The sequence below is a fragment of the Pseudooceanicola sp. genome, assembly GCF_029213205.1.
Taxonomy (GTDB): domain Bacteria; phylum Pseudomonadota; class Alphaproteobacteria; order Rhodobacterales; family Rhodobacteraceae; genus Pseudooceanicola.
The window spans coordinates 1-110,916 of the sequence record NZ_JARGNH010000005.1; the positions used below are offsets into that span (position 1 = coordinate 1).

114 protein-coding genes and 2 tRNA genes (1 of these 116 only partly in view) are annotated in these 110,916 nt (G+C 62.7%); 69 read left to right on the forward strand and 47 right to left on the reverse strand.

Translation table 11 applies throughout. The features are described 5' to 3' along the window. The coding region (locus tag P1U48_RS05635) for an IS5 family transposase (protein ID WP_301067911.1) at nt 1-622 on the forward strand (622 nt) is incomplete at its 5' end. Here the strand turns inward: P1U48_RS05635 and P1U48_RS18165 are convergent. From P1U48_RS18165 to ahcY, 3 genes are all read right to left on the reverse strand, one after another. Next, nucleotides 614-766, reverse strand: a complete 153-nt coding sequence (locus P1U48_RS18165) for a transposase (RefSeq protein WP_366142867.1) — start codon at nt 764-766, stop codon at nt 614-616. The two genes, P1U48_RS05635 and P1U48_RS18165, sit on opposite strands and share 9 nt — an antisense overlap. A gap of 188 nt (nt 767-954) precedes the next feature. Then, nucleotides 955-1,296 (reverse strand): DUF2853 family protein, encoded by a 342-nt coding sequence (locus P1U48_RS05640; protein WP_301067912.1) that lies wholly within the window; start codon nt 1,294-1,296, stop codon nt 955-957. A 154-nt stretch (nt 1,297-1,450) separates the two neighbouring features. Beyond that, nucleotides 1,451-2,842, reverse strand: a complete 1,392-nt coding sequence (ahcY, locus tag P1U48_RS05645) for an adenosylhomocysteinase (RefSeq protein ID WP_301067913.1) — start codon at nt 2,840-2,842, stop codon at nt 1,451-1,453. 93 nt (nt 2,843-2,935) lie between these two features. Between ahcY and P1U48_RS05650 the strand changes: the two genes are divergently transcribed. The 5 genes from P1U48_RS05650 to P1U48_RS05670 all read left to right on the forward strand — a co-directional run bounded on the left by P1U48_RS05650 (nt 2,936) and on the right by P1U48_RS05670 (nt 6,297). Beyond that, nucleotides 2,936-3,772 (forward strand): FkbM family methyltransferase, encoded by an 837-nt coding sequence (locus P1U48_RS05650; RefSeq protein WP_301067915.1) that lies wholly within the window; start codon nt 2,936-2,938, stop codon nt 3,770-3,772. Between the two features lie 410 nt (nt 3,773-4,182). Next, nucleotides 4,183-4,839 (forward strand): hypothetical protein, encoded by a 657-nt coding sequence (locus P1U48_RS05655; protein WP_301067916.1) that lies wholly within the window; start codon nt 4,183-4,185, stop codon nt 4,837-4,839. A 48-nt stretch (nt 4,840-4,887) separates the two neighbouring features. Beyond that, nucleotides 4,888-5,484 carry an HD family hydrolase gene (locus P1U48_RS05660; protein WP_301067917.1) on the forward strand — a complete coding sequence of 199 codons (597 nt, stop codon included), beginning with the start codon at nt 4,888-4,890 and terminating at the stop codon, nt 5,482-5,484. Continuing rightward, a complete protein-coding gene (locus tag P1U48_RS05665; protein ID WP_301067919.1) occupies nt 5,481-5,963 on the forward strand; it encodes a GNAT family N-acetyltransferase in 483 nt (160 codons plus the stop codon). The genes P1U48_RS05660 and P1U48_RS05665 overlap by 4 nt, the downstream gene beginning before the upstream one ends. 202 nt (nt 5,964-6,165) lie before the next feature. After that, the gene (locus P1U48_RS05670; RefSeq protein WP_301067920.1) at nt 6,166-6,297 is read left to right on the forward strand and encodes a hypothetical protein; all 132 of its coding nucleotides are present in this window, start codon (nt 6,166-6,168) and stop codon (nt 6,295-6,297) included. Nucleotides 6,298-6,349: 52 nt separating this feature from the next. Here the strand turns inward: P1U48_RS05670 and P1U48_RS05675 are convergent, their stop codons facing one another. Further along, nucleotides 6,350-6,901, reverse strand: a complete 552-nt coding sequence (locus P1U48_RS05675) for an ActR/PrrA/RegA family redox response regulator transcription factor (RefSeq protein WP_301067921.1) — start codon at nt 6,899-6,901, stop codon at nt 6,350-6,352. Between the two features lie 98 nt (nt 6,902-6,999). Then, the gene (locus P1U48_RS05680) at nt 7,000-7,626 is read right to left on the reverse strand and encodes an SCO family protein (protein ID WP_301067922.1); all 627 of its coding nucleotides are present in this window, start codon (nt 7,624-7,626) and stop codon (nt 7,000-7,002) included. 103 nt (nt 7,627-7,729) lie between these two features. Here P1U48_RS05680 and regB point away from each other — a divergent pair, with 103 nt between their 5' ends. The 8 genes from regB to trxA all read left to right on the forward strand — a co-directional run bounded on the left by regB (nt 7,730) and on the right by trxA (nt 19,642). After that, nucleotides 7,730-9,127: a sensor histidine kinase RegB gene (gene regB, locus P1U48_RS05685; RefSeq protein WP_301067924.1), complete on the forward strand. Its 1,398-nt coding sequence runs from the start codon at nt 7,730-7,732 to the stop codon at nt 9,125-9,127. 141 nt (nt 9,128-9,268) lie between these two features. Next, a complete protein-coding gene (locus P1U48_RS05690; RefSeq protein WP_301067926.1) occupies nt 9,269-10,768 on the forward strand; it encodes a PAS-domain containing protein in 1,500 nt (499 codons plus the stop codon). Nucleotides 10,769-10,809: 41 nt separating this feature from the next. Further along, nucleotides 10,810-11,280 carry a tRNA (adenosine(37)-N6)-threonylcarbamoyltransferase complex ATPase subunit type 1 TsaE gene (gene tsaE, locus P1U48_RS05695; protein WP_301067927.1) on the forward strand — a complete coding sequence of 157 codons (471 nt, stop codon included), beginning with the start codon at nt 10,810-10,812 and terminating at the stop codon, nt 11,278-11,280. Further along, nucleotides 11,280-12,299 (forward strand): phosphotransferase, encoded by a 1,020-nt coding sequence (locus P1U48_RS05700; protein WP_301067928.1) that lies wholly within the window; start codon nt 11,280-11,282, stop codon nt 12,297-12,299. The genes tsaE and P1U48_RS05700 overlap by 1 nt, the downstream gene beginning before the upstream one ends. After that, nucleotides 12,275-12,967, forward strand: coding sequence for a nucleotidyltransferase family protein (locus tag P1U48_RS05705; protein ID WP_301067929.1), 693 nt, complete (start codon nt 12,275-12,277; stop codon nt 12,965-12,967). Before P1U48_RS05700 ends, P1U48_RS05705 begins: the two co-directional genes overlap by 25 nt. Then, nucleotides 12,960-15,893, forward strand: a complete 2,934-nt coding sequence (gene addB / locus P1U48_RS05710) for a double-strand break repair protein AddB (protein WP_301067931.1) — start codon at nt 12,960-12,962, stop codon at nt 15,891-15,893. The genes P1U48_RS05705 and addB overlap by 8 nt, the downstream gene beginning before the upstream one ends. After that, nucleotides 15,890-19,264: a double-strand break repair helicase AddA gene (addA, locus tag P1U48_RS05715; RefSeq protein WP_301067932.1), complete on the forward strand. Its 3,375-nt coding sequence runs from the start codon at nt 15,890-15,892 to the stop codon at nt 19,262-19,264. Before addB ends, addA begins: the two co-directional genes overlap by 4 nt. 57 nt (nt 19,265-19,321) lie before the next feature. Then, nucleotides 19,322-19,642: a thioredoxin gene (gene trxA, locus P1U48_RS05720; protein ID WP_301067934.1), complete on the forward strand. Its 321-nt coding sequence runs from the start codon at nt 19,322-19,324 to the stop codon at nt 19,640-19,642. Nucleotides 19,643-19,699: 57 nt separating this feature from the next. Here the strand turns inward: trxA and P1U48_RS05725 are convergent, their stop codons facing one another. Further along, nucleotides 19,700-20,605: a hypothetical protein gene (locus P1U48_RS05725; protein ID WP_301067935.1), complete on the reverse strand. Its 906-nt coding sequence runs from the start codon at nt 20,603-20,605 to the stop codon at nt 19,700-19,702. A gap of 100 nt (nt 20,606-20,705) precedes the next feature. On the opposite strand from P1U48_RS05725, the gene hslV reads away from it, so the two are divergent. Genes hslV through P1U48_RS05740 form a run of 3 tightly spaced genes read left to right on the forward strand, consistent with a single transcriptional unit; the run spans nt 20,706 to nt 23,266 of the window. Then, on the forward strand, nt 20,706-21,263 hold the full coding sequence (hslV, locus tag P1U48_RS05730; protein WP_301067937.1) for an ATP-dependent protease subunit HslV: 558 nt from the start codon (nt 20,706-20,708) through the stop codon (nt 21,261-21,263). 54 nt (nt 21,264-21,317) lie between these two features. Next, complete coding sequence (gene hslU / locus P1U48_RS05735; RefSeq protein ID WP_301067938.1) at nt 21,318-22,628, forward strand: ATP-dependent protease ATPase subunit HslU; 1,311 nt, start codon at nt 21,318-21,320, stop codon at nt 22,626-22,628. Then, the gene (locus P1U48_RS05740) at nt 22,625-23,266 is read left to right on the forward strand and encodes a glutathione S-transferase family protein (RefSeq protein ID WP_301067940.1); all 642 of its coding nucleotides are present in this window, start codon (nt 22,625-22,627) and stop codon (nt 23,264-23,266) included. The genes hslU and P1U48_RS05740 overlap by 4 nt, the downstream gene beginning before the upstream one ends. Before the next feature lie 10 nt (nt 23,267-23,276). On the opposite strand, the gene P1U48_RS05745 is transcribed toward P1U48_RS05740, so the two are convergent. The 3 genes from P1U48_RS05745 to P1U48_RS05755 are packed head-to-tail and all read right to left on the reverse strand — an operon-like array spanning nt 23,277 to nt 25,560. Further along, nucleotides 23,277-23,861 carry a Smr/MutS family protein gene (locus tag P1U48_RS05745; RefSeq protein WP_301067941.1) on the reverse strand — a complete coding sequence of 195 codons (585 nt, stop codon included), beginning with the start codon at nt 23,859-23,861 and terminating at the stop codon, nt 23,277-23,279. Beyond that, on the reverse strand, nt 23,858-24,862 hold the full coding sequence (locus P1U48_RS05750; protein WP_301067942.1) for a murein transglycosylase A: 1,005 nt from the start codon (nt 24,860-24,862) through the stop codon (nt 23,858-23,860). The genes P1U48_RS05745 and P1U48_RS05750 overlap by 4 nt, the downstream gene beginning before the upstream one ends. Before the next feature lie 38 nt (nt 24,863-24,900). Then, complete coding sequence (locus tag P1U48_RS05755) at nt 24,901-25,560, reverse strand: Tim44/TimA family putative adaptor protein (RefSeq protein ID WP_301067943.1); 660 nt, start codon at nt 25,558-25,560, stop codon at nt 24,901-24,903. 101 nt (nt 25,561-25,661) lie between these two features. On the opposite strand from P1U48_RS05755, the gene P1U48_RS05760 reads away from it, so the two are divergent. Both P1U48_RS05760 and secB read left to right on the forward strand, forming a co-directional pair. Then, the gene (locus P1U48_RS05760; RefSeq protein WP_301067944.1) at nt 25,662-26,150 is read left to right on the forward strand and encodes an FxsA family protein; all 489 of its coding nucleotides are present in this window, start codon (nt 25,662-25,664) and stop codon (nt 26,148-26,150) included. Between the two features lie 59 nt (nt 26,151-26,209). Then, entirely contained in the window at nt 26,210-26,692 is a 483-nt protein-coding gene (secB, locus tag P1U48_RS05765; protein WP_301067945.1) for a protein-export chaperone SecB, read from the forward strand. A 7-nt stretch (nt 26,693-26,699) separates the two neighbouring features. Here the strand turns inward: secB and dnaQ are convergent, their stop codons facing one another. From dnaQ to P1U48_RS05785, 4 genes are read right to left on the reverse strand one after another with little or no spacing between them, the layout of a single operon-like run. Continuing rightward, nucleotides 26,700-27,392 (reverse strand): DNA polymerase III subunit epsilon, encoded by a 693-nt coding sequence (dnaQ, locus tag P1U48_RS05770; RefSeq protein ID WP_301067947.1) that lies wholly within the window; start codon nt 27,390-27,392, stop codon nt 26,700-26,702. After that, the gene (coaE, locus tag P1U48_RS05775) at nt 27,385-27,978 is read right to left on the reverse strand and encodes a dephospho-CoA kinase (protein WP_301067949.1); all 594 of its coding nucleotides are present in this window, start codon (nt 27,976-27,978) and stop codon (nt 27,385-27,387) included. Before coaE ends, dnaQ begins: the two co-directional genes overlap by 8 nt. Then, a complete protein-coding gene (locus tag P1U48_RS05780) occupies nt 27,975-28,808 on the reverse strand; it encodes a shikimate dehydrogenase (RefSeq protein ID WP_301067950.1) in 834 nt (277 codons plus the stop codon). The genes coaE and P1U48_RS05780 overlap by 4 nt, the downstream gene beginning before the upstream one ends. Continuing rightward, nucleotides 28,805-29,404: a Maf family protein gene (locus P1U48_RS05785; protein WP_301067952.1), complete on the reverse strand. Its 600-nt coding sequence runs from the start codon at nt 29,402-29,404 to the stop codon at nt 28,805-28,807. The genes P1U48_RS05780 and P1U48_RS05785 overlap by 4 nt, the downstream gene beginning before the upstream one ends. A gap of 417 nt (nt 29,405-29,821) precedes the next feature. Between P1U48_RS05785 and hemJ the strand changes: the two genes are divergently transcribed. The 7 genes from hemJ (at nt 29,822) to P1U48_RS05820 (ending at nt 37,163) form a co-directional block, all read left to right on the forward strand. Further along, nucleotides 29,822-30,271, forward strand: a complete 450-nt coding sequence (gene hemJ, locus P1U48_RS05790) for a protoporphyrinogen oxidase HemJ (protein WP_301067954.1) — start codon at nt 29,822-29,824, stop codon at nt 30,269-30,271. Nucleotides 30,272-30,391: 120 nt separating this feature from the next. Beyond that, the gene (rho, locus tag P1U48_RS05795; RefSeq protein ID WP_301067955.1) at nt 30,392-31,663 is read left to right on the forward strand and encodes a transcription termination factor Rho; all 1,272 of its coding nucleotides are present in this window, start codon (nt 30,392-30,394) and stop codon (nt 31,661-31,663) included. A 36-nt stretch (nt 31,664-31,699) separates the two neighbouring features. Continuing rightward, nucleotides 31,700-32,974: a tRNA uridine-5-carboxymethylaminomethyl(34) synthesis GTPase MnmE gene (mnmE, locus tag P1U48_RS05800; protein ID WP_301067957.1), complete on the forward strand. Its 1,275-nt coding sequence runs from the start codon at nt 31,700-31,702 to the stop codon at nt 32,972-32,974. 12 nt (nt 32,975-32,986) lie between these two features. Beyond that, entirely contained in the window at nt 32,987-34,849 is a 1,863-nt protein-coding gene (gene mnmG, locus P1U48_RS05805; protein ID WP_301067959.1) for a tRNA uridine-5-carboxymethylaminomethyl(34) synthesis enzyme MnmG, read from the forward strand. Continuing rightward, nucleotides 34,849-35,457, forward strand: a complete 609-nt coding sequence (rsmG, locus tag P1U48_RS05810) for a 16S rRNA (guanine(527)-N(7))-methyltransferase RsmG (RefSeq protein ID WP_301067961.1) — start codon at nt 34,849-34,851, stop codon at nt 35,455-35,457. The genes mnmG and rsmG overlap by 1 nt, the downstream gene beginning before the upstream one ends. Next, nucleotides 35,441-36,259, forward strand: coding sequence for an AAA family ATPase (locus P1U48_RS05815; RefSeq protein WP_301067962.1), 819 nt, complete (start codon nt 35,441-35,443; stop codon nt 36,257-36,259). The genes rsmG and P1U48_RS05815 overlap by 17 nt, the downstream gene beginning before the upstream one ends. 13 nt (nt 36,260-36,272) lie before the next feature. Then, a complete protein-coding gene (locus P1U48_RS05820; protein ID WP_301067964.1) occupies nt 36,273-37,163 on the forward strand; it encodes a ParB/RepB/Spo0J family partition protein in 891 nt (296 codons plus the stop codon). Here P1U48_RS05820 and P1U48_RS05825 read toward each other — a convergent pair. Genes P1U48_RS05825 through rph form a run of 4 tightly spaced genes read right to left on the reverse strand, consistent with a single transcriptional unit; the run spans nt 37,147 to nt 39,988 of the window. Beyond that, nucleotides 37,147-37,506, reverse strand: coding sequence for a YbaN family protein (locus P1U48_RS05825; protein ID WP_301067966.1), 360 nt, complete (start codon nt 37,504-37,506; stop codon nt 37,147-37,149). The genes P1U48_RS05820 and P1U48_RS05825 overlap by 17 nt on opposite strands. Continuing rightward, nucleotides 37,503-38,666 carry a radical SAM family heme chaperone HemW gene (gene hemW, locus P1U48_RS05830; RefSeq protein ID WP_301068133.1) on the reverse strand — a complete coding sequence of 388 codons (1,164 nt, stop codon included), beginning with the start codon at nt 38,664-38,666 and terminating at the stop codon, nt 37,503-37,505. The genes P1U48_RS05825 and hemW overlap by 4 nt, the downstream gene beginning before the upstream one ends. A 4-nt stretch (nt 38,667-38,670) precedes the next feature. After that, nucleotides 38,671-39,279, reverse strand: a complete 609-nt coding sequence (rdgB, locus tag P1U48_RS05835; protein ID WP_301067967.1) for an RdgB/HAM1 family non-canonical purine NTP pyrophosphatase — start codon at nt 39,277-39,279, stop codon at nt 38,671-38,673. Further along, nucleotides 39,272-39,988 (reverse strand): ribonuclease PH, encoded by a 717-nt coding sequence (gene rph / locus P1U48_RS05840; protein WP_301067969.1) that lies wholly within the window; start codon nt 39,986-39,988, stop codon nt 39,272-39,274. Before rph ends, rdgB begins: the two co-directional genes overlap by 8 nt. A gap of 124 nt (nt 39,989-40,112) precedes the next feature. Between rph and hrcA the strand changes: the two genes are divergently transcribed. Both hrcA and P1U48_RS05850 read left to right on the forward strand, forming a co-directional pair. Beyond that, nucleotides 40,113-41,174, forward strand: a complete 1,062-nt coding sequence (gene hrcA, locus P1U48_RS05845) for a heat-inducible transcriptional repressor HrcA (RefSeq protein WP_301067970.1) — start codon at nt 40,113-40,115, stop codon at nt 41,172-41,174. A gap of 9 nt (nt 41,175-41,183) precedes the next feature. Continuing rightward, a complete protein-coding gene (locus P1U48_RS05850; RefSeq protein ID WP_301067972.1) occupies nt 41,184-41,741 on the forward strand; it encodes a nucleotide exchange factor GrpE in 558 nt (185 codons plus the stop codon). A gap of 87 nt (nt 41,742-41,828) precedes the next feature. Here P1U48_RS05850 and mutS read toward each other — a convergent pair whose 3' ends face one another. Continuing rightward, nucleotides 41,829-44,444 carry a DNA mismatch repair protein MutS gene (gene mutS, locus P1U48_RS05855; protein ID WP_301068134.1) on the reverse strand — a complete coding sequence of 872 codons (2,616 nt, stop codon included), beginning with the start codon at nt 44,442-44,444 and terminating at the stop codon, nt 41,829-41,831. A 159-nt stretch (nt 44,445-44,603) separates the two neighbouring features. Here mutS and P1U48_RS05860 point away from each other — a divergent pair, with 159 nt between their 5' ends. Beyond that, nucleotides 44,604-46,865: an NADP-dependent malic enzyme gene (locus P1U48_RS05860; RefSeq protein ID WP_301067973.1), complete on the forward strand. Its 2,262-nt coding sequence runs from the start codon at nt 44,604-44,606 to the stop codon at nt 46,863-46,865. A 1-nt stretch (nt 46,866) separates the two neighbouring features. Continuing rightward, nucleotides 46,867-47,739 carry a ribokinase gene (locus P1U48_RS05865; RefSeq protein WP_301067975.1) on the forward strand — a complete coding sequence of 291 codons (873 nt, stop codon included), beginning with the start codon at nt 46,867-46,869 and terminating at the stop codon, nt 47,737-47,739. Nucleotides 47,740-47,748: 9 nt separating this feature from the next. Here the strand turns inward: P1U48_RS05865 and msrA are convergent, their stop codons facing one another. Further along, entirely contained in the window at nt 47,749-48,393 is a 645-nt protein-coding gene (gene msrA / locus P1U48_RS05870) for a peptide-methionine (S)-S-oxide reductase MsrA (protein WP_301067976.1), read from the reverse strand. Nucleotides 48,394-48,514: 121 nt separating this feature from the next. Here msrA and P1U48_RS05875 point away from each other — a divergent pair, with 121 nt between their 5' ends. Beyond that, nucleotides 48,515-49,372, forward strand: coding sequence for a glucokinase (locus P1U48_RS05875; RefSeq protein WP_301067978.1), 858 nt, complete (start codon nt 48,515-48,517; stop codon nt 49,370-49,372). Nucleotides 49,373-49,376: 4 nt separating this feature from the next. Here P1U48_RS05875 and P1U48_RS05880 read toward each other — a convergent pair whose 3' ends face one another. Together P1U48_RS05880 and P1U48_RS05885 are read right to left on the reverse strand one after the other, a co-directional pair. Then, on the reverse strand, nt 49,377-50,594 hold the full coding sequence (locus P1U48_RS05880; protein ID WP_301068135.1) for an argininosuccinate synthase: 1,218 nt from the start codon (nt 50,592-50,594) through the stop codon (nt 49,377-49,379). A gap of 41 nt (nt 50,595-50,635) precedes the next feature. Beyond that, entirely contained in the window at nt 50,636-51,043 is a 408-nt protein-coding gene (locus P1U48_RS05885) for an Hpt domain-containing protein (RefSeq protein WP_301067979.1), read from the reverse strand. Between the two features lie 170 nt (nt 51,044-51,213). On the opposite strand from P1U48_RS05885, the gene P1U48_RS05890 reads away from it, so the two are divergent. Continuing rightward, nucleotides 51,214-52,476 carry a SpoIIE family protein phosphatase gene (locus P1U48_RS05890; protein WP_301067981.1) on the forward strand — a complete coding sequence of 421 codons (1,263 nt, stop codon included), beginning with the start codon at nt 51,214-51,216 and terminating at the stop codon, nt 52,474-52,476. Here P1U48_RS05890 and P1U48_RS05895 read toward each other — a convergent pair. Beyond that, nucleotides 52,473-52,910, reverse strand: a complete 438-nt coding sequence (locus P1U48_RS05895; protein WP_301067983.1) for an NUDIX hydrolase — start codon at nt 52,908-52,910, stop codon at nt 52,473-52,475. The two genes, P1U48_RS05890 and P1U48_RS05895, sit on opposite strands and share 4 nt — an antisense overlap. An 82-nt stretch (nt 52,911-52,992) precedes the next feature. On the opposite strand from P1U48_RS05895, the gene P1U48_RS05900 reads away from it, so the two are divergent. From P1U48_RS05900 to P1U48_RS05925, 6 genes are all read left to right on the forward strand, one after another. Beyond that, entirely contained in the window at nt 52,993-53,973 is a 981-nt protein-coding gene (locus P1U48_RS05900) for an Hsp33 family molecular chaperone HslO (protein ID WP_301067985.1), read from the forward strand. Continuing rightward, entirely contained in the window at nt 53,966-54,568 is a 603-nt protein-coding gene (locus tag P1U48_RS05905) for a CoA pyrophosphatase (protein WP_301067987.1), read from the forward strand. Before P1U48_RS05900 ends, P1U48_RS05905 begins: the two co-directional genes overlap by 8 nt. Continuing rightward, on the forward strand, nt 54,565-55,725 hold the full coding sequence (locus P1U48_RS05910) for a CCA tRNA nucleotidyltransferase (protein WP_301067989.1): 1,161 nt from the start codon (nt 54,565-54,567) through the stop codon (nt 55,723-55,725). Before P1U48_RS05905 ends, P1U48_RS05910 begins: the two co-directional genes overlap by 4 nt. Nucleotides 55,726-55,779: 54 nt before the next feature. Further along, a complete protein-coding gene (locus P1U48_RS05915; RefSeq protein ID WP_301067990.1) occupies nt 55,780-57,591 on the forward strand; it encodes an ABC transporter ATP-binding protein in 1,812 nt (603 codons plus the stop codon). 6 nt (nt 57,592-57,597) lie between these two features. After that, nucleotides 57,598-58,821: a class I SAM-dependent RNA methyltransferase gene (locus P1U48_RS05920; protein WP_301067992.1), complete on the forward strand. Its 1,224-nt coding sequence runs from the start codon at nt 57,598-57,600 to the stop codon at nt 58,819-58,821. 84 nt (nt 58,822-58,905) lie between these two features. After that, entirely contained in the window at nt 58,906-59,397 is a 492-nt protein-coding gene (locus tag P1U48_RS05925; RefSeq protein ID WP_301067994.1) for a L,D-transpeptidase family protein, read from the forward strand. 8 nt (nt 59,398-59,405) lie between these two features. Here P1U48_RS05925 and P1U48_RS05930 read toward each other — a convergent pair whose 3' ends face one another. Then, complete coding sequence (locus P1U48_RS05930; protein WP_301067995.1) at nt 59,406-59,945, reverse strand: CAP domain-containing protein; 540 nt, start codon at nt 59,943-59,945, stop codon at nt 59,406-59,408. A gap of 164 nt (nt 59,946-60,109) precedes the next feature. On the opposite strand from P1U48_RS05930, the gene P1U48_RS05935 reads away from it, so the two are divergent. Beyond that, complete coding sequence (locus tag P1U48_RS05935) at nt 60,110-60,724, forward strand: L,D-transpeptidase (RefSeq protein WP_301067997.1); 615 nt, start codon at nt 60,110-60,112, stop codon at nt 60,722-60,724. 148 nt (nt 60,725-60,872) lie between these two features. Further along, nucleotides 60,873-61,055, forward strand: a complete 183-nt coding sequence (locus P1U48_RS05940) for a hypothetical protein (RefSeq protein WP_301067998.1) — start codon at nt 60,873-60,875, stop codon at nt 61,053-61,055. Between the two features lie 92 nt (nt 61,056-61,147). On the opposite strand, the gene hemH is transcribed toward P1U48_RS05940, so the two are convergent. Next, nucleotides 61,148-62,200, reverse strand: a complete 1,053-nt coding sequence (hemH, locus tag P1U48_RS05945; protein WP_301067999.1) for a ferrochelatase — start codon at nt 62,198-62,200, stop codon at nt 61,148-61,150. A 50-nt stretch (nt 62,201-62,250) separates the two neighbouring features. After that, a complete protein-coding gene (locus P1U48_RS05950) occupies nt 62,251-63,072 on the reverse strand; it encodes an SAM-dependent methyltransferase (RefSeq protein ID WP_301068001.1) in 822 nt (273 codons plus the stop codon). A 24-nt stretch (nt 63,073-63,096) separates the two neighbouring features. Between P1U48_RS05950 and P1U48_RS05955 the strand changes: the two genes are divergently transcribed. From P1U48_RS05955 to P1U48_RS05970, 4 genes are read left to right on the forward strand one after another with little or no spacing between them, the layout of a single operon-like run. Further along, a complete protein-coding gene (locus P1U48_RS05955) occupies nt 63,097-63,819 on the forward strand; it encodes a double zinc ribbon domain-containing protein (protein ID WP_301068003.1) in 723 nt (240 codons plus the stop codon). Between the two features lie 32 nt (nt 63,820-63,851). Continuing rightward, on the forward strand, nt 63,852-64,112 hold the full coding sequence (gene grxC, locus P1U48_RS05960) for a glutaredoxin 3 (RefSeq protein ID WP_301068005.1): 261 nt from the start codon (nt 63,852-63,854) through the stop codon (nt 64,110-64,112). Further along, nucleotides 64,109-64,942, forward strand: a complete 834-nt coding sequence (locus P1U48_RS05965; protein WP_301068007.1) for a carbon-nitrogen hydrolase family protein — start codon at nt 64,109-64,111, stop codon at nt 64,940-64,942. Before grxC ends, P1U48_RS05965 begins: the two co-directional genes overlap by 4 nt. Then, nucleotides 64,939-65,379: a MarR family transcriptional regulator gene (locus tag P1U48_RS05970; protein ID WP_301068008.1), complete on the forward strand. Its 441-nt coding sequence runs from the start codon at nt 64,939-64,941 to the stop codon at nt 65,377-65,379. The genes P1U48_RS05965 and P1U48_RS05970 overlap by 4 nt, the downstream gene beginning before the upstream one ends. 12 nt (nt 65,380-65,391) lie before the next feature. Here P1U48_RS05970 and ubiG read toward each other — a convergent pair whose 3' ends face one another. Then, nucleotides 65,392-66,138 (reverse strand): bifunctional 2-polyprenyl-6-hydroxyphenol methylase/3-demethylubiquinol 3-O-methyltransferase UbiG, encoded by a 747-nt coding sequence (ubiG, locus tag P1U48_RS05975; RefSeq protein ID WP_301068010.1) that lies wholly within the window; start codon nt 66,136-66,138, stop codon nt 65,392-65,394. Between the two features lie 50 nt (nt 66,139-66,188). Here ubiG and pip point away from each other — a divergent pair, with 50 nt between their 5' ends. Next, the gene (gene pip / locus P1U48_RS05980; RefSeq protein WP_301068012.1) at nt 66,189-67,160 is read left to right on the forward strand and encodes a prolyl aminopeptidase; all 972 of its coding nucleotides are present in this window, start codon (nt 66,189-66,191) and stop codon (nt 67,158-67,160) included. A 4-nt stretch (nt 67,161-67,164) separates the two neighbouring features. Here the strand turns inward: pip and P1U48_RS05985 are convergent, their stop codons facing one another. Beyond that, nucleotides 67,165-67,608: a PaaI family thioesterase gene (locus P1U48_RS05985; protein WP_301068014.1), complete on the reverse strand. Its 444-nt coding sequence runs from the start codon at nt 67,606-67,608 to the stop codon at nt 67,165-67,167. A 266-nt stretch (nt 67,609-67,874) separates the two neighbouring features. Between P1U48_RS05985 and rimP the strand changes: the two genes are divergently transcribed. From rimP to infB, 4 genes are read left to right on the forward strand one after another with little or no spacing between them, the layout of a single operon-like run. Then, entirely contained in the window at nt 67,875-68,453 is a 579-nt protein-coding gene (gene rimP, locus P1U48_RS05990; protein WP_301068015.1) for a ribosome maturation factor RimP, read from the forward strand. 5 nt (nt 68,454-68,458) lie between these two features. After that, the gene (nusA, locus tag P1U48_RS05995; protein WP_301068016.1) at nt 68,459-70,084 is read left to right on the forward strand and encodes a transcription termination factor NusA; all 1,626 of its coding nucleotides are present in this window, start codon (nt 68,459-68,461) and stop codon (nt 70,082-70,084) included. A gap of 25 nt (nt 70,085-70,109) precedes the next feature. Next, nucleotides 70,110-70,733, forward strand: coding sequence for an RNA-binding protein (locus P1U48_RS06000; protein WP_301068017.1), 624 nt, complete (start codon nt 70,110-70,112; stop codon nt 70,731-70,733). Between the two features lie 7 nt (nt 70,734-70,740). After that, nucleotides 70,741-73,245 carry a translation initiation factor IF-2 gene (gene infB / locus P1U48_RS06005; RefSeq protein WP_301068018.1) on the forward strand — a complete coding sequence of 835 codons (2,505 nt, stop codon included), beginning with the start codon at nt 70,741-70,743 and terminating at the stop codon, nt 73,243-73,245. A gap of 23 nt (nt 73,246-73,268) precedes the next feature. Here infB and P1U48_RS06010 read toward each other — a convergent pair whose 3' ends face one another. The 5 genes from P1U48_RS06010 to P1U48_RS06030 all read right to left on the reverse strand — a co-directional run bounded on the left by P1U48_RS06010 (nt 73,269) and on the right by P1U48_RS06030 (nt 77,024). After that, on the reverse strand, nt 73,269-74,129 hold the full coding sequence (locus tag P1U48_RS06010) for a DMT family transporter (protein WP_301068019.1): 861 nt from the start codon (nt 74,127-74,129) through the stop codon (nt 73,269-73,271). A 143-nt stretch (nt 74,130-74,272) separates the two neighbouring features. Beyond that, nucleotides 74,273-74,416, reverse strand: coding sequence for a hypothetical protein (locus P1U48_RS06015; protein ID WP_301068021.1), 144 nt, complete (start codon nt 74,414-74,416; stop codon nt 74,273-74,275). 78 nt (nt 74,417-74,494) lie between these two features. After that, entirely contained in the window at nt 74,495-74,893 is a 399-nt protein-coding gene (gene mutT / locus P1U48_RS06020; RefSeq protein WP_301068023.1) for an 8-oxo-dGTP diphosphatase MutT, read from the reverse strand. Next, nucleotides 74,890-76,116 (reverse strand): bifunctional glutamate N-acetyltransferase/amino-acid acetyltransferase ArgJ, encoded by a 1,227-nt coding sequence (gene argJ, locus P1U48_RS06025; RefSeq protein WP_301068024.1) that lies wholly within the window; start codon nt 76,114-76,116, stop codon nt 74,890-74,892. Before argJ ends, mutT begins: the two co-directional genes overlap by 4 nt. A gap of 5 nt (nt 76,117-76,121) precedes the next feature. After that, nucleotides 76,122-77,024 carry a peptidylprolyl isomerase gene (locus P1U48_RS06030; protein WP_301068025.1) on the reverse strand — a complete coding sequence of 301 codons (903 nt, stop codon included), beginning with the start codon at nt 77,022-77,024 and terminating at the stop codon, nt 76,122-76,124. 186 nt (nt 77,025-77,210) lie between these two features. On the opposite strand from P1U48_RS06030, the gene secA reads away from it, so the two are divergent. The 3 genes from secA (at nt 77,211) to P1U48_RS06045 (ending at nt 82,630) form a co-directional block, all read left to right on the forward strand. Next, complete coding sequence (gene secA, locus P1U48_RS06035) at nt 77,211-79,919, forward strand: preprotein translocase subunit SecA (protein WP_301068026.1); 2,709 nt, start codon at nt 77,211-77,213, stop codon at nt 79,917-79,919. A 175-nt stretch (nt 79,920-80,094) separates the two neighbouring features. Then, nucleotides 80,095-81,033: a translocase gene (locus P1U48_RS06040; RefSeq protein WP_301068027.1), complete on the forward strand. Its 939-nt coding sequence runs from the start codon at nt 80,095-80,097 to the stop codon at nt 81,031-81,033. Between the two features lie 22 nt (nt 81,034-81,055). Next, on the forward strand, nt 81,056-82,630 hold the full coding sequence (locus P1U48_RS06045) for a phosphate ABC transporter substrate-binding/OmpA family protein (protein WP_301068029.1): 1,575 nt from the start codon (nt 81,056-81,058) through the stop codon (nt 82,628-82,630). Here the strand turns inward: P1U48_RS06045 and polA are convergent. Next, a complete protein-coding gene (gene polA, locus P1U48_RS06050) occupies nt 82,627-85,425 on the reverse strand; it encodes a DNA polymerase I (protein WP_301068030.1) in 2,799 nt (932 codons plus the stop codon). The genes P1U48_RS06045 and polA overlap by 4 nt on opposite strands. A gap of 108 nt (nt 85,426-85,533) precedes the next feature. Continuing rightward, a complete protein-coding gene (locus P1U48_RS06055) occupies nt 85,534-85,725 on the reverse strand; it encodes a zinc-finger domain-containing protein (RefSeq protein WP_301068031.1) in 192 nt (63 codons plus the stop codon). 109 nt (nt 85,726-85,834) lie between these two features. Here P1U48_RS06055 and P1U48_RS06060 point away from each other — a divergent pair, with 109 nt between their 5' ends. Continuing rightward, the gene (locus tag P1U48_RS06060; RefSeq protein WP_301068033.1) at nt 85,835-86,242 is read left to right on the forward strand and encodes a GFA family protein; all 408 of its coding nucleotides are present in this window, start codon (nt 85,835-85,837) and stop codon (nt 86,240-86,242) included. On the opposite strand, the gene P1U48_RS06065 is transcribed toward P1U48_RS06060, so the two are convergent. From P1U48_RS06065 to P1U48_RS06075, 3 genes are read right to left on the reverse strand one after another with little or no spacing between them, the layout of a single operon-like run. After that, nucleotides 86,239-86,559: a DUF1294 domain-containing protein gene (locus P1U48_RS06065; protein WP_301068034.1), complete on the reverse strand. Its 321-nt coding sequence runs from the start codon at nt 86,557-86,559 to the stop codon at nt 86,239-86,241. The genes P1U48_RS06060 and P1U48_RS06065 overlap by 4 nt on opposite strands. Next, nucleotides 86,556-86,945: an HIT domain-containing protein gene (locus tag P1U48_RS06070; protein WP_301068036.1), complete on the reverse strand. Its 390-nt coding sequence runs from the start codon at nt 86,943-86,945 to the stop codon at nt 86,556-86,558. Before P1U48_RS06070 ends, P1U48_RS06065 begins: the two co-directional genes overlap by 4 nt. An 8-nt stretch (nt 86,946-86,953) precedes the next feature. Next, nucleotides 86,954-88,531 (reverse strand): DUF5928 domain-containing protein, encoded by a 1,578-nt coding sequence (locus P1U48_RS06075; protein ID WP_301068037.1) that lies wholly within the window; start codon nt 88,529-88,531, stop codon nt 86,954-86,956. 151 nt (nt 88,532-88,682) lie between these two features. Here P1U48_RS06075 and P1U48_RS06080 point away from each other — a divergent pair, with 151 nt between their 5' ends. Both P1U48_RS06080 and P1U48_RS06085 read left to right on the forward strand, forming a co-directional pair. Next, a complete protein-coding gene (locus tag P1U48_RS06080) occupies nt 88,683-89,501 on the forward strand; it encodes a sulfotransferase family protein (protein ID WP_301068039.1) in 819 nt (272 codons plus the stop codon). Between the two features lie 58 nt (nt 89,502-89,559). After that, on the forward strand, nt 89,560-89,733 hold the full coding sequence (locus P1U48_RS06085; protein ID WP_301068040.1) for a hypothetical protein: 174 nt from the start codon (nt 89,560-89,562) through the stop codon (nt 89,731-89,733). Here P1U48_RS06085 and P1U48_RS06090 read toward each other — a convergent pair. From P1U48_RS06090 to P1U48_RS06100, 3 genes are read right to left on the reverse strand one after another with little or no spacing between them, the layout of a single operon-like run. Then, complete coding sequence (locus P1U48_RS06090; protein ID WP_301068041.1) at nt 89,704-90,819, reverse strand: CaiB/BaiF CoA-transferase family protein; 1,116 nt, start codon at nt 90,817-90,819, stop codon at nt 89,704-89,706. The two genes, P1U48_RS06085 and P1U48_RS06090, sit on opposite strands and share 30 nt — an antisense overlap. Then, nucleotides 90,819-91,487 (reverse strand): DsbA family protein, encoded by a 669-nt coding sequence (locus tag P1U48_RS06095; RefSeq protein WP_301068043.1) that lies wholly within the window; start codon nt 91,485-91,487, stop codon nt 90,819-90,821. Before P1U48_RS06095 ends, P1U48_RS06090 begins: the two co-directional genes overlap by 1 nt. Nucleotides 91,488-91,501: 14 nt before the next feature. Beyond that, a complete protein-coding gene (locus P1U48_RS06100; protein ID WP_301068136.1) occupies nt 91,502-92,008 on the reverse strand; it encodes a DciA family protein in 507 nt (168 codons plus the stop codon). Between the two features lie 82 nt (nt 92,009-92,090). Between P1U48_RS06100 and P1U48_RS06105 the strand changes: the two genes are divergently transcribed. The 4 genes from P1U48_RS06105 to P1U48_RS06120 all read left to right on the forward strand — a co-directional run bounded on the left by P1U48_RS06105 (nt 92,091) and on the right by P1U48_RS06120 (nt 95,301). Next, entirely contained in the window at nt 92,091-93,206 is a 1,116-nt protein-coding gene (locus P1U48_RS06105; RefSeq protein WP_301068044.1) for an A/G-specific adenine glycosylase, read from the forward strand. A 36-nt stretch (nt 93,207-93,242) separates the two neighbouring features. Further along, the gene (locus P1U48_RS06110) at nt 93,243-94,370 is read left to right on the forward strand and encodes an alkane 1-monooxygenase (protein ID WP_301068046.1); all 1,128 of its coding nucleotides are present in this window, start codon (nt 93,243-93,245) and stop codon (nt 94,368-94,370) included. A gap of 274 nt (nt 94,371-94,644) precedes the next feature. Then, nucleotides 94,645-95,145, forward strand: a complete 501-nt coding sequence (locus tag P1U48_RS06115; protein ID WP_301068047.1) for a hypothetical protein — start codon at nt 94,645-94,647, stop codon at nt 95,143-95,145. Nucleotides 95,146-95,200: 55 nt separating this feature from the next. Beyond that, nucleotides 95,201-95,301, forward strand: a tRNA-Pro gene (locus P1U48_RS06120). Nucleotides 95,302-95,523: 222 nt separating this feature from the next. Here the strand turns inward: P1U48_RS06120 and P1U48_RS06125 are convergent. The 3 genes from P1U48_RS06125 to P1U48_RS06135 all read right to left on the reverse strand — a co-directional run bounded on the left by P1U48_RS06125 (nt 95,524) and on the right by P1U48_RS06135 (nt 97,981). Beyond that, nucleotides 95,524-96,624, reverse strand: a complete 1,101-nt coding sequence (locus P1U48_RS06125; RefSeq protein ID WP_301068049.1) for a site-specific DNA-methyltransferase — start codon at nt 96,622-96,624, stop codon at nt 95,524-95,526. Between the two features lie 102 nt (nt 96,625-96,726). After that, nucleotides 96,727-97,347: a ribonuclease HII gene (locus tag P1U48_RS06130; RefSeq protein ID WP_301068050.1), complete on the reverse strand. Its 621-nt coding sequence runs from the start codon at nt 97,345-97,347 to the stop codon at nt 96,727-96,729. 148 nt (nt 97,348-97,495) lie between these two features. Further along, nucleotides 97,496-97,981 (reverse strand): hypothetical protein, encoded by a 486-nt coding sequence (locus tag P1U48_RS06135; protein ID WP_301068051.1) that lies wholly within the window; start codon nt 97,979-97,981, stop codon nt 97,496-97,498. A gap of 192 nt (nt 97,982-98,173) precedes the next feature. On the opposite strand from P1U48_RS06135, the gene P1U48_RS06140 reads away from it, so the two are divergent. Beyond that, nucleotides 98,174-98,461 (forward strand): hypothetical protein, encoded by a 288-nt coding sequence (locus P1U48_RS06140; RefSeq protein ID WP_301068052.1) that lies wholly within the window; start codon nt 98,174-98,176, stop codon nt 98,459-98,461. Beyond that, a complete protein-coding gene (locus P1U48_RS06145) occupies nt 98,433-99,137 on the forward strand; it encodes a hypothetical protein (RefSeq protein WP_301068054.1) in 705 nt (234 codons plus the stop codon). Before P1U48_RS06140 ends, P1U48_RS06145 begins: the two co-directional genes overlap by 29 nt. 19 nt (nt 99,138-99,156) lie before the next feature. Here P1U48_RS06145 and P1U48_RS06150 read toward each other — a convergent pair. After that, nucleotides 99,157-99,233, reverse strand: a tRNA-Arg gene (locus P1U48_RS06150). A 139-nt stretch (nt 99,234-99,372) separates the two neighbouring features. On the opposite strand from P1U48_RS06150, the gene P1U48_RS06155 reads away from it, so the two are divergent. Further along, nucleotides 99,373-100,392, forward strand: coding sequence for a LacI family DNA-binding transcriptional regulator (locus P1U48_RS06155; RefSeq protein ID WP_366142865.1), 1,020 nt, complete (start codon nt 99,373-99,375; stop codon nt 100,390-100,392). Nucleotides 100,393-100,395: 3 nt separating this feature from the next. Beyond that, the gene (locus P1U48_RS06160; RefSeq protein WP_301068056.1) at nt 100,396-101,592 is read left to right on the forward strand and encodes a crosslink repair DNA glycosylase YcaQ family protein; all 1,197 of its coding nucleotides are present in this window, start codon (nt 100,396-100,398) and stop codon (nt 101,590-101,592) included. Nucleotides 101,593-101,606: 14 nt separating this feature from the next. Here P1U48_RS06160 and P1U48_RS06165 read toward each other — a convergent pair whose 3' ends face one another. Beyond that, the gene (locus tag P1U48_RS06165) at nt 101,607-102,395 is read right to left on the reverse strand and encodes a xanthine dehydrogenase family protein subunit M (RefSeq protein WP_301068057.1); all 789 of its coding nucleotides are present in this window, start codon (nt 102,393-102,395) and stop codon (nt 101,607-101,609) included. 189 nt (nt 102,396-102,584) lie between these two features. Here P1U48_RS06165 and P1U48_RS06170 point away from each other — a divergent pair, with 189 nt between their 5' ends. Together P1U48_RS06170 and P1U48_RS06175 are read left to right on the forward strand one after the other, a co-directional pair. Continuing rightward, nucleotides 102,585-103,502 carry an NADP-dependent oxidoreductase gene (locus P1U48_RS06170; RefSeq protein WP_301068058.1) on the forward strand — a complete coding sequence of 306 codons (918 nt, stop codon included), beginning with the start codon at nt 102,585-102,587 and terminating at the stop codon, nt 103,500-103,502. A gap of 53 nt (nt 103,503-103,555) precedes the next feature. Beyond that, on the forward strand, nt 103,556-104,260 hold the full coding sequence (locus P1U48_RS06175; RefSeq protein WP_301068060.1) for a TetR/AcrR family transcriptional regulator: 705 nt from the start codon (nt 103,556-103,558) through the stop codon (nt 104,258-104,260). Between the two features lie 13 nt (nt 104,261-104,273). On the opposite strand, the gene P1U48_RS06180 is transcribed toward P1U48_RS06175, so the two are convergent. Together P1U48_RS06180 and P1U48_RS06185 are read right to left on the reverse strand one after the other, a co-directional pair. After that, the gene (locus P1U48_RS06180) at nt 104,274-105,449 is read right to left on the reverse strand and encodes an acetate/propionate family kinase (RefSeq protein ID WP_301068061.1); all 1,176 of its coding nucleotides are present in this window, start codon (nt 105,447-105,449) and stop codon (nt 104,274-104,276) included. After that, the gene (locus P1U48_RS06185) at nt 105,449-106,834 is read right to left on the reverse strand and encodes a bifunctional enoyl-CoA hydratase/phosphate acetyltransferase (protein WP_301068063.1); all 1,386 of its coding nucleotides are present in this window, start codon (nt 106,832-106,834) and stop codon (nt 105,449-105,451) included. The genes P1U48_RS06180 and P1U48_RS06185 overlap by 1 nt, the downstream gene beginning before the upstream one ends. A gap of 471 nt (nt 106,835-107,305) precedes the next feature. On the opposite strand from P1U48_RS06185, the gene P1U48_RS06190 reads away from it, so the two are divergent. From P1U48_RS06190 to P1U48_RS06205, 4 genes are all read left to right on the forward strand, one after another. Next, nucleotides 107,306-108,157, forward strand: coding sequence for an aspartate/glutamate racemase family protein (locus tag P1U48_RS06190; RefSeq protein ID WP_301068064.1), 852 nt, complete (start codon nt 107,306-107,308; stop codon nt 108,155-108,157). Nucleotides 108,158-108,184: 27 nt separating this feature from the next. Then, on the forward strand, nt 108,185-108,958 hold the full coding sequence (locus P1U48_RS06195; protein ID WP_301068065.1) for an SDR family oxidoreductase: 774 nt from the start codon (nt 108,185-108,187) through the stop codon (nt 108,956-108,958). 16 nt (nt 108,959-108,974) lie between these two features. Further along, nucleotides 108,975-110,111, forward strand: a complete 1,137-nt coding sequence (locus P1U48_RS06200) for a zinc-binding dehydrogenase (RefSeq protein WP_301068066.1) — start codon at nt 108,975-108,977, stop codon at nt 110,109-110,111. A gap of 86 nt (nt 110,112-110,197) precedes the next feature. Next, nucleotides 110,198-110,916, forward strand: partial view of an NADH:flavin oxidoreductase/NADH oxidase gene (locus tag P1U48_RS06205; protein ID WP_301068067.1) — the 5' portion only. 442 nt of this gene lie beyond the right edge of the window; the window shows 719 of its 1,161 coding nt (coding positions 1-719); the start codon lies at nt 110,198-110,200; its stop codon lies beyond the right edge, outside the window.

Sequence of the window (110,916 nt, forward strand, 5' to 3'; positions counted from 1 at the left end):
TGTTGCCAAATGGGATTCGCATCGCCGCGCAGGCATGATTCAAGCTGGTATCTGCGATGGAGACCAACCTGGCACGAGACCTTGTGCCGGACGAGGCATGGACGCCCTGAACCAGAGTGGGGCGGTGCCGGATGCCCTTCAAATGAGCTCCGTTATACGCGCGCACCATCAGGCAGGGGGGCCGCCGCGACAGGGTTTTGGCCGCTCAAGAGGTGGCTTCTCGACCAAGAGCCATCTCCGCGGCAACGCAGCAGCCCTGGCCATGAGGACCGAGATCACACCGGGCCGGACATCCGATGACCTGGGCTTCGATCTGGTCATGGCCGACAGCCTGCCCGCGCCAAGCGCCCTGTTGGCAGACAGAGGCTATGATGCTGACAGCATTCGCAAAAAGATGGAGGCGGGAAACCTGCTCACCCAAATACCAATGCGCAAGTCACGCAAGATGCGCGTCGGTGTCGGTCATTCGCCGTATTCCTTGCGCAACTTGGTCGAGCGGTGCTTCAACACGCTCAAGAACGCACGCCGCGTCGCAACCCGCTACGACAAAACTGTCGAAAGTTTCCTGGGCTTCATAGGCAGCACCTCAATCCGCCTCTGGCTGCGCCTTTTGTCAACATGATCTAACATTCTGAAAAGAACTCTCGCAAACGCCTGACAGCGTCCAGCGCCGGACTCGGCAATGCACCGTTCGCCAGTTGCCCGGCTCGGGCGGTAAATCTCGCCACGGCGACGCCGTTCGCGCCAGCCACAGGATTGCATCCAGGAAAGCCGGTTGTCCGTCGCCGTGCCTCCACGGTCGCCCTTTTTGCCAGGAACGAGCGGTTCAATCCGTGCCCATTGCACATCCGTCTGCTCAGGATCGCCTTCGTTTTCAATCTTGAATCAGAACTCAGGCCGATTGGGAATCCCCCAAATGAAGACGCCGCCTAGACGGCGTCATCCGAAAAGGAATCAGCCGTAGATGGCTTCTTTCTTGAAGTGTTTGGTCAGCATGTAATAGACCACAGCGCGGTATTTGTTGCGCTCGGACTTGCCATAAACTTCGATCACCGAATGGATCGCTTCCATAAGCTCGGGCCCGTCTTTCAGGCCGAGTTTCTTAATCAGAAAGTTGTTCTTGACCGTTTCCAGCTCGGACGGTTGCGAACCGGCAACCGTGCTGGCATCCGCGTCATAGATCGACGGACCGCAGCCGATGGTCACTTTGGTCAGCAGCGCCATATCCGGCGTCATGCCGCATTTGCTCTTCAGATCACTCGCATATGTCGCGATCAGGTCGTCGCGTTTTCCCATTGGTTTTCTCCACTTAATGGGCCGCATTGCGGTCCATGTCCCCAGTTCCAGTATCCGGCAGGTTAGCCCCGCTACAGGCGCAGACAAAGGAAAAAAATGGCCAAACCGCCGCTCGGCCAAATCGCCGTTCCGTCACCCGGCCTGCGACAGGCGATCAATACCGATAATGTTCCGGCTTGAATGGACCTTCGGGAGGAACACCAATGTAATCCGCCTGCTCTTTCGCCAGTTTGGTCAGCTTGACGCCGATCCGGTCCAGATGCAGCCGCGCGACCTTTTCATCCAGATGCTTGGGCAGGATATAGACGCCGGGCTGATACTCCTCACCCTTGGTCCAGAGCTCGATCTGCGCCAGCACCTGATTGGTGAAGCTCGCCGACATCACGAATGATGGATGGCCGGTGGCATTGCCGAGGTTCAACAAGCGCCCCTGGGACAGCAGGATGATCCGACTGCCGCTGGGCATCTCGATCATATCCACCTGGTCCTTGATATTGGTCCATTTATGGTTCTTCAGGCTGGCCACCTGAATTTCATTATCAAAATGGCCAATGTTGCCGACGATCGCCATATCCTTCATCGCCCGCAGATGTTCGATGCGGATCACGTCCTTGTTGCCGGTGGTGGTGACAAAGATATCGGCGCTGTCGACCGCATCCTCGAGCGTCACCACCTCATAGCCATCCATCGCCGCCTGCAGGGCGCAGATCGGATCGACCTCGGTCACCTTGACCCGTGCACCGGCGCCGGACAGCGACGCGGCACAGCCCTTGCCGACATCGCCATAGCCGCAGACGACCGCGACCTTGCCAGCCATCATCGTGTCGGTGGCGCGGCGGATGCCGTCGACCAGCGATTCCTTGCAACCGTATTTGTTGTCGAACTTCGACTTGGTGACAGAGTCGTTCACGTTGATTGCCGGGAACGGCAGCTGCCCCTTCTTGTGCAGATCATAGAGACGGTGCACGCCGGTGGTGGTTTCCTCGGACACGCCCTTGATCGCCTCGCGGGTCCTGGTGAACCAGCCGGGGGTTTCGGCCATGCGTTTCTTGATCTGGGCAAAAATCGCCTCTTCCTCTTCCGAGGTCGGCACCTCGATCAGCCCGGTCTCGCCCGCCTCGACCCGTGCGCCCAGCAACACATAAAGTGTCGCGTCGCCGCCATCGTCGAGGATCATGTTCGCACCTTCGGGGAACATGAACGACCGGTCGAGGTAATCCCAATGTTCGACCAGGGACTGACCCTTGATCGCGAACACCGGGGTGCCGCCTGCGGCAATCGCCGCCGCGGCGTGGTCCTGGGTCGAAAAGATGTTGCACGAGGCCCAGCGCACGTCGGCGCCCAGCGCCACCAGGGTTTCGATAAGCACCGCGGTCTGGATCGTCATGTGCAATGATCCGACGATCCGCGCGCCTTTCAGCGGCTGACTGTCGCCATATTCGGCGCGGCAAGCCATCAGTCCGGGCATCTCGGTTTCCGCGATATCCAGCTCCTTGCGGCCAAAGGCTGCGAGCGAGATATCTTTGACGATATAGTCTGTGGCCATTTGGCTATCCATCCCGATTAGGTTTGCTCGGCGGCGTAACAGGTCTTGATTAACGCTTCAACTGTCAGGACAATTCGGACTACCAAGCAGAAAATGACCTGGAAAACCGGGCAGACCGAGGCAGAGCACACCATGACTCCGCAATCCGCCCTACAATCGGACGATGCCGAAGATGGCATTGGTGGCGTCCGGTTGTTGCAGCCTAACGTCACCGCTGCGCCGCGCGGTGTGCCGTCGTTCGATCACATGATCGCGTCCAATCAATATGGCTTTTATTGCATTCCGCAAGCCTATGCCAAACGCAAGGTGCCGACGGTCCTGCGTCAGGGACAGGTCTATGAACCCGACACGCTGGCGCTGATGCGGCGCAAGTCCGGGCTGGGCGACGTGATCGCGGGTGGCGGCTTCATCGGCGACTTTTTTCCTGCACTCAGCGAAGCGCTGGCTGCCACCGCCGTCCTGCACAGCTTTGAACCCAACCCGCTGAGCCATGAGGCCGCCTGCCACACCATTGGGTTGAACCGGCTGGAAAACGTCTGCCTGCACCCCGTTGCGGTGGGTGAGTCGCCGGGGACATTGCCGCTGTTGGTGTCACGCGGTGCAAATAACGCGATGGCCGCAAGGGCCAAGATCGTCGCCGACCGTATCGAAGGCGAGACCATCGACGTGCCCGTCACGACCCTGGACAACCTGATCGGCAAGGACCGTGCGGTTTCGATCCTGCAGCTGGATATCGAAGGCCACGAACTTCCTGCCGTATTGGGAGCGAAGCGGATCATCAGCCGCAACCGGCCGATGATCATACTCGAGGCCGCAAGACGGCATCGTCAGAAGTTTTACGAGCGCGCCCTGAATCAGCACTTTCCCGACATCGGATACAGGATGGCCGGGGTGATTGAACGCAACTGCATTTTCCTGCCGCAAGGCTAGGGCGAGCACGGATTACGCATTCCGATGGCGCGATTGGGTCTGGCTGCCACGGGTCTCGCAATCCGAGGGGTCTACATGGCACAATCGCACGCTTGGCCAGGCATGCTGTCTGGGCGACGGCTTGATCTGATCAACCCGACGATCCGCGCAGCTTTCAGTGGCCGGCTTCGGCCATATTCCTTGCGCAAACCTTCAACCCCGGCATTTCGGTTTCGACGATATCCGGTTCCTTGCGGCCCTATCCGGCAAGATTGAAGTCTTTGACGGTATAATCTGTGACCATTTGGCTATCCTGGGCTCGCTACATTTCGGTGCGGCGTAACATTCCTTGTGTGACGCGGCCAGTTGGTGCCTATTTCCGTAACGTGAGGGTATAAACCCTGGCCGCAACAGACGGCAGGAGGTCAAGAATGGCCGGTGAGGCAGAAAAATCCCAAGAATTCGCGCTTGATGCCGATGCGCCGGTTGTTACCGGGCCAGAGGCTGAGGCCGAGGCGGGCGATCCGCGGGTCATCGCCTTTTTGATGCGCCACGCCGGGCGCGGTGACATCATTCATTCAGGGATCTTCCCCGGCGGCGCGCTGGTGCCGCTGTCTGCGGGCCTGGCGGAAACCGCTACACTCTGGGTGTTTCAGCCGGATCCCGACACCCATCGTGCCGTGGGTCAGGCGATCACCGACGACCGGTTGTGGAACGTCAGCCTGCGGCGCGCGGTGCCCTCATCCGAGCCCGGGCGAGTGTTCCTGCCCAGCGCCGGGCTTGATACTGGACCGGGGGCGTTTGTCCCGGCTGATTTCAACGCCCGCGAAACGGTCGAGACCCTGCGGCTGGATGACGCCATTCCCGGCAATCGCAAGGTCTCGGTCATGCTGCTGGAGGGCAATGGGCATCAGGTCCAGGCGCTGATCGGGGCACGCAGGCTGATTGCGCGCTGCCGCCCGGTTCTGGTGATTTCGGCCTTCCGCCGCCCGCGCTGGTTCGCCAAGAATTTTGGCGCGCTCGGCTACCGGGTGCGGGGCCGTCTGCGCGACAAGCTGGTGATTTCCGTCGACCCGGTTGATTTCTGACGCCGCTTCGCGACATTGAGCGCGAACACGTCGCGACCGGGGAACACAATGGCCAAACAGCCACGCGCATGGCAACGGATGCTTTCGGGCCGAAGGCTTGACCTGCTTGACCCGACGCCGATGGATATCGAGATCGAGGACATTGCCCATGGCCTGGCCTTTGTCGCCCGCTGGAATGGCCAGACGCTGGGCGATTTTGCCTATTCGGTGGCCGAGCATTCGCTGTTGGTCGAAACCATCTATGCCAGGTTAGAGCCGAAATCACCGGTGAAATGGCGCCTTGCCGCATTGCTGCACGACGCGCCGGAATATGTGATCGGCGACATGATTTCGCCGGTCAAGGCGGCGGTCGGACCGGGGTATTCCGTGCTCGACAACCGGCTGACAGCGGCGATCCATCTGCGCTTTGGCCTGCCTGCCGCGATCCCCAAGGCGGTGAAATCCCGGATCAAGACCGCCGACAAGGTCAGCGCCTATATGGAGGCGGTGCAGATCGCCGGATTCTCCGTGACTGAGGCGGCCAAGTTGTTCGGCACCCCGGACCCCGCCCTGATCGAGGGGTTGAGCATCCGGCTACGACCGCCGGTTCAGGCGCGCGACGATTACACCGCGCGCCATAGGACGCTGTTGGCACAGATGACATGATGCATGTCCGTAAATCCGGGCCGTTCGACGCCGCGCCGATCGCCCGACTGCTGAACGAGATCATCGCAATTGGTGGCACCACGGCGATGACCCGGCCAGTTGATGGCGAAACCATCGCCAGATGGATGGCGTCGGATCCGCGCAATCTCTGGCATCTGGCCGAGGATGAGTCCGGCCTGTTGCTGGGGGTTCAATGGGTCGAACCTCATCCGGATCTGGGCGCCTCGGTCGCCAAGATCGCCACCTTCGCGCGGGTCGGGCGCACCGGGATCGGCATTGGATCGGCCCTGTTCGAGCGGACAAGCCGGGCGGTGAAAGCCCTGGGATACGACTGGATCAGCGCCGAAATCCGCGCGGATAATGCCGGCGGGCTGACCTATTATCAAAGCCACGGGTTTGAGGATTACGCCCGCAAATCCGGGCAAGAACTGCACGACGGCCAGGTCGTCGACAAGGTATTGAAACGCTATAACTTGTGATCGGCGCCAGGCCGCGCCCGCTGTGACGGCCCTTGCGGCAACGCAGGCCGAAGCGTAGCATTCGCGCCACGCGCCGGGACCGCACAAGGCCCGCGCGACTCACCGAAATCATCGCCCTGACAGGTGTCGGGCAACCCTGATTTTCCTGAGGTTGGCCCCTCTGGCATGTCGCCACGAGGGGGGTTCTGGATTGGAGAATGTGATGGGAAAAGGCAACAGCAGCAAGGGCAACAAAGAAACCAAGAAGCCCAAGCAAGAGAAGCCCAAGGTTCTGGCAACGGCCAATTTCAACGCCAGCAAGCCGATGTCGCTGGGCGCGAAAAAGGCCAAGTGAACCCGGTTTCGGGGGGCGGGGGCGCAGGCGCCTGCCCCAACCGTATCAATGCCTATTTCGGCGAGCGTTTGGCGAGGATCCGCTGCAGGGTCCGACGGTGCATGTTGAGCCGCCGCGCGGTCTCGCTCACATTGCGATCACAGAGCTCATAGACCCGCTGAATGTGTTCCCAGCGGACGCGATCCGCGCTCATCGGATTTTCCGGCGGCGGCGGCAGACCGTCACTTCGGGCCAGCAGCGCATTGGTGATATCAGTCGCATCGGCGGGCTTGGACAGGTAATCCGTCGCCCCGATCTTGACCGCTGCCACCGCGGTGGCAATCGCGCCATAGCCGGTCAGCACCACGATCCGGCTGTCGGGGCGCTTTTCACGAATGGCCTCGACCACATCCAGCCCATTGCCATCCTCCAGCCTCAGGTCGCAGACCGCATAGGCGGGGGGCCGGGCGCTGGCAATGGCCTTGCCTGCGGCGACGTTTTCAGCGGTCTCGACCACGAATCCGCGCTTTTCCATAGCCTTGGCGAGACGACGCAGAAAAGGCTCGTCATCGTCGACCAACAGCAATGTCCGGTCCGGTCCCAGATCCGCCAATTCTTGCACCATGTCCTGCTCCTCTGCTCACCAGCGCGGCCCGGCGGCGCGTCTGTTGTGCGTCGGATCGTCTTAGACCTTGCGATTGCCAGCGTCAAATTCGCGCGGATCTATTGCGCATCCAGAAAACACTGAACCTTTTGCGCCATATCCTCGGGCGTCATATCGCGGCGAAAATATTCGACAAAACCATGGCCCGGCAGGGTCAGGTAGGTGAAGGTCGAATGATCAACCAGGTAATAGTCCGGGTCGTCGCTCTCCTGCTTGCGGTAATAGGTGCGATAGGCCGTGCTGGCTGTCTTGATCTGTTCCGGCGTGCCGGTCAGACCGATCATCCGGGGATGCAGGTAATCGGTGAAATCCTTCAGCAGCTCAGGCGTGTCGCGCTCGGGGTCGATCGAGATGAACACCGGTTTCACGAGGCTGCCCCGCTCTTCCAGCAGAGTCACCGCCTCGGCATTGCGGGCCCCGTCAAGGGGGCAGATATCCGGGCAATAGGTATAGCCGAAATAGATCAGCGCGGGCTGATCCAGAACCTCGGCGTCGGTGACGGTCTTGCCATCCTCATCAACCAGGGTGAACGGCCCGCCGATCTGATCGGAGCCTCCGGCGATGGCGCTGGTGCGACAGGCCGCAAACTGGTCATCGCCACCCCTGCCGATGGTCAGCAGCCAGAGTGACGCGATCAGGGCCACCAAAATACCGGTGGCAAGAATTGCCATGGTGCGAAGGGTCATTGTTCGGCTCCCGATCTTATCGCGCCGGCGGCATTGCCTGCGTCACTGGGCACATCTAACCTTTGATCCGACAGATGCAACGGGGCAAGGCGGAGGCCGCAGGATGAGCCACACTGATTTCGGCCTTCTCAAGGGGCAGCAACGCGGCAATTGGATCCGCCTGCGCACCATCATCCTGCTGCGCTGGGGCGCGATTGTCGGGCAGCTTTCTGCACTGATCATGTCGGCGCAGATCTATCACCTGCAACAGGAATATGCCCTGTGCTTCCTGGTGGTCGGGGTGTCGGTGCTGGGCAATCTGATCGCCACCCTGGGGTTTCCCGAAAACAAGCGCCTGACCGAGGCCGAAAACCTGATGATGGTTCTGTTCGACCTGCTGCAGCTGACGCTGTTGCTTTATCTGACCGGCGGGCTGAACAACCCGTTTTCGATCCTGATTGTCGGGCCGGTGACGATTTCGGCGGCAGCATTGTCGTTGCGCTCGACCGTCTTTGTCGGCGCGGCGGCGATCATCGCCGTCACGCTGCTGGTGCCGTTTCATCTGCATTTGCTGACAGAGACCGGCGCGGTGCTGCGGGTGGCCGATCTGTTCCTGTTCGGCAATTGGCTGGCTATCGTCATCGCGGTGATCTTTTTGGGTGTCTATTCCCGCTGGATTGCCGCTGAAATGCACAATATGTCCGATGCGCTTCAGGCGACGCAGATGGCGTTGGCGCGGGAACAAAAGCTGACCGACCTGGGCGGCGTTGTCGCGGCGGCGGCGCATGAGCTCGGCACGCCGCTGGCGACGATCAAGCTGACCGCATCCGAATTGATCGCCGATCTGGCCGAAAATCCCGAACTTCAGGACGACGCGCGGCTGATCGGCGAGCAGGCCGACCGCTGTCGCGATATCCTGCGTTCGATGGGGCGGGCGGGCAAAGAGGATCTGCACCTGTTGCAAGCGCCGGTCACGGCCGTGGTGCAAGAGGCCGCCGAGCCGCATCTGACCCGCGGCAAGACCCTCCATTTTGACGAGGGCCCGATGCCGGGCCATGACGGAGCGCAGCCGGTGATCCGGCGTCAGCCCGAGATCATCCACGGGCTGCGCAACCTGATTCAGAACGCGGTGGATTTCGCCCGCGCCAATATCTGGATCGAAACCCGCTGGGGCGATGACACCATCACGGTGCGGATCATGGATGACGGCCGGGGCTATTCGCCGCAGGTGATCGGCAGGATCGGTGATCCTTTCGTGCGGCGGCGGCGCGGTTCCGGCGATACCGGGCAGCGACCGGAATATGAGGGCATGGGCCTCGGCCTGTTCATTGCCAAGACCCTGCTGGAACGCTCGGGCGCCGAACTGAGCTTTGCCAACGGGCCGGACAAGTATTCGGCGAGTGGCGAATTCGCGGATCGCAGCGGCGCGGTGATCGAGGTGGTCTGGCCGCGCGGGTTGATTGTTCCGCCGGCCAAAAGCGGGGATCAGCGGCTGGGCCAGAACCGCCGGATCGAGGCTTAGGACCTCTTCGCGACCCTGCGTCGGCCTTTTGTTTACACTTTGTTTACCTCTGCCGACACAAAGTCGCGCCGCTGCAAGTAACAAGTAAACGGTGGGGGTATGGGCGGTATTAACGCAGCAGAATTGGCGCTTGTCATATTGGTGAGCCTGGCTTCGGTCGCGATCACGCTGGTGATCGCGATATTTGCGGCGCGCTTTGGTTGGCTGAACACCGCGCCCGGCCCGGAGCCGGGACCGGATGAGGCGGATGAACCAATCGCCTTTCTGTTCCAGAACGGCGTGCTGAGCGATGCGAGCCCGCCAGGTCGGATATTGCTTGATCAGGGCCGGGCCGGGCTGAACGATTGGGACCGGCTAGCCGAGCTGCTGACGCCTCGGTTTTGCACGATGCCCGCGACCCTGCCCAACAATTGCAACCTGACCTGCCACAGCCGCGACCCCGGCGATACCGATCTGGTGAAAATCGAAGCCGCAGATGGCATCCTTCGACTGTCGGTGGTTGAGCCCTCGCCGATGACCGCCGCCGACCGGCACATGCAGCGATTACGGCAGATCGAGGAGAGCCGGTTGCGTGGCACCTTTGATCAAGCACCGTTTCTGATCTGGATTACCGATGCACTCGGCCAAGTGCAGTGGTCCAACGAGAGCTATCGCCGGTTTGCGCTGCGCGCCGAGGCCGGCCAGACTGACGCGATCCTCAGCACCGGGTTGGCCCTGCCGCGCAATCAGGATCCGGTGTCGGTGCGTGTGGAAACCTGTGCGCAAGAGACCGGACAAACCGATCCGCAATGGTTCGACGTCACCGTGCAGCGTGCCAAGCATCATTGGTTGCACTATGCCACCAATGTCACCCCGATCATCCGCGTCAAAAAGACCCAGCGCGGCTTTGTTCAGACCCTAACCAAGACTTTTGCCCTGTTGTCGATCGGGCTGTGCGTGTTTGACTGTGACCGCAGCCTGACCCTGTTCAACCCGGCGATGATCGATCTGACCGGACTAAAACCGGAATTCCTCAGTTCGAAACCGTCGCTGGCGGCGTTCTTTGATGCGCTGCGCGACCGGCAGGTGATGCCGGAGCCAAAGAATTATCTGGCCTGGCGCGATGCGATATCCGATCTCGACACCCGCGCCACCGCCGGGAATTTCCAGGAAACCTGGAGCCTGCCCGGCGGCGCCACCTATCGGGTCACCGGGCGCCCCTATCCGAACGGCGCCATCGCGTTTCTGTTCGAGAATATCAGCGCCGAAATCGGCGCCTCGCGACGGTTTCATGAATCCGTTCAGTTGGCGCAATCGGTGATGGATTCGGTCGAGGAATCGCTGGCGGTATTTTCGCGTCAGGGCCGTCTGGTGATGTGCAACGCCGCTTATCGGGCGTTGTGGAATACCGACACCGGCGCCAATGTCGGCGAGGTGACAATCCAGGACGCGACCCGAATCTGGCAGAAGGCGACACAGCCCAATCCGGCCTGGGGCGATGTCCGGGATTTCGTCGGCGCCTTTGGGCCACGCGCGGAATGGCAGGCCGATGCGCGGTTGGTCGACGGATCGGAATTGCACTGCCGGTTTGTGCCACTGAAGGACGGCGCGACGCTGGCCGGATTCAGCACGGTGTCGGAATATGCGACACAGCTTGGCTGATCAGCGCTTGCGAACCCCGTTCGCCAAACTAATCTGGCGCCATGGGGCAAATCCTGTGTGACATTCAACTCGACTCGCCAGAGGCGACCTGCGCTGTGGCCGTGACCCTCGGCCGCGTGCTGCGGCCTGGCGACACGTTGTTGCTCGAAGGCGGGATCGGCGCGGGCAAAACCCATTTCGCCCGCTGCCTGATCCAGTCGCGCCAATCCACGATCGAGGACGTGCCATCGCCGACCTTCACCCTGGTTCAGACCTACGACGCTCCGGGCGGTGAGATCTGGCATGCCGACCTTTATCGGCTGACCCACCCGCGTGAGGTGATCGAGCTTGGCCTCGACGAAGCCTTTGAAACGGCGATCTGCCTGGTTGAATGGCCGGATCGGCTGGGCCAGTTGGTGCCGTCCGATGCGCTGACGCTGCAGTTCAGCCTGGCCGGTGAAACCGCGCGCAGGCTGGTGATCTCGGGCGAGGCGGCGCGCTGGCAACCGGCGTTGACGGAGGCTGGGCTTTAATGGAACGCAGCGAGCTTTGCGACCGCTTCCTGGCCGCCTCCGATCTGAGCGGTGCCACTCGGGTGCCGGTGTCCGGCGATGCCTCGAACCGGCGCTATGAACGGATCGTAGCGCCAGGCGGCCCTGTCATTCTGATGGATGCGCCGCCGGAAAAGGGCGAGGACGTGCGCCCGTTTGTGGAGATCGCAAACCATCTGCGCGGTCTCGGCCTGTCTGCGCCAAAGGTTCTGGCGGCAGAGACTGAAACCGGGTTTCTGCTGCTGGAAGATCTGGGTGACGACCTCTTTGCGCGGTTGCTGGCACCCGGGGTGGCGGTCGACGACACGGATGAAAACAGACTCTACACCGCCGCAACCGACTTGTTGCTGATGCTGCGTGATGCGCCGCTGCCGCCAGGAATCGGCGGCTATGATCCGGCGCAGATGGCCGAGCTCGCAGCATTGATGTTTGACTGGTACCTGGCCGCCCCCCAGCCCGAGGCACGGCAGACCTTTGTCGCCGCGATGGGCGATGCCCTCACCGAACATAGTGGCGACACGTCGGTTTTGGTGCTCAGGGATTATCACGCCGAAAACCTGATCTGGTTGCCGGATCGCACCGCGGAGGCGCGGGTCGGTCTGCTGGATTTCCAGGATGCATTGGCCGGGCATCCCGCCTATGATCTGGTGTCGCTGGTCCAGGACGCCCGGCGCGACGTGTCACCGGCACTGGAGCCGGAATTGATCAGACACTATTGCAGGGCAAGTCACACAGATCAGGCCGAATTCGAGGCCGCCTATTTCCTGCTCGGCGCCCAGCGCAACCTCAGGATCCTCGGCGTGTTCGCGCGGCTTTGCCTCCGCGACAGCAAGCCGCATTACCTTGACCTGATGCCACGGGTCTGGGCCCATCTTGTCCGCGATCTGGCACATCCGGCGCTGGCCGACGTCGCGGCACTCCTCACCCCCATCCTGCCCGCGCCGACGCCCGCGCGTCTGGCTCAGTTGAGGTCGCTATGCGGAACCCGCCCGACAGCCTGATGATCTTTGCCGCCGGGTTCGGCACACGGATGGGTGCGCTGACCAGCGCGCGGCCAAAGCCCCTGGTTCGGGTCGCAGGCCGGGCGCTGATCGACCATGCGCTGGACGTGGCGGCGCCGATTGCGCCAGAGGTGATCGTGGTCAACACCCATTACCGCGCCGATCAGATGCAGGCGCATCTGGCCGGGCGTGGGGTGGTGATTTCGCATGAGACGCCGGAGATCCTCGAGTCTGGCGGCGGGCTGCGCCAGGCCCTGCCGCTGCTCGGCGACGGGCCGGTGATGACGCTGAACAGCGATGTCGTCTGGGATCGAGCCAATCCGCTGACGCTGCTGCGTCAGGCCTGGGATCCTGCGCAGATGGACGCACTTTTGCTCTGTGTAGAGCCTGAAAATGCCATCGGACGGCGCGGCGGCGGTGACTTTTCCTGCGGGCCTGACGGGCGATTGGCACGCGGCGGGCCGGTGATCTACACCGGGGCGCAGATCATCGCGACCGGGAGTCTGGCCGGGGTCGATCAGCCGGTGTTCTCGCTCAACCTGATCTGGGATCAGATGATCGCGGCGGGGCGCTTGTTTGGCCTGACCTATCCAGGGCGTTGGTGCGATGTCGGCACGCCTGAGGGTATCGCGCTGGCCGAGGCGATGATCGCCGCTGCCGATGTTTAAGCCGCTGCCGTATCCGCGCCTGTTCGGCATGCCGCCGGGCGCGGATTTCCCCGCCGCGCTGGTGGCGCATCTGCAGGCGCAATACGCCGGACGCCCGCCGCAGGCGCTGGCCCGGGTGCGGCTGATCGTCAACACCCGTCGGATGGCACGGCGGATTCGCGACCTGTTCGATCGTGGCCCGGCGCTGCTGCTGCCCCGGATCGAATTGATCACTGACCTCGGCGCCACGTTACATGACGTCGACCTCGGACCGGCAGTGTCACCGCTGCGGCGTCGACTGGAACTGGCACAGCTGATCAGCGCCCTGCTTGAGGCCGAGCCTGACCTCGCCCCGCGTTCTGCGCTTTATGATCTGGCCGATAGCCTGGCGGCGGTGCTGAGCGAAATGCAGGGCGAAGGGGTGCCGCCCGAGGCGCTGGAACGGCTGGATGTCAGCGACCTCTCTGGCCATTGGGCGCGGGCGCTGAAGTTTCTGACCATTGCCCGCGGTTTTGAAGACGATGCCGGGCGCGGGCTGGACGGTGAGGCGCGACAACGGCAGGTGATCGAACGGCTGACCGCCGAATGGGCCGAGGCCCCGCCCGCCGACCCGGTGATCCTGGCCGGGTCCACCGGGTCACGCGGCACCACCTTTCTGTTCATGCAGGCGGTGGCGCGGCTGCCACGCGGTGCGGTGGTGCTGCCTGGCTTTGATGCGACCATGCCCGCGCCGGCCTGGGACACGCTGAACGACCCGCTGACCGGTGAGGATCACCCGCAATTCCGCTTTGCGAGGGTCTTGCAGGCGCTGGATATGAGCGCCGATCAGGTCTTGCCCTGGCCCGGTGCCACGGCGCCGGTGCCGTCGCGAAACCGGGTGATCTCTCTGGCGCTGCGGCCGGCCCCGGTGACCCATCAATGGCTGCGCGAAGGGCCGAAGCTGACCGATATCGACGCGGCAATGCAGGCGGTGACTTTGATCGAGGCGCCCTCGGCCCGCGCCGAGGCGTTAAGCATCGCGCTGCGCCTGCGGCAGGCGGTCGAAGATGGCCAGACCGCCGCGCTGATCACCCCGGACCGGATGCTGACCCGACAGGTCGCCGCGACGCTTGACGCCTGGGACATCGTGCCGGATGATTCCGCCGGGCAGCCGCCTCAATTGTCGCCACCCGGCCGATTGCTGCGCCACGTCGCCAGCCTGTTTGCCCGCCGCCTGACCACCGAGGCGCTGCTGACCCTGCTGAAACACCCGCTGACCCATTCCGGCGGGGATCGTGGGCCGCATATGCTGATGACCCGGGCGCTTGAGCTCGAACTGCGCCGCAACGGGCCACCGCATCCGACCGCCCACGATATTCAGCGCTTTGCCGAGGGCCGGAAAGAGCCGATCGCCGGGCCCTGGGCCGATTGGGTTTGCGAGACGGTCCTGGGCCAATTCGACCCCGAGGCCGCGCCGCTGCCGGATCGCGTTACGGCCCATGTCGATCTGGCCAACCGGATCGCCGCCGGACATGCCAGCACGGATGCCAAAGAGCTGTGGGCTGACGCCGCCGGACGGTGCGCCGCCGACGTTATGGCGGCCCTGGCCCGCGAGGCGCCCTATGGTGGATCGCTCTCGGCGCTGGATTATGAGACCCTATTCAACGGGGTTCTGGCCGATGGCGAGCTGCGCGAACCGGATCGCGGCCATCCCGGCGTGTTGATCTGGGGCACTTTGGAAGCGCGGGTTCAGGGCGCTGATCTGGTGATCCTTGGCGGGCTGAATGACGGGTCCTGGCCGGAATTGCCGCCGCCCGATCCCTGGCTGAACCGGGATATGCGGCACCGCGCCGGGCTGCTGCTGCCCGAGCGTCGCATTGGATTGTCGGCGCATGATTTCCAACAGGCGATTGCGGCCTCCGAGGTTTGGCTGACCCGCTCGGTGCGCTCCAAAGACGCGGAAACCGTGCCATCGCGCTGGATCAGCCGGTTGACCAACCTGCTGGCCGGGTTGGAGGCCGGGCAAGCGCCGCTGGCGGGAATGCGTCAGCGCGGCGCCAGTTGGCTGCGCCTGGCCAGGGCCTATGAGGCCGCGCCACGCATCGACCCGGCGCCGCGCCCGGCCCCCTGCCCGCCCGACGCGGCGCGTCCACGGCAATTGTCGGTGACCGAGATTCAGCGCCTGGTCCGCGACCCTTACGCGATCTACGCCCGCCGTATCCTGCGGCTGCAACCGCTGGACCCGCTGATGGCCGAACCCGACGCAAGGTTGCGCGGCACCGTGTTGCACCGGGTTCTGGAGAATTTTGTCGCCAACACCCTCGATGATCCCGCCGCGCAGACCCGCGACCGCTTGCTGGCGATTTGCGCCGAGGTTCTGAGCGAGGACGTGCCCTGGCCCGAGGCGCGGCTGATGTGGCAGGCGCGGCTGGCGCGGGTTACCGACGGATTTCTTGCCGACGAGGCACGGCGCCAGGATCTGGCCCGCCCGACAGGATTTGAACGCAAGGGCCGGGCCGAGATAGCCGGGCTGGATTTCACCCTCACCGCCAAGGCCGACCGGATCGACCTCGACGCTGCCGGGAACGCCCGGATTTACGATTACAAGACCGGCAAACCGCCCAGCGCCAAAGAGCAGGAACTCTTTGATCGGCAGCTGCTGCTGTCCGCCGCCATTGCCGAGCGTGGCGGCTTTGACGGCTTTGGACCGCTGCCGGTCGCGGCGGCGGTCTATATCGGGCTGGGCGCCGCGGCGGCGGGTGAGACGCCCGCGCTGCTGGATCAGATCTCCGCCGGGCAGGCCTGGGAGGATTTTGTGACCCTGATCCAGGCCTATCGCCGTGAAACCCAAGGGTTCACCTCGCGCCGGATGATGTTCAAGAAGGATCAGGTCGGGGATTACGACCAGCTCGCCCGCTTTGGCGAATGGGATGCCACCACCACGCCAGACCGGAGGCCGGTGCGATGAGCCCGCGCGACGAGGCAACCCAACGCCAGGTCGAGGCCTCGACCCCTGAACGGTCAACCTGGCTGTCGGCCAATGCCGGGTCCGGCAAGACCCGCGTCTTGACCGACCGGGTGGCGCGGCTGCTGCTGTCGGGGGTCGAGCCTCAGCATATCCTGTGCCTGACCTACACCAAGGCGGCGGCGAGCGAGATGCAGAACCGGCTGTTCCTGCGTCTCGGTGGCTGGGCAATGCTGGGCGACGGCGCGCTGCGCGACGAGCTGGACCAGCTGGGCGCCGCCGGCCCCTATGATCTGGACCGGGCGCGGACCCTGTTTGCCAGCGCCATCGAAACCCCGGGCGGGTTGAAGATCCAGACCATCCATTCGTTTTGCGCCGCACTGCTGCGACGGTTTCCGCTGGAGGCCGGGGTCAGCCCGCAATTCGCCGAAGCCGAGGAGCGCGCCACCGCATTGATGCGGGCCGAGATTGTCGAGGCGCTGGCCGATGGGCCGGAATCGAACCTTGTGGCGGCAATTGCGCGCCATCTGACCGATCAGAATTTCGACAAGCTGACCGGCGACATCACCCGCAATGCCGATGCCTTTCGTCAGCCGCTGTCGGATGCCGAACTGCACGCGCTGTTTGACCTGCCCGCCGGGCTGGACCGTGACGGGCTGCTGGCACTGGCGATCCCGCCGGGGGCCAATGACCTGTTGCAGCGGCTGATCTCAGGGCTGGCCCAGGGATCGAGCACCGATGCAAAGGCGGCGGACAAGCTGCGCCAAATTGGCGACCTGGGGGCGGGGTGCCTGCCGGTGCTTGAGGATGTGTTCCTGTTCAAATCCGGGGACAAGGCGCTTACCGCCAAGATCGGGTCTTTTCCGACCAAGGCAACGCGGTCCTCCCTTGCCGAATTGATGCCACAGCTAGAAGACTGGATGCGGCAGATCGAGCGGGCTCGTGACCTGCGCGCCGGGCTCGATGTGGCTGAACGCACCCGCGCGCTCTATGATTTTGCCGACGCGTTCCTGCGCGACTATGAGGCGACCAAGCAACTGCGCGGCTGGCTCGATTTCGACGATCTGATCCATCGGGCGCGCGATCTGCTCTCCGATCCCGGGGTCGCGGCCTGGGTGCTCTATCGGCTGGACGGCGGCATTGATCACATTCTGGTCGACGAGGCGCAGGACACCAGCCCGGTGCAATGGCAGGTGATCGAACGGCTGGCGCGGGAATTCACCAGCGGCGCCGGGGCGGTTGACGGGCAGGCGCGCACGATCTTTGTGGTCGGCGATAAGAAGCAGTCGATCTATTCGTTCCAGGGTGCCGATCCGCGCGAATTCGACCGGATGCGGGCTGATTTTTCAGAACGGCTGGCAAGCGGGCCAAGCCCCTTGCAAGTGCTGGAGCTGGCCTATTCGTTCCGTTCGGCTTCGGCGATCCTGGCGCTGGTTGACACCACTTTCGAGGGGCAGGAGGCCGCCGGGTTCGGCGGCAACGAACCGCACCACGCCTATAAGGCGTCGATGCCCGGCCGCGTCGACCTCTGGCCGGTGGTGGAAAAGACCGAAGCGCCGGAGGCGCGCGCCTGGACCGATCCTGTCGATCAGCTGGGACAGAATGATCACCGGGTGCAGCTGGCCGCTGCGGTGGCCAAGAACATCAAGGCGATGATCGACAGATCAGAGCCTATTCCGGAGGAAATCGACCGGTCTGGCGCCTACAGGATGCGCCCAGTCACGGCCGGGGATTTCCTGATCCTGGTGCAGCGCCGGTCCGAGCTGTTTCACGAAATCATCGCCGCCTGCAAGGCGGCTGACCTGCCGGTCGCCGGGGCGGACCGCCTGAAGGTCGGGGCGGAACTGGCGGTGCGCGATCTGGCGGCGCTGCTGAAATTCCTGGCGACGCCTGAGGATGACCTGTCGCTGGCGGTGGCGTTGAAATCGCCGTTGTTCGGCTGGGATGAACAGATGCTGTTCGATCTGGCGCATAAGCGGAGTGACAAATTTCTCTGGCCGGCGCTGCGCGGACGACGCGATGAATTCCCGGACACGCTCAGCCTGCTTGACGACATGCTGCGGCAGGCGGATTTCCTGCGGCCTTATGATCTGATCGAGCGGATCCTGACCCGGCATAAAGGGCGCAAGAAGCTGCTGTCGCGGCTGGGGGACGAGGCCGAGGATGGCATCGACGCCTTGCTCGATCAGGCGCTGGCGTTTGAACGCAACGCGGTGCCCAGCCTGACCGGGTTCCTGGTCTGGATGGAAACCGACGAGCTTGAGATCAAGCGCCAGCTCGACAGTGCGGGGGATCGGATCCGGGTGATGACGGTGCATGGCGCCAAGGGGCTGGAATCGCCGATTGTGATCCTGCCTGACACCGCCACCCGGCGGGAACCGGCAGGCGACCGGATCGCGCCGATCGGGGATCGGGTGGCCTGGTCGGTGTCCGCCGATGCCGCCCCGTCGCGCCTGCGCGCCGCGATCAGCGATCAGCGCGAGGCGCGGGCGCGCGAGCGCGAGCGTCTGCTCTATGTGGCGCTGACCCGGGCGGAGAAATGGTTGATCGTCGCCGCGGCGGGCGATTTGGGCAAGAACGGCGCGGCCTGGCACGACCGGGTGCGCGGCGCCATGGAAACACTGGGCGCAACCCCGGCGGAGCTGCCCACCGGGTCGGGCTTGCGGCTGCAATCCGGTGATTGGGATATGGCCATCGCTGAGACGCCCCAGGCGGAAATCGGACCAGTCAGCGCCCCGGTGCCTGACTATTTCAACCACCCCGTCGTCGCTGCCCCGGCGCGAATTTCGACCCTAACCCCGTCGGATCTGGGCGGTGCCAAGGCGCTTGCCAGCGAGGCCGGACTGAATGAGGCGCAGGCGATGCGGCGCGGGCGCCAGATCCATCTGCTGCTTGAACTGCTGCCAGAGGTCGATCCGGCGCACTGGGCCGAGACCGCCACGCGGCTGCTGTCGCGCGGGCCGGACGCCGCAGAGGAAGCTGAGATCGCGGTATTGTTCGCCGAGGCGCAGCGCGTGTTGGAAAACGACGCCCTGCGGCCCCTGTTCTCGGGCGAGGCGTTGGCCGAAGTGCCGGTATCGGCAGCATTGGAGGAGTTGGGCAACGCGCGAATCCATGGGGTGATCGACCGGCTGATCATCGAGGAAGGCCGGATCCTGGCAGTGGATTTCAAGACCAACGCCGCGGTGCCGACCGACCCGAAGGAGGTGCCCGAGGGGCTGTTGCGGCAGATGGGCGCCTATGCCAGCGCGCTGCGGCAGATCTTTCCCGAACACCGGATCGAGGTCGCGATCCTCTGGACCCAGACTGCCGAACTGATGATCCTGCCTCACGATATTGTGGTTGCGGCGCTAAAGGCCACCACCGCTCCTTGACCACAGGCCAGGGCGGGCCTACCTTGAATTTCGAAATTTCAGCCTGGGAGCATGGCAATGGCGACCGTAGCCGCAACCGACGACACCTTCGAAACCGAAGTGATCAATTCCGACCTGCCCGTGGTGGTGGATGTCTGGGCCGAATGGTGCGGGCCCTGCAAACAGATCGGCCCGTCGCTGGAAGAATTGTCCGAAGAGCTGGCTGGCAAGGTCAAGATCGTCAAGGTCGACGCCGATACCAACCCGAATTCGATGATGTCGATGGGGGTGCGCGGCATCCCGGCGCTGTTCATCTTCAAGAACGGCGAGATCGTTTCGAACCGCACCGGCGCGGCACCGAAAGCGGCGCTGCAAAGCTGGATCACCGACTCGATCTGATCGGATCACACAATCTGAATCGGATGCGGGCGCCATTTGGTGCCCGTTTTCCTTTGCCTAGACCGGCCAGCCACCGCGGCGCAGGGCGGCGGCAATCTGCGCCTCAGCCTCGGGTCGCCCGGCGTTGATCGCCATCACCTGCCAGAACCAATGCAGATAGCCCGCGTAATCAGGGCGCATCCGGGTGACTTCTGCAAAGGCAGCGGGTTCACCCAGATCGGCGACATTGGCGGCGATGTGATGAAAATCGATCCGCGCGAACAACACGCAGGGCTTGGCGAAGAAATAACCGTTGAAGGCGGCAGAAGAATTCTGGGTGACCACATAATCGCAGGCGGCGAGATGCTGCGCCATGTCGCCCTTTGCGATGCTCAGGCGCGGGTGTTGTCGGGCCAGATCCTCCAGTGCCTGGATGTCAGCGGCATCATAGATCTCGTTGGGATGCAGGGTGGCAATAACCGGACGGACAGGATCATGCCTGAGCGTCGCGGCGATCATGTCGATCGGGGCACAGGTCTGAAACGAGCGGTGTTCGCGGATCCGCCCCTGAAGCGGGATATAGACATAGCCGTCGTGACCTGTGGATCGGTTGCCGAACAGCCGCTTGCGCCAGAACCGGGCAAAGCGCGTCGCCGCGTCCGGATCGCCGGTGGCTGGAAAATCCTGCCCGGCGACATGCCAATTCCAACGCTGCGCGGATCGCTCGATTGCCCAGAACGGGTAGTGATAGACCCTTCTGACGGTCAGCGCCCGGTCATGGGTCGGCGCATCCATGTGGAACAGGTCATAGCCTGGTAATGTGGCGACGGCGATACGTCCCTGGGGGCTGTTTTCCAGCAATTCGACCGTCAGCCCGGCCTCTTGCACCACCTCAGTCACCTTGGCGAAAAAGTTGTGCTGCCCAGCGCGGACGCTGGTCAGCAAATCGGGATCGAGATGGAACCGCACCGGGGTCTTTTGCATGGGCGCGACGCTAGTGGTCAGGGTCCGCTCAGGCAAGACCTGCCCTTGCCGCGCGGCGGTCCAGCCCGCATATAGACGGAACCATTGCAGGAGGTTTCGTATGGCTGAGACTAGTTTTCCGGGTTGGCACGGCACCACGATCATCGGGGTTCGCAAGGGCGGCCAGGTGGTGATTGCCGGTGACGGCCAGGTATCGATCGGCCAGACGGTGATGAAAGGCACGGCGCGCAAGGTGCGCCGCCTCAGCCCCGGCGGACATGATGTGGTGGCGGGCTTTGCCGGATCCACCGCCGATGCCTTTGCCCTGCTCGAACGGCTGGAGGCCAAGCTTGAGGCGACGCCGGGTCAATTGGCCCGGGCAAGCGTCGAACTGGCCAAGGATTGGCGCACCGACAAATACCTGCAAAAGCTTGAGGCGATGCTGATCGTCAGCGATGGCACGGACATCTTTGTGATCACCGGCGCCGGTGACGTGCTGGAACCCGAACATGATGTGACTGCCATCGGGTCGGGCGGCAACTACGCGCTGGCCGCCGCGCGGGCGCTGATGGACAGCGACCAGAGCGCCGAACAGATCGCCCGCAAAGCGATGGCGATTGCCGCCGATATCTGTGTCTATACCAACGGAAATCTCACGGTTGAAACGATTGGCGCCTAGCACGGATTTTCCGAAAAATCGACTGCTGAGCCGCCGCCAACCGAAAGGACCAAAATGACCGATCTGACCCCCCGCGAAATCGTCTCGGAGCTCGACCGCTATATCATCGGCCAGAATGACGCCAAGCGCGCCGTCGCCGTCGCCATGCGCAACCGTTGGCGCCGGCAACACCTGCCCGACGATCTGCGCGACGAGGTCTATCCAAAGAACATCCTGATGATCGGCCCCACCGGCGTCGGCAAGACCGAGATTTCGCGTCGCCTGGCGAAACTGGCGCGGGCGCCGTTCATCAAGGTTGAGGCAACGAAATTCACCGAGGTCGGCTATGTCGGCCGCGATGTCGAACAGATCGTGCGCGATCTGGTCGATGCGGCGATGGCCACGACGCGCGACTACATGCGCGAAGACGTGAAGGCCGCCGCGCATCGGGCCGCCGAGGATCGGGTGATCGAAGCGATTGCCGGGGTCGATGCCCGCGAAGGCACCCGCGAGATCTTTCGCAAGAAGCTGAAGGACGGCTTGCTCGATGACGAGGAAATCGAGATTGAGCTTGCCGACACCGCCTCGCCCATGGGGATGATGGACATTCCCGGCCAGCCCGGCGGCGGTCAGATGGGGATGATGAATCTTGGCGATCTGTTCGGCAAGGCCTTCGGCGGGCGCACCACGACCAAGCGCCTCAGGGTGCGCGACAGCTATGACGTTCTGATCAGCGAAGAGGCCGACAAGCTGCTCGATGACGAACAGGTCAAGATCGCGGCGCTGAAGGCGGTCGAGGAAAACGGCATCGTGTTTCTGGACGAGATCGACAAGGTCTGTGCCCGCGCCGATGTGCGTGGCGGCGACGTCAGCCGCGAGGGCGTGCAGCGCGATCTGCTGCCGCTGATCGAGGGCACCACCGTCAGCACCAAGCACGGGCCGGTGAAAACCGACCATATCCTGTTCATCGCCTCCGGTGCATTCCATATCGCCAAACCGTCGGACCTGCTGCCGGAATTGCAGGGACGGCTGCCGATCCGGGTCGAGCTGCGACCACTGACCGAGGCGGATTTTGTCCGTATCCTGACCGAAACCGACAATGCGCTGACCCTGCAATATGCCGCGCTGATGGGGACCGAAGAGGTCAAGGTCAGCTTTACCGAGGATGGCATTGCCGCGATTGCGCGGATCGCGGCAGACGTGAATGCCAATGTCGAAAATATCGGCGCCCGGCGGCTCTATACGGTGATCGAACGGGTGTTCGAGGAATTGTCGTTCACCGCCCCGGATCGCGGCGGTGACGAGGTGGTGATCGACGCAGAGTTCGTGCAGAAAAACGTCGGCAAGCTGGCCGAGAACATCGATATCAGCCGGTTTGTGCTATGAGCCTGGCACATCATCAACTGTTCATCTCGATTGGGCCGAACCCGCGGCTGGTGCGGATGTGTGCGGAGGAAAAGGGTCTGGAGATCCCGGAAACCCTGGTCGATCTGCGCGGTGGCGAGAACCGGCGCGACGCCTATCTCAAGCTCAATCCCGGCGGTCAGATGCCGGCGCTGCGGCTGCCCGATGGTCAGGTCATCGCCGAGACCCTGGCGATCTGCGAATACCTGGAAGAGCTGCACCCGGAACCGGCGCTGATCGGCTCTAACCCGGCGGAACGCGGGGAAACCCGGATGTGGTTGCGCCGGGTGGAAAACCTCTATGTGCGGCCGATGATCGACGCCTATCGCTACGGTCCGGGCCTGCCCCTGTTCGCCAACCGGATGCGCTGCCTGCCTGAGGCCGCGCCAGATCTGCTGCTGCTGGCGCATGATGGCGAGGCCTGGCTGAACGCGCAGATCGGCAAGGGGCCCTACCTTGCCGGGGCGCGGATGACGCTGGCCGATGTGATGCTGTTTGCCTTTGTCGATTTCGCGGCGATGCGCAATGTGATGACACTGGATCCGGCACATGCGGCGCTGCAACCCTGGTTCGCACGAATGGCGGCACGGCCTTCGGCGGCGGCGACCTTGACGGTTTGAGCCCGTCCGCTCAACGACTTCGCCGCAAGTAGATGTAATAGGCGCCGTCGCCGCCATGGCGCAGATGTGCCGGGGTGATCTGCAACACCAGCGCCGCCAGCGGTGGCGTGCTCAGCCAATGCGGCACCTGATGGCGCAGCACCCCGCGCCGCACCGGGATCGGATCGCCATCGTCGCGGTCGCGGCCCTTGCCGGTGATCACCAGAACCAGGCGTTTGCCCTCGCCGCTGGCGCGCAGGATAAACCCGGTCAGCACCCCATGTGCGCGGTCGAGGGTCATGCCATGCAGATCGACCCGTGCCTCTGGCGCCAGCTTGCCACGGGTCATCTTGGCATGTGCCTTGCGATCCATCTGGATTGGCGCCTTGGCCAGGCGGTCACGGATCGGATGCAGGATGTCATGCGACGGCCCCCGATCATAGGCCGATTGCCCGATATGGAAGTCAGGATGTGGATCGGGCTGTATCAGGGTCTGTTTCGGCTTGGGTTTGGCGGCCTCCGGCGTCGGTCTGCGGCGGTCTTGATGCAGTCTCTGGGTGCTTTCCGCCACCTTCCGCCAAAGCTCGGCCTCATCCGGTTTTAGCCGCCTGCTCATCCCGGATCCTCAGTCAGCATCGCATAGGCGCGCTGGATCGGCATCAACACCACCATGCGCCCGCCATCGCGCAACCGCCCGGCCGTGCGGCCCGCCACATCACCGGTACCAAAAAAGATATCCGCCCGTTGTGCGCCCTTGATGGCCGATCCAGTGTCCTGGGCAACCATCAGCCGATGCATCGGGCCCTGCCCTTCCTTCTCGATCCAGACCGGCGCGCCGAGCGGCGTGTAGCGCGGATCGACGGCGATCGAGCGCAGCGGGGTGATCGAGCGGTTCATCGCCCCAAGCGGCCCTTTGGACGCCGGTACATGCGACACGGTGCGAAAGAACACATAAGAGGGGTTGTGGCGCAGCAATTCCATCCCGTCGACGGGATTGCGATTGACCCAGCTGCGGATCACCTGGGCTGAGACCTGATGCGCCTTGTACACACCGCGACGTACCAATTCCTGCCCGATGGAGCGATAGGGGTGGCCATTGGCACCGGCATAGCCGACCCGGATGGCGCCGCCATTATCCAGCCGGATCCGTCCGGACCCCTGGATCTGCAAAAAGAACAGTTCGACCGGATCATCGACCCAGGCGATTTCCAACCCGCGCCCGCGCATCCGGTCGCTTTCCTCGATCGCCCGGCGGCTGAGCCAGGTGCCGCCCCGTGCTTCGGGCGGCATCCGGTAGACCGGATAGCGATAGCGGGCGTTCGGGGTGAGAGAGCCGTCGAGTTCGGGTTCGAAATAACCGGTGAACAGGCCAGGCTCGCCGTCTTCGATCAGGACCGGGCGAAAGAACAGCTCAAAGAAAACCTTGGCGCTTTTCTGGTTCTGGGCCGCGGCGCACAGGATGCGCCAGTCCGGTTCGTCCATATCGGTACAGGTTTCGACGAAAACCGCCAGCGCGGCGGCATGATCGTCCTTGTCCCAGTCATTCAGCTGATCGAATGACAGGATCGTGTGGCTGACCTCAGGCCCGGCGGCGCCGCCGGTGGATGCGCCCGCCATCATCAAGCCTGCCGCCAGAGCCGCAAGCCAGCGCCTGATCATTCGCCAGTGGCGACAAGCAGCCAGTTGGGATCATCAGATCCCATCTGGCGGGCAAAGGTCCAGGTGTCGCGCTGGGTCTTGGCCTCACCAGGCTTGCCTTCAACAATATCGCCGCCCCTGTCGCGCACCACCGAGGTCAGTTGACCGATAAAGCGCACGCTCAACTCGGCCTCATGGGTAACGGCGTCATAGGTCGCATCGACCAGGGTCAGTTCCTTGAGCCCAACAAAATCAGCTTCGATCTGAAGCCCCTGTTGTTCGCGCATCGAGACCACTTCGGAAAAGCTGTCATAGACCTCGGTCGCCAGGAATGGCTTGATCGCGGCCAGTTCGCCGCGTTCGAAATTCATCAGAATCATTTCATAGGCACCGCGCGCGCCGGTCAGGAATCCGCTGACGTTGAACGAGGGCTCGGCCCGCTTCATCGCCTCAAGCGCTTTGGCGGCCGGGCTGCCCTCGGGCACATGATCGATGATATCGCGATCCGCGCCACCCTCGATCACATCAAAGCTGCGCTTGCGAACCGGTTCGGCGCCGGGCTGTGGCAGCGGCGGTTTTTCAAACCCCTCGCGGGTGCCAAGGACGCTGCGCAGGCGCAGGATCAGAAAGACGGCGATTCCGGCCAACACGAGCAGCTGTAGGATGGGCGAGTTCATTAAGATCCTCATTGGCGGGCATGGCAAGCCACGACTTGCATCCCTATGTAGGTGAGCGGTGTGGGCAAGTCCACCATGCCGCCTTGTTAGGAGCATATGTTATGTGGTTGTTCGTCGCCTTTATCGCAATCCCGATGATCGAGATTGCCTTGTTCATCCAGGTTGGCGGAGCCATCGGCCTGGGCTGGACCCTGGCCATTGTGTTGTTGACGGCGATCCTGGGCACCTGGCTGGTGCGCAGCCAGGGCGCCCTGGTGTTGAACCGGATCAGGCAAAGCTTTTCCGAATTGTCCAATCCGGCAGAGCCATTGGCCGAGGGCGCGATGGTGCTGTTTGCCGGGGCCCTGTTGCTGACACCTGGTTTCTTTACCGACACCCTCGGGTTTCTGCTGTTGATTCCGGCAGTGCGCCGGGCCGCATTTACCTGGGGGCGGCGCCATGTCCATGTTCAGGAATTCACCACAGGGCCGCAGCAGCGCCCGCGTCCGCGCCCGGAAACCGCAATCCCCGAGGTGATCGAGGGCGAATTCACCGAGGTCGATCCGGCCAAGCGACCGACCCATCAGCCCTCGCATTGGACGAAGCATTGAGACGCATCAAAACTGCTGATAGGAAGCGGCCAAATATGCCAATCTTGGGAGCATTCTAGATGACGGACGCAAACGGGGCCGCCCCGGCAGCAGCCCAGCCTGAAATCCGATTCACCGTTCTGAATCAGTATATTCGCGACATGTCGTTCGAAAACATTCTGTGCCGCAAACCGGCCAAGGGCGAATATGTGCCCAATGTCGAGGTGCAGGTCGGATTGCAGACCGCCAAGCGTGAGGTCGATCATCAATACGAGGTGGCGATCAAGCTGAACGTGAATTCATCGGTCAAGGACACCGACACGACACTGTTTCTGCTCGAAGTCGATTATGTCGGGCTGTTCCACATCGAAGGCGTGCCGGATGACCAGTTGCAGCCGTTTCTGCTGATCGAATGCCCGCGTCAGATCTTTCCGTTCCTGCGCCGCATCGTCAGCGATGTGACCCGCGATGGCGGCTTCCCGCCGCTGAACCTGGAAAACATCGATTTCCTGCAATTGTTCCGTCAGGAAATGGCGCGTCGTTCGCAGGTTGCGCAGGCCTGATCGCAGGTCAGCTGACCCGATTCCAGACCGGATTGCCGCCAAGGGCCGCCACGAATTCCTCGTGCGCGGCCTTTTCCATTTCGCTCAACCGCGGCGGCAGCGGTCTGGGGCGCGGCTGCGGCCGCCAATCAGGCTCGGCCGCGACATCGGCGGCGGATCGTGGTCCGGAGGCGAGCGCGAAATCCGGCTGACGACCGCCGATCAACTCAAGATAGACCTCGGCCAGGATTTCACTGTCGAGCAGCGCGCCGTGCAGGGTGCGCGCCGAATTGTCGATCCCGAATCGGCGGCAAAGCGCGTCAAGCGAGGCTGGAGAGCCGGGAAATTTTCGCCGGGCTATGGCCAGCGTATCAAGCGCCTGTTCATCGGGCAGGCGGGGCCGCTTCAGCCAGCTCAGTTCGGCATTCAGAAACTTCATGTCGAAACTGGCATTGTGGATCACCAGCCTGGCGTCGCCGATGAAATCCAGAAAATCCTGAGCGATATCGGCGAAAACCGGTTTGTCTGCCAGAAACTCCTCGGACAGGCCGTGCACCTCAAAAGCACCCGACGGCATGTCGCGCTGCGGATTGATATAAACGTGATATGTCTCGCCGGTGGGAACGTGATTGAACAATTCCACCGCACCGATCTCGACGATCCGGTCGCCCTGATCCGGCTCAAAGCCGGTGGTTTCAGTATCCAGAACGATTTCACGCATCGCGCTGCTTGCCCCTGATATCCGCCACAATCGCCTGCACCTGCTCGCGGGCATGATCCAGCGTGTCGGTGTTGACGATGTAATCCGCCAGCGCCCGTTTTTCAGAATCCGGCATCTGCTTGGCCTTGATCGCCTCGAACTGGGCCTCGCTCATCGTGCCGCGGGCCAGAACCCGGTCGCGTTGCACCTCTTCGGGGGCCGAGGCGACGACCACAGCGTTCATCCGGCCCTGATTGCCGCCCTCAAACAGCAGCGGAATGTCGAGCACCACAATATCGGCGGTCGCGGCGGCGATAAACGCCTGGCGGTCCTCGCCGACCAGCGGATGAACAATGGTCTCGATCCGGCGCAGCGCGTCCGGTTCGGTAGAGAGGACCTGGCGCAGCACATCGCGCGATACGGCGCCATCGACAATCGCTTCGGGAAACGCCTCGGCCATCGGCGCGACGGCCTTGCCCCCTGCGGAATAGAGTCTGTGCACCGCGGCATCCGCGTCCCAAACCGCGCAGCCGGCTTCAGCGAACATTGCGGCGGTGGTGCTTTTGCCCATACCAATTGAGCCTGTCAGGCCAAGTAGAAACGTCATGCCAGAACATGCCTCCGGGTTTGATCATCAACTTCGGGCCGACGGCCGAACCAGCGTTCGAACCCCGGCACCGCCTGATACAGCAACATGCCAAGCCCATCCACCGTGGTGCACCCCGCGGCCTCGGCGGCCATCAACATCGGGGTACGCAGCGGCGAATAGACCAGATCGGTGACCACCTGACCGCGATGGAATCCGTCAAAGGGCACCCGCAGATCGGGCTTGCCGGTCATCCCCAGCGAAGTGGTGTTGATAACCAATGCCGCGTCTTCGATGGCATTGCCGGCCTGCACCCAATCAACCACCTTGATCCGGGGGCCAAATTCGCTGACCAGACGTTCAGCGCGCGCCCGGGTGCGGTTGGCGATCTGTATCTCGCGCATCCCGGCATCCAGCAGTGATGATATCACCGCCCGCGCCGCGCCACCTGCGCCCAACATAAGCCCCGGACCATCGGCAGGACGCCAGCCCGGCGCGCCTTGCCGCAGGTTTTCGATGAATCCGAAGCCATCCGTATTGTCAGCGCGAATCTTGCCGTTTTCGCCAAACACCAGGGTATTTGCCGCGCCGATCAGGATCGCCCGATCGGTGATCAGGTCGGCAATTTTCATCACCGTCTCCTTGTGTGGCACGGTGATGTTGACGCCGACGAACCCGGCCTTGGGCAGGGTACGCAGGATGGTTTCCAGATCGGCAGGCGCCACATCCATCGGAATATAATGTCCAGGCAGGCCGAACCGGCGCAGCCAATAGCCGTGCAAACGCGGCGACAGTGAATGTGCAACCGGATGGCCGATGACGCCAGCCAGCGGAATCTTTGCGTTGCTCATCCGTCGATCACCCCTTTCGTGGTCAGAAATGCCAGCAGCGGCAGCAGCGGCATTCCCAGAATTGCAAAATAGTCGCCACTGATGGTGGAGAACAAGCGAATGCCTTCGGCTTCGATATGATAGCCACCGACGGATCCGGCGACCTCAGGCCAGTTCCGGTCGAGATAGGCGTCAAGATAGGCGTCGGAAATCGCCCGCATCTGCAGCTTGACCTCGCTCACATGCCGCCAGATCGGTTGCCCGGCCTCATAGATGACGGCGGCGGAAAACAGCGAATGCCGCTGGCCGCGCAGCTGGGTCAAGGTATCGCGCGCCGCCTCGCGGGTGTCGGATTTGCCAAAGACCTGGGCGCCAAGAGCAAGGATCTGATCCGAGCCGATGACCAGGGCGTCGGGGTGTTTCATACTGACCCGCTGCGCCTTCATTTCTGCCAGAGCATCGGATTGATCGCGCGGGCTGATCCCTTCAGCCGCCAGCGATTGACGCAGGGCCACTTCGTCGATCGGGGCCGGGCGGATCTGAAAATCGATACCTGCCTGGCGCAACAACGCGGCGCGGGTAGCCGAGCCCGAGGCCAGAACGACAGTCTGTGCCATGTTGATAACCCCTGTGAAACCTTGGCCAAGTGGCAGGAGCGTATTGGGGAAAACCCGGTCGGATTTCAAGCCGGGGAAAATCCCGCCTCAGCTCAGCCGGTCTGTTTCATCTCATCCCTCTAGGGAAAAGAACAAGTGGCTGATCCCCAGCCCCTATGTTTCGCGACAGATGCCAAGGATTCTATCAACGACCATTTTAACGCATGATTTGTATATAATTAGTTGTTTATAAACGTATTTTTCTGAATTATCCCTGTCCAGAAGATTTTTTATCACAGCTTTACCCACACCCGGACCTGACTGGGGGCAAACCGCCATAAACCCAAGGATCCACAGAAAAACCGGTGCCTACTACAACATCATCTTTCTATATATATTCTTTATTATTAAGAGGGGGACGGGCAACGAGGCGTGGAAATGAGTCAGATATTCAGTGATCTCTACCCCTGGGCCAAGGCGCTTCACATCATCTCGGTGATCTCTTGGATGGCGGGGATTTTCTACTTGCCTCGACTGTTTGTCTATCACAGCGAACAGGTGACGCCAGGAACTGAGACCGACACGCTGTTCCGGGAGATGGAGCGCAAACTGTTTCGTCTGATCATGAGTCCAGCGATGATCGCGACCTGGCTGTTTGGCCTGGTACTGGTTTTTACCCCTGGGATCGTGGATTGGTCGATGATCTGGCCCTGGACCAAGGCCGCCTCTGTTCTGGTGATGACCTGGTTCCATTATTGGCTGGGCATGCGGTGCAAGGATTTTGCAGTTGGTCAGAACACTCTGCCTGGTCGGCGCTATCGGGTGATGAACGAAGTGCCGACGCTGCTGATGATCCTGATCGTGATCTCGGTCGTGGTGCGGTTCTGAGCCCGGATTGACTCCGACAGGCCCCGGGCCTATATCGCTGCTCAACCTGCCCGTCCGGGCGGTGTGTTACCCTTACAAATGATAAAACCGATGCCCCTGCGGCTGGTTTGGGATATTTCCATGAGCGTTGAACGTTTGAACCTTGCCGATCTCAAGGCAAAAAGCCCCAAAGACCTGTTGTCGATGGCGGAAGAGCTGGAGATCGAGAACGCCAGCGTCATGCGCAAGGGCGAAATGATGTTCCAGATTCTCCGCGAAATGGCGGATGAGGGCTGGGAAATCGGTGGCGACGGGGTGCTCGAGGTGCTTCAGGACGGGTTCGGATTCCTGCGCTCGACCGAAGCCAACTATCTGCCGGGCCCGGATGATATCTATGTCTCTCCCGAGATGATCCGCCAGCATTCATTGCGCACGGGCGACACCATCGAAGGGCTGATGAAAGCCCCCGAGGAGAATGAGCGCTATTTTGCGCTGACCACCATCGGGGCAATCAATTTTGAATCGCCGGAAAAAGCCCGTCACAAGATCGCCTTTGACAACCTCACGCCGCTTTATCCTGATGAACGGCTGACGATGGAGGTTCAGGACCCGACGATCAAGGATCGCTCGGCGCGGATCATCGATCTGGTGGCGCCAATCGGCAAGGGCCAGCGGAGCCTGATCGTCGCGCCGCCGCGCACCGGTAAGACGGTGCTGCTGCAGAACATCGCCAATTCGATCGAGAAGAACCACCCGGAATGCTACCTGATCGTGTTGCTGATCGACGAGCGGCCGGAAGAAGTGACCGACATGCAGCGTTCGGTGAAGGGTGAGGTCGTGTCTTCGACCTTTGACGAACCGGCGACCCGGCACGTTGCGGTTAGCGAAATGGTCATCGAAAAGGCCAAGCGCCTGGTTGAGCATAAACGCGATGTTGTGATCCTGCTCGATTCAATCACAAGACTTGGTAGAGCATTCAACACAGTGGTGCCGTCTTCGGGCAAGGTTTTGACCGGTGGTGTGGATGCGAATGCGCTGCAACGACCGAAGCGGTTCTTTGGCGCGGCGCGGAACATCGAAGAGGGCGGCAGCCTGACCATCATCGCAACCGCATTGATCGACACCGGCAGCCGGATGGACGAGGTGATCTTTGAGGAATTCAAAGGCACCGGCAACTCGGAAATTGTTCTGGATCGCAAGGTTGCGGACAAGCGGGTGTTCCCGGCGATGGACATCCTCAAGTCTGGCACCAGGAAAGAGGAATTGTTGGTCGACAAGGTTGATCTGCAGAAAACCTTTGTTCTGCGGCGAATCCTGAACCCGATGGGAACGACGGATGCGATCGAGTTCCTGATCGGCAAGCTGCGGCAAACCAAATCGAATGCCGATTTCTTTGATTCAATGAACACTTGATTTTGCTGGCAACGGGCCAGCAATCCGGAGTTTACCATGGACACGATTTTCGCCTTGGCGACGGCACCCGGCGCAGCCGGTGTGGCGGTGGTGCGGGTCTCCGGTGATCTGGCCTGGGAGGCCGGGCAGGCCCTCGCCGGTGAGATGCCGGCCCCGCGTCGGGCCGGATTGCGCACACTTCGGGCACCGGACGGATCGACGTTGGATCAGTCTCTGATCCTGGGGTTTCGCGGCGGTAATTCCTTTACCGGCGAAGACGTGGTTGAATTCCACTTGCATGGCAGCACCGCGGTGGTTGGCGCGGTCCTGGCGGTTTTGGGCGGGATCGACGGGCTGCGGCCGGCCGAGGCCGGGGAGTTCACCCGGCGGGCGATGGAGAATGGCAAGCTCGATCTGGCACAGGTCGAGGGCCTTGCCGATCTGATCGACGCGGAGACAGAGGCGCAGCGACGTCAGGCGATGCGGGTGCTGGAAGGCCGGTTGGGCGACCTTGCTGCCACCTGGCGCGGCAATTTGATCCGCGCTGCGGCATTGGTTGAAACCGGGATTGATTTTGTCGATGAGGATGTCCCGATCGATGTGATGCCGGAAGTGGCTGTTCTGTTGAGCGAGGTTTTGGATGATGTCAGAGGCGAATGCGCTGGGGTCGGGATGGCCGAACGGGTGCGCAATGGCTTTGAGGTGGCGATCCTCGGGGCACCGAATGTTGGGAAATCGACGCTGTTGAACGCGCTTGCGGGGCGAGACGCTGCGATCACTTCAGAAGTTGCCGGGACGACCCGAGATGTGATCGAGGTCCGGATGGACCTCGGCGGGTTGGCGGTGACGATTCTGGACACGGCGGGTCTGCGGGAAACAGTGGATGTGGTCGAATCCATTGGAATCGAACGGGCCAGGCGCCGCGCTGCCCAGGCTGATCTGCGGATTGTTCTGACGATGGACGGCGAAGCGCCTGAGGTTGATTTTTTACCCGATGACATTTTGGTCGGCGCAAAGGCGGATGTTTTTGGGGAAGGGGTGTCCGGGCTGACCGGGCAGGGTGTTGGCGATCTTGTTCAGAGGATTCGTGAGATTCTCGAACAACGCGCGGCTGGGGCCGGTACCGCAACCCGCGAGCGGCATCGGCAGGCGCTGTCCCGGGCAGAGCAACATCTGGGAACCAGCCTGGCGATGGTCGATGACGGTGGCGAGATTGATTTGGTGGCTGAAGAGATCCGTTCGGCTATTCGAGCGCTGGATTCTCTGGTAGGACGGGTCGATGTCGAGAATCTGCTCGACGAGATTTTTTCTTCTTTCTGTATCGGAAAATAGGAATTGTTTCACGTGGAACATTCTTTCGACGTCATTGTCATCGGTGGAGGCCACGCAGGCTGTGAGGCCGCGCATGCCGCGGCACGTCGTGGCGCGCGCACGGCTTTGGTTACGCTCAAGCTCGATGGCATCGGGGTGATGTCGTGTAACCCGGCAATCGGCGGCCTTGGTAAAGGCCATTTGGTGCGCGAGGTCGACGCGCTTGACGGGGTGATGGGCCGGGTTGCAGACGCGGCAGGTATTCAATTTCGGTTGTTGAACCGACGCAAGGGCCCTGCGGTGCAGGGACCAAGAGCTCAGGCGGATCGCAGTCTTTATCGCGCAGCCATGCTGCGCGAGATGCAGTCACAGCCGAATCTTGTGATAGTGGTGGGCGAGGCGGTCGACCTTATTCTCCAGGGTGACGCGGTTGTCGGGGTGTCTCTGGCGGATGGAACCGACCTGACTGCGCCCGCTGTCGTGCTCACAACCGGGACATTCCTGCGAGGGGTGATCCATATTGGCGATGACTCCCGGCCCGGAGGCCGGATGGGCGATGCACCTTCGGTCAGGCTGGCTGAGCGGATTGATGGCTTTGGCCTGCCGCTCGGACGGTTGAAAACCGGCACACCTCCTCGGCTGGACGGGCGCACCATCAACTGGGATGTGCTGGGCTCGCAGGCCGGCGACGAGGACCCGGTGTTGTTCTCTTTTCTGTCAGACAAGCCGGTAGCGCGACAGATTTCTTGTGGGATCACGCATACAAACGAGCGGACCCATGAGATCATTCAGAAAAACATCACCCGGTCAGCCATGTATGGCGGATTTATCGACGGCATCGGCCCCCGCTATTGTCCTTCGATAGAGGATAAAGTGGTGCGCTTCGCGGACAAGACCTCGCATCAAGTGTTTCTTGAACCCGAGGGGTTGAATGACACCACGATCTATCCAAACGGAATTTCGACCTCACTGCCTGCCGATGTTCAGGAAGCTTATGTTCACTCCATTCTCGGGCTTGAGAGCGCGACCATCGTACAACCGGGCTACGCCATCGAATATGATTATGTCGATCCGCGTGCGCTGGACCTGTCTTTGGGCGTCAAGGTGGTGCCGGGGTTGTATCTTGCCGGTCAAATCAACGGCACCACGGGATATGAAGAGGCCGCGGCGCAGGGTATGGTTGCCGGGCTGAACGCCGCTGCACGGGCATTGGACGCTGAACCTGCCGCGTTCAGTCGAACGAATTCCTATATCGGGGTGATGATCGACGATCTGACGTCACGTGGCGTGACGGAGCCGTATCGAATGTTCACGTCCCGTGCCGAATTCCGTCTGTCACTGCGCGCCGACAACGCCGATCAGCGATTGACGGAGCAGGGCATTACGCTTGGCTGTGTCGGTGGGGCGCGCAAAACCAGCTTTCTGACAAAGATGGCGGCGCTTACCGCAGGGCGGGCGCTGTTGGAGTCGAAGGAATATACGCCAAAACAGCTTGCTGCCTGCGGTCTGAAATTTAGTGCGGATGGATCAAAGCGAACCCTGTTGCAGGTTCTTGCGCTACCTGATGCAGGAGTGAGTGATTTGCTCACTCTGGATCCGGCGCTTGGCGAGATTTCCGAGGAAACGGCGGTTCAGCTCAAGCGGGACGCCACCTATGCCAACTATATTGCCCGGCAGGACAAGGATATCGCTGCGATAAAACGGGATGAGATGCTGGTGATCCCGGCGGACTTTGATTTTCATTCGGTCACCGGGTTGTCCAATGAGCTGCGGACCAAGTTTGCGGCGCTAAGGCCGGCCAACATGGCGCAGGCTGCGGCAATTGAAGGGGTAACCCCAGCGGCGTTGACTTTGTTGCTGGCGTGGCTGCGACGTCTAGGCCGGAAATCCGCGTGATGCAGGGCGCTTTGGCAGATTTGAATGTTTCACGTGAAACAATCGAGCGTCTGGAGGCCTATGTCCAGATTCTTACCAAATGGAACAGCTCGATCAATCTGGTATCGCCTGCGACGCTCAACGAAGTCTGGAGTCGTCATATTGTTGATTCCGCACAGATCTTCTCTCTCGCGCCCTGGGCAAGCAAGTGGGCTGATCTTGGCAGCGGCGGCGGCTTTCCCGGTCTCGTCATCGCGATCCTGCTCGGTGAGAGCAACGACGGCTCCATGATCCTGGTTGAATCAGACCAAAGAAAATCGGCCTTTCTGCGCACCGCCCTTCGCGAAACCAACACCAAGGCTCAGGTTGTCGCTGAGCGGATCGAAGAAACCGCGCCGCTACAGGCGGATATTCTAACTGCCCGCGCTTTGGCACCATTGACCCGGCTTCTGACCTTCACCGAACGTCATCAGCGCCCCGGTGGTGTTTCGATTTTTCCCAAAGGTCAGAGCTGGCGCGCCGAAATTGAAGCGGCGCAAGCACACTGGCGCTTTCACTATGATGCTGTCCCGAGTAAAACAAACCCGGATTCTGTGGTCCTAAAGGTCGGAGATGTCGCCCGTGTCTAACGTATTTCGTGCTCGCCACCCTAAGGTCATTGCCGTGGCCAATCAAAAGGGTGGTGTTGGCAAGACCACGACAACCATTAATCTGGGCGCTGGCCTGGTTGAGCTGGGTAATCGGGTGCTGGTGGTCGATCTCGATCCGCAAGGCAATGCCTCAACCGGCCTCGGCATCGACGCCGGGGATCGCGATCTGACCACCTATGATTTGCTGCTAGGCGAAACCGATTTGGCGGAAATCATTCTGACCACCGATATCGAAAATCTGCATATCATTCCCGCCACGGTCGACTTGAGCTCAGCCGACCTTGAGATGATGGCCAGCGAAAAACGCAGCTTTCTGTTGCATGATGCCCTGCGCCAACCGGTGATCGAAGACCTGGGCTACGATTTCATCCTGATCGATTGCCCGCCTTCGTTGAACGTGCTGACCGTCAATGCGATGGTTGCCGCGAATTCGGTTCTGGTTCCGTTGCAGAGTGAGTTTTTCGCGCTCGAGGGGCTGACACAGCTGATCACCACAATTCGTGAGGTGCGGCAGACCGCCAATCCGGAACTGCGGATCGAGGGCGTGGTGTTGACCATGTATGATGCGCGCAACAACCTGTCCCGGCAGGTTGAAATGGATGCTAGGGAAAACCTGAGTGATATGGTGTTCCAGACGGTGATCCCGCGGAACGTTCGGGTCAGCGAGGCGCCGTCGTTTGCGATGCCGGTGCTGGAATATGATGCGGAATCAAAAGGGGCCGCCGCCTATCGCGCGCTGGCCCAAGAGCTTCTCGACCGTCAGCGAGCGGCAGCGGCCTGAGGGAGGGCATGACATGAGCGATAAACCGAAAACCCGCGGGTTGGGGCGTGGATTATCCGCGTTGATGGCGGATGTCGGAACCGACAATGGCGCCACCGCGCCACGCCGCGCGGATTCCCATGTGCCGATCGAAGATATTGCACCGAATCCAGACCAGCCGCGCCGCAGCTTTACCCAAGACCAGTTGGAGGAACTCGCCGCCTCGATCCGCGAGCGCGGAATCATTCAACCGTTGATCGTGCGCGCCAAGCAGAATGGCGCGGCGAAATACGAGATCGTTGCCGGCGAACGGCGGTGGCGTGCGGCGCAGATGGCCAAGCTGCACGAAGTGCCGGTGGTGATCCGCGACTTTGACGACACCGAAGTGTTGGAGGTGGCGATCATCGAAAACATCCAGCGCGCCGACCTCAACCCGATCGAAGAGGCGGCGGGGTATCGCGCGTTGATGGACCGGTTTGGCCATACCCAGGAGCGGGTGTCCGAGGCGCTTGGAAAAAGTCGCAGCCATATCGCCAACCTCCTCAGGTTGCTGCATCTGCCCGAAGAGGTTCAGACCTTTCTCCGCGAGGGACGCTTGTCGATGGGCCATGCCCGCGCCCTGATCACGTCCGCCGATCCGGTTGCGCTGGCCAATCGGGTGATCAAACAGGGGCTGTCGGTCCGTGAAACCGAACGGCTTGCCAAGGCCGGGGACGCTGAGTCAGACACCAAACCGGCCAAAAAAGCGGCTCCTTCTGGGAAGGATGCCGATACCAAGGCGCTTGAAAATGATCTGAGCGCTGCAACCGGCATGAAGGTGAGTGTCGATCACAAGCCGGGCGGCGAATCCGGGCAGGTGACCATTCGTTATGCGGATTTTGAGGGGCTCGACGCGATCTGCCGGTTGCTCAACGGGGGCCGCTAGGGCGGCTCCAGATAAAGATCAGAACACAGCACAGGGTGGCGCCCTGAATCAACAAAATCTTCGGGCGCAGACCGGTGGCCAGCGAAATGCCAAAGACCAGCAGGATCGACAGGGTGGCATAGCGCTTTGCGTTGCGAGAGATTGCACCGTTTCGCCGCCAGCCCTCGATTGGTGGTCCAAGTTTTTTGTGATTAATCAACCAGTTATGCAGAGTTTCAGAGCCTTTGGCAAAGCAGAACGCAGCCAGCAAAAGGAATGGCACGGTTGGCAGCAGGGGCAGGACAATGCCGATTGCCCCCAGAGACAGGCAGATCAGACCGAACAGCGTCCACAGCCAGCTCATCGCAGATCTCGCACCAACTCCGCCAGCACTGCGTTCAGCACCAGACGCCCTTCTGCGGTGGCGCTGATCCGGTCCGGGCCCTGGGCCAACATGCCGATCCGCACCAATTCCTCGACGCGTTGCAGAGACAGCGGTTGTCCAGACAGCGCGGCAAAGCGGCTGGGTGCAATCCCCTCGCTCAGGCGCAGGCCCATCAGCAGAAATTCCTCGGCCTGATCGCGGGATGTCAACAGCGCGACCTCGCGCTCCGGTCTGCCGGATTTGACGCCGTTCAGCCAGTCACCGGGCATCCGCAACGCCTCGGTTGCGTGGCGTTGGCCGTCGAGTGACAGCCGCCCATGGGCGCCGGGGCCAATGCCGATATAGTCTCCATATCGCCAGTAAACGCTGTTGTGCCGCGATTGGGCGCCGGGCCGGGCGAGGTTTGACACCTCATAGCTGGTAAACCCGGCGGCACCGGCCATGCTCTGCGTCAGCTCATAAAGGTCGGCGGCCAGATCTTCGGACGGCAGGCCGCGCAAGCCGCCGTGCCGGGCGCGGTCGGCAAAGGCGGTGCCGGGCTCGATGGTTAGTTGGTAGAGCGACAGGTGATCCACGGCCAGATCAAGCGCGCGACCCAGTTCGGCCTGCCATTCGGCCGCGGTTTGATCCTGGCGGGCATAGATCAGATCGAAACTTACCCGGTCGAAATGGGCACGGGCGATGTCGAAAGCGGCCAGCGCTTCGGAGGCAGAATGGATTCGACCCAAACGTTGTAGATCGCGGTCGTTCAGTGCCTGCACCCCCAGAGAAAGCCGGTTTATCCCAGCGGCGGCATAGGCGCGGAACCGGTCAGCTTCGACCGAGCCGGGATTGGCCTCTAGGGTGATTTCGATGTCATTGGCAAAAGGCCAGTGCGCGCGGATGCGCGACAGGATCGCCTCGATCAGGCTGGGCGGCATCAGCGACGGGGTGCCGCCGCCGATAAAGATCGAATTCAACAGCCGACCAGGCGTCAACGCGGCATGGCGATCAATCTCGGACAGATAGGTCAGGCGCCAAGATTCAGTGTCTATTTCACGGGAAACATGCGAGTTGAAATCGCAATAGGGGCATTTCGCGGCACAGAATGGCCAGTGCAGATAGAGTCCAAATCCACCGTTGCGCCAGTCTTCTGTGATCGGGTCAGTCAAAACAGGCGGCCACCAGCTGTTCAAAGGCCCGGGTTCGGTGGGTCAGTGGCAGCTTGCGCTCGGGCGTCATTTCGCCAAAGGTTTCGGACTCGCCATCCGGCTGAAACACCGGGTCAAAGCCAAAGCCGCGTGTGCCCCGCATAGGCCAGACATATTGGCCCTCAACGACGCCTTCGAAAATTTCGTCATGGCCATCCGGCCAGGCCAGACAGAGGGTGCAGTGAAACGCGGCCCGGCGCGGCAGCGGCGCCGCCTTGGCCTCAAGCAGATCCCAGACCCTGGTCATCGCCATGGTGAAATCGCGGCCCTTTGGGGTCTCGGCCCAATCGGCGGTATAGACTCCGGGGGCTCCGTCCAGCGCGGCAACGGTGATGCCGCTGTCATCCGAGAGGGCGGGGAGCCCGGTGGCCTTGGCGGCGAAATGGGCCTTGATCCGGGCGTTTGCCGCAAAGGTGTCTTCGGTTTCTTCCGGTTCTTCCAGCCCATGTTCGGCGGCAGAGCTGACCGTGACTCCGTAGGGCGCCAGCAAAGCCGCGATTTCGCGCAGCTTGCCGGAATTGTGCGACGCGATGATCAGCCGGTCGCCGGAGAATCTACGCACCGACTGCGGCCTTTTGCGCAATCACCAGCTCATCGACGCCTTTTTGCGCCAGATCGAGAAGCTCGGTCATCTGTTCACGGCTAAAGGTCGCGCCCTCGGCGGACATCTGCACTTCGATCAACCGCCCGGCGCCGGTCATGATGAAATTGCCATCGACCCCGGCCTCGCTGTCCTCAGGATAATCGAGGTCGAGCACCGGCTGTCCGGCATAAAGGCCGCAAGAGACCGCGGCGACTGGATCGACCAGCGGATTGGATTTCACATCGCCGACCTTCATCAGCTTGTTCACCGCCAGCCGCAGCGCCACCCAGCCGCCGGTGATCGAGGCGCAGCGGGTGCCGCCGTCGGCCTGAATGACATCGCAATCAATGGTGATCTGGCGTTCGCCCAGGGCGACCCGATCGACCCCGGCGCGCAGCGAGCGGCCGATCAGCCGCTGGATTTCCACCGTGCGCCCGCCCTGTTTGCCCGCCGCCGCCTCACGCCGCATCCGGCTGGTGGTCGAGCGGGGCAGCATACCGTATTCGGCGGTGACCCAGCCGAGGCCGGATCCCTTGATGAACGGCGGCACCCGATCCTCGATCGTCGCGGTGCAGAGCACATGGGTATCGCCCATGCGGATCATACAGGATCCTTCGGCATGTTTGGTTACGCCGGTCTCGATGGAGACGCTGCGCATTTGATTCAATTCACGTCCTGATGGCCGCATCGGGGAACCTCCTGTTTGGGCGTCGGGATGACACTCCCGAGATGTGATGGCAAGTCTGATTGATTTTTCGGCCCAGCGGTCTTTAATGGCAGGCCATGAAAGACCAACAGCCTGGACAAACCCCATGACGGAACAGCGATCGCTTCTCAGTGATCTGAATGATCGATCGCGCGAAGTGTTTCGCCGGGTGGTCGAGGGCTATCTGGAAAGCGGTGGGCCAGTGGGGTCACGCACGCTCACCCGGCTGATGAATGAAAAGGTCAGCGCCGCGACGATCCGCAATGTGATGCAGGATCTGGAATTGCTGGGGCTGCTTGGCTCGCCGCATATTTCGGCGGGGCGGGTGCCGACCCAGCAAGGGCTGAGGATGTTTGTCGATGGCCTGCTTGAGGTGCGCGACCTCGAAACCAGTGACCGGGCGTTGATTGATGCAACGGTGGGTGACAATGGTACCGATGTCGGGGCGATACTGGACCGGGTTGGCGCCGCTCTCTCCGGTGCCACCAGGGGGGCCTCGCTGGTGCTGGCGCCGAAAAGCGAAACCGCGATCAAGCATATCGAATTCGTTGCGCTGGGACAGGACCGGGCGCTGGTGGTGCTGGTTTTTGCCGATGGCCATGTCGAGAACCGGATTTTCAACCCGCCGCCGGGCCAGACCCACAGTTCGATGCGCGAGGCGGCGAATTTCCTGAATGCGCTGATCGAGGGACGCACCCTGAGCGATGTGCGTGGGGTGATTCAACGCGAAATCACCCATCGGCGGCAGGAGATCGATTCGCTGGCCCGGTCGTTGGTCGAAAGCGGCATGGCGGTCTGGCAGGATGGTGGGGACCGCCACGAACGGCTGATCGTGCGCGGCCGGGCAAATCTGATCGAGGGCGCCGAGGACATCGACCTCGACCGGATCCGCGAACTGTTCGACGACCTTGAGCGCAAGCGCGATATCGCCGAGTTCCTGGAACTGGCCGAAGAGGGCGAGGGGGTTCGCATATTTATCGGCTCAGAGAACAAACTTTTCTCACTTACGGGTTCCTCTCTGGTGGTTTCTCCATATATGAACGCTGACCGTAAGATCGTCGGCGCGGTCGGGGTCATTGGGCCCACGCGGCTCAACTATGGGCGAATCGTGCCGATCGTGGACTATACAGCGCAGCTGGTCGGGCGGGTGATTTCTGACCGGAGCTAGAGGTGAAGAATGGCTGAGCCGAAAGACGACGATTTTCTTGATGATATTGAGGCCGCAGAGGCCGACGCCTATGCCGAAGAGATGGCAGAGCTGGACGACGAGGCTGTCGAGATCGACGCGTTGCGCGCCGAGCGTGACGAGTTTCGCGACCGGTTCATGCGGGCGTTGGCAGATGCCGAAAACTCGCGCAAGCGCGCGGATAAGGATCGGCGCGAGGCCGAGAATTATGGCGGCTCGAAGCTGGCCCGCGACATGCTGCCGGTGCATGACAACCTGAAGCGCGCAGTCGAGGCGGCGCAGGATCTGGGTGCCGAAAACGCGGCGCTGATCGAAGGGGTCGAGCTGACCCTGCGGGAATTGATGAACGTGTTCCGCAAACACGGGATCGAGCCGATTGCGCCGGAAGTTGGCGACCGGTTTGACCCGAAGGTGCATCAGGCGATGTTCGAGGCACCGGTGCCGGGCACCCGGGCCGGTGACATCATCCAGGTCGCGGCAGAAGGATTCCTGCTGCATGACCGGCTGTTGCGCCCGGCCCAGGTCGGGGTGTCATCGACACCCGGCTAGGCGCCCCAGCCCGGCGGGATCGCGCGGATGGCTGATCTGCGCCTCCGGCGGGAATATTTATGGCAAGATGAAGGGCGGCGTGTCGCGTTATTCGCGGGACGCCGCTTTCAGTTGGTAGAGCGCCTCGAGGGCTTCGCGCGGGCTGAGATTGTCGGGATCCATGGAGTCGATCAGGGCGGTGAGTGCGGAAGGTTTTGCGGGGAGCTCGGGGGCGGGCCGGGCAGGGGCGGCGGCAAAAAGCGGCAGGTCGTCGATCAGGGTTTTTGATTTGCCACCTTCGCGGTCGCCTTTTTCCAGCCCATCGAGAATGGCGCGGGCGCGGGCGACAACGCTGTCGGGCAAACCGGCCAGCCGCGCGACCTGCACGCCATAGCTGCGGTCAGCAGCGCCCTTGCGCACCTCATGGAGAAAAATCACATCGCCATCATGTTCGCGCACCTCAACAGTGGCGTTGTCGACGCCGGCAAGCTTGCCTGCCAGGGCGGTCATTTCGTGGTAATGGGTGGCAAAGAGGGCGCGGCAGCCATTGACCTCATGCAGGTGTTCCAGCGTTGCCCAGGCGATGGACAGCCCGTCATAGGTGGCGGTGCCGCGGCCGATCTCATCAAGAATCACCAGCGCGCTTTCGTCGGCCTGATTGAGGATCGCGGCAGTTTCGACCATTTCGACCATAAAGGTCGAACGGCCTCGGGCCAGATCGTCAGAGGCGCCGACCCGGCTGAACAATTGGCTGACCACGCCGATTTCGGCCCGGGTCGCGGGCACATGGCTACCGATCTGAGCGAGCAGGGCAATCAGCGCGGTCTGGCGCAGGAAGGTCGACTTACCGGCCATGTTTGGTCCGGTCAGCAGCCAGATCCGGGCCGGATCGCCGGAGAGGTCGCAATCATTGGCGATGAAGGGCGCGCCCTGACGGGTGAGCGCTGCCTCGACCACCGGATGGCGGCCGCCTTCGATGCGCAGGGCCCGGCCATTGGTGATCTTCGGGCGGGTCCAGCTTTCACTGCGCGACAGATCGGCCAGGGCGGTGGTGAGGTCGAATTCTGCCAGGGCCCGAGCGCAGCTGGCGATCATGGGGGCGGAGTCGAGAATAGCGACTTTCAGCCTGTCATAGAGACGCTTTTCGATCTCCAGCGCGGCCCCGGCAGCGTTGTGAATCCGGGTCTCGATCTCGCTCAGTTCCGGGGTGGTGAAGCGCAGTTGGTTGGCCGTGGTCTGCCGGTGGCGAAAGCTGTCGGAGAGCGGTTCCTTCAGCATCTTGTCGGCATGGGTCGCGGTGACCTCGATGAAATAACCGAGCACATTGTTGTGCTTGATCTTCAGCGTGGCGATGCCGGTGGTTTCGGCATATTGGCCCTGCATCCGGGCGATCACCCCCCGGCCCTCGTCGCGCAATTCGCGGGCGGCATCGAGATCAGGATCATAGCCCGGTGCGATAAAGCCACCGTCGCGGGTCAGCAGTGGCGGCTCTGCGATCAAGGCGGCACCGAGCTGCGCCAGAAGGGTGTCATGGCCGATCAGATCGGCGCTGACGGTGGCCAGAAGCGGTGGCAACGTCTGGTCGGCAAGCCTTGCATGCAGGGCTTCGGCCTGCTCCAGCCCAGTGCGGATGGCGGCGAGGTCGCGCGGGCCGCCGCGATCCAGAGACAGCCGTGACAGGGCGCGATCAAGGTCCGGCACGCGGCGCAGAAAGTCGCGCAGATCAGACGAAATGCGGCTCTGTTCCACGCAAAAATCGATGGCATCGAGGCGCGCGCCGATCACCTCCGGGTCGCGCGAGGGGCTCGACAGCCGCCGCTCCAGCAGTCGGGCGCCGCCCGCCGTGACGGTTCGGTCGATGGTGGCGAGCAGGGATCCGGCGCGACCACCAGTCAGCGCATGGGTCAGTTCCAGATTGCGGCGGGTGGCGGCGTCGATCTGCATCACCCGGTCTGCGGTCTCGCGGACCGGCGGGCGCAGCAGCGGCAGCTTGCCGCGTTGGGTCAGGTCGAGGTAATCGACAATCGCCCCCATCGCCGCCAGCTCGGCCCGGGAAAAGGTGCCAAAGGCATCGAGCGTCGCGAGATTGAACAGTGCAAGCAGCCGCGCCTCGCCATTGGCACTGTCAAAGGCAGCGCGGGCGAGCGGGGTCAGCGCGGCCCCATTTTCAGAGACTATTTCGGCGAAATCAGGCTCATTCAGGTTTGAAATCAACACTTCAGACGGGGCCAGCCGCGCCAGCTCAGGGCCAAGCCGCACAGGCGGCAGCGGGGTGACATGGAATGACCCGGTGGAGATATCGACCCAGGCCAGCGCCCCCTGATCGCGGACCAGCGCATAGGCGGCGAGGTAATTGTGCCGCCTGGCGTCGAGCAGCGTGTCCTCGGTCAGGGTGCCGGGGGTGACCAGCCGCACCACATCGCGGTTCACCACCGATTTGGAGCCGCGCTTCTTGGCCTCTTCCGGGCTTTCCATCTGTTCGCCGACGGCAACGCGAAAGCCTTTGCGGATCAGGGTCAGAAGATAGTTTTCGGCGGCATGGACCGGGACGCCGCACATCGGGATATCCTCGCCCAGATGCTTGCCGCGTTTGGTCAGCGAGATATCCAACGCCTCGGCGGCAGCGACGGCATCGTCAAAAAACATCTCATAGAAATCGCCCATCCGATAAAACAGCAGGGCGCCGGGATATTGCGCCTTGATCTCAAGGTATTGCGCCATCATCGGCGTAACGGCTGTGTTCTGCTGGTTCACGGACGACCCCCCAATCGCAGAAAAGGATACAAACCTCGGCCCTGCGACGAAAGGCGAAAGCGCTTTTTGTTGAGCCGTGGCCCATGCCCGTGTAAGACGCCCAAGCCTTGGGATAGGGAGAACAAAGGCATGACACGCCCCCGCAACCGGATCACGCCGGAAGATGCGCTGCAATTCCACCTTGAACCGTCGCCGGGCAAGCTGGAGATCGCGGCCACCGTGCCGATGAACACTCAGCGGGATCTGAGTCTGGCTTACTCGCCTGGCGTCGCCGTACCCTGCGAGGCGATTTTCGAGAATCCGGAGACCGCCTATGACTACACCACCAAGGGCAACCTGGTGGCGGTGATCACCAATGGCACCGCGGTACTGGGGCTCGGCAACCTCGGGGCGCTGGCCTCCAAGCCGGTGATGGAAGGCAAGGCGGTGCTGTTCAAGCGCTTTGCCGATGTGAACTCCATCGACATCGAGCTCGACACCGAAGACGTCGACGCCATTGTGAATGCGGTAAAGCTGATGGAGCCGACCTTCGGCGGTATCAACCTCGAGGATATCAAGGCGCCGGAATGCTTTATGATCGAGCAGCGGCTGAAGGAGCTGATGGACATTCCGGTGTTCCATGACGACCAGCACGGCACGGCAGTGATCTGTGCGGCGGGGCTGATCAACGCCCTGCATATCAGCGGCAAAAAGATCGAGGATTGCCGGATCGTGATGAACGGTGCCGGCGCTGCCGGCATTGCCTGTGTCGAGCTGCTGAAACGGATGGGCGCGAAGCATGAGAATTGCATCGCCTGTGACACCAAGGGGGTGATCTATCAGGGTCGCACCGAGGGTATGAACCAGTGGAAATCGGCGCATGCGATCACCACAGATCTGCGCAGCCTCGAAGAGGCGATGGTCGGGGCGGACGTGTTTATCGGAGTCAGCGCCAAGGGCGCGGTGACGGCCCAGATGATCGCCAGCATGGCGCCAGATCCGGTGATTTTTGCGATGGCCAATCCCGATCCCGAGATCACCCCGGAAGAGGCGCATGAGGTGCGCTCTGACGCCATCGTGGCCACCGGCCGCTCGGATTATCCGAACCAGGTGAACAACGTTTTGGGCTTTCCCTACCTGTTTCGCGGCGCGCTCGACATCCATGCCAGGGCGATCAACGACGAGATGAAGATCGCCTGCGCCGAGGCGCTGGCGGCGCTGGCGCGTGAAGATGTGCCGGACGAGGTCGCCATGGCCTATGGACGGACGCTGAAATTCGGGCGTGATTACATCATCCCGACGCCCTTCGACCCTCGGCTGATCCACAGGATTCCGCCCGCCGTTGCCAAGGCCGGGATGGAGACCGGGGTGGCGCGACGGCCGATTATCGACATCGATAGCTATAAACAGAGCCTGAAAAGCCGGATGGACCCGACCGCGAACATCCTGCGGTCGATCAACCTGCGGGCCCGCAATGCGCAGGCGCGAATGATCTTTGCCGAGGGCGATGATCCACGGGTGCTGCGTGCGGCGGTCAATTACCAGCGCTCCGGCTTTGGCGAGGCTCTGGTGGTCGGGCGCGAAGCAGAGGTCAAGGCCAAGCTGGAAGAGGCCGGGTTGGCCGATGCGGTCGACGAGCTGCTGATCGTGAATGCGGCGAATACCGAGCATCTGGAGACCTACAAGGACTTCCTCTATCAGCGGTTGCAACGCAAAGGCTTTGATCGGATCGATATTCACCGGCTGGCGGCGCGTGACCGGCATGTGTTCAGCGCGTTGATGCTGGCGCATGGTCATGGCGATGCGATGATCACCGGCGCGACCCGGAAATCGGCACATGTGCTGGACCTGATCAACCACGTTTTTGACGCCGATGCGGCGCATGGCGCGGCCGGGGTCACCGCGCTGCTGCACAAGGGCCGGATCGTGCTGATCGCCGACACGTTGGTGCATGAATGGCCGAACGAAGAGGACCTGGCGGATATCGCCGAACGCGCCGCCTCGGTGGCACGGGATCTGGGGCTTGAGCCGCGGGTGGCCTTTGTCAGCTTTTCCACCTTTGGCTATCCGATGTCGGAGCGGGCCGAGAAAATGCATATCGCCCCCAAGGTGCTGGAACAGCGCGGAGTCGATTTCGAATTCGAGGGCGAAATGACCGTCGATGTGGCGCTGAACATGACGGCAGCGAAATATTACCCGTTCTCGCGCCTCACTGGCCCGGCCAACATCCTGGTGGTCCCGGCACGGCATTCGGCGAGTATCAGCGTGAAGCTGATGCAGGAAATGGCCGGGGCGACGGTGATTGGCCCGATCCTGGCGGGTGTGGAGAGCCCGATTCAGATTTGTTCCACCGGTTCGACGGTGAACGACATTCTGAACATGGCGCTGCTGGCCGCTTGCAAGGTCGGCTGAGGTGACGATCTGGTGCCTTGGGTCGGTCAATGCCGATCATTTCTACAAGGTGCCTCATCTGCCCGGGCCGGGCGAAACCATCGCCGCGCGGGACTATGCGCGCGGCCTCGGCGGCAAGGGCGCCAATATGGCGGTCGCCGCGGCCCGTGCCGAGGCGCGGGTCGAACTGATCGGGGCCATCGGGCCAGATGGCGGCTGGATGCGTGACAGGCTGGCTGGATATGGCGTGTCATTGACGCACCTGGCCGGCTCTGAAACCGCCTCGGGTCATGCGCTCATCGCGGTGGATGAGGCGGGTGAGAACCAGATCACCCTTTTTCCCGGTGCCAATCGCGGCCTTGAGGTTTCGCAGGTCACGGCGGCGCTGGGCCAGGCGGTGCCGGGTGATCTGTTCCTCTGTCAGAACGAAACCAACCTGCAGGCCGAGGCGGCGGAGCTGGCCCGGGCCAAGGGGTTGCGGGTGGTCTATGCCGCCGCTCCGTTCGAGGTCACGGCGGTGCAGGCGATGCTTGGGCTAACCGATCTGTTGGTGCTGAACGCGGTCGAGGCGGCGCAGCTTGAGGCGGTCCTCGATCAGCCGCTCACCGCGTTGCCGGTGCAGGATATCGTGGTGACTCTGGGGGCCGAGGGCATGCGCTGGATCGATACTGATTCAGGCAAAATCAAAGATTTTCCGCCGATCCCGGTGCGGGTGACGGACACCACCGGCGCGGGCGATACCTTTACCGGTTATCTGGTTGCGGGTCTGGATGCAGGCGCGGAAATGGCAATGGCGATCACCCGCGCCGGCAAGGCCGCTGCGCTGAAAGTTACTCGTTCAGGCACCGCCGATGTGATCCCGACTCTGGCCGAGGTCGAGGGCTGGACGCCCTAACCATCGCGCCTAATGCCCGACAAATGGCGCATCGTTCCCCCACAGCGCCTTGATCCGGCCATCGCGGCCGCAGGCGTCGCGGTAACTCTTGTAGGCGCGGGATTGTTTCTGCGGGCCGAACCGGGTCAGCACCATTTTGGTGCCTTTGTAATAATCCTGATGATAGGCCTCGGCCTTGGTAAAGGGCCCGGCGTTCAGGATCGGGGTCACGATCTTGCGGCCCAGTTGCGCCTGCGCTTCGGCCTTGGCCTTTTCTGCGGCGGCCCGTTGCCCTGGGTTAGAGACAAAAACTGCGGTACGATAGCTGTCGCCGCGATCACAGAACTGGCCACCGGCATCGGTCGGATCGACCGAGCGAAAGAAATGGTGCAGCAGGGTGTCGAGGCTGACCTTGGACGGGTTGTAGGTGATTCTCACCGCCTCGTAATGGCCGGTGCCGCCCTTGGTGACCTGTTTGTAAGTCGGATTGGCGGTCTTGCCGCCGGTGTAGCCTGACACCACCTCGCGCACCCCGGGGACGGATTCAAAATCGGATTCGACGCACCAGAAACAGCCGCCTGCGACGGTCAGGGTGGCGGATTGCGCGGCGGCTTGGCTGGCAAAGGCGAGGGCCAGCAGCAGCGAGGCCGCCAGAGACGAGATCAATCGGGTCATGGAAAATCCTCCGGGTTGCAGGCATTCTGGCGCCAGCACGCGGGCGAACCAAACCGGAATACGCCAGGTCACGCGGGTTTGAGCGGGCGTGATCAGATGGCCGGGCCAAAAGGGGGCGGGGATGGATTTGTTGGGCGACATCGGCGGCAGCCACAGCCGCTTTGCCCTTGCGCAGAATGGGACGATCGTTGCCGACAGCCTGCGCCGGTTGAACAATGACGATTTCCCTCGGTTTGACGCAGCGCTGGCGGCCTATCTGGCCGAGGTGTCGGCACCGCCGCTGTCACGGATAGCGCTGGCCGTCGCCGGGCCGATGACCGGGCGGCGGATCACCATGACCAACCGTGACTGGTCGGTTGATGGCACGGCCCTGGCGGCGGATGGCGCGCGGGTGGTGTTGATGAACGACCTGACGGCGCTGGGTCTGGCCGTGCCGGTATTGGGGCAGGGCAGCCTTGAGACGATCAGCGCAGGCATCGCCGAGGGGCCAGGTCAGGCGCTGGTGCTGAACCTTGGCACCGGGGTGAATATCGCCGCGATAAGGCTGACGGAGACGGGCGCGATCCGGTTCGAGTCTGAATATGGACATGCCGCGCTGTCCGCCCCGATTGCCGAAGAGGCGCGGCGGGTATTCGGAGAAAAGCCGCGCTTTCCCACGGTAGAGAGTCTGTTTGGTGGGGTCGCGCTCAATTCTCTGGGGGTGGTGCTGGACCGACCCGAAGCCGCCGAGATCGGTGCGATGCTGGGGTTGCTGGTGCGCGACCTGGCGGTGACGTTGCTGCCGCGTGCTGGGCTTTATCTGTCAGGCGGAGTGGCGCGGGCGCTGATGGCGGGGCCAGGCCGAGACGGATTCACCGGGGTCTTGGGCCGCCCCTTTGAGGCTGCCACCGGTATCCAGCATCTGCCGGTCTGGCTGATTACCGATGACCTTGCGGCGTTGCGCGGTTGTCTGGCGGCGCTGGGCAGCGCCGCCGTTTAGGGCGTTATTTCAGGCGGCGGCTGCGTGCCGCCAGAAGCTTCAGGCGCAGCGCGTTGAGTTGGATGAACCCGGCCGCGTCCTTCTGGTCATAGGCGCCGGCGTCGTCCTCGAAGGTCACATGCGCCTCGGAATACAGCGAGTGATCCGACCAGCGGCCGACGCAGGTGGCAGAGCCTTTGTAAAGCTTCAGCCGCACCGTGCCGGTGACATGCTCCTGGCTCTTGTCGATGGCGGCCTGCAGCATCTCGCGCTCGGGGCTGAACCAGAAGCCGTTGTAGATCAGCTCGGCATAGCGGGGCATCAACGAATCCTTCAGGTGCCCCGCGCCGCTGTCCAGCGTGATCTGCTCGATGCCGCGATGCGCCTCCAACAGGACGGTGCCGCCCGGCGTTTCGTAGATGCCGCGCGATTTCATGCCGACGAAGCGGTTTTCCACGAAGTCGAGCCGCCCGATGCCGTGCTTGCCGCCCAGTTCGTTCAGCCGGGTCAGGATCGTGGCGGGCGACAGCGCCTCGCCGTTGATCGACATGGCGTCGCCCTTTTCAAAGCCGACCTCGATATATTCGGGCTCGTTCGGGGCGTCCTCGGGGTTCGCCGTGCGCTGGTAGACGTATTCGGGCGCGGCCTCGGCCGGGTCTTCCAGCACCTTGCCCTCGGAGGAGGTGTGCAGAAGGTTGGCATCGACCGAGAACGGCGCCTCGCCGCGCTTGTCCTTGGCGATCGGGATCTGGTTCTTCTCGGCGAAGTCCAGCAGCCGGGTGCGGCTGGTCAGGTCCCATTCGCGCCAGGGTGCGATCACCTTGATGTCGGGGTTCAGCGCATAGGCCGCCAGTTCGAACCGCACCTGGTCATTGCCTTTGCCGGTGGCGCCATGCGCCACTGCGTCGGCGCCGGTCTGTTCGGCGATTTCGACCAGCCGCTTGGAAATCAGCGGCCGGGCGATTGAGGTGCCCAGCAAATACAGCCCCTCATAGAGCGCATTGGCGCGGAACATCGGGAACACGAAGTCGCGCACGAATTCCTCGCGCAGATCTTCAATAAAGATTTCCGAAGCGCCCATCATCTCGGCCTTGGCGCGGGCTGGCTCCAGCTCTTCGCCTTGGCCGAGGTCGGCGGTGAAGGTCACGACCTCACAGCCGTATTCGGTCTGAAGCCATTTCAGAATGATCGAGGTGTCGAGGCCGCCGGAATAGGCGAGCACGACTTTCTTGGGCGCGGACATCATGTTCCCCTTTGCGATATCGCGGCTGGCGATACCGGTTTTCATCGGGCGGGGCAAGGCGGCAGGATTGGCGAATGTGGCGCATCGTGGCGGCAATCCGGCGGGCAGGCACGCAGCGGGGTCAGAGTGATGCGCAGACGGCGCGGCAATTCCTCCAGGTAAATCTGCCGGGATTTCCAGTACGTGCGGGCGATTTCGCCCAGGTCGATCTCGTCCAACCGCTGGCCGTCGATCGTCGCCTCGCCCTGCTGGCACAGGGCTGCCACGGCGGTGAACCCCATCGTCACGGCGCTGCCCCGCAGGTAATGCAATTGCCGGGCCAGGGCTTCATCCGGCAACAGCGCGTCGACCACGTCATCGGCGTCAGACAGGAACAGCTTCGCTACTTCGATAAAATCGTCAGGCCCGATTTCCGCGATCAATTCATGGGCTTTTGACCAGTCGATCATGGCAATTTCTTTCCTGCTGCGACGCGGGTCTAGGGCGCAGCATTTAATAAATCCTTCAAATCGCACCGGTTCTGACCGGGCAGCGATTCATGCCCCGTTAAATCTTGCGGGTTAGGGAGGGCCCGCCCTGTCTCGGGCAGGATCGGGGTGCAAGCGTGCGAAGGGGCCAGGTGCAATCAGATCGGGCGCAGACGGATCCCTCAGCCGCGTCGCGTTTGCCGGTGCGTCGGGTTCTGGTGGTCGATGACAACCCGTTTCAACGTCGGATCGTCAGCGCGATGCTCAGCCGCTGGGGTTATGATGTGGTCGAGGCCGGATCGGGGGTCGAGGCGCTGAGCGAATGCGCCGCCACAGCGCCGGATATGGTGATCAGCGACTGGATGATGCCGGGCATGGACGGGGTGGAATTCTGCCGTGCCTTTCGCCAGCTGGCGCGTGAGGATTACGGATATTTTATTCTGCTCACCTCAAAGGGCGAAAAGGATCATGTTGCCGAGGGGCTGAACAGCGGCGCCGACGATTTTCTGACCAAGCCGTTAAATCCGGTTGAATTGCGCGCCCGGCTCAGGGCTGGGGAGCGGATCCTGTCGATGCAGGCCCAATTGCAGGACAAGAACCGGCAGTTGGCGGTGGCGTTGAGCGACTTGCAGGCGATCCAGCTTCTGATCGATTCCGATCTGGTCGAGGCGCGCAAATTGCAGCAATCGCTGGTGCGCGAACGGTTCCGCGACTTTGGACCGGCGCAGGTGTCACTGGCCCTCAGCCCGGCGGGGCATGTCGGCGGTGATCTGGTGGGATTCATCCCGGTTGGCGAGGATTGTGTCGTGCTTTACGCCATCGATGTGGCCGGGCATGGGATTTCGTCGGCTTTGATGACCGCACGGCTGGCCGGCTACCTGTCAGCCTCAGCCCCGGAGCAGAATCTGGCGCTCACCCGTGGCGCGGAAGGCGCGCCGCTGGCGCGGCCGCCTGCCGAGGTTGCGGCGCGGTTGAATGCCGTGGTGCTGAATGACATGCGGGTGGATCACTTTTTCACCTTGGCGCTGGCGATTTGCGATTTGACCAGCGGCGAGGTCAGCCTGGTGCAGGCCGGGCATCCGCACCCGCTGATCCAGCACCGCGACGGTCGCCTGACCGAGGTTGGCGCGGGCGGGTTGCCGATCGGGCTGCTGCATGACGCCAGCTATGACGAGGTGCGGTTCCAACTGGCGCCTGGCGACCGGCTGTTGATCCTGTCCGACGGGGTCACCGAATGCCCCGGGGCGCATGGCGGGCTGCTGGGTGAAGACGGGCTCAAGGTGGTGTTGTCGGGTCTGTCCGAGGTGCGCGGTCCGGCGCTGCTCGATTCGCTGATCTGGACGCTGGCAGAGATCAATCCGCAGCCGGATTTCCCTGACGACATTTCCGGTATCATGCTGGAGATTGGCGATTAGCCGCGCAGCAACGCCCGCAACAACGCCCGCTCGCCCTCATTCGCCAAGAGGTCGAGTGCGGTGTTCGTCCGTGTCCAGATCGCACTGTGCCCCGGCTCACTCGGCGGGCCGAGTGGGCGCACCGGTCGGGCGATGTAGATGGTGCAGATCTTTTCCGCCCAGAGGTCGTATTCCGGCATGAACACGAAACGGCGAAAGGCCGCGATCCGGCGCGGCCCGGCAATCGACCAGCCGGTTTCCTCAAGAACCTCGCGATGCAGGGCGCGCAACGGTGATTCGCCCGGATCAATGCCGCCGCCGGGCAGCTGGAATTCCGGCTTGGGCTCCGCCTGAAAGGTCAGCAGCAGGCTGTCGGCCTGCGGCAGAAAAACGTAGACGCCGGGGCGGGGCGTATAGGTGATATCGGGCCGGACAGCTTCGCCATAACGCCGCATTGTGATCGCTCCTTTTCCGGGGCCATCCTTGTCGGGGCCGACCTTGCACGGTATGGCAGGGACAGGCGCAAAGGACACCCCGATGAACATAGGCTCCAAATTGGCATGGGACGATACGGTTCTGCCGTTCCAGCTCGACAATTCGGACATCAGAGGCCGGGTTGCACGACTTGACGGCGTGCTCGACGGCATTCTGAAGCAACACGATTACCCCCCGGTTGTCGAGGCGCTGGTGGCGGAAATGGCGCTGCTGACCGCGTTGATCGGGCAGACGATCAAACTGCGCTGGAAATTGCAGCTTCAGCTGCAAACCGACGGTCCGGTGCGGATGATTGCCACCGATTATTATGGCCCTGATGCCGAAGGTGCCCCTGCACGGATTCGCGCCTATGCCAGCTATGACCGCGATCGGCTGCAGGGCGATGTTCCGATGGATCAGGTCGGCAAGGGCTATTTTGCCATCGTGATCGACCAGGGCGCCGGGATGACGCCCTATCAGGGGATCACCCCGGTCGCGGGCGACAGCATTGCCCGCAGCGCCGAGGCCTATTTCGCCCAGTCCGAGCAGCTTCCGACCCGCTTTGCGCTCAGCTTTGGCCGCTCGATCGAACCGGGCGGTGACGAACATTGGCGCGGCGGCGGGGTGATGATTCAGGCCATGCCCAAGGCCTCGCCGCTGTCGGGCGGCGGATCGGGCGACGCCGGGTTGATCCTCGCCACCGACCTGGTCGATGGCGATCAGGAGGAAGATTGGACCCGGGTCAATCTGCATCTCGATACCGTTGAAGAGCTGGAGCTGACCGGCCCCAATGTCGCGCCCACCGATCTGTTGGTGCGGCTGTTTCACGAGGAAAATCCGAGGGTGTTTGACGCCCAGCCGGTGCGCTTTGGCTGCTCGTGTTCCGAGGACAAGGTGCGTCAGAGCCTGTCGATCTATTCGGCCAAGGACATCGCCAAGATGACCACCGAAGACGGCAAGGTCACCGCTGATTGCCAGTTCTGCGGCGCCCATTACGAGATGGACCCGGCCAGCGTTGGCTTCGAGGCGACCAAAGATGCGTGATTGGGCGGAGCGGATCCGCGCGGCCTTGGTCGAGGACGGCGGCGCCACATCCGATTATGAGCTGAATCCAGGCGTGTTTGTCCCGGATAAGCCGACCCGCCCGGCAGGGGTGCTGATCCCGATCGAGGAGCGTGATGGCCGGCTCTGGGTGATCCTGACCAAACGCTCTTCGGCGTTGAAGCATCATCCCGGGCAGATCGCCTTTCCCGGCGGCAAGGTCGATCCCGGCGATGCCGATGCGACCGCCGCCGCACTGCGCGAATCCGAAGAAGAGATCGGATTGCCGCGCGACAATGTCGAGGTTCTGGGCTGCCTGCCTGAACATGACACGGTGACCAATTTCCGCATTCGGCCGGTGGTTGGCCGGGTGCTGGCGCCGTTTGATTTTCGCCCCGAACCGGGTGAGGTCGAAGAGGCATTCCGGGTTCCGCTGGCGCATCTCTGCACCCCGTCGAAATATTCCACCGCCGGGCGGCGCTGGCAGGGGCGGACCCGCAGCTATCACATCGTACCCTATGGTCCCTATTACATCTGGGGCGCAACGGCGCGAATGTGTCGGGTGCTGGCTGACCGGCTGGGACCCGACGGGATATGACGCGGATCGCGGGTGACTGGCTGGACCGGCCCGCGACGCGGGCGGTCTGCGCGATGCTCGAAGGTGCCGGTCATCAGGTGTTCTTTGTCGGTGGCTGTGTGCGCGACACCCTGCTGGGGCGTGCGGTCGGGGATATCGATCTGGCCACCGATGCGCGCCCGGATCAGGTGTTTGCCTGTGCCAAGGCGGCGGGGCTGAATCCGGTGCCGACCGGGGTCGAACATGGCACGGTCACGGTGGTGTCCGAGGGCATTCCGCATGAGGTGACGACCTTTCGCCAGGATGTCGAGACCGATGGCCGCCGTGCGGTTGTCGCCTATGCCGACGATATCGAGACCGATGCGCAGCGGCGTGATTTCACCATGAACGCGCTCTATGCAGATTCGCGTGGTGCTGTGCTGGATCCGACCGGTCAGGGGCTGGCCGATCTGGCGGTCCGGCAGGTGCGATTCATCGAGGATCCGGAGGCGCGGATCCGCGAGGATTACCTGCGGATCCTGCGGTTCTTTCGGTTTCACGCCTGGTATGGCGATCCCGCTGCGGGGATGGACCCGGCGGCGCTGGCCGCGATTGCTGCGAACTCAGCCGGGATAGAGACGCTTTCCGCCGAACGGATCGGCCATGAGATGCTGCGCCTGCTGGCCGCGCCGGATCCGGCGCCTGCGGTTGCGGCGATGCGCCAGACCGGGGTGCTGATGCTGATTCTGCCGGGCGCGGATGACATGGCGCTGGCGCCGCTGGTGCATCTCGAGGCGGCGGGCGGGCATGCGCCCGAGGGGTTGCGCCGTCTCGCCGCGCTGGGCGGCAGCGATGTGGCGACCCGGCTGCGGCTGTCGCGGGCGCAGGCCCGGCGGCTGGCGGATATCGCCCGAGCGCTGGATGAGGCAGGTGATGCCGCCGCGCTGGGCTATCGCCATGGCGCCGCGCTGGCATTGGATGCGTTGCTGATCCAGGCCGCATCGCTGGGCCAGCCGGTTGATCCGGCAGCGATAGACTCTGTGCAACAGGCCGCCGCCCGGGTGTTTCCGGTGAGCGCTCGCGATCTGATGCCGGACTATCAGGGCCCGGCGCTGGGCAAGCGTCTCAGCGTGCTCGAGGAACGCTGGCTCGCTTCGGCCTTTGCGCTAACGCGGCAGGATTTGCTGGATGACGAGTGAGCGCGCCTCGACCCGGTCCGCATCGGTGCCATCCCGCGCCGCAAGGGCGGCGTGATGCGGCCCGAACATCTGATTGACGCGTTTCGGCCCGCTGACAGCCCGCCACCGCAGAGCCTGCTGCGCTTTATCGGCTGGGCCTTGCGCGGGGCGTTCCCGGCGTTGTTTCTGGCGGTGGTACTGTCGTCGCTGGCCGGCGGGATGGAGGCGGGCACCGCTCTGATCCTGGGTCGGGTCATCGATCGCGCCGGGATGTCCGGGCCCGAAGGGTTCTTTCTGGCGGAAAACGCGGGTCTGTTGCTGCTCGCCTTCGGGTTCTTCCTGATCGCGCGGCCGCTGTTCTTTGGCCTGTCCTCGGCGTCGAACTCGATCATCATCGCGCCGAATGTCGACAGCATGGTGCTGGCCCGGCTCAACCGCTGGACGCTGGGTCAATCGGTGGTGTTCTTTGACAATGATTTTGCCGGGCGGATCGCGCAGAAGCAGCTTCAGACCGCCCGCGCCCTGACCGATGTGACGGTCGAGGTGATCAACACCATCGCCTTTGCACTTGCCTCGCTGGTGGGCGCGGTGCTGCTGATCGGCAGTATCGACGCCCGGCTGGCGCTGGGATTTGCGATCTGGCTCAGTCTCTATTTTGCCCTGATCCGCTATTTTCTGCCGCGAATCCGGGCCAGAGCCAAGGACCGGGCGGCGGCGCGGGCGCTGGTGACCGGGCAGATCGTCGACACGATCACCAATATCAAGACGGTCAAGCTGTTCGCCCATGATGCCCATGAGGACCGCGCGGCGCTGGGCGCGATCCGGGGCTTTCGCGACCGGGTGCTGGCGTTTGGCTATCTCTCGGCGAGCTTCCGGGTGACCCTGAACGCGCTGGCCGGGACCTTGCCGCTGTTTCTGTGGTCGCGTGGCGAGGCGACGATCGGTGACGCTGTGGCGGCGGGCACCGTGGCGATGCGGGTGGCGCAGATGACCGGCTGGGTCAGTTTCGGGCTGATGACCACCTATGCCAATCTTGGCGAGGTCGAGGATGGCATGCGCACCCTGACCCGGTCGGTGCGGCTTGAGGATGCGCCGGATGCGCAACCGCTCACAGTGAGCGGTGGCCGGGTGACATTCGAGGATGTCGGCTTTGCCTATGGCCGCGAAAAGGGCGGGGTGCAGGGCATCACGCTTGAGATTGCGCCGGGTGAAAAGCTGGGCATTGTCGGCGCCTCGGGGGCCGGGAAATCGACCCTGGTGGCGTTGCTGATGCGGCTGTATGACCCGGAACAGGGTCGCATTCTGATCGACGGGCAAGACATTCGCGGCGTCACCCAGGACAGCCTGCGCCAGCAGATCGGCATGGTCACTCAGGAGACCGCGATGTTCAATCGCTCGGCCCGAGAGAACATTCTTTATGGGCGCCCTGATGCCGGTGAGGACGCCTTGATCGACGCCGCCGAAAAGGCCGAGGCGGATGATTTCATTGCCGATCTGGCGGATCATACCGGGCGCGAAGGCTATGACGCGCGGCTGGGCGAACGCGGGGTCAAGCTGTCGGGCGGCCAACGGCAGCGGATCGCACTGGCCCGCGCCATCCTCAAGGACGCGCCGATCCTGGTGCTGGACGAGGCGACCTCGGCCCTGGACAGTGAGGTCGAAGCGGCAATTCAGAGCGCGCTGGAACGGGTGATGCAAGGCAAGACGGTGCTGGCAGTGGCACATCGGCTGTCGACGATCAGCCGGATGGACCGGATCGCGGTGCTGGATCAGGGTCAGGTGGTGGAAACCGGAAGCCATGACGAACTGCTGGCGCAGGGCGGGCTGTATGCGCGCTATTGGGCGCGGCAATCGGGCGGGTTCCTGGGTGCAGATGAGGCGGAATAGGACGGTATGGGCGACTATCTGATCGAACGGCTGGGCCATCAGGGCGACGGCATTGCACGCGGCCCGATTTACGTGCCGCTGACCCTGCCGGGTGAAACCGTGAGCGGTGAGCGTGACGGCGAGCGACTGAAAGAGATGCGCATCATCACCCCGTCGCAGGACCGGGTGCAGGCGCCCTGTCGTCATTTCCGCAGCTGTGGCGGCTGCGCGCTGCAACATGCCTCGGACGGTTTTGTCAGCCAGTGGAAGGCTGACATCGTGCGGGCGGCGCTGGCGGCACATGGTATTTCCGCAGAAATAGACAAGGTTTTGACCTCGCCCGCGCGGTCGCGGCGACGCGCCACCCTGTCAGCACGGCGTACCAAGAAGGGCGCGCTGGCCGGGTTTCACGCCCGCGCCTCGGATGTGATCATCGAGATACCGGACTGCCAGTTGCTGCATCCCGATCTGATGGCCGCGCCCGACCTGGCGGCAGCGCTGACCCGGGTTGGTGGCAGCCGCAAGGGCGAGATGTCGGTGCAGGTGACACGCTCTGAGTCCGGTCTGGACGTGGTGGCACGCGGCGGCAAGCCGCTGGATGCCGAATTGCAGATCGCGCTGGGCGAATTCGCCGGGTCGCATGGCCTGGCGCGACTGACCTGGGAGGATGAGGTGATCGCCATGGTGCGCCCACCGCAGCAGCGCTTTGGCCGGGCGTTGGTGGTGCTGCCGCCGGGCGCGTTTCTGCAGGCCACCGCCGAGGGCGAGGCGGCGCTGGTCGCGGCGGTATCGGCCCTGATGCAGGGCAAGGCGCGGATCGTCGATCTGTTCGCGGGCTGCGGCACCTTCACCCTGCCGCTGGCCGAACAGGCTGAGGTGCATGCGGTTGAGGGCGACGCGGCAATGCTGGCGGCGCTGGATCGCGGTTGGCGGCAGGCGCGGGAACTGCGCCGGGTGAGCCATGAGGCGCGCGATCTGTTTCGTCGCCCGCTGCTGGAGGATGAGCTGGCCCACCATGACGGCGCGGTGATCGACCCGCCGCGGGCCGGGGCCACGGCGCAAATCGCCGAACTGGCGCGGGCACGGGTCGGGACAATCGCCCATGTCTCCTGCAACCCGGTCACCTTTGCCCGCGACGCCGCGACTCTGATCGGCGCAGGCTATGTGCTGGGTCCGGTGACGCTGATCGATCAATTCCGCTGGTCGCCGCATGTCGAAATCGTCGCGGGCTTTTTTCTCACAACAACGTGATGGCATAATCGCCACTTCGCAAAGTGATTGGGCAGATGTATCCTGACTCTCAGGCGACACAGATCAGCCGAGGGCAGCGACGGCATGACATTCTTGCGAATCCTAATCATTCTGGGGCTGACGCTGGGTGCGGCGGCCTGTTCCAAGTTTCGGGCCTATAACGGGCCTGAGGTCACTCGCGTCGTGGTCTATAAATCTGACCGTCAGATGCATCTGCTGCATCATGACAAGGTGCTGAAAAGCTACGATTTTGGGCTGGGATTCGCGCCGTCCGGGCATAAGCAATTCCGCAATGACGGCAAGACGCCCGAGGGCGAATATGTGATCGACCGGCGCAATCCGAACTCAGAATTTCACCTGTCGGTCGGGATTTCCTATCCCAACCCGGCTGATCGCGAATTCGCCTCATCCCAGGGCAAAAACGCGGGCGGCGATATCTTTATCCACGGGCGACCGTTCAAATATCGCAAGGGCGGGCGCGATTGGACGGCGGGCTGCATCGCCGTCAGCAACCGCGAGATCGAAGAGATCTACGCGATGCTGCGCGAGGGCACCCCGATTTCGATCTACCCCTGAGGGGTAGATCAGCTGTCCGGTGCCGCAGCTGAGCCGTTGCCGCCCATGATCAAAGTCCACCAGATCTTGCCGCTGTTTTCTTGGTGCCAGGCGAATCCCAGATGCTGGCCACGGCGGTCGAGAATCACGTCACGGGTGTCGGGCTGCTCCATCCAGGCGGACAGGGTCTCGAGCTCGCTCTCATAGGTTTCCGAGATATTTTCGCCCAACATTTCACCAGTATAGCCAACCCGGCGGACGCGATCCATCGGCGAGGACCCGTCGGAACCGAAATGCCAGGGCCGGTTCTGATTGGCCATGTCGCGCGAATGGGTGGCGGCGGCGGCGTTCAGTCGCGGATCGAGGGTGACTGGCACGGCGCCGGCGGCCTGGCGCAGCGCGTTTACCCCATCCAGGATCTCGTATTGGATACGCGCCTCGTCGCCAGCGCGGATGCGATAGAGTTTGGGCAGCGGCCTGCCATCGGACGCCAACTGGGTTTCGGTTGTTGGTTCGGTGCAGGCGGCCAACAGCAGCAGCGCCGGAGCAAGCAAAAGGGACAGTCGCATGAAATACCCGCGTCAAGATCAGTTGACCTCAGACTTAGCGCGCCCAGCGTTGCTTGACAAACCCACTTCGCGGCGCGAGGTCCCGGTGACAAGAGTTTGAATTGCGACTGCGGCGCCAGGGCCATATCTTGGGCGGCATTCACCGCGGCTCGAAGGAGAAACAGATGTTCAATTCGCAGAAACCGAAAGGACGCAGGGCGTTTCTGGCTGGCAGCGCGGCATTTCTTGCCGCACCGGCGCTGGCTCAGACGACCTCGGCCTACACCTCGCCTTTCGAGAATTCGACCATCGTCGAGCGTGACCCGGACGAAGTGGTGCGGCGCAATATTTCGTCGTTCCGCTCGCTGGATTGGCGACCCTATTTCAGCAGTACGGCAGGTGGCGCGGTTCTGGTCGATACCACCAGCCGGGCGCTACATTTCTGGTCGGCGGATCAATCGATCTACAAGCTTTACCCGACCTCGGTGCCGTTGACCGAAGAGCTGACCCGGCGCGGCCGCACCTCGATCGTGCGCAAGGTCGTCGGCCCGGAATGGCGGCCAACCCCGTCGATGATAAAGCGCAATCCAGAATGGCCGCCTTATGTCGGCCCGGGTCCGGATAACCCGCTGGGCACCCATGCGCTGTATCTGAGCTGGACCTATTACCGGATTCACGGCACCCACGACACGCGGAAAATCGGCCGCCGGTCGTCGAGTGGTTGCATCGGTCTCTACAACGAACATATCGCCGAACTTTTCGAGCTGACCAATGTGGGCACGCAGGTGTTGCTTATTTGACGACAAACTGGCGGTGCCGCGGCGGCAACCGTTTGACGGCAATTGCAATCCATCGGTTTTGCTGGTTAGAACGAGTCACGAGGTAAGTCTTGGGCGTTCCTTGTCCTTTCACCTGTTGAGGGTATCGGACGCATATCTGGAGGATATTATGAAGAAACTCGTTATCGCTGCCGCTATGGTTGCTGCTGCTTCGACCGCATACGCCGGCTCCATGGCCGAGCCGATTATCGAAGCTCCCGTGATCGTTGAAGAGACCACCAGCTCGTCGTCGGGTCTCCTGATTCCGCTGCTGCTGCTTGTTGCGATCGGTGCCGCAATCGCACTCGGCTGAGTCGACCAAGTAAAAGGAAAAAGGCGGTGGTTTTCCACCGCCTTTTTTCATGTCTGATGATCAGGTTTCCGTGCTAATCAGCGATTTCGCGGTCACTCAAGCCAGCCGCGCAGATTCGCGGCAATCCGGCCGGTGAGCGCTGCGATATGTGCGGAATCATCGTTCAGGCAGGGGATATAGGTGAAGCGTTCACCGCCCGCATGCTCAAAACTTTCGCGAATCTCTTCGTTGATCTCTTCCAGCGTCTCGATGCAATCGGCGGAAAAGGCCGGGGCAATGACCGCCACCCTTTTCTTTCCGGAGTCGGCCAGCCGGGCAACCTCTTCGACGGTGTAGGGCTGCAGCCAGTCCTCGGGGCCGAATTTCGACTGGAATGTCGTGATGATTCGATCATCCGCCCAGCCCAGCCGTTCCTTGAGCAGCCGCGTGGTTTTCTGGCATTGGCAGTGATAGGGATCGCCTTCGGTCAGATAACGTTGCGGCAAGCCGTGGTAGGAACAGACCAGGATGTCCGGCTCTGACTCGGCCGCCGCATAGCCACGCTCGACCGATTGCGCCAGCGCGTCGATATAGGCGGGATCGTCGAAATAGGGTGGCAGGGTCCGGGTGGCGGGCTGCCATGTCTCATCCCTCAGGGCGCGAAAGAATTCATCATTGGCGGTGGCCACGGTCGCCCCGGCGTATTGCGGGTAAAGTGGGCAAAACAGGATCTTTGTGCAGCCCGCCGCCACCATCGCCCGAACCTTTGAGCGGGTCGACGGGTTGCCATAGCGCATACAGAAATCGACCATGACCGTGTCGCCATACCGATCACGCAGAGATTCAGACAGCTTTGCCGCCTGCAGTTTGGTGATCGTCATCAGCGGGCTTTCGTCCGCTTCGGTGTTCCAGATTGTCCGATAGGCGGCGCCGGATTTGAACGGGCGAATGGTCAGCACGATGGCCTGGAGAATGGGCTGCCATTTCCAGCGCGGATAGTCGATTACCCGGCGGTCAGACAGGAATTCATTCAGATAGCGCCGCATTGACCAGTAATCGGTGGCGTCCGGGGTGCCGAGATTGGCAATCAGAACGCCGACCTTTTCGCGCGGCAGCGCGGGGTGATTCGCGGGCGCATGGGGTGGGCGGCTGGCGTCGGCTGGCATCTTGGTTCTCCTGATCGTCCTGGCCGCAGATAGAGTCTTTTGCCGCCCGGTCAATCCTTGAGCGGCGTTTCCGTTGCCCCGAGCGCTGAGGCGAGGCGATGGGTCGCGCTGCCGGGACGCAGCGGCTGTGGCTGGCTGTCGTCGGGGGCCCAGCCGGACAGGTGGATGATTTCGAAGGTGGCGCCAATGCGCCCGTCGGCATTGGCGTGCGCCTCGGCATAGATCTCGGCGGCGCGGGTCAGCACCGCGCGCCGGGTCGGGCGCCGCAGCCGGTGCTGCAGCGCATTCGCCTCGCCCATCGCCCGCAGGTCGCGCATCAGGTGAAAGGCGCTGTCATAGGTGACGCTCAACCGGTCGCAATCGGCCACCGGCAGGGCCAGGCCGGCGCGCTGCATCAGCCCACCCAGGTCGCGGATTTCGGCCATTGGCGCCACTCGGGGCGACAGGCCGCCGGTGATCTGACTCTCAGCTTCGGCCAGCGTGGCGCGCAGTTCATGCAGGGTCTGCCCGCCAAACAGGCAAGCCAGCAGCAAACCATCCGGGCGCAGGGCGCGGCGGGCCTGGATCAGCTGTCCGACGGGGTCAGAGGACCAGTGCAGCCCAAGCGCGTGAATCGCCAGATCATGGGCGCCGGGCGTGATGGCCAGCGTGTCGGTATCGGCAATGGCCCGCGGGTTCGGCAGGCCCAGCCCGGCGGCCCAATAGGAGGCGAAAGGGCCAATGATCAGCGGCGTCGTAAACGTCCTGTTAACCATGGCGAGGCGAGCCTGAATATCGTCCATCGCCCGGTCATGCAGAAACAGGGCCTCGGGCCGCGCGCGGGCGCGGTTGCGGGTCAGGGCGGTGGGGTCGGACAGGCGCGGTGTGGTCATGGCGGCCAGAATAGAAGGGCGGGGATGAATATTCAAACGGCTCTCAGGGTTCTGTATCCGCCACGCTGCCTGACCTGTGGCGAAATCGTCGACAGCGATCAGGGCCTCTGCGGGCCCTGCTGGCGCGAGACACCGTTTATCACTGGATTCACCTGTGATCTCTGCGGGCTGCCGTTGCCCGGTGGCGGGCCGGGTGAAATTGCCCATTGTGATGAATGTCTTTCGCGCGCCCGGCCCTGGGTGCAGGGGCGGGCGGCGATGCTCTATGACGGCAATGGGCGGCGGCTGGTGCTGGCGCTGAAACATGGCGACCGGCAGGATATGGTGGCGCCCTGCGGTCATTGGCTGGCGCAGGGGCTGCGCGGGCTCGACCTGAGCGGGGTGCTGATCGCGCCGGTGCCGCTGCACCGTTGGCGGCTGATCCGGCGGCGCTACAACCAATCGGCGCTTCTGGCCCGGGCCTTGGCAGCCGAAATCGGCGCGGAATGTTGCCCGGATCTGTTGTGGCGCCCGCGTGCGACCCGGGCTCTGGAAGGGTTGGGGGCCGAGGCGCGGTTCGCGATGCTGGATAGCGCGATTGTGCTGGCCGAGCGAAACCGGGCGCGGATCAGCGGCCGTAAGGTGCTGCTGGTGGATGATGTGATGACCACCGGCGCGACTCTGGCCGCCGCCAGCCGCGCCTGTCTTGAGGCGGGCGCAGGCCCGGTATCGGTGGTGACTCTGGCGCGGGCGGCAAAAGCGGCTTAAGTTCCGGCAACTACCTTGCTGTCGGAGGCCATATGAAACCCGTCGAAATCTACACCACGCCGTATTGTGGGTTCTGTCATGCAGCCAAACGGCTGCTGAAATCAAAAGGTGTGAGCTTTAGCGAAGTCGATGTGGCGCGCGAGCCGAACCGACGGGCCGAGATGATGCAGCGGGCCAATGGCGGACGCACGGTGCCACAGATCTTTATCGGCGACACTCATGTCGGTGGCTGTGACGAACTTTACGCCTTGGAGCAGGCGGGCAAACTCGACCCGCTGCTGGCCGAGGCATGAAGACCGCGCTGCTACAGATCACCTCTTCTGACATTCCGGAGGAAAATCTGGCGCTGGTGTCGGATCTCTTGCGCGAGGCAGCCGGACAGGGTGCCGGATTCGTGCTGACGCCCGAGGTCACCAATTGCGTCTCCGCCAGCCGCAGCCAGCAAGAGGCGGTGTTGTCTCAGCCCGCCGAAGACCCGTTTCTGGCGGTGATGCCGGATCTGTGCCGGGAGCTGGGGATCTGGCTGTTGCTGGGATCGCTTGGGCTAAAGACCAGCGACCCCGATGGCCGCTTTGCCAACCGGTCGTTCCTGATCTCACCCGAGGGTGCGCAGGTCGCCTGGTATGACAAGATCCACATGTTCGATGTGCAGGTCAGCGAAACCGAAACCTACCGCGAATCAGCAGGCTATCGGCCCGGCGACAGGGCGGTTCTGGCTGAGGCTGATTTTGCCCGGATCGGGATGAGCGTCTGTTACGACATCCGGTTTCCGCATCTCTACCGCACCCTGGCACAGGCCGGGGCGCAGGTGTTGACGATTCCGGCGGCGTTTTCGCCGCTGACCGGACAGGCGCATTGGGAAAGCCTGCTGCGGGCGCGGGCGATCGAAACCGGCTGCTGGGTTCTGGCCCCGGCGCAATGCGGCACCCACAGTGTCAGCCGTGGCCGGGCGCGCAGCACCCATGGTCATGGCATGGTGGTCGCACCCTGGGGCGAGGTGGTGGTCGATCAAGGGATCGAGCCGGGCATCGCCTGTTTCGATCTCGACATCGCCCAGGTGGACGCGGCGCGCGGCAAGGTGCCGTCGCTGTCGCATGATCGGGAATTTCGGCTGGACCGATGACCGACAGTTCAAATTCCCTGGCGGTGACGTTGTTCAGCGAGATCCTGACCTCGGACCAACTGGTCCGCAACCGGCTGAGCCGGGTGTTGCCCAAGGGGATGGAGATTTCGCATTTCTCGGTTCTCAATCATCTGGCGCGGTCCGGCGAGGAACGCAGCCCCGCGCAATTGGCCAAGACCTTTCACGTCACCCGGGGGGCGATGACCAACACCCTGAACCGGCTGGAACTGTCCGGTTACATCCACATCCGCCCCGATTGGGACGATGCCAGGCGCAAGATGGTGGCCATTTCCCCCGCCGGGACCCTGGCCCGGGATACGGCGTTGAACGCGATCACCCCGATGGTGCATGCGCTGATCGGCGACATGGGTGAGGACAAGGTCCGCGCGGCGCTGCCGATCCTGCGCGAATTGCGCCTGCGCCTTGCGGGCGACTAGCGCAAATAGGCTCTATTCCGGGCGCAGCGCGGCGGTGACGTAATTCACCGACAGGTCGCGATCAGAAATCCGCCATTGCCAGGACACCGGGTTGAACAGGTATCCCTTGCGATCCACCGGCTCCAGCCCGGCGCGGCGCAGCAGGTCGAACAATTCGTCCGGGGTGATGAATTTCTGCCAGTCATGGGTGCCGCGCGGCAGCCAGCGCATGACGAATTCGGCCCCGACGATGGCCATGGCAAAGCTCTTGGGATTGCGGTTGATCGTCGAACACAGATGCAGCCCGCCGGGTTTCAGCAGGTCATGGCAGGCGCTGAGATAGGTCAGCGGGTCGGCGACATGCTCGACCACCTCCATATTCAGCACCACGTCGAATTGCTCGCCCGCCTCCGCCAGCGCCTCGGCGGTGGTGTGACGATAGTCGATCGTGAGCCCGGAGAGTTCGGCATGGATCTGCGCCACCGGGATATTGCCGGCGGCGGCGTCGGCCCCGACCACCTCAGCGCCGAGTCGCGCCATCGGTTCGCAGAGCAGGCCGCCACCACAGCCGATATCGAGAATCCGCAGCCCGGCAAATGGTTGCGGCTGCTGCAAATCGCGGTCGAATTCGGCGGCGATCTGGCTGCTGATATAATCCAGCCGCACCGGATTCATCATGTGCAGGGGCTTGAACTTGCCGGTCGGATCCCACCAATCGGCGGCCATCGCTTCGAATTTGGCAACTTCGGTCGGATCGATAGTGGTCTGTGTCGCGCGCATGGCCTATCTCTTGGGTAACCTCGGCATGTCAGCGTCTATATAGGACGAGAATGGATAAATACTCGGGCAAAAAGAGCGCAGTCCAATTTCTGCACCCGCCGATCGACCCGTTCGACCGGCGAATGCTGGACGTGGGCGATGGCCATTCGCTCTATGTTGAACAATCCGGCAACCCCGAGGGGCAGCCGGTGGTGGTGTTGCATGGTGGTCCGGGGGGCGGCTGCAGCCCGGCGATGCGGCGTTATTTTGATCCGTCGTTTTACCGAATCATCCTATTCGATCAGCGTGGCTGCGGTCGGTCACGGCCACATGCCAGCGTCGAGGCGAACACCACCTGGCATCTGGTCGGCGATATCGAACGGATCCGCGAGGTTCTGGGGATCAAGGACTGGATCGTGTTCGGCGGCAGCTGGGGCGCGACCCTGTCGCTGATCTATGCTCAGACCCATCCCAGCCGGACCAAGCGGCTGGTGCTGCGCGGTGTCTTTCTGATGACGCGAGACGAGCTTGACTGGTTCTACGCGGGTGGCGCCGGACGGTTCTGGCCCGAGGTCTGGGCCCGGTTCGAGGGGCTGATCCCTGAGGCAGAGCGGGACGATCTGATCGCCGCCTATCACAAACGGCTGTTTTCCGGAGATATGGCCGAAGAGGTGCGCTATGGCCGCGCCTGGTCGCAATGGGAAAACGCGCTGGCCTCGATTGCCTCGAACGGTCAGGGCGGCGAGCCGCCGGGCGATTATGCCCGTGCCTTTGCCCGGCTGGAGAACCATTATTTCAGCCATGCTGGATTCCTGGCCGAGGATGGGCATATTCTGAACCGGATGGACCGGATCGCCGATATTCCCGGCATCATCGTGCAGGGCCGTTATGACATGATCTGCCCGCCGCGCATGGCCTATGAGCTGGCGGCGCGCTGGCCGCGCAGCGAATTGCGGATGATCCCGAATGCAGGCCACGCCCTGTCCGAGCCCGAAATCAGCGCCGAGCTGGTGCGGGCGATGAACCGGATTGCGATGGGGTAGGGCCTCAGGTCGCGGCGTCGGCGCGGAATTTTTTCCACACGCCATTGGCGCGACCGATCACTTTGCCATCCGCAATGACCTGTCCTTCCATGAAGCACAGGCTTTTGGTTTCGCGGGCGATTCTCGAGTGCAGTTCGATGAACGCCCCGATTTCGCCTGCGCCCATGAAATCATAGCTGAAATGTATCGTTGCTGTCGGGGCGCCGTTGGAGTCGCGCACGATGCGGCCCAAGCCTCGGTCGGCCAGGGTCATCAACATACCGCCCTGCACGACACCGTTCAGGTTGCGGTGCCGGTCGGCGGCACGAAAACCGACGATTTGCGGCGCATCCTCGACGTTAAGAGCCCAGATCGGGCCGACCAGGCCGACGAACCCCTCATCGTCAACGAGCACCCAACTGTCGTTGGGGGGCATGTCGTCCTTGGTCGGAATTCTCTGGTGGTTCATCGCTCTCTGTCCTTTGTTGCTGTCCCGCTCGGTCCGGGCCTCTAGCATGATCCCTGACCGGGTGGGAGAGGGCGGGCGAAGCTTGTGCATTCCTGTTTTGGCGACCGCGCCTTCCCCGGCCTGGGCCCGGTGCAGGAATGTGACTTGCGCCGGGGGGTGATTCTGCCTATATCCGCCTCAACAGCGGCGCGCCGGGCTCTGGTCCAAAGCACCACCGACATAATCGACGGGCCGCGCGCCCGTTTTTTTGTGTCCAAAGGACTCCGATGACCGACCTGATCGCCAAAGCAGCCATCGACCGGCGCCTGGCCGAAATCGTGACCCCCGTGATCGAAGATCTGGGCTTCGAATTGGTGCGCTTGCGCCTGACCGGTGGAAACGTGACGGCCAAGACGCTGCAGATCATGGCCGAACGCCCCGGCGGCGGCATCGAAGTCGCCGAATGCGCCCGGATTTCCACCGCGATTTCGGCGGTTCTGGATGTCGAGGATCCGATCACCGACCCCTATACGCTGGAAGTGTCGAGCCCGGGCATTGACCGGCCGCTGACCCGGCTGAAGGATTTCGAGACCTTTGAAGGCTACGAGGCCCGGATCGAGACCAGTCAGATGATCGACGGGCAAAAACGCTTCAAGGGCGTGCTGGCCGGAGTCGAGGATGACGAGATCTTGATCAATATCGAGGCCGGGACGGTTGGGCTAAAGCTCGACTGGCTGGCGGATGCCAAGCTGGTCCTGACCGACGAGTTGATCAAGGAAATGCTGAAAGCCCGCAAAGACGCGGAAACCCTGAACGAAGACGCCTTTGACGAGATCAAGGCCGATGATGGTTCCGAGGAGGACTAAGACCAATGGCTATCACCTCTGCCAACCAGCTTGAGCTGTTGCAAACCGCCGAAGCCGTGGCGCGGGAAAAGATGATCGACCCCGTGCTGGTCATCGAAGCGATGGAAGAATCGCTCGCCCGGGCCGCCAAGAGCCGCTACGGCAGCGAAATGGACATTCAGGTGACCATCGACCGCAAGACCGGTCGCGCCCGCTTTACCCGGGTTCGCACCGTGGTCGCGGATGAAGATCTTGAGAATTATCAGGCCGAGATGACGGTTGAGCAGGCCAAGCAATACATGGCCGATCCCAAGGTGGGTGACGAGTTCGTCGAAGAGGTGCCGCCGGTCGAAATGGGCCGGATCGCGGCGCAATCGGCCAAGCAGGTGATCCTGCAAAAGGTCCGCGAAGCCGAACGCGACCGCCAGTTCGAGGAATTCAAGGACCGCGTCGGCACGATCATCAACGGTCAGGTCAAGCGCGAGGAATATGGCAACGTCATCGTCGATGTTGGGTCCGGCGAGGCGATTCTGCGCCGTAACGAAAAGATCGGGCGCGAGGCGTACCGCCCGAACGATCGCATCCGCTGCTATATCAAGGACGTCCGCCGCGAAGTGCGCGGGCCGCAAATCTTCCTGTCGCGCACCGATCCGCAATTCATGGCGGAGCTGTTCAAGATGGAAGTCCCGGAAATCTATGACAACATCATCGAAATCAAGGCCGTGGCCCGTGACCCGGGCAGCCGCGCCAAGATTGCGGTGATTTCCTATGACAGCAGCATCGACCCGGTCGGCGCTTGTGTCGGGATGCGCGGCAGCCGGGTGCAGGCCGTGGTGAACGAACTGCAGGGTGAAAAGATCGACATCATCCCCTGGTCCGAAGATGTGCCGACCTTCCTGGTGAACGCATTGCAGCCCGCCGAAGTTTCCAAGGTGGTGTTCGACGAGGAAGCGGAGCGAATCGAAGTGGTGGTGCCCGATGAACAGCTGTCGCTGGCGATTGGTCGGCGCGGTCAGAACGTGCGGTTGGCGTCGCAGCTGACCGGGCTCGACATCGATATCATGACCGAGGCCGAGGAATCCGAGCGTCGGCAGAAGGAATTCGAAGAACGCACCAAGCTGTTCATGGACACGCTCGACCTCGACGAATTCTTTGCGCAACTGCTGGTCTCCGAAGGCTTCACCAGTCTCGAAGAGGTCGCCTATGTCGATCAGGACGAATTGTTGGTGATCGACGGCGTCGATGACAGCACCGCCGCCGAACTTCAGGCCCGGGCCCGCGACTTCATCGAAGCCAAGGCCAAGGCGGCGCTGGCCCATGCCCGCGAACTCGGGGTCGAGGACAGCCTGATCGAATTCGAAGGCCTGACCCCGCAAATGGTCGAGGCGCTGGCGGAGGACGGGGTGAAAACCCTCGAAGATTTCGCCACCTGCGCCGATTGGGAATTGGCGGGCGGCTGGACCACGGTGAACGGCGAGCGGGTCAAGGATGACGGTCTGCTTGAGAAATACGATATGTCGCTGGACGAGGCGCAACACTTGATCATGACCGCGCGGGTGTCGCTGGGGTGGGTCGATCCTGCCGATCTGGTGGCCGATTCTGCCGAAGCGGATGAAGAAGCGGATGAAACTGACGAGGAAGCCGAGGCCTGAGGTCTCGGTGAACGGAGCCTGAGGCATGACCCGCGGCGGAGCAAAGAAAGATCGGTCCGACGATTCCGAACGCAAGTGCATTGTCACGGGCGAGGCGGCGCCGAAGGCTGGGCTGATCCGATTCGTGGTGTCGCCGGACGGGCAGCTGGTGCCGGACGTGCTGGAAAAGCTGCCGGGTCGCGGGATCTGGGTGACGGCGGAACGTGGCGCGCTGGAACAGGCAGAGAAGAAAAAGCTGTTTGCCCGCGCCGCGCGGCAGCCGGTGGTGGTGCCAAAAGCGATCGCGGACCTTGTCGAAGGCGCCGTGGCACGCCATCTGGTGGACTTGATCGCGCTGGCGCGAAAGTCCGGCGCGGCGGTATCGGGCTATGAAAAGGTCAAGGGCTGGCTCGAAACCGAACGGGCGCGAATCCTGATTCAGGCCATTGATGGATCGGGGCGCGGCAAGTCAAAATTGTCCACCCCTGAGGGTGGGCGCTTTGTCGGATGCCTGACGGCGGATGAAATCGGACAGGCCTTTGGCCGCCAAACAACGGTTCATGCCGCTTTGGCGGCTGGCGGTCTGGCGAAACGTGTTGTAGATGAGGCGCAACGGCTCAAGGGCCTGCGTGCCGACCCCGGCGGGCAAGCCCCGCCTGAAAGGAAGTAATACGTAGATGAGTGACCAAGACGGCAAACGAACTCTCGGCGTGCATGGTGGGCCCCGGTCGGGGAATGTGAAGCAGAGCTTCAGCCACGGCCGGACCAAGAACGTCGTGGTGGAAACCAAACGCAAGCGCGTCGTCGTGCCCAAGCCCGGGCAAGGCGCGGGCGGCGCATCTGCGTCCGGTTCCAACCGCCCAGGTGGCAACCCCTCGAAACGTCCCGCCGGGATAACCGACGCGGAGATGGAGCGTCGGATGAAGGCGCTGCAGGCTGCCAAGCAGCGCGAAGCCGGCGAAGCCGCCGAACGTCTGGCCGAGGAAAAGGCCCGCGAGGCAGATCGCAAGCGCCGCCGCGAAGAAGCCGAAGCCAAGGAGCGCGAAGAGCGTGAGCGCGAAGAAGCGCTGAAGGCCAAGGCCGCCGAAGAGGAACGCGTCAAGCGTGAGGCCGAAGAGGCCGCCAAACGCGCCGCCGCCCCGCCTCCGGCACCAGGCGAAGAACAACCCCAGCGTAGCGGTGGCCGTGGTGCCCCTGCGGCGCGTGGCAAACCGGCAACGCCGGAACGCAACGACCGCGACGATCGCGGCGGTCGCAAGACCCGCACCGATGATGGCAACCGCCGCGCCGGCAAGCTGACGCTGAATCAGGCGCTGTCGGGCGGCGAAGGTGGCCGGCAACGGTCGATGGCTGCGATGAAGCGCAAGCAAGAGCGCGCCCGGCAAAAAGCCATGGGCGGCCCGGTTGCGCGCGAAAAGGTCGTGCGCGACGTGCAGGTGCCCGAGGCGATCATGGTCGGCGAATTGGCCAACCGGATGGCGGAACGGGTCGGCGACGTGGTCAAGGCGCTGATGAACAACGGCATGATGGTCACACAGAATCAGTCGATCGATGCCGACACCGCCGAGCTGATTGTCGAGGAATTCGGTCACAACATCGTTCGGGTGTCTGATTCGGACGTCGAACAGGTGATCGCCTCATCCGAAGACAGCCCCAGTGATCTGCAACCACGGCCGCCGGTCGTGACGATCATGGGCCATGTCGATCACGGCAAGACCTCGCTGCTCGACGCGATTCGCAAAGCCAAGGTGGTGGCCGGTGAAGCCGGGGGAATCACCCAGCATATCGGTGCCTACCAGGTTGAAACCGACACCGGTGCCAAGCTGACCTTCCTCGACACGCCGGGTCACGCGGCCTTTACATCGATGCGGTCGCGCGGTGCGCATGTCACCGATATCGTGGTTCTGGTTGTGGCCGCAGACGACGCGGTGATGCCGCAGACCATCGAGGCGATCAATCACGCCAAGGCGGCCAAGGTGCCGATGATCGTGGCGATCAACAAGATCGACAAGCACGAGGCGAACCCGAACAAGGTGCGCACCGATCTGCTGCAACATGAAATCATTGTCGAAAAACTGTCTGGTGAAGTTCAGGACGTCGAAGTTTCGGCCGTCACCGGTCAGGGGCTTGATGAGCTGCTCGAAGCGATTGCGCTGCAATCCGAGATTCTTGAGCTGAAGGCCAACCCGAATCGGGCGGCCGAAGGCGCGGTGATCGAGGCGCAGCTGGACGTTGGCCGTGGCCCTGTCGCCACGGTTCTGGTGCAGCGCGGCACCCTGCGTCAGGGCGATATCTTTGTCGTCGGCGAACAATGGGGCAAGGTCCGGGCGTTGATCAACGACCGTGGCGAGCGCATTCCCGAAGCCGGACCTTCGATCCCGGTCGAGGTTCTGGGCCTGAACGGCACCCCGGAAGCCGGCGATGTTCTGAACGTGGTGACGACCGAATCGCAGGCCCGTGAAATCGCCGAGTATCGGGCGCAGGTGTCGAAAGACAAACGCGCCGCTGCCGGCGCGGCTACGACGCTCGAGCAGCTGATGCAAAAGGCGAAAGATAGCGAGAATCTGACCGAAATGCCGATCGTCGTTAAGGCGGATGTGCAGGGTTCGGCCGAGGCCATCGTTCAAGTGATGGAAAAGATCGGCAACGAAGAGGTCCGGGTGCGGGTGCTGCATTCCGGTGTTGGCGCGATCACCGAATCGGACATCTCGCTGGCCGAAGCCTCCGGCGCGCCGGTGATTGGCTTTAACGTGCGTGCCAATGCCCCGGCCCGCAATTCGGCCAACCAGAAGGGCGTCGAGATTCGCTATTACAGCGTCATCTACGACCTTGTGGATGATATAAAAGCCGCTGCCGAAGGTCTGCTTTCGGCCGAGATCCGCGAAACCTTTATTGGCTACGCGCAGATCAAAGAGGTGTTCAAGGTCACCGGCGTCGGCAAGGTTGCGGGCTGCCTGGTTACCGAAGGCACCGCGCGCCGCTCGGCGGGTGTGCGTCTGCTGCGCGACGATGTGGTGGTGCACGAGGGCACGCTGAAAACCCTGAAGCGGTTCAAGGACGAAGTCTCAGAAGTCCAGTCCGGTCAGGAATGCGGTATGGCGTTCGAGAATTACGACGATATTCGCGCCGGCGATGTCATCGAGATCTTTGAGCGTGAGGAAGTGGCGCGGACGCTGGCCTAAAGCCGGCGCCCGCCGCCTTTTTCCTAGACTGACAGAACCAGCGCCACCCCGGCGACCGATATCGCAATGCCGATAAAGGTCAGCCGGGTCAGCGTCCGGTCGCCGTGGATCACCCGGTTCAATGCCATCACGATCAGCGGATAGGTGGCCACCAACGGCGCCACCTTGGTGACCGGACCCAGCGACAGCGCGCTGTAGAGAAAAATCACTGACAGCCCGTTGCAGACCCCGATCACGCAATACCACAGCATCCGCGGGTCACGCGGCAGCGGCGCGGGCGATACAAAGCGGCGCACGGTGATCAGCATCACAGCCGAGGCGACATAGCCGATGGTGGTTGCGGCAAAGGCATCTGGCCAGCTTTCCAGCCCCAGCTTGACCACCGGTTGCATGGTGCCACGCAGCACCGCCGCCGCCAGCGGAATCGTCAGCGCCCAGAGCGCGGCGCGGCTATGCAGGCGCATCCGCTCCGCCGCCAGCAGCAACAGACCGCCGCAGACCGCCAGGATGCCGATCAATTGCCAGGGACCGGGCACATCATCCAGCAGCAGGGTCGCGGCGCCGACTGCGAAAATCGGAGTGAGGTTGCCCAGGGCGCCCGACAGGTTCGGACCCAGCCGGATATTGCCAGCGAAATTCAGCAGGGTGACCATCGCCGGAAACACCAGCCCGGCGAACATGAACAGCAGCGCACCCTTCTGCGTCCAGCTGGAGAAATCTATGGTGAATGGCGCCAGGATCAGGAAAAACAGCGCCGCGCTGGGCACGCTGACCGATCCGCCGACGACTGGCGGCGCGACCCGCAGGCCCAGGGGGGCCAGAACGATACCAAGCGCGTAAAAAAAAGCCCCGGCGAGGGCAATCAGAACAAATACCGAATCCATGGGAGCCTGACCAAGTGACGAGTCAGGCGATCCTACCCGCTCTGCCGCGGCAGGCCAGCGGGAAACACATCTCAGGCAATGTTGGCGCGAAAGGCAGGCTTAGCGACCTACCCTCGGGCGGCTGTTCACGGATCAGTTGCGGTTCAGGCGACCGAGGCGGTTTGCGTCACAGGCGTGCCTGCGAAAATCTTGTCACCGACCTGTACCTCGATCCGGCCATCCGACAATTGGCGGACAAACGTGCCCTGAACCGAGACGTAGTTTCCCAGTGTTATTGTTCTGGTCATGATTTCGAATCCCCCCCACAGAGACGGCCACCATTATAACAAAACCGAATCAAAATTACATGATTCGTTGATTGCTGGTCACAGCCAATCGCGCAGGATCGGGATCAGCGGAATATCTGCGGGCGGCATCGGGTGGGACTTCAAGTCATGCGCCCGCACCCATTTCAGCGCCTGGCCCTCGCGGCCGCGCGGGGTGCCGTTCCACTTGCGGCAGGCGAACAGCGGCATCAGCAGGTGAAAATCGTCATAGCCATGCGAGGCAAAGGTCAGCGGCGCCAGGCAGGAGGACCAGGTGTCGATGCCAAGCTCCTCGTGCAATTCGCGGATCAGTGCCGCCTCGGGGGTTTCGCCCGGTTCCACCTTGCCGCCGGGAAATTCCCAGAGCCCGGCCATCGATTTGCCCTCGGGCCGTTGCGCCAGCAGCACCCGCCCATCGACATCGATCAGCGCGACGGCAGAGACCAGGACAATGGTCACGAGCGATAGTCGGCGTTGATGGTGATGTATTGATGGGTCAGGTCGCAGGTCCAGACCGTGGCGCTGCCACTGCCAAGACCGAGGTCGACAGCGATCTTCAGGTTCTGGCCCTTCATGTAATTGGCGCCATCGGCCTCACGATAGCTGTCCGCGACCCAGCCTTTTTCTGCGACCAGCACCTCGCCAAAGCGAATGGTGATCAGATCGCGGTCGGCCTCGGCCCCGGACTTGCCGATTGCCATCACCACGCGGCCCCAATTCGGATCCTCACCGGCAATCGCGGTCTTCACCAGCGGCGAATTGGCGATGGATTTGCCATGGATCCGCGCCTCCTGGTCACTGGTGGCACCGGTCACTTCGATTTCGACGAATTTGGTTGCGCCCTCGCCGTCCCTGACCACCTGATGCGCCAGGTCGAGCATGACGGAGTGCAAGGCGTCGCGGAATGGCCCTTCGGTGCTGGTAACCGCGGCACCCGATGTGCCCGTCGCCGCGACCAGCAGGGTGTCAGAGGTCGAGGTGTCGCTGTCGACGGTGATGCAGTTGAAGCTGCGGTCGGAGAGCTCGGACACCATCTGTTGCAGCAGCGGGCGCGCCACCTTGGCGTCGGTAAAGATATAAACCAGCATGGTGCCCATATCCGGCTCGATCATGCCCGATCCTTTGGCGAATCCGGCGATCTGCACGGTTTTGCCGCCCAGTTCGACCTGCGCCGAGGCGCCCTTGGGAAAGGTGTCGGTGGTCATGATCGCCTGCGCCGCTTCGGCGATCTTGCCGGGGTCCAGCGCGGCGGACAAATCATGGACCTTGTCAGTGATCCGCCCGGCGGGCAGCTTTTCCCCGATCACCCCGGTGGATGAGGAAAACACCCGTGTTTCCGGCAGGCCCAGCTCCGCGGCCACGGCACGGGTCACGGCGCGGGTGGCGTCAATGCCGCTGCGCCCGGTAAAGGCGTTGGCGTTGCCGGAATTCACGATGATCGCGGCGCCGGCATCGCTGTCGCCGCCGATCTTGGCCTGGCAATCCAGCACCGGTGCCGCGCGGGTGGAGGAGCGGGTGAACACCCCGGCGATGGTGGTGCCGGGGGCCAGTCGGGCCAACATCACATCTGTCCGGCCCGCGTATCGAACCCCTGCCGCGATGGTGGCAAAGGCGACGCCCTCGATCACCGGCAAAGCCGGAAAGGCTGCGGGTGCGAGCGGAGAGACAGGATATTTGCCCATTCGGATTACTCCACGAGTTGCATATTGGTCAGCTGGGTCGGGTCGATGCCTTCGGCACCGCTGCGGTCGACATTGGCTTTTTCCACCAGCCCGTCAATCAGCTCTTGAACCTTGGTGCGCTGAAGTTCGACTTCGATCTCGCCGCGCACCTCGTCCAGCGACGGGGCGGCTTTGGCGCGGGTCTCTTCCAGCAGGATGACATGCCAGCCGAACTGGGTCTGCACCGGTTCCTTGGTGTAGCTGCCTGGCGCAAGGGCGACCACCGCATCCTCGAAGGGTTTGACCATCATGCCCTGGCCGAACCAGCCCAGATCGCCACCGTTGGGGCCGGAGGGGCCGGTCGATTTTTCCTTGGCCAGGGTGGCGAAATCGGCGCCACCGTCCAGCGCTTCGATCAGCGCTTTGGCCTCGTCCTCGGTCTCGACCAGGATGTGGCGCGCCTTGTATTCGCTTTCATCCGAAGCGGCGGAATAATTCTCGTCGTAAGCGGCCTGGATCTCGGCCTCGCTCAGCGCGGTTTTCAAGAAGTCCTCGACCGCGGCGCTGGCGATCTGGCCGCTGCGCTCATTGTCCAGTGTCAGGGTGACCGCCTTGGGCAGATCACCGGTCCAGGATTGGGCCAGGGCCTCCTGCTGAACCAGTTGATCCAGGATGCCGGTGAACAGCACGTCGGCTGGCAATTGCGCATATTGATCGGGCAGGCCGGCGCGGATCATGATCATGTGACCCAGCGTGATATCGGTGCCGTTCACGGTGGCGACGACGGTGTCCGCGGTGGCCGGTTTGGCATCGGGATTGACCTGACTTTCATCCGGCTTGGTGATGGTTTCGCTCTGTGCCAGGGCAAAGCCGGGCAAGGTCAGAGCGGCGGCAATAAGTCCGGCACGCAGGGTCGTGGTGATGGGCATTGTGTTCCTTCCTTGGCGCATGTGCCGAATGGTCCGGCGCGTGGCGTTGACACTATCCGGCCGCCCCCTTACATCGCCTTATGTTTAAGGCGTGAGTGGCCATTGCGGCCCGTTCTATGGGGGCCGTGGCGGCCATTCAACCCCGCGCTTTTGCACGTTGTCGTCAATGACCGGATCGGAATTGCCATGTTAGGTATCGGGACACTCGCCAAAAAGGTCTTCGGAACGCCGAATGACCGGAAGGTAAAGGCGACCCGGCCGCTGGTGGAAAAGATCAACGCGCTGGAGCCCGAATTCGAGGCGCTGAGTGACGCGGGATTGAAGGACAAGACCGAGGAACTGGCCAAGCGGGCGATGGGCGGTGAAAGCCTGGACGACCTGCTGCCCGAAGCCTTTGCCAATTGCCGTGAGGCGGCGAAACGGGCGCTGGGCCTGCGGGCCTTTGATGTTCAACTGATGGGCGGGATTTTCCTGCACCAGGGCAATATCGCCGAGATGAAGACCGGTGAGGGCAAGACCCTGGTCGCCACCTTTCCGGCCTATCTGAACGCGCTGACCGGCAAGGGCGTGCATATCGTCACGGTCAACGATTACCTGGTCAGACGCGACGCGGATTGGATGAGCAAGGTGTTCGGGGCGCTGGGCCTGACCACCGGCGCGGTCTATCCGCAGCAGCCCAATGACGAAAAGATCGCCGCCTATCGCTGTGACGTGACCTATGCCACCAACAACGAACTGGGCTTTGACTATCTGCGCGACAACATGAAATCCGACCTGTCGGAGATGAATCAGCGCGGCCACAACTTCGCGATTGTCGATGAGGTCGACAGCATCCTGATCGACGAGGCGCGCACGCCGCTGATCATCTCGGGCCCGTCGGAGGACCGCAGCGATCTCTATCAGAGCATCAACGCGCTGATCCCGTTGATCGACGAGGGCATGTACACCGTCGACGAAAAGATGCGGCAGGCGACCTTTACCGACGAAGGCAATGAATTCCTTGAGGCCGAGCTGCACAAGCGCGGCCTGCTGCCCGAGGATCAGACGCTCTACGATCCCGAAAGCACCACGGTGATCCACCATGTCAATCAGGCGCTGCGGGCCCATAAGCTGTTCCAGCGCGACAAGGATTACATGGTGCGCGGCGATGACGTCGTGCTGGTCGATGAATTCACCGGGCGGATGATGGCCGGTCGGCGGTTGTCTGACGGTTTGCATCAGGCGATCGAGGCCAAGGAAGGCGTGACCATCCAGCCAGAAAACGTGACGCTGGCGCAGGTGACGTTCCAGAACTATTTCCGGCTGTATGACAAGCTGGCGGGGATGACCGGAACCGCGGCGACCGAGGCCGAGGAATTTCAGGAAATCTACAAGCTGGGCGTGGTCGAAGTGCCGACCAACATGCCGATTTTGCGCAAAGACGATGATGATGCCGTCTATCGCACCACCGCCGAGAAATACGCGGCGATTGTCGAGACCATCAAGGAATCCCACGCCAAGGGTCAGCCGATCCTGGTCGGCACCACCTCGATCGAGAAATCCGAAAGCCTGTCCGATCTGCTGAAACAGGCGGATCTGCCGCATAATGTTCTGAACGCCCGCCAGCACGAGCAAGAGGCGCAGATCGTTGCCGATGCCGGCAAGCTGGGTGCGATCACCATAGCCACCAACATGGCCGGGCGCGGCACCGACATCAAACTCGGCGGCAATGTCGAGATGAAGGTGATGCAGGCGCTGGCCGCCGATCCCGAGGCGAATCCCGATGAGGTGCGCGCCCGGATCGAGGCCGAGCATGCCGAGGAAGAGGCCAATGTGAAAGCCGCCGGCGGGCTGTTTGTTCTGGCCACCGAACGCCACGAAAGCCGCCGCATCGACAACCAGCTGCGCGGCCGCTCGGGCCGTCAGGGCGATCCGGGGCGCTCCAGCTTCTACCTGTCGCTTGAGGATGACCTGATGCGGATCTTCGGATCCGAGCGGCTCGACAAAGTGCTGTCAACGCTGGGGATGAAAGACGGTGAGGCGATTGTGCACCCGTGGGTGAACAAATCGCTGGAACGCGCCCAGGCCAAGGTTGAGGGCCGCAACTTTGACTCGCGCAAGAACGTCCTGAAATTCGACGATGTGATGAATGAACAGCGCAAGCTGGTGTTCGCGCAGCGGATGGAGATCATGGAGGCCAAGGATCTTTCCGAAACCGTGAAAGAGATGCGCCATGAAGTGATCGACGACCTGGTCGATCATCACATCCCGCCCAAGGCCTATGCCGATCAATGGGATGTCGAGGGGCTGCAGGCCGCCTGCGTCGAAAAGCTGGCGCTGGATGTGCCGGTGCTGGAATGGGCCGCCGAAGAAGGCGTTGATGACGAGGCCATCGTTCAGCGGCTGGAAAAAGCCGGTGACGAGATGATGGCGAAAAAAGCCGCCGCATTCGGCGCCGACAGCATGCGCCAAATCGAAAAGCAGATCCTGCTGCAGACCATCGACCAGAAATGGCGCGACCATCTGATGACGATGGAGCATCTGCGTTCGGTCATCGGGTTCCGGGGCTATGCCCAACGCGATCCGCTGAACGAATACAAGAAGGAGGCGTTCCAGCTGTTCGAGGGCATGCTTGAATCCTTGCGCGAGGATGTGACCGAGACTCTGTCGCGGATCCGTCCGATGACCGAAGAGGAACAGCAGCAGCAGATGGCGGCCTTTCAGGCGCAGCTGGCTGCGCAGCAAGCCGCGCTGACATCGGATCAGTCCACCGAAGACGCGGCGCAGCCGGTCGAGGCAGCGGTGCCAGGGTTTGACGAAAACGACCGCGCCACCTGGGGAAATCCGGGCCGCAATGACCTCTGCCCCTGCGGATCGGGCAAGAAATTCAAGCATTGCCACGGCAAGATCGGTTGATCTTGCAGCCTTGCAATCGCCTTAATGGTTTCCCGGCGCGGCCACAGACCGGCCTCGATTTTTGATCATGCTTACACCAAGCGAAATGTAAGCCATGGAGGGAATCGTGGCCCGTTCCAATAAAGTTCTAGTCGTCGCCGGTGCCTTGGGCACTGCCGCAGCCGTTGGGTTTCTGATGCAGATCGGCAGTACGCAGGTCGTGCAACAACAGAGCCCGGCCGAACCGATGCAAACCGCCGCGCTTGCGATGCCGGAACCGGCACATCCCGGTGTGGCAAAGCCGCTCGAATTGTCCGGCATTGCGCTGACCTCATCGTTGAGCGACCGGCCTGATGCGCCGCGCTCTCTGGCCGCGCCGACCCGGGCACCGCAGGTCACCGCGATGGTCGACCGGATCCCGGATGCCCTGCCAAATGCAGAGCGTCTGGATTCCGAATGCCCGGTGACGTTGAAGGCGGAAAATTCGATTGCCGCCCTGGTGAACCTCAAGTTCAGCTCAAAATGCGACCCCTATACACGGGTGACCTTTACCCACGAAGGGCTGGTATTCAGCGAGTTGACCGACAGCACCGGCAGCATTGAAATCGCAGTTCCGGCGCTGGTCGAAAACGCCCGTTTCACTGCCGACCTGCCGGTTGGCGATGCGGCGGTCGCCCTCGTTACAGTTGAATCCGTGGTGTTTTACGACCGCGCCGTGCTGCAAGGCATCGGTCAAACCGGGATGACGCTGCATGCGCTGGAATTTGGCGCCGGTTATGACGCCGATGGCCATGTCTGGGTGGATACCCCCCGCGATCCGACGATCGCGGCGCGTGGCGAAGGCGGCTTCATGATGACGCTGGGCGATCCGACTCTGCCAGAATCGACCATCGCCCAAGTCTATACCTTTCCCTCGGGCACCGCCCGCAACGGCGGCAAGGTCCGTCTTTCGGTTGAGGCCGAGGTTCTGGCCGAAACCTGTGAGCGCGACGTTTCGGCACAGGTTTTCCAGATCAGCAGCGGCGCCCGGATCAATTCACAGGAATTGACCATCGCAATGCCCACTTGTGATGCGGTTGGTGACTATCTCCTGTTGAATACTCCGCTGAATGACCTGAAAATCGCCAGCAGATAAGCCGACCGACCGAGGCCCTCACATGCGATTTTACTGTGCGGCGAGATTCGCCGCACATTTCCTTTTCCGGATATGTCTGTTGGCCTGCGCTGCGCCGCTGGCGGCACAGGACGTTACCCTGACCTCGCGCGATGGCTCGATCGAGATCGCGGGCAATATCCTCGGCTATGACGGACAATTCTACCGGGTCGACACGATCTATGGCGAATTGACCATTGACGGCTCGGGGGTGAATTGTGACGGCCCTGGCTGTCCCGATCTGGAAAGCTTTGTTGCCGAGCTTGAGATTTCCGGCGCGGCGACGGCAGGCGAGGTGCTGATCCCGGCGCTGATCGACGGCTTTGCCCGGCGCAACCGGTTCAGCATGGCTGAAGAGACGGACGGGCCAACGCGCACCACCTTTGTGCTGACCCAGCGCGAAACCGGCAAGGTGGTGGCGCGGTTTTCGGTGCACAGCACCAACACCGACGAAGGCTTTGCCGATTTGCTGGTCAATGAGGCCGACGTGGTGCTGTCGCGCCGCGAAATCCGCAATGAAGAGGCCCAGCGCGCCTATCAGGCCGGGATGGGCGAGATGCGTGCCGCCAATCGGGCGCGGGTGCTGGCACTGGATGCGCTGGTGCCGATCGTCGCGCCGGGTAGTCCGCTGACCGAAATCACCCTGGCCGATCTGGCGGCGGTGTTTTCCGGGCGAATCACCAGTTGGGCGGCGCTCGGCGGCCCGGATGCGCCGATCAGCGTGCATATGCGCGATGCCGCCGCCGGGCTGGCCCAGGCTGCTGAGGACAAGCTGTTGGCGCCAATCGGGGCCGATCTGCGCGCGGATGCACAACGCCATAACAGCGATGCGGCATTGTGGCGCGCGGTGGTGGCTGATCCTTTTTCCATCGGGCTGTCAACGGTGTCGGGCATTGGCAATGCGGTGCCGCTGGGCCTGTCGGGCGATTGTGGCTTTGCCATCCATGCCAGTCGTCGCAACGCCAAGACCGAGGATTACCCGCTGACCGTGCCGCTGTTCCTCTACACCCCGGCCCGGCGTCTGCCGCGTCTGGCGCGGGAATTCCTGGCCTATGCCCGCAGCGCCCCGGCGCAGCTGGTGATCCGGCGCGCCGGGTTCATCGACCAATCCCCTGAGGAAATGCCGATCGACGATCAGGGCGACCGCTTTGCCAATGCCATTGCCCGCGCCGGTGACGGTGTCGGGCTTGAGGAATTGCAACGCATGGTAGCGGCTCTGACGCCGCTCAGCCGCCTAACCCTGTCGTTCCGGTTTCAGGCCGGGTCGGCGGCGCTGGACGCGCAGAGCAGCTCGAACATCCGGCAGTTGGCAGTGGCGCTGGAATCCGGGCAGTTCGACGGGCGCAAGCTGGTGTTTGTCGGCTTCTCGGATGGTGCCGGACCGGCCGAGGCCAATCGCAAAATCTCGATGCGTCGAGCTGAAAGCCTGCGCCGGGCGGTGGTCGCCGCCACCGAAGCGATGGATCTGACCCGGGTTGAGCTCCAGGTCGAGGCCTTTGGCGAGGCGATGCCAATGGCCTGTGACGACACCACCTGGGGCCGGCAGGCGAACCGGCGGGTCGAGGTCTGGCTGCGCTAATGCGCCTCGGCCCAATTGGCACCCTGTCCGGCATCAACAGTCAGCGGCACCGAGAGTTTCACCGCCGGGTCGGCGGCATTCTCCATTACATCGCGGGCCGCTTTGATCAGCGCCTCTTCGGCGCCCTGCTCGACCTCGAACACCAGTTCGTCATGCACTTGCAACAGCATCCGCGCAGGCAGCCCGACAATGGCGTCATCCATGCGGATCATCGCCCGGCGGATCACATCGGCGGCCGAGCCCTGGATCGGTGCGTTGATCGCGGCGCGATGCGAAAAGCCTGAGCGTGGCCCCTTGGCGTTGATCTCTGGCGTGTTGATGCGCCGCCCGAACAGCGTCTGGACAAAGCCGTGTTCCTTGGCAAAGGCCACCGTCTCATCCATATATTCGCGAATGCCGGGAAAGCGTTCGAAGTAGCGGTCGATGAATCCCTTGGCCTGATCTCGCGGAATCCGCAGGTTGCGCGCCAGTCCAAAGGCCGAAATGCCATAGATCACCCCGAAATTGATCGCCTTGGCCTGGCGGCGCACATCCGGGGTCATCTGATCGAGCGGCACGTTGAACATTTCGGATGCGGTGGCGGCGTGAATGTCCTGACCTTCGTGAAAGGCCTGTTTCAGCGCGTCGATCTCGGCAATATGCGCCAGGATCCGCAGTTCGATCTGGCTGTAGTCGAGCGAGATCAGAACCTTGCCCGGCTCGGCGACAAAGGCCTCGCGGATGCGCCGCCCCTCTTCGCTGCGCACGGGAATGTTCTGCAGGTTCGGATCGGTCGAGGCCAGCCGCCCGGTGTTCGCCCCGGCAATCACGTAAGAGGTATGGACCCGCCCGGTCTCGGGGTTGATGTGGTCCTGCAGCGCATCGGTATAGGTCGACTTCAGCTTCTGCAGCTGCCGCCAGTCCAACACCCGGCCGGGCAGTTCGTGCTCGGTCGCGAGATCCTCCAGCACATCCGCCGGGGTGGAATACTTGCCGGTCTTGCCTTTCTTGCCGCCTTCGAGGCCCATCTTCTCGAACAGGATCTCGCCCACCTGCGCCGGGGAGCCGACGTTAAACGTCTCGCCCGCAAGCTCCTGTATCTCGTCCTCGAGCTGCGCCATCTTCTGGGCAAAGGCATTCGACATCCGGCTCAGCGTGTCGCGATCCACCTTGATCCCTGCCGTCTCCATCCGGGCCAGAACCGGCACCAGCGGCCGTTCTAGCGTCTCGTAAACCGTGGTGACCTTGCGCCGATGCAATTGCGGCTTCATCAACAGCCAGAGCCGCAGGGTGATATCGGCATCCTCGGCGGCGTATTTCACCGCGTCCTCGATTGGCACCAGATCAAAGGTGATCTGGCTCTTGCCGCTGCCCAGCAGGGTCTTGATCGGAATCGGTGAATGGCCGAGGTAGCGCTCGCTCAGCGTGTCCATGCCGTGATTGTGCTCGCCCGCGTGCTGGGCATAGCTGATCAGCATGGTGTCATCAAAAGGCGCGATGTCGATGCCATAGCGTTTCAGGATCTTGGCGTCGTATTTCATGTTCTGCCCGATCTTGAGGACCGCATCATCCTCAAGCACCGGTTTCAGCGCGGCCAGAACGTCGTTCAGCGGCAATTGTCCCCCGGCCAGATCGTCATTGGCAAACAGGCCCTCGCCGCCGCTGGCCTTGTGGGTCAGCGGAATGTAGCAGGCCTGCCCGGGCTCAACCGCCAGACAGATGCCGACCAGATCGACGCGCATTTCGTCCAGCCCGGTGGTTTCGGTGTCGACGGCGACATAGCCGCGCTCGCGGATCCGGGCGATCCATTTGTCCAACGCTGCCATCTCGATCACGCATTCATAGGCCGCGGGATCAATCGGCGGCATCTCGGGCGCGGCGGCGTCTGCATTGGCGGCGGTCGCGGGTTCGGCGATTACCGGCGCGGCAACCCCCAGCGCGTCAGAGATCCGCTTGGTCAGGTTGCGAAACTCCATCTCGGTCAGGAATTTCAACAAGGTTTCGGGGTCGGGGTCGCGAACCTCGAGATCGTCGAGGGTGAAGTCCAGCGGCGTGGCGCAATCGAGCTGCACCAGGGTCCGTGACAGCCGGATCTGATCGACATTGTCGATCAGGGTCTGGCGGCGCTTGGGTTGCTTGATCTCTTCGGCCCGGGCCAGCAGCGTATCCAGATCACCATATTCGTTGATCAGCAGCGCTGCGGTCTTGACCCCGATCCCCGGCGCGCCGGGCACGTTATCGACACTGTCACCGGCCAGCGCCTGCACATCGACCACCCGTTCGGGATAGACGCCGAATTTCTCCAGCACCCCGTCGCGGTCGATCCGCAGGTTCTTCATCGCGTCGAGCATTTCGACTCCGCCGCCGACCAGCTGCATCAGATCCTTGTCCGATGAGATGATCGTCACCCGGCCACCGGCGTCGCGGGCCTGGCAGGACAGGGTGGCAATGATGTCGTCGGCCTCAAACCCCTCCAGCTCCTTGCTGGCGATGTTGAACGCCTCGGTCGCCGCCCGTGTCAGTGGCATCTGCGGGCGCAGATCCTCTGGCATCGCCTCGCGGTTGGCCTTGTAGAGATCGTAAAGGTCGTTGCGAAAGGTGTGGCTGCCCTTGTCAAAAATCACTGCGACATGGGTCGGAGCATCGGGGCCCGTGTTGCCCTCGACATAGCGCTGCAACATGTTGCAGAACCCGGCCACTGCGCCGATCGGCAACCCGTCGGATTTGCGGGTCAGCGGCGGCAGCGCGTGATAGGCGCGAAAGATGAATGCCGATCCGTCGATCAGGTGCAGGTGGCACCCCTTGCCGAAACTCATGCCGATCCCTTCCTGCGGTTGCCCTGTGTTGCGGTCTCCCGCTTCATCTTGCCAAAAATATTCCCGCCGGAGGCATCGCGCAGGCTTGCCGGCGCGACCAAACGGATATCAGGCCGCGCTGCCCTGGTCTGCCTTGCCGCCCTTCAACACATATTTCGCGTCGCAATAGCCACATTCGACCCAGCCGATGTCGTCGGGAATATGCAGCCAGACCCTTGGATGGCCAAGCGCCCCTTCACCACCGTCGCAGGCGATCTTGTGGCTTTCGACGATTTTGGTTTCTGGCGCTTCGATGGGCATGGCGGATGGTCCTTTGCACGGGCGATTGATCGGCCAAACTATGGTCGATCAGCCGGGTCTGGGCAAGAGCGGGCAGGGCGCCTATCCTGATCAAAACCGGGAGGATGCCATGAAATTCGAAGGTGGATGCTATTGCGGCGCGGTTCGCTACGCGGTCGAAGGCGAGGTGCTGTTTCAGGCGCAATGCCAGTGTCGGCCCTGCCAATATGTGTCGGGCGGCGGCCCGAACTTCTTCATGATGTTCGCCGTCGATGCGCTGACCTATACCAAGGGCACCCCGGCGCGGTTCACCCGCAGCGATCTTGAGGCGCCGCGCAGTCGAGACTTCTGTCCGACCTGCGGCACCCACCTGACCACCCGGCAGCCGAACGGCAAGACGCTGGTGGTCAAGGTCGGGACGATGGACGATCCGTCGCTCTATTCCGGCCCCTCGGCGGCGATCTTCATGGGCGAGGCGCAGCCGTTCCACTGCATCGCCGAGGGCGTGCCGCAATTCGACACCCTGCCGCCGCGTTAAAGCAGTGGTTTCAGCCAGGCGATAAGAAACTCCCGGAAAAAGATCGCTGCCGCGCCAGCGACCACGACCCATAGCAGCGGCACCATGTCGAGGTTGGTGCGAAACGGTTCTTTGCGCGTCTTGTGTCGAAAGTGCCGCTGGCCCAGCTTCGCCCCGAGCCAGCCACCGAGAAAGGCGATCAGGATCAGATTTGACTCGGCGACCCGCCAGCCGCCTGCGCGCGCCTGCGCCTTGTCATAGCCAAAGGCGCCATAGGCCAGGACGTTTGCCGCAATCAGCCAGAAGGCCAAAAGGCCAAAGGCCTGGCCCAGCGTCACGGCTGTTCGCGCGGACGTTCCAGCATCCGGCCAAGGCGGCGACCGCCGAGGATATGCAGGTGGTAATGCGGCACCTCCTGCACCCCGTGCTCACCGGCGTTGGAGATGAACCGGCAGCCTTCGCCGATGTCCGAGGTCACCCCGACCATCTTGCAGATCGCCGCGATGGCGCGGTTGAAATCGACGATTTCGGCATCGCTCGCGGCCTCGGCGAAATGGTCATAGGTGACATAGGGCCCCTTGGGGATCACCAGCACATGCACCGGCGCCTGCGGGCGGATGTCTTCGAAGGCCAGGGTGTGCTCGGTCTCCAGCACCGTCCGGTTCGGGATCTCGCCGCGCAGGATCTTGGCAAAGATGTTTTGGTCGTCATAGGCATAGGGCATTGCGTACCTCAGTCGTTGAACAGGTAATCCATTTCCGCGATTTCGCGGGCTTTTTCGGGGGTGATCGACAGAAAGGCGGCCAGTGGTGCCGCGTTCTGTGCCGGAGTGTCGACCTCGCGTATCCGGTACATATTTTCGAAACCGGCATCGCGCAGCCGGTCAGATTCGAAATCCATGTCGTTGCGGATGGTGGGCAGCAGCCGTTCCATGGTTTCGCGCGGGGTGCTTTCGCCGGCCAGCCCGACCCGCTTGGCATGGCCAATCAGGTAATCGTCGCTGAACTGGCACTCGATGTCGAGCAGCCGGGTCACCGAGCGGTCGGAGCAGAAGTCATGCAGCAGATCGATGCCATTCGGGTCGAGGCAGAGGAGCAGCCGGTCGGAATTGTAATAGTCGAACAGCATCCGCACCAGCGCCCGCCGGTGCCGGGTGCGCTTACCCAAAGTGCTTTGAATGCCGCCGAGGTCGGGTAGCGGCGTGCTTTCCTCGTGAAACAGGTATTCAATGGCCGGGACATTGGTGACCTGGCGAATGCGCTCAAGCAGCCGTTTGGCGACGTGCCATTTCTTGGAGATCACGATCAGCAGCTCGCGCTCGCGGCCCAGGGTCGATTCGGTTTCCCAGAACCGCATTCCAAAGCGGCGTCCGAGCCGACCCTGGCCGGTCAGGAACTTGAACAGGCTGGGGCCCTCGTTGCTGACGTCAAAGCGGATGTTCTTGGCGGCGTAGAGTTGGCCCAGACGGCGCTTGAGCTGATGCGCATCCGGCGAAATCTTGCGTGCGAACAGGAAATCCTGACTGAGCAGCAGATCGTAGTGGTCGTTGTAGAAGGTCACCGGCATGCCGTAGTCGGTGAACATCAGGAATGTCAGGGAGCGCGACCGGATCTCTTCTCGCGGCACGATGTGGTGCACGACGGTTTGGAAAAACGTTTCGTCCGGGATCCAGGTGGTACGGAAAAACCGGACCACGTCGCGCCGGGACTTGCAGAATTCCAGAACCGATTCAATGGTTTGACGCCTCAGGCACCACCATTGACTGCCGATCATGATTTGCAGGTCAGGCGGCACTTTCCGAGTCAGGCGCAGCCGTTTCTGCAGCCCGATCGAGGCATAGAACCACCATTTGTGTTTGCGTTCGTTGAACAGGTGGCGATAGATCAGCCGCTCTTGCTTGAACCCGGTCTTGATCCAGTCGCTTTCAAAGAAATCAAAGCTTTCGATGAAGTCATGGTCGGTGCTTTCCAGGTAATCATGGGCAAATTCAGCGGATTTGATCGCCATGCAATCGCCCGAGAGCATGTAGAAATGGGTGGCACGGGGAAAGGCCTCGACCGCGGCCTCGATGGCGTTCAGGGTGGCCCGCACCAGCGACCATTCCCCCCAGCCGCATTTGATCCGCTGTTTGGCAAATGTGACGTTGGGATTGTCGGCCAGGGCGTCGCGGATTTTCTGGTAATGTGCGGGGTCAGAGCGGCCGTCAAAGTGAATCGACATGTAGTCGCCCACGGCCGTCAGGCGCTCAGCCTGTTGGATGATCGCCTCCGGGTCCTTGTGGCAGAGCAATATGAAAGCGATTCGGGCCATGTTCCGGCGTGCGTAGGGGCAACTAAGTTAAGGTTTGCACTGTGATAAGCGTGAAGGTGCGTTGATTAAACCTCATTAGTTTGCTTTTTTGTTTAGCAAAGCACGAAGGCCGCACAAAAGCGGTCGCCAAGTCGGAGGCTTAGGGCAGTTTATGGGGTTTCCAGGTACTTGGATGACCGAGAGCGAGAGCGTCGTCTATCGGGTGGTTCCGAAATGCGCCTGCTCGACCATCGGGCAGATCATGTTCTATGCGGATCATGGTGAATTTTTTGACGGTGACATCCATGACGCCGATTACGGCATGCACAAATGGGCGATGGAGAACAGTCACCAGCTGATCGAGGACAATGTCCGCAATCACAGATCCTATGCCTTCACCTGCGTGCGCAATCCCTACGCCAGGATCCTGTCGTCATTCTTTGACAAGATCTGTGGCATCCAGCGCAACGGCAACCGCTATCGTGGCAATCTGGTGCCGCTGCTGATCCAGAAATACGGGGTCGAGGTCGGCGGTGACGATGGCAAGGAAGAGTTCGACCAGATCAAATCCTTCCGCCGGTTCCTGCTGTTCGCCCGCGACACCATCCGTTGGCGGCGCCCGATGGAGCCGGATATCCACTGGTCAGCGATGTCCGGCCATATCTCGACCTTCATCGTCAACGGCGGTCACTACGACAAGATTTTCTGGACCGAGTCGTTCAACGACGGCATGCAGGAGGTGCTGAACAGCATCGAAACCAAGCATCCGATTGATCTGAAACAGATTCCGCGCTTCAACGAATCCGAAGGCCATGGGCCCAAGCGTCTGCACCCGGTCGAAGATTACTTCGACGATCTGTCGAAGCATCTGGTCTACGAGATCTACAAGCGCGACTTTGAGTTGTTCAAATACGATTTCAACGATCCGTCGAACAAGATGCCGATCGGTGAGATCGATCTGGACGAGGTGCATGCCAAGCTGGGCGAATAGCGTTCAGCCCGGCCGCAGCCCCGGATAGCCGCGCATCGCACAATCCGGACCCGCCAGCATGTCCGCGCGCGCCGCCCAGGCGATCCTGGACGGCCTCGCTGGGCGCCGCGATGAGGTGGTCATCGGCAAGGCGGCGTGGCTTTGGCGGATTTACCGCCTTTTTCCGTTGCTGGCGCATCGGTTCATGCGCCGGATGTCGCGATCAGCTGTCATGCTCACCCAGGGTCGGTGATGGCGTGGTCAATTTCAGCTCGGCATCCGAGAACACGAAGGGCGAACGCACTGTCGGCACCCCGTCGAGGTCGAGCTTCATGCCACGGGCGATCACCTGCGGATCGGCAAACACCTCGCCCATGTCGTTGATCGGCCCGGCGGGGACATTGTTGGCCTCGCAGGCGGCCAGCAGATCGGCCTTGGTAAAGGTCCGACAGGCGGCGGCCAATTGCGGGATCAGCGTCGCGCGGTTGCTGATCCGGTCGCCATTGCTGCGATACAGTGGATCGTCCTTCAGCGCCGACAGGTTCAGCACATCACAGAGCCGCTGATACTGACCGTCATTGCCGGTGGCGATGATGATATGGCCGTCAGCGGTGGCAAAGACCTGATAGGGCACCACATTCGGATGGGTGTTGCCGGTGCGCTGCGGCGGGTTGCCCGAGGCGAAGTAGTTCATCGCCTGGTTGGCCATCACCGAAACCGCGCAATCCAGCAGCGCCATGTCGATATGCTGACCACGCCCGGTGGTGTGGCGCTGTTGCAGCGCCGCCAGGATCGCGGTGGTGGAATAGACCCCGGTGAACAGATCGGTGATTGCCACCCCAGCGCGCAGCGGCTGGCCATCCGGTTCGCCGGTGATCGACATGAAGCCGGACATGCCCTGAATGATGTAATCGTATCCGGGCCGATGGGCATAGGGGCCGGTCTGGCCAAAGCCGGTGATCGAGCAATAGATCAGCTTTGGGTTCAGCGCGCTCAGGCTGGCGTAGTCCAGCCCGTATTTGGCCAGCCCGCCGACCTTGAAATTCTCGATCAGGATATCGGCATCCTTGACCAGATCGCGGACAAAGGCCTGCCCCTCAGGGGTGCGGAAATCACAGGTGACCGATTGCTTGCCGCGATTGGCGGAATGGTAATAGGCGGCGGTGGTTTCGCCGTTGCGCGTGATATGCGGCGGCCCCCAGGTGCGGGTGTCGTCGCCATCCGGCGCTTCGACCTTGATCACGTCGGCGCCGAGGTCGGACAGGGTTTGACCGGCCCAGGGACCGGCGAGAATGCGAGCGAGTTCAACGACCTTGAGGCCGGTTAGGGGCGTGGTCATCAATCCTCCAGTGCCGTATCTATCAGCTTCTTGAAATCGGCCCAGTTCATGTTGGAATGTTTGGTTCCATTGATGAACAGGGTCGGGGTGCCGCTGACGTCATCGGCGGCGGTGTTCTTTTCATACCAAGCAACCAGGGTCTTGGCGGTGTCTTCGTTGGCGAGGCAGGTTTCGACCTGATCGTCGGTCAGGCCTGCGACCTTGCCGATCTTGCGCAGATTGTCGGCAATCGCCGCCGGGCTTTCGCCGCCCAGCCAGTCCTTTTGCTGTTTGTAGAGCAGCGAGGAAATGCCGAAGAACCGGTTCGGATCACAGCGCGCGATCATCGAGGCCCAGAGGCCGAACCGATCGAAATAGACATCGCGGTAGATGAACCTGACCTTGCCGGTGTCGATATAGTCGGATTTCAGTTGTTGATAGGGGCCGGCGTGAAAGCTGGCGCAATGCGGGCAGGTAAAGCTGGCGTATTCCAGCACCGTCACCTTGGCGTCAGGCGTGCCCTGTACCATTTCGATGACTGAAGAGGTGTCGATTGCTTCAAGATCCTCGGTCGTCGAGGCGTTGATTTGGGTGGTGGCCGGGGCGGCTTCGCGGCGGGACCAGTAAACGCCCCCGGCGCCGATGGCCGCGACGGCGGCAGCGCCCGCGATAAGTGTCCTGCGATCCAAAATGCGATCCTTTCCTAGGTCTTTTGCTTGCTTAGAACATTCCGGGCCAGAGCCTCAAGCGCTGCCCGCAGGTCAGTGTCGCCAATCCCGGTTGTGCTGGCGCTGGCCCTGGCCAGAGTTTCGGGGTCTGGTGTCGCCGCAACCGGCGGTTTCGCAGGCTCAAACGCCACCTGACCATCGACGAATCCGGTGGCCGCAGTCTGGGTGATGCGGATGCGGGCAATGGCGTTATAGCCATAGACGCCGTTCACCCGCTCGCGCAGCTTTTCCTTTTGCATTTCGATCAGTTGCGCGCGGGCGCCATCGGTGAGCAGGGTCAGCGTCGCGCCCAGCCCCTGACGGCCATATTTGACATCGACAGGCCGGGCGAGGCCGGCCAGATCCGGCCCGGCAATCTCGTCCCAATGGGTCAGCAACCGGGTCACGGCAAAGCCCCGGCTTTCGCCAGCCCGGCGAATCCGGCTTTCCAGCAGGTTTGCGGTGCGCTTGAACCCGTAGGTGGTGGTGCTGCGGCGGGTCATGTCTTGCATCCCTCTTCCTGCGGCTATTCTAGTGACCGAGGCGGCGGTTGCCAGCCGCGAAACAGGAGCGGGGACATAAAGATTGCGTGACGGGGAGCTGAGCGAGGCGTTGCTGACCTGGTATGACCAGCATGCGCGCGACCTGCCGTGGCGGATCGGCCCGGCGGCACGGGCGGCCGGGGTGTTGCCCGATCCCTATCGCATCTGGCTGTCCGAGGTGATGCTGCAACAGACCACCGTTGCCGCGGTTCGTGACTATTTCACCCGGTTCACCACGCTCTGGCCGCGGGTTGGCGATCTGGCGGCGGCGGCGGATGGGCAGGTGATGGCGGAATGGGCCGGGCTTGGCTATTACGCCCGCGCCCGCAACCTGCTGGCCTGCGCCAGGGCGGTGGTCAATGACCATGGCGGTGTCTTTCCCGATACGCGGGCGGCGCTGATGGAGCTGCCAGGGATCGGCCCCTATACCGCCGCCGCGATTACCGCGATTGCCTTTGACAGGGTCGAAACCGTGGTTGATGGCAATGTCGAACGGGTGATGGCGCGGCTGTTTGACCGGCATGAGCCGCTGCCGGGGGCCAAGCGCGAGCTGACCGTGCTGGCGGCGAGGCTGACCCCCGAAGCGCGCAGCGGCGATTACGCCCAGGCGGTGATGGATCTGGGGGCGACGATCTGCACCCCGAAATCACCGAGTTGCGGGATTTGTCCCTGGCGTGATCCCTGTGCGGCACGATCTGCCGGAACTGCCGCGCTGCTGCCGCGCAGGATGGCGAAAAAGCCCAAGCCGGTGCGCCATGGCGCGGTCTACCTGGCCCGGCGCGCGGATGGGGCGCTGTTGCTGGAACGGCGGCCGGACACGGGGTTGCTCGGCGGCACCCTGGGTTGGCCCGGCGGCGATTGGGTGCCCGTGAGCGACCCTGTTCCGCCCGAAGTGCCGCCTGTCCCCGCCGATTGGCAGCGCCTGCCGGGCGAGGTGCGCCATACTTTCACCCATTTCCATCTGCGGCTGACGCTTTTCGTCGCGGATATCGACATGGACAGCCGCACGGGCCGCGCCGCCCATCCCGAGTCCACCACGATTGCCCTGAAGCCCGGGGAAAGTGCCTTTGTCCCGCGTCAGGATTTCCGCCCCGCCGACCTGCCGACGGTGATGCGCAAGGCATTTGACCTTTGGCGTGGTGGCGCTGACAATGGTTGAAACTCTGCGTCTTCCCGTTCAACCCCAGAGGCCCGGATGACCGCTCCCGATCGCACCGCGAAACTCACCTCGGCCTTGCCGTTTGCGCTGTCGATGCTGAACGTGCCGCTGGCCTGGATCGGTGCCGTCCATGGCGGCTGGTCGGTGGTTCTGCTGCCGCTCTATAGCTATTTCACCTTCAGCATTCTGGACGCGTTGACCGGGCTGAATCTGGACAATCCAGACCCGAACACGCCGGATTCCGATCTGTTCTGGTATCGCGCGATCACCATGATCTGGTTTCCGATCCAGGCGATCACGGTGTTTTCGCTGATCTATTACGTCACCCACAGCGACCATCTGAGCCTGCTGGAAGTGCTGGTGCTGTTTTACGGCGTCGGGATCATGGCCGGGGCGACCGGGATCGTGTTCTCGCATGAGCTGATGCATCAGAAGAACAAGCTTGAGCGCTGGCTCGGCGACCTGCTGCTGGCGAATGTGCTCTATTCACATTTTCGCAGCGAACATCTGCTGGTGCATCATGTCGATGTCGCCACCCCGCGCGATGCGGTGACCGCCCGCTACAACGAAGGCTTTCCGCGCTATTTCCTCCGGGTGCTGCGGCAATGCCCGCGCTCGGCCTGGGCTGCGGAGAAGCGGATGCTGGCGCGGCGCGGCGCCTCCATGTTCGACCGGCGCAATCCGTTCTGGCGCTATGCGGCGCTGCAGGCGCTGATGCTGGGGCTGGCGCTGTTGGCCGGTGGTTGGGCCGGGCTGGGGCTGTTCCTGTTCCTGGCCTTTGTCGCGATCTGGCAGCTGGAGCTGACCAATTACGTCGAACATTACGGGCTGACCCGCAAATACCTGGGCGACGGTAAATTCGAACGGGTGATGCCACATCATTCCTGGAATGCCTCGCACAGGGCGACGAACTGGCTGCTGATCAACCTGCAACGGCATTCCGATCACCATTACAAACCTGACCGGCGGTTCCCGTTGTTGCAGACCTATGGCGCGGATCAGGCGCCGCAATTGCCCTATGGCTATCCGATCATGGCCTCGGTGGCGATGGTGCCTCCGCTGTGGCGACGCTGGATGAATCCCCGGGTGCGCAAGTGGCGGGCGATGTATTACCCCGAGATCACCGATTGGGCGCCTTACAAGCGCGGCCTGCATACGGGGTGAGCGATAGTATATGTCGCGTATCCGACAGTCAGAATAGTCCACACACACCCGATAATGAGCGCCGTTAGTCTTTTTTACTGCCGACCGCTTCCTGCTTCTTGGTCAGGCCCGACTTTTTCGTGACCGGTCAAGCGCGTCGTCGGATGTGTCTGCTTTGAGTTAGTCGTGACGCGCTTATTCGCGCCTATCCCATTAAATTATTGTACGCGCCTAGTATTGGCGCTATGTATGCGATGAATCGGGGTCTCTCCCGCTAAATCTAGTTGGGCTGGTTATGAGCATTGCATCTATAACTTCTGAAATTGAGGCTCTTATCAAGAGGGCATCAGATGAAGCTTACGCGCGTGGAAAAGAGGACGCGAAGCGCGAGATGCTGATGCTGCTATCGCCTGGCGTCACCGCAGCGCAATCCGAGGACGAGCAGAATAATACCTTCGATCAGGAAGATGATGACGCCACACCTCAGCGCAAGCGCGCGCCTAGAGGTTTGCCCAAAGCTCTGACGATGCGAATGCTTTCTGCGTCACGCACAGGACTCACGCCACAACAAATAGTTGATGGGGCGCAAACCGAAAACGAACAGATGATCGCAGTTTCAACAATCCGCAGTGAACTTCGAAAGGGCCAGAAGTCTGGTCTGTATAAAGAGGTCAACGGACTTTGGTTTTTATGTGAAGCGGAGGACAATTCCGTGGAAGGCTCGCCCTCCGCTTCGAACTTTAGCCACGAAAGGAAACAAGATGCCCCCTCCGTAAAGTCTACAATCTGGGACTAATCCCAGAAGCCCGCTCCTGACATGGGAAATCCTGTCAAGGGGCGGGCACTTCAACGCGGACGTGGTGGAATGGTAGACACAGTAGCCTTGGAAGCTACGGGGGCCGCCGTAGGAAGCACTTGCCCCGTGCCGGTTCAAGTCCGGTCGTCCGCACCATTTTTATACAACACTCTGACTCCATTGGCAAATCCCAAGTAAAGAGATCTGCCAATGGGTTAGTATTACGGCGACTTTTTTTGGTGCATCCCTCAGTGATTTCGTGGCCGCTTCAGAGTGGGTGATTCAGGTCTAACGTCGCCAAAAAAAGGCCCCGCCGATGAGGGCGGGGCGCAAAGTTGCATCGCACGGGTGCGATGCTGGCGGTAAGCCGATGTTGGATCAGTTCATTTCAGACCGGATTTGCTGACGCAGGATGTCGATCGGCACGGTCTGGCCGTCTTTCTTGTAGCACCAATAGGTCCAGCCGTTGCAGGAGGGCGCGCCTTCGAGATGGGCGCCGACCTGGTGGATCGACCCCTTGATGTCGTCGCCGATCAGGGTGCCATCGGCACGGACCTTGGCCTTGTGCCGCCCGTTCATCGAATAGAGCTCTTCGCCCGGGCGCAGCATGCCGCGTTCGACCAGTTGGCCAAAGGGCACCCGCGGTTCGGCGCGTTTTCCGGTCGACACCTGCAGCGCCTCGCGGTCGTATTTGCGCACGTTCTTCAGCCGTTTCTCGGCAACCTCGCGATAGGCGGCTTCGCGTTCGATACCGATGAAATCGCGGCCCAGCATCTTGGCCACGGCGCCGGTGGTGCCGGTACCAAAGAACGGGTCAAGCACCACGTCGCCGGGATTGGTCGAACCGACCAGCACCCGGTGCAGCAGCGATTCCGGTTTCTGCGTCGGATGCGCTTTGTCGCCATTGGCGTCTTTCAGCCGCTCACCGCCATTGCAGATCGGCAGAACCCAGTCCGACCGCATCTGAATGCCCTCGTTCAGGGCTTTCAGTGCCTCATAGTTGAAGGTGTATTTTGCACCCTCGCCTTTCGAGGCCCAGATCATCGTCTCATGGGCATTGGTAAAGCGCTTGCCGCGAAAGTTCGGCATCGGGTTGGCCTTGCGCCAGATCACATCGTTCAGGATCCAATAGCCCTGGTTTTGCAGCTCGGCGCCGACCCGGAAAATATTGTGATAGGACCCGATCACCCAGATCGCCCCGTTCGGTTTCAGGATCCGGCGGGCGGCGGCGAGCCAGGATCGGGTGAAATCGTCATAGACCTTGAAGCTGGCAAACTGGTCCCAATGGTCATCCACCGCATCGACGCGGGAATTGTCGGGCCGGTGCAGGTCGCCCTTGAGCTGAAGGTTATAGGGTGGGTCGGCAAAGATCAGGTCGATCGAATTCTCAGGAAGCGCGTTCATCGCCTCCACGCAATCGCCGGATAGAATCGTGTTCAACGGCAGCGCGGGCGCTGCCTGAGCGGTGGTTTTCGTCATTATCTGCCTCGTCCCGGCGCTGTTCGATGCGCTCGTTCATTGCCGAGAAAGATGAGTCAAACCTGATTCGCGGTCAATTTCTTTTTTGAATCAATCACTTACCTAAATATCTTTACACAAGATATTGTGGATGGGGGCAAAGCTGCGTCTATGATGTGGGGTTATCCCCAGATCTAGGAGCGCCGCCTTGTGGCTTTTTGACGGGTATCCGGCGTTTGTCTCCCAGCCGTAACCGGGAAAGTGTTGCGCAAGATCCCGCATGATCGCATCGCGTGCTACTTTGGCCACGATCGAGGCGGCGGCAATCGACAGGCTGCGCCCGTCGCCTTTGACAATCGCCTCGGCTGGGAGGGTCAGGCCACGCGGGATCATATTGCCGTCGATCAACAGGTGATCGGGGGCGCTGGGCAGCCCGTCGATGGCCCGGCACATGGCGATATGGCTGGCGCGCAGGATATTGTGGCGGTCGATTTCCTCGACCGTGCAATGGGCGATGCTGACCTCGGCGCAGGCGTGCAGCTCTGCCGCCAGGATATCGCGGCGCTTTGCGCTCAGCTTTTTGGAATCGTTGAGCCCGGCAGGGATGCGGGCGGGGTCGAGGATCACCGCCGCTGCGGTGACCGGCCCGGCAATAGGCCCGCGCCCGACCTCATCGACCCCGGCGACACGCAGGGCGCCCGCAGTATGGGCGGCGGTTTCGAAACTGTAATCCGGCTGGTTCATAGGCCGGTTCAATCGGAGAGGCGTCGGCATGGCAAGGTAAAAGGGGAAGGGCATCGGTGCCCTTCCCCTTTGCTGGAGGTGACCCCGGCGCTGCTCACCCGCCGGGGCCTGGCCCGCGCCAACTGGACGGCGCGGGTGTTCGATCCGCTTAGCGGGTGCGGATGCCGGCGCCTTGCAGGCATTGACCGGAATAGACCATCTGGGTGCCACGGCGGGTGTGGGCGTTTGTCACGCAGCGGCCAGGCAGGTTGGCGGCAACGCGCGGATGTTTCTGCACGCAGCTATAGCCAAAGGCCTCGACCGGGCCGCGCCTGGTATTGATCGTCGTCCGGCAGGTCGAGGGCATGGTGCGGGCCGTGTCGCGACCGCGCCGGTCGTTGCGGCTGTCATGGCGATTGTCATAGCGGTCATCGCGATGCCCGGAATTATGGGCCTTGGGGGGCACATAACGGTTTTCGTAGCGGGTGGTGGTGCGGCCGCGGTTGCTCTGTTCAATGGCGGTGCCGATGATCACCAGAGCGGTGGCGCCAGCCAGGAATTTCACCAGGTCGTCGTTGCCGGCCTTGGCGGGCGCGGTGAAGGTGGTGACGGCCAGCGAGGCGGCGAGGATGGTGGCGATGAATTTGCGTGACATGGGGTAGGTCCTTTCGGTGGCGGGCGGCGTGCCCTGGGTTGTGACCCCGGACGTTGCGGCCCGAGAGGTGATGACCCAAGCCTCGCCCCGATCGGTGAAATCAGGCAATAACAGCGCGTGGTTATCCGATAACCACCACGCCAACCCCCTTTGGTTATTGAATATCATCCGGGTTGCGCGCATTTTCGAGTGATGAAAAACCTCGCCCCCCTCCTGCTGGCCGCGGCCCTGAGTCTCGCCACCCCGTTGGCCGCTCAGGCCGCCTGCTATGCCGATTACAAGGCGCGCCGCGACAGCCCGCTGAAACTGCATTACGGTGTGATGCAGGTGTCGTCCTGCAGCAGCGGTGCGGCGAAATCCGAAGTGGCGGCACGGCTTGCACAGAACGGCTGGACGCTGCTCAATGTGCTGAGTGTCTTTGACGACACCGGGCTGGAGCAGAGGAAGGCCAATGCCGGACAATACTACCTTCGCTTCTGACGCGCGGCGCACGGGCACCCGCACCGTCGCCTATGGGCTGGCGGTGATCGTCGGGTTGTTGCTGGTCGCTGGTGTCTTGCTGTTCCTGAACCTGCCGGATGCCAACGCCTTCAACGACCGGGTGGCGCGGATATTCGCCGAGAATGATGGGCTGACCAGCCAGGCCGAGGTCAAGCTGCTGGAGATTCTCGGCCAATCCGGCACCGCCTTTTCCGAAGTGCTGGAGAGCTATCGTACGGTGATCTTCGTGCTGCTGGTGTTTGCCACAGCGCTGCTGCTGGCGGCGCTGGTGTTTCTGGTGCTGTTGATTACCCTGAACCGGCGTATGGCACAGATCGAACGCTCCGGCATCGAGGTGAATTCACTGCTGATCAGCCGCGATGAGAAGACCATCTACCTCAACAACATGGCGTTCAAACTGACCGACGCCGCGCTGGAAACCCTGACCATCCTGGCCGAGGCGCGGATGGATGACGATGTGATGTCGGGGATCGAGATCGAATCGGCCATCTCGGGTCGCCCCGTCGGCGATTGCGACGAGGCCGCCGGTGCCACCCGAATCAAACGCCTGCGCGACACCTTGGGCAACCAGATGGTCAGCGAACTCCTTGTGCGCAACATTGCCCGCAAGGGATACATGCTGGCGATCGACAAATCGGTGATCAAGATCGTTTGAGCGGGCGGGACCCGTGAAATGGCGACCCCGGCAGGATTCGAACCTGCAACCTGCCCCTTAGGAGGGGGCTGCTCTATCCAGTTGAGCCACGGGGCCGTTGACGCCCTCTTAGCCCGGGTTGGCGGGCTTGTCATCCTTGTGGCGGCGGCTGGATCGGCATTTTCGCGATGCCAAGCCGCTTGAACCGGCGCGGGGCATGGCGCAAACTGAAAGTCACCAACTTCAGGACAATGCCGTGACCAAGCAAGATCCGCGCCCTCTGACGCTCCGCGACGTTTCCGAGGCGTCTGGCGTTTCGGAAATGACGGTCAGCCGGGTGCTGCGCAATCGCGGCGATGTCTCGGCGGCGACCCGCGAAAAGGTGCTGCAGGCGGCGAAACGGCTGGGCTATGTGCCCAACAAGATCGCCGGGGCGCTGGCCAGTCAACGCGTCAACCTGGTGGCGGTGATCATTCCGTCGATGTCCAACCTGGTGTTTCCCGAGGTGATGACCGGCATCAATCGGGTGCTTGAAACCACTGATCTGCAGCCGGTGGTCGGGCTGACCGATTATTTGCCGGAAAAAGAGGAAAAGGTGCTCTACGAGATGCTCTCGTGGCGGCCCTCGGGGGTGATTATCGCCGGGTTGGAGCATTCCGACGCCGCCCGGGCGATGCTGAAGGCGGCCGGGATTCCGGTGGTCGAGGTCATGGATACCGATGGCCTACCGATCGATTCGATGGTCGGGATTTCGCACCGGCGGGCGGGCCGTGAAATGGGCCGCGCGATCCTTGAGGCCGGGTATCGGCGGATCGGGTTTCTGGGCACCGGGCTGGGGCTCGATCATCGTGCCCGCAAACGCTTTGAGGGTCTTACCGAGGCTCTGGCCAAGGGGGGAATCGAGATCGCCGATCAGGAGTTTTATTCCGGCGGTTCGGCGCTGGCCAAGGGGCGTGAGATGACGGCGGCGATGATGACGCGCAATCCGGACCTCGATTTCCTTTATTATTCCAACGATCTGATCGGTGCCGGTGGGCTGCTGTGGATGATCGAAAAGGGCTATGACGTACCCGGCAGCATCGGCATGGCCGGGTTCAACGGGGTGCGGCTGCTGAAGGGTCTGCCGCGGCAGCTGGCGACGATGGATTCCTGTCGCGATGAAATCGGCAGCCTTGCGGCCCAGATCATTGCCGACCGGATGAAGGATGGCGGCGAGGCGCAGAGTATTGAGCTGACGCCGAAGATTGATTTCGGCGACACCCTGCGCCGGGGCTGAGCAATGGTGCCGCCGGTTCTGGACAATGGCGCCGCCCGGCGGGTGTTTCTGCACCGGCATCTGCTCGGCGATACCCCGCAGGGGCCTGGACGTGGCGATGATCTGAGACAGCTGATCCGCCGCCTCGGGTTCGTGCAGGTGGACAGCGTCAACACGGTGGAACGCGCCCATCACATGATCCTGTTCGCGCGTCGCCCGGCCTATCGCCCGGCCAATTTGCGCCCGCTGGTGGAACGGCACCGGCATCTGTTCGAGCATTGGACCCATGACGCGGCGGTGGTGCCGTCCGAGTTTTTCCCGCATTGGCGGCTCAGGTTTCAACGCGACGGTGAACGGCTGCATGAGAAATGGACGAATTGGCAGGGCGGCGCCTATCTGGATGAGGTTGCCCGGGTGCTGGCGCATATCCGCGAGTCCGGGGCCGTGCGCTCAGGCGATCTGACGGCGCCGGAGCACAAGGGCAAGAGCGGTGGCTGGTGGGACTGGCATCCGTCGAAAACCGCGCTGGAATATCTTTGGCGCACCGGGAAATTGGCGGTGGCGCGGCGTGATGGCTTTACCAAGATTTATGACCTGACCGAGCGGGTGTTGCCCGCGCCCGAAGCACCACTGGATCCGGCGGCGACGGTGGATTTCTTTAACCACGCGGCATTGGATCGGTTGGGGTTTGCCACCTCGGGCCAGATCGCGGCGTTCTGGGGCCATGTGAAACCCGCCGAAACGGCAGACTGGTGTCGGGCAGAGGTCGCCGCCGGGCGGATCGAGCCAGTTACGATTCTTGGCGCTGATGGCCAGCCACGGCGGCATTTCGCCCGCCCCGGGTTGCTGGACGAAGCCGCGGAGCTGGCGCCGCCGTCGGCGCGGCTCAGGGTGCTCAGCCCGTTTGATCCGGCGATCCGTGACCGCAATCGCACCGAATTCCTGTTTGGCTATCACTACCGGATCGAGATTTTCGTGCCCGAGGCCAAGCGCCAGTACGGCTATTACGTGTTTCCGCTGCTGGAGGGCGACCGGCTGATCGGGCGGATCGACATGAAGGCGCGGCGCGGCGACGATGTGCTGGCAATCACCCGGCTCTGGCTGGAACCCGGGGTGCGGGCCAGCAAGGGGCGGCTGGCAAGGCTGGATGCGGAACTGACCCGCGTCGCCCGCTTTGCGGCGGTGTCGCGGATCGCGTATGCGTCCGGCTGGCTGGGGTGATCAGGCTTGGTTTGTCAGCTGGCCGCAGCGACGGCGCGGCCGGTCATAACCTTGATCAGATGGGCGCGGTAGTCCGGGGTGCCATGCAGATCGGCGATCAACCCCTCGCTGGAATGGCTGAGTCCGGCAATCGCGGCGGCAGAGAAATCAGCGCTCAGCGCCGCCTCGGCCTCAGCCCAGCGGAACACGCCGTCTTCGCTGGCGCCGGTGACGGCAACCCGGACACCATCGGGATATTTGGCGACGAAGACACCGGTCAGGGCAAAGCGCGACGCGGGTTGTTCGAATTTCTGGTAATTCGACACTTCGGGAATCGGGAACCTGACGGCGGTGATGATCTCGCTCTCGCGCAGAATTGTGGTGAACAGCCCGTCAAAGAAGTCATCGGCGGCGATTTCGCGGCTGTTGGTGACAATGGTCGCACCGGTACCCAGCGCCGCCGCCGGATAGCAGGCGGCGGGGTCGTTATTGGCCAGCGAGCCGCCGATGGTGCCACGGTTGCGCACTGCCGGATCACCGATATGCCCGGCCAGACCGGACAGGCCGGGAAAGCTGGTGGCGGTTTCACGCGCCACGCTGTCGTGGTTGGTGATCGCGCCGATGGTCACGGTTCCACCGCTGATCGAAACGCCTTTCAGCGCCGCGATGCCGAGCAGGCTGACCAGCTTTTCCGGTGAGGCCAGCCGTTGTTTCATTGTCGGAATCAGGGTCTGACCGCCGGACAGCGGCAGCGCCTCGTCCGATTGCAGGGCGTCGATGGCCTCGTCCACGGTTTTTGGCTTGACCAGTTCAAAGTCATACATCGGCGCTCTCCCAGACTCTTCGACCCCGGCATCGTCGCATTTGGTATGCCAAAGCAAGGGCCGGTTCCATTCGTCGATACCCTCATGTGCGCAGAAGGGCATGTCAATATGGCGGCGGCTTGGTCTATGCTTATGGCTGGAGAATTCGACCCGAGGGACATCGGGCGCAACTTTAGGAGGAGATTTCGGATGCGGGTGATGGAGCTTGCGGAACATGGCGGGCCTGAGGTTCTGAAACTGGCAGAGCGCCCCGATCCGGTGCCCGGCGCCGGTCAGGTGCTGATCGAGATTCGTGCCGCCAGCGTCAATGCCGCCGACTGGAAGGTGCGGCGCGGCAAATCGTTGCAACAGCATGTTCTGCCGCATGTGCTGGGGCGCGATTTCTCCGGCGTGGTGATCGGGTTGGGCGAAGGTGCCGATCTGGCGATTGGCGATGAGGTGTTCGGGGTCTGCCCGCAGGAAACCGAGGGCGCCTATGCCTCGCGTATCGTGATGGATGCCGGGCTGGTGGCGCTGAAACCGCGCAGCCTCAGCCATGTGGAAACCGCCGCGATTGCGCTGGCCGGACTGACCGCGATGGTCGCGATCGAGGACACGCTGGGCCTGAAGCCGGGCGAGAACCTGTTGGTGCAGGGCGGTGCCGGTGGGGTTGGCGGCATGGCGGTGCAGCTGGGCCATTACATTGGTGCCAAGGTCGCCGCGACGGCGCGCAGCGACAACCATGATTACCTGCGCGGGCTGGGTGCGGATCAGCCGATTGACTACCGCGACGCCGATCTCGGGCAGGTGCTTGGCGATCGTGACGCGGTGTTCGATTGCGTCGGCGGTGACACCGTGGCCAGCAGCTTTGCAGCGTTGCGGCCCGGCGGGCGGGCGGCGTTTGTCGGCTCTGGCGGGACAGCACCCGAACCGACCCGCGCCGACGTCACGTCACTGCGCCCGGCGGTGGGCCGCAGCCGCGCGCGGATGGCGCGGGTGGCTGAACTGGCCGATGCCGGGGCCTGGAAACCACCGGTGATCGAGACCATGCCGCTGACCGAGGCGGTCAAGGCGCATGCGCTGAGCGAGGCCGGACATGTGCGCGGCAAGATCGTTTTGATCCCTTGAGGGCAGGTCCAGGTCCGGTTGACAGAACCTGTGGATCGGCGAATACCGAAAACATGAGTTTGAAACGCATTCAGGACCTGGACGCCCCAACCGCCTTGCGGATACTCGCCGCCGCCGAAAAACTGTTTGCCGAGCAGGGGGTCGAGTTGACCTCGGTGCGCGAGATCACCCGTCAGGCAGGCGCCAATGTGGCGTCGGTGAATTACCATTTCGGATCAAAGGACGATCTGACGGTGGCGGTGTTCGAACGGGCCATCGCCCGGGCCAGCGAGCTGCGTATGAATGCGCTGAACCGCTGCCTGCGGGCCGCCGAGGCGCGGAAATCGCCGCCCGATCTGGCCGAGCTGGTTTCGATTTTCATCGAACCCTATATGGGCGACGGCAATGAGGCGCAGGGCGCGCTGATGGCGCGGTTCATCCTGATGCACCGGGTGACACCGGATGATTCCACCCGGCGGATCGTGGCAACCTATCTGAACCCGCTGGCCGACAGTTTTATCGCCGCTTTCGCCCTGGCCTGTCCCGATGCGGGCCCGGGTGATCTGTCGGCGCGCTATCTGTTTTTGGTGAATTCCACCGTTCTGACCTGTGCTGAGGATCGCGGCGCGGATCGACTGGCGGTGTTGTCGCGGGGTGCGCTGTCGCAGGTTGACCGGGTGGCGATGCGCGATCAGCTGGTGCGCTTTGCGGTCTCCGGTCTGATTGGCCATCAATCCAAGGGTTACATGCGGCCCGACATGGGGGAAGCTGTCGGGTGATTTGTGTTTGCGGCTAACTCGCGGTGGCGCGGGCGATCACCAGTTCTTCGTTGGTGGGCAGCACCAGGACCTGGACCGGGCTATCGCCGGTGCTGATCCGTCTGGCCCGGCTTTGATTGGCTCCACCGGCATTGGCAGCCGCGTCCAGGGTGATGCCGATCCAATCCATCCCGGCGCAGACCTCAGCCCGGATCGGCGCGGCGTTTTCACCGATGCCGCCGGTGAACACCAGCGCATCCAGCCCGCCCAGCGCCGCAGCCAGCCCGCCCAGTTCGCGGCGGATGCGAAAGGTGAAATACTCGATCGCCTGACGCGCGGCGGGATCGTCTGAGGCCAGCAATTGCCGCATGTCGTGGCTGATGCCGGACAGGCCGAGCAGACCGGAGCGCTTGTAAAGCATCTCGGTCACTTCAGCCGGGCTCAGCCCCTCTTGTTCAATCAGGTACAGCACCACGCCGGGGTCGATCTGGCCAGAGCGGGTGCCCATCGGCAGCCCGTCCAGCGCGGTGAACCCCATCGACGAGGCGATCGAGCGTCCGGCCTTCATCCCGCACATCGAGGCGCCGTTGCCCAGATGCGCCACCACCACCCGCCCGGCAAAGAGATCGGGGGCGGTCGCGGCCAGGTGCCCGGCGATATATTCATAGCTCAGCCCGTGAAAACCATAGCGGCGCACGCCCTTGTCGTAAAAGGCGCGGGGTAGAGCAAAGGTGTCATTGACGAAGGGATGGTTGCGGTGAAAGGCGGTGTCGAAACAGGCGATCTGCCTTGCCTCGGGAAAGGCCGCAATCGCAGCGCGCACCCCGGCCAGGTTGTGCGGCTGGTGCAGCGGCGCAAAGGGGATCAGGGTTTCCAGCCTGGCGATCACCTCGGGTGTCAGGGCGACGGGCGCGGTGAACTTCAGCCCGCCATGCACCACCCGATGGCCGACGGCACCGATCCTGGCTCCGGGAAAATGCGTCTCTAACGCGCCTAAAACCGCGATGAGCGCGGCGGCATGATCCTGTCCGGCGGTGTCCAGTTCGGCGGCGGCCAGGGTCTCGCCAGCGGCGTCCTTCAGCTTCAGCCGGGGGGTGCTGCCGATCCGTTCGACCTGGCCCGAGGCCAGCGCCTGCGGCTCTGGGGCATTGCTGAACAGCCCGAATTTCAGCGACGAGGATCCGGCATTCAAGACCAACACATGTGCCATCAGTGCTTGCCCGTCCGCGCGTGATGCAGTGCCGCCACCGCGCAGGAGGCAAGGCGGCTCATGTCGTCGTCCGCGCGGCTGTTCAGGATGATCGGCACCTTGGCGCCCAGCACCAGCCCGGCGCTCTCGGCATGGCTGATATAGGTCAGTTGCTTGGCCAGCATATTGCCCGCGTCGATATTCGGCGCCACCAGAATCTCGGCCCGTCCGGCGACCGGAGAGGTCAGTCCCTTGGTCCGGGCGGCGGCGATATCCACCGCGTTGTCCATCGCCAGAGGCCCGTCAACCAGACCGCCCTTGATCTGGCCGCGCTCGGCCATTTTTGACAGCAGCGCGGCGTCAATCGACGAGGGGATATCGGGATTCACCGTCTCGACCGCCGACAGCACCCCGACCTTGGGTTCGGCGATCCCAATCGACAGCGCCAGGTCGATGGCGTTCTGCACGATGTCCATCTTGGTGCGCAGATCCGGCGCGATGTTGATCGCCGCATCGGTGACCAGGATCGGGTGGCTGACCCCGGGCACGTCCATGACAAAGATATGGGTCAGGCGGCGGCCTATCCGCAGGCCGCGATCCTTATCAAGCGCGGCGCGCAGCAGGTCATCTGTGTGCAGATGCCCCTTCATCAGCGCAGTGGCGCGACCCTCATGCACCAGAGCGACCCCGCGCCGAGCGGCAGCGGCATGGTCAGGTTCGTCGATGACCTCGATCCCGGTCAGATCGGCCGCCAGTTCGGCGGCGACTTCGGCGATCTTGCGCGCGTCACCAATCAGGATCGGGGTGATCAGGGTGTGGTCGCGGGCCAGCAGGGCGCCGCCGAGCGAATTCGGCTCTTCCGGGCAGATCACCGCCGTGACCAGCGCGGGCAGCGGCGCGGCCAGTTTCAGAAGTTTTTCGAAATGGCGATGACGCTGCACGATCAGGCCGGGCAGGTCGTGACTGTCATAGGACAGCTTGACCCGCGGCGCCTCGACCTCGGCGACACCGCTGAGGATCAGCGCATCGTCAGACAGGCGGCGCACCTCGGTGGCCAGGGTCACGCACATGGTGCGGTCATTCTTGTCGGTCACCGTGACCCGGCTGACCAGTTCATCTCCGGCATGGGCGCGGCTGTGAAATTCCAGGCTCTGCGCATGATAAAGCGATCCGGCGCCGGGCAGCACATTGCCAAGCACCGCCGAGACCAACGCGCCGATGAACATGCCCGGCGCCAGCGCCTCGGGCATGCCGTCGCCATCGCCATCGGCGTTGAAAATATGCATCGGATTGTGGTTGCCCGAGACATTGGCAAATACGATCAGGTCGTCGACGGTCACCAGTCGTCGCAGCTCGGAATGGTCGCCGACCTGCAGTTCCTCGAATGTGCGGTTTTCGATCTTCATACTGCCCCCATGTTGCCTGCGCCCATCCCGACGTTTTGCATCGGCGAAGTCAATGGGCAGTGGCGCGCGACCCGGCGCTGACTTGTGAATAACTGCGCGTTGAGGCGGGGATTTTGGTTGCGGAGGACGGACTTGACCCCTCGGCACGGTGAGGACAGGCCGAGGACGAATGCAGTGCCGGTGGTGCGTCAAACGCGGCGACTGCAGCGAGCGTGACTACGGCAAAGTTTGTCTCATCAATCTTCCTTCGCTTCCATGAGTTGATGGGGAGGCTAAACCGACGATGCAATTCGGTCACCAAAGAACAACGTCAAAATAGAACGATGTGGGGAAAACAGATCTCAACCGAGACAGGTGTTCCCGGGTCCGAGCCCCTAGGTCGCGCAGCCTTATCAAACCAATGGTTAGGCTTTGAACCCTTCACCTGCAGCATCCCGCAGGCCTAGGGTCACTGCAAGCGCGAGGGATTTCATGATCAGCATCTGGCATCAGGGCTTTGTCGATTTTGACCAGGTCCCGATTTATCGAAACAGTTTCGAGGATCATATCACCGCGATCCTTCCCGCCGACACGCGGATCCGGTTGCATGGGCTGATGCCCGACACTTTCGGGCCCGGTGTCACCCCGATCGACGCGCTGCGCTTTCCCGCTGTCGAGGCATTGCTGGAGGATCAGATCGTTGCTTCGGCTGAACTGGCCGAAGCCGAGGGGTTTGACGCGGTTGCGATCAATTGTTTTTACGATCCGGGCCTGCGCATCGCGCGCAGCCTTGTCGGTATCCCGGTGGTCAGCCTGTTCGAAAGCTGCACCCTGACGGCGATGTCTCTGGGCGCGCGCTTTGGGATGCTGGCGCTGAACGGTGATCAGTGCCGCAAGCACCACGAACTGGTTGCCGCCTATGGGCTGAACGACCGCTTTGCCGGCACCCGTGCCGTCAGCCCCGCCCTGAACGAGGCGATGCTCGAGGCCGAGGCCGAGGCTGCTGCGCCGGTCATTGCCGGGATTGAGCGCGCCTGCCGTGATCTGGCGCAGTCAGGGGCCGAGGTGATCATTCCCGGTGACGGGGTGATGAACGATTTCATCTGGCGGCACCGGATTCGCACGTCCGGGGTCGAGTTGCTGGATGCCGCCGCGGTGCTGATGCACCACGCGCGTTACATGGCGCAGCTTCGCGCCTCGACGGGGCTGGGCGTCAGCCGGGCAGGGCATTATGCAACACCGGCGCGCGCAATGCTGGAGCATTCGCGTGCGCTGCTTGCAGCACGGCCTGCCCGTGAGGACCGGTTCAGCGGCATTGGCTGGATCGGCGCGACGGTCGAATGACAGAGATAAATGAATAGGGAGAATACGATGAGATTTGTGGGAAAAGCAGGGCTGATCACTGCGGCGGCCTCCGGCATGGGCCGCGCCGGGGCGATGCGGATCGCTGCCGAGGGGGGCAAGGTTGCCGTGGTCGATCGAGACGCCGCCGCCGCCGAGGCCGTGGTGGCCGAGATCACCAAGGCGGGCGGCACCGCCATCGCCATCGCTGCCGATCTGCGTGATCTGGACGTGGCGGCAGGCATCGTCGCCCAGACGGTCGACACCTTCGGTCAGCTCGATTTCGCCTGGAACCACCTGGGCCATCCTGGCCCCAGCAAGGTCGAGGGTATGGACGAGGATCTGTTCCAATTGTCCTTTGACATCAACGTCCGCTCGGTCATCGCGACCACGCAGGCGGCGCTCCCCGAGATGCGAAATGCCGGTGGCGGCGCGTTGCTTTATACCTCGTCCAGCGCCGGGTTGATCGGGTCGCGCTATTCACCGTCCTATTCGCTGATGAAGCACGGCATCGTCGGCTGGACCAAGGCGCTGGCGCTGAAATATGCCGCCGAGAATATCCGTGCGAACGTGGTCTGCCCCGGCTCGATCGACACGCCGATGTTCACCGCTTTTGGTGCGCGCCCCGATCAGGATCCCCGCACCCCCGAGGAAATTCGCGCGACCACGACCGCAGGCATCCCGATGCGCCGTCTTGGCCAGCCCGAAGAGGTCGGCGCAGCCGCCGCGTTCCTGTTGTCGGGCGATGCGTCCTTCATCACCGGGGCGGTCCTGCCGATCGATGGCGGCTTTGTCGCGCAATAATAGAAGAGTGACCGACATGAAAACCAAGGCCATCGTTCTGCGAGACCTCGCTCTGCCCCGTCCCTATACCGACAGTCAGCCGTTGCGGATCGAGGAGGTCACGCTGATGCCACCAGCCCCGACCGACCTGGTCGTTCAGGTTTCGGGCGCGGGTCTGTGCCATTCCGACCTCTCGGTCATCAATGGCACGCGCGGTCGCGATGTGCCGATGGTGCTGGGTCACGAAGGCGCGGGCGTCGTGGTCGAGGTCGGCGCGGCGATCACTGACGTCAAGGTCGGCGACCCGGTGGTGTTCCAGTTCTCGGTTTCCTGCGGGCGTTGCCGCAACTGCCTGGGCGGGCGGCCACAAATCTGCGAAGAGGCCCCGAAAGCCCGCGCCAAGGGCGAGCTGATCTCGGGCGGGTCGCGCCTGCGCGACGGCGACGGCAAGGTTCTGCGGCATCAGGCCGGAGTCTCGTGTTTCGCTGAATATTCGGTGGTCAATCGCGGTTCTGTCGTGGTGATCGACGACTCGATCGCGCCCGAGGATGCGGCAATCTTTGGCTGTGCCGTGATGACCGGCGTCGGCGCGCTGGTGAATACTGCGAAGATTGCGCCGGGACAGAGCGTGGCGATCTTCGGCATGGGCGGCGTCGGGCTCTGCGGGTTGATGGGGGCCAAGGTCTCGGGCGCCCAGGTGATCATCGCCGTCGATCTCGATGACCACAAACTGACCAAGGCGCGTGCCCTTGGCGCGACCTACACCTTCAACGCCCGCGATCCCGAGCTTGTCGAAAAGGTCAGGGACCTGACCGGCGGCGGCGTCGACGTGGCCGTCGAACTGGCCGGGGCGGTGGCCGCGATGGAAAGCGCCTATGCCATCACCGTGCGCGGCGGGCGGCTGGTCACGGCGGGGCTTTCACCGATCGGGGCCAAATTCGCCTTTGAACACGGTGATCTGGTGAGCAATGAAAAGGCGATCATCGGCAGCTACATGGGCTCTTGCGTTCCGGTCCGCGACATCCCGCGCTTTCTGGCGATGTATCGCAGTGGCGCGCTGCCGGTGAACCAGCTAATCGACAGCAAGATCGGCTTTGCCGACATGAATGCAGGCTTTGAGAAACTGGCGGCAGGCGAGGCCTTGCGGCAGATCCTCGTGCCAGCGTTAGGCTGACAATTTGTTATGGTATGGGGATCTTGGCGTTGGTTTTCGACGCCACCCTGCCATGGCATGCCAGTCAGAACTGACAGGAGGATGCAATGACCGATACCCCCAAACTATTTACCCCGCTGACATTGCGTGGCGTGACCTTGCGCAATCGCATCGCGGTATCGCCGATGGCCATGTATCGTGCCGAAGACGGATATCCGACCGACTTTCATCGCACCCATTACGGAAAGTTCGGCATGGGCGGCGCAGGGCTGGTCTTTGTCGAGGAGACCGCCGTCACCCGCACCGGCCGGATCACCAATGGTTGCCTGGGCCTGTGGAACGATAACCAGACCGAAGCCTATCGTCCGATCGCCGCGCAATTGCGCGATCAGGGCGCGGTATCCTGCATGCAGATCGCTCATGGCGGGCGCAAGTCCAGCGCGCAGCGGGCGTGGGAGGGCAACGGCCCGCTTACCGCCGAGAACCTGGCCAATGGTGACGAGCAATGGACGCCCGTCGCGCCTTCGGACAATCCGTTCTCGGCCGGATGGCCGGTGCCGGAGCCGCTGGACCGCGCCGGGATGGACACCATCCGTGACGCCTTTGTCGCCAGTTGCCTGCGGGCGCTGGAGGCCGGGTTCGACATGGTCGAGCTGCATATGGCGCATGGCTATCTGCTGCAAAGCTTCCTGTCGCCGCTGGCCAACAAGCGCACCGATGACTATGGCGGATCGCTGGAAAACCGTATGCGCTTTCCGGTCGAGGTCGCCACGGCGGTGCGCAAGGCGCTGCCCGACGATGTGCCATTGCTGGCCCGGATCTCGGC

Coding starts and splice junctions, on each gene's coding strand:
- P1U48_RS05640 (WP_301067912.1), bottom strand. CDS start 1,296: ATGGGAAAACGCGACGACCTGATCGCGACATATGCGAGTGATCTGAAG.
- ahcY (WP_301067913.1), bottom strand. CDS start 2,842: ATGGCCACAGACTATATCGTCAAAGATATCTCGCTCGCAGCCTTTGGC.
- P1U48_RS05650 (WP_301067915.1), top strand. CDS start 2,936: ATGACCTGGAAAACCGGGCAGACCGAGGCAGAGCACACCATGACTCCG.
- P1U48_RS05655 (WP_301067916.1), top strand. CDS start 4,183: ATGGCCGGTGAGGCAGAAAAATCCCAAGAATTCGCGCTTGATGCCGAT.
- P1U48_RS05660 (WP_301067917.1), top strand. CDS start 4,888: ATGGCCAAACAGCCACGCGCATGGCAACGGATGCTTTCGGGCCGAAGG.
- P1U48_RS05665 (WP_301067919.1), top strand. CDS start 5,481: ATGATGCATGTCCGTAAATCCGGGCCGTTCGACGCCGCGCCGATCGCC.
- P1U48_RS05670 (WP_301067920.1), top strand. CDS start 6,166: ATGGGAAAAGGCAACAGCAGCAAGGGCAACAAAGAAACCAAGAAGCCC.
- P1U48_RS05675 (WP_301067921.1), bottom strand. CDS start 6,901: ATGGTGCAAGAATTGGCGGATCTGGGACCGGACCGGACATTGCTGTTG.
- P1U48_RS05680 (WP_301067922.1), bottom strand. CDS start 7,626: ATGACCCTTCGCACCATGGCAATTCTTGCCACCGGTATTTTGGTGGCC.
- regB (WP_301067924.1), top strand. CDS start 7,730: ATGAGCCACACTGATTTCGGCCTTCTCAAGGGGCAGCAACGCGGCAAT.
- tsaE (WP_301067927.1), top strand. CDS start 10,810: ATGGGGCAAATCCTGTGTGACATTCAACTCGACTCGCCAGAGGCGACC.
- P1U48_RS05700 (WP_301067928.1), top strand. CDS start 11,280: ATGGAACGCAGCGAGCTTTGCGACCGCTTCCTGGCCGCCTCCGATCTG.
- P1U48_RS05705 (WP_301067929.1), top strand. CDS start 12,275: ATGCGGAACCCGCCCGACAGCCTGATGATCTTTGCCGCCGGGTTCGGC.
- addB (WP_301067931.1), top strand. CDS start 12,960: ATGTTTAAGCCGCTGCCGTATCCGCGCCTGTTCGGCATGCCGCCGGGC.
- addA (WP_301067932.1), top strand. CDS start 15,890: ATGAGCCCGCGCGACGAGGCAACCCAACGCCAGGTCGAGGCCTCGACC.
- trxA (WP_301067934.1), top strand. CDS start 19,322: ATGGCGACCGTAGCCGCAACCGACGACACCTTCGAAACCGAAGTGATC.
- P1U48_RS05725 (WP_301067935.1), bottom strand. CDS start 20,605: ATGCAAAAGACCCCGGTGCGGTTCCATCTCGATCCCGATTTGCTGACC.
- hslV (WP_301067937.1), top strand. CDS start 20,706: ATGGCTGAGACTAGTTTTCCGGGTTGGCACGGCACCACGATCATCGGG.
- hslU (WP_301067938.1), top strand. CDS start 21,318: ATGACCGATCTGACCCCCCGCGAAATCGTCTCGGAGCTCGACCGCTAT.
- P1U48_RS05740 (WP_301067940.1), top strand. CDS start 22,625: ATGAGCCTGGCACATCATCAACTGTTCATCTCGATTGGGCCGAACCCG.
- P1U48_RS05745 (WP_301067941.1), bottom strand. CDS start 23,861: ATGAGCAGGCGGCTAAAACCGGATGAGGCCGAGCTTTGGCGGAAGGTG.
- P1U48_RS05750 (WP_301067942.1), bottom strand. CDS start 24,862: ATGGCGGGCGCATCCACCGGCGGCGCCGCCGGGCCTGAGGTCAGCCAC.
- P1U48_RS05755 (WP_301067943.1), bottom strand. CDS start 25,560: ATGAACTCGCCCATCCTACAGCTGCTCGTGTTGGCCGGAATCGCCGTC.
- P1U48_RS05760 (WP_301067944.1), top strand. CDS start 25,662: ATGTGGTTGTTCGTCGCCTTTATCGCAATCCCGATGATCGAGATTGCC.
- secB (WP_301067945.1), top strand. CDS start 26,210: ATGACGGACGCAAACGGGGCCGCCCCGGCAGCAGCCCAGCCTGAAATC.
- dnaQ (WP_301067947.1), bottom strand. CDS start 27,392: ATGCGTGAAATCGTTCTGGATACTGAAACCACCGGCTTTGAGCCGGAT.
- coaE (WP_301067949.1), bottom strand. CDS start 27,978: ATGACGTTTCTACTTGGCCTGACAGGCTCAATTGGTATGGGCAAAAGC.
- P1U48_RS05780 (WP_301067950.1), bottom strand. CDS start 28,808: ATGAGCAACGCAAAGATTCCGCTGGCTGGCGTCATCGGCCATCCGGTT.
- P1U48_RS05785 (WP_301067952.1), bottom strand. CDS start 29,404: ATGGCACAGACTGTCGTTCTGGCCTCGGGCTCGGCTACCCGCGCCGCG.
- hemJ (WP_301067954.1), top strand. CDS start 29,822: ATGAGTCAGATATTCAGTGATCTCTACCCCTGGGCCAAGGCGCTTCAC.
- rho (WP_301067955.1), top strand. CDS start 30,392: ATGAGCGTTGAACGTTTGAACCTTGCCGATCTCAAGGCAAAAAGCCCC.
- mnmE (WP_301067957.1), top strand. CDS start 31,700: ATGGACACGATTTTCGCCTTGGCGACGGCACCCGGCGCAGCCGGTGTG.
- rsmG (WP_301067961.1), top strand. CDS start 34,849: ATGCAGGGCGCTTTGGCAGATTTGAATGTTTCACGTGAAACAATCGAG.
- P1U48_RS05815 (WP_301067962.1), top strand. CDS start 35,441: ATGTCGCCCGTGTCTAACGTATTTCGTGCTCGCCACCCTAAGGTCATT.
- P1U48_RS05820 (WP_301067964.1), top strand. CDS start 36,273: ATGAGCGATAAACCGAAAACCCGCGGGTTGGGGCGTGGATTATCCGCG.
- P1U48_RS05825 (WP_301067966.1), bottom strand. CDS start 37,506: ATGAGCTGGCTGTGGACGCTGTTCGGTCTGATCTGCCTGTCTCTGGGG.
- rph (WP_301067969.1), bottom strand. CDS start 39,988: ATGCGGCCATCAGGACGTGAATTGAATCAAATGCGCAGCGTCTCCATC.
- hrcA (WP_301067970.1), top strand. CDS start 40,113: ATGACGGAACAGCGATCGCTTCTCAGTGATCTGAATGATCGATCGCGC.
- P1U48_RS05850 (WP_301067972.1), top strand. CDS start 41,184: ATGGCTGAGCCGAAAGACGACGATTTTCTTGATGATATTGAGGCCGCA.
- mutS (WP_301068134.1), bottom strand. CDS start 44,444: ATGATGGCGCAATACCTTGAGATCAAGGCGCAATATCCCGGCGCCCTG.
- P1U48_RS05860 (WP_301067973.1), top strand. CDS start 44,604: ATGACACGCCCCCGCAACCGGATCACGCCGGAAGATGCGCTGCAATTC.
- msrA (WP_301067976.1), bottom strand. CDS start 48,393: ATGACCCGATTGATCTCGTCTCTGGCGGCCTCGCTGCTGCTGGCCCTC.
- P1U48_RS05875 (WP_301067978.1), top strand. CDS start 48,515: ATGGATTTGTTGGGCGACATCGGCGGCAGCCACAGCCGCTTTGCCCTT.
- P1U48_RS05880 (WP_301068135.1), bottom strand. CDS start 50,594: ATGTCCGCGCCCAAGAAAGTCGTGCTCGCCTATTCCGGCGGCCTCGAC.
- P1U48_RS05885 (WP_301067979.1), bottom strand. CDS start 51,043: ATGATCGACTGGTCAAAAGCCCATGAATTGATCGCGGAAATCGGGCCT.
- P1U48_RS05895 (WP_301067983.1), bottom strand. CDS start 52,910: ATGCGGCGTTATGGCGAAGCTGTCCGGCCCGATATCACCTATACGCCC.
- P1U48_RS05900 (WP_301067985.1), top strand. CDS start 52,993: ATGAACATAGGCTCCAAATTGGCATGGGACGATACGGTTCTGCCGTTC.
- P1U48_RS05905 (WP_301067987.1), top strand. CDS start 53,966: ATGCGTGATTGGGCGGAGCGGATCCGCGCGGCCTTGGTCGAGGACGGC.
- P1U48_RS05910 (WP_301067989.1), top strand. CDS start 54,565: ATGACGCGGATCGCGGGTGACTGGCTGGACCGGCCCGCGACGCGGGCG.
- P1U48_RS05915 (WP_301067990.1), top strand. CDS start 55,780: ATGCGGCCCGAACATCTGATTGACGCGTTTCGGCCCGCTGACAGCCCG.
- P1U48_RS05920 (WP_301067992.1), top strand. CDS start 57,598: ATGGGCGACTATCTGATCGAACGGCTGGGCCATCAGGGCGACGGCATT.
- P1U48_RS05925 (WP_301067994.1), top strand. CDS start 58,906: ATGACATTCTTGCGAATCCTAATCATTCTGGGGCTGACGCTGGGTGCG.
- P1U48_RS05930 (WP_301067995.1), bottom strand. CDS start 59,945: ATGCGACTGTCCCTTTTGCTTGCTCCGGCGCTGCTGCTGTTGGCCGCC.
- P1U48_RS05935 (WP_301067997.1), top strand. CDS start 60,110: ATGTTCAATTCGCAGAAACCGAAAGGACGCAGGGCGTTTCTGGCTGGC.
- P1U48_RS05940 (WP_301067998.1), top strand. CDS start 60,873: ATGAAGAAACTCGTTATCGCTGCCGCTATGGTTGCTGCTGCTTCGACC.
- hemH (WP_301067999.1), bottom strand. CDS start 62,200: ATGCCAGCCGACGCCAGCCGCCCACCCCATGCGCCCGCGAATCACCCC.
- P1U48_RS05950 (WP_301068001.1), bottom strand. CDS start 63,072: ATGACCACACCGCGCCTGTCCGACCCCACCGCCCTGACCCGCAACCGC.
- P1U48_RS05955 (WP_301068003.1), top strand. CDS start 63,097: ATGAATATTCAAACGGCTCTCAGGGTTCTGTATCCGCCACGCTGCCTG.
- grxC (WP_301068005.1), top strand. CDS start 63,852: ATGAAACCCGTCGAAATCTACACCACGCCGTATTGTGGGTTCTGTCAT.
- P1U48_RS05965 (WP_301068007.1), top strand. CDS start 64,109: ATGAAGACCGCGCTGCTACAGATCACCTCTTCTGACATTCCGGAGGAA.
- P1U48_RS05970 (WP_301068008.1), top strand. CDS start 64,939: ATGACCGACAGTTCAAATTCCCTGGCGGTGACGTTGTTCAGCGAGATC.
- ubiG (WP_301068010.1), bottom strand. CDS start 66,138: ATGCGCGCGACACAGACCACTATCGATCCGACCGAAGTTGCCAAATTC.
- pip (WP_301068012.1), top strand. CDS start 66,189: ATGGATAAATACTCGGGCAAAAAGAGCGCAGTCCAATTTCTGCACCCG.
- P1U48_RS05985 (WP_301068014.1), bottom strand. CDS start 67,608: ATGAACCACCAGAGAATTCCGACCAAGGACGACATGCCCCCCAACGAC.
- rimP (WP_301068015.1), top strand. CDS start 67,875: ATGACCGACCTGATCGCCAAAGCAGCCATCGACCGGCGCCTGGCCGAA.
- nusA (WP_301068016.1), top strand. CDS start 68,459: ATGGCTATCACCTCTGCCAACCAGCTTGAGCTGTTGCAAACCGCCGAA.
- P1U48_RS06000 (WP_301068017.1), top strand. CDS start 70,110: ATGACCCGCGGCGGAGCAAAGAAAGATCGGTCCGACGATTCCGAACGC.
- infB (WP_301068018.1), top strand. CDS start 70,741: ATGAGTGACCAAGACGGCAAACGAACTCTCGGCGTGCATGGTGGGCCC.
- P1U48_RS06010 (WP_301068019.1), bottom strand. CDS start 74,129: ATGGATTCGGTATTTGTTCTGATTGCCCTCGCCGGGGCTTTTTTTTAC.
- P1U48_RS06015 (WP_301068021.1), bottom strand. CDS start 74,416: ATGACCAGAACAATAACACTGGGAAACTACGTCTCGGTTCAGGGCACG.
- argJ (WP_301068024.1), bottom strand. CDS start 76,116: ATGGGCAAATATCCTGTCTCTCCGCTCGCACCCGCAGCCTTTCCGGCT.
- P1U48_RS06030 (WP_301068025.1), bottom strand. CDS start 77,024: ATGCCCATCACCACGACCCTGCGTGCCGGACTTATTGCCGCCGCTCTG.
- secA (WP_301068026.1), top strand. CDS start 77,211: ATGTTAGGTATCGGGACACTCGCCAAAAAGGTCTTCGGAACGCCGAAT.
- P1U48_RS06040 (WP_301068027.1), top strand. CDS start 80,095: ATGCAGATCGGCAGTACGCAGGTCGTGCAACAACAGAGCCCGGCCGAA.
- P1U48_RS06045 (WP_301068029.1), top strand. CDS start 81,056: ATGCGATTTTACTGTGCGGCGAGATTCGCCGCACATTTCCTTTTCCGG.
- polA (WP_301068030.1), bottom strand. CDS start 85,425: ATGAGTTTCGGCAAGGGGTGCCACCTGCACCTGATCGACGGATCGGCA.
- P1U48_RS06055 (WP_301068031.1), bottom strand. CDS start 85,725: ATGCCCATCGAAGCGCCAGAAACCAAAATCGTCGAAAGCCACAAGATC.
- P1U48_RS06060 (WP_301068033.1), top strand. CDS start 85,835: ATGAAATTCGAAGGTGGATGCTATTGCGGCGCGGTTCGCTACGCGGTC.
- P1U48_RS06070 (WP_301068036.1), bottom strand. CDS start 86,945: ATGCCCTATGCCTATGACGACCAAAACATCTTTGCCAAGATCCTGCGC.
- P1U48_RS06075 (WP_301068037.1), bottom strand. CDS start 88,531: ATGGCCCGAATCGCTTTCATATTGCTCTGCCACAAGGACCCGGAGGCG.
- P1U48_RS06080 (WP_301068039.1), top strand. CDS start 88,683: ATGGGGTTTCCAGGTACTTGGATGACCGAGAGCGAGAGCGTCGTCTAT.
- P1U48_RS06085 (WP_301068040.1), top strand. CDS start 89,560: ATGTCCGCGCGCGCCGCCCAGGCGATCCTGGACGGCCTCGCTGGGCGC.
- P1U48_RS06090 (WP_301068041.1), bottom strand. CDS start 90,819: ATGACCACGCCCCTAACCGGCCTCAAGGTCGTTGAACTCGCTCGCATT.
- P1U48_RS06100 (WP_301068136.1), bottom strand. CDS start 92,008: ATGACCCGCCGCAGCACCACCACCTACGGGTTCAAGCGCACCGCAAAC.
- P1U48_RS06110 (WP_301068046.1), top strand. CDS start 93,243: ATGACCGCTCCCGATCGCACCGCGAAACTCACCTCGGCCTTGCCGTTT.
- P1U48_RS06115 (WP_301068047.1), top strand. CDS start 94,645: ATGAGCATTGCATCTATAACTTCTGAAATTGAGGCTCTTATCAAGAGG.
- P1U48_RS06125 (WP_301068049.1), bottom strand. CDS start 96,624: ATGACGAAAACCACCGCTCAGGCAGCGCCCGCGCTGCCGTTGAACACG.
- P1U48_RS06130 (WP_301068050.1), bottom strand. CDS start 97,347: ATGAACCAGCCGGATTACAGTTTCGAAACCGCCGCCCATACTGCGGGC.
- P1U48_RS06135 (WP_301068051.1), bottom strand. CDS start 97,981: ATGTCACGCAAATTCATCGCCACCATCCTCGCCGCCTCGCTGGCCGTC.
- P1U48_RS06140 (WP_301068052.1), top strand. CDS start 98,174: ATGAAAAACCTCGCCCCCCTCCTGCTGGCCGCGGCCCTGAGTCTCGCC.
- P1U48_RS06145 (WP_301068054.1), top strand. CDS start 98,433: ATGCCGGACAATACTACCTTCGCTTCTGACGCGCGGCGCACGGGCACC.
- P1U48_RS06160 (WP_301068056.1), top strand. CDS start 100,396: ATGGTGCCGCCGGTTCTGGACAATGGCGCCGCCCGGCGGGTGTTTCTG.
- P1U48_RS06165 (WP_301068057.1), bottom strand. CDS start 102,395: ATGTATGACTTTGAACTGGTCAAGCCAAAAACCGTGGACGAGGCCATC.
- P1U48_RS06170 (WP_301068058.1), top strand. CDS start 102,585: ATGCGGGTGATGGAGCTTGCGGAACATGGCGGGCCTGAGGTTCTGAAA.
- P1U48_RS06175 (WP_301068060.1), top strand. CDS start 103,556: ATGAGTTTGAAACGCATTCAGGACCTGGACGCCCCAACCGCCTTGCGG.
- P1U48_RS06180 (WP_301068061.1), bottom strand. CDS start 105,449: ATGGCACATGTGTTGGTCTTGAATGCCGGATCCTCGTCGCTGAAATTC.
- P1U48_RS06185 (WP_301068063.1), bottom strand. CDS start 106,834: ATGAAGATCGAAAACCGCACATTCGAGGAACTGCAGGTCGGCGACCAT.
- P1U48_RS06190 (WP_301068064.1), top strand. CDS start 107,306: ATGATCAGCATCTGGCATCAGGGCTTTGTCGATTTTGACCAGGTCCCG.
- P1U48_RS06195 (WP_301068065.1), top strand. CDS start 108,185: ATGAGATTTGTGGGAAAAGCAGGGCTGATCACTGCGGCGGCCTCCGGC.
- P1U48_RS06200 (WP_301068066.1), top strand. CDS start 108,975: ATGAAAACCAAGGCCATCGTTCTGCGAGACCTCGCTCTGCCCCGTCCC.